Origin of the sequence: Litchfieldia sinesaloumensis (assembly GCF_900156865.1) — a bacterium.
In the GTDB taxonomy this organism is placed as follows: domain Bacteria; phylum Bacillota; class Bacilli; order Bacillales; family Bacillaceae_L; genus Ferdinandcohnia; species Ferdinandcohnia sinesaloumensis.
Window position 1 is genome coordinate 863,413 of the sequence record NZ_LT732529.1, and the last position, 115,343, is coordinate 978,755.

At 37.3% G+C, this 115,343-nt stretch carries 120 protein-coding genes and 1 other annotated feature (2 of these 121 only partly in view); of the genes, 118 read left to right on the forward strand and 2 right to left on the reverse strand.

All coding sequences use genetic code 11. The annotated features are described in order from the left end of the window. The 45 genes from CZ490_RS04265 to pyrE all read left to right on the forward strand — a co-directional run. A protein-coding gene (locus tag CZ490_RS04265; protein WP_077617723.1) for a 2-dehydropantoate 2-reductase crosses the window boundary here: on the forward strand, positions 1–305 show its final stretch. Its footprint begins 574 nt before the window's first position; the window shows 305 of its 879 coding nt (coding positions 575–879); its start codon lies beyond the left edge, outside the window; it ends in the stop codon at positions 303–305. Continuing rightward, positions 302–694: a DUF3397 domain-containing protein gene (locus CZ490_RS04270; protein WP_077617724.1), complete on the forward strand. Its 393-nt coding sequence runs from the start codon at positions 302–304 to the stop codon at positions 692–694. Before CZ490_RS04265 ends, CZ490_RS04270 begins: the two co-directional genes overlap by 4 nt. 94 nt (positions 695–788) lie before the next feature. Next, on the forward strand, positions 789–2,414 hold the full coding sequence (bshC, locus tag CZ490_RS04275; protein ID WP_077617725.1) for a bacillithiol biosynthesis cysteine-adding enzyme BshC: 1,626 nt from the start codon (positions 789–791) through the stop codon (positions 2,412–2,414). Positions 2,415–2,542: 128 nt separating this feature from the next. Then, on the forward strand, positions 2,543–2,974 hold the full coding sequence (gene mraZ, locus CZ490_RS04280) for a division/cell wall cluster transcriptional repressor MraZ (protein ID WP_077617726.1): 432 nt from the start codon (positions 2,543–2,545) through the stop codon (positions 2,972–2,974). Positions 2,975–3,030: 56 nt separating this feature from the next. Beyond that, the gene (rsmH, locus tag CZ490_RS04285) at positions 3,031–3,963 is read left to right on the forward strand and encodes a 16S rRNA (cytosine(1402)-N(4))-methyltransferase RsmH (RefSeq protein ID WP_077617727.1); all 933 of its coding nucleotides are present in this window, start codon (positions 3,031–3,033) and stop codon (positions 3,961–3,963) included. Positions 3,964–4,016: 53 nt separating this feature from the next. Further along, positions 4,017–4,379, forward strand: coding sequence for a cell division protein FtsL (gene ftsL, locus CZ490_RS04290; protein WP_077617728.1), 363 nt, complete (start codon positions 4,017–4,019; stop codon positions 4,377–4,379). Positions 4,380–4,381: 2 nt separating this feature from the next. Beyond that, positions 4,382–6,589: a penicillin-binding protein gene (locus CZ490_RS04295; RefSeq protein ID WP_077617729.1), complete on the forward strand. Its 2,208-nt coding sequence runs from the start codon at positions 4,382–4,384 to the stop codon at positions 6,587–6,589. 130 nt (positions 6,590–6,719) lie between these two features. Then, the gene (locus CZ490_RS04300) at positions 6,720–8,651 is read left to right on the forward strand and encodes a stage V sporulation protein D (RefSeq protein WP_077617730.1); all 1,932 of its coding nucleotides are present in this window, start codon (positions 6,720–6,722) and stop codon (positions 8,649–8,651) included. 218 nt (positions 8,652–8,869) lie between these two features. After that, on the forward strand, positions 8,870–10,333 hold the full coding sequence (locus CZ490_RS04305) for a UDP-N-acetylmuramoyl-L-alanyl-D-glutamate--2,6-diaminopimelate ligase (RefSeq protein ID WP_077620940.1): 1,464 nt from the start codon (positions 8,870–8,872) through the stop codon (positions 10,331–10,333). Between the two features lie 9 nt (positions 10,334–10,342). Next, positions 10,343–10,513, forward strand: coding sequence for a hypothetical protein (locus CZ490_RS22270; RefSeq protein WP_159439908.1), 171 nt, complete (start codon positions 10,343–10,345; stop codon positions 10,511–10,513). Then, positions 10,510–11,484 (forward strand): phospho-N-acetylmuramoyl-pentapeptide-transferase, encoded by a 975-nt coding sequence (gene mraY, locus CZ490_RS04310; protein WP_077617731.1) that lies wholly within the window; start codon positions 10,510–10,512, stop codon positions 11,482–11,484. Before CZ490_RS22270 ends, mraY begins: the two co-directional genes overlap by 4 nt. Further along, positions 11,485–12,837, forward strand: a complete 1,353-nt coding sequence (murD, locus tag CZ490_RS04315; RefSeq protein WP_077617732.1) for a UDP-N-acetylmuramoyl-L-alanine--D-glutamate ligase — start codon at positions 11,485–11,487, stop codon at positions 12,835–12,837. It begins immediately after the preceding gene. A 48-nt stretch (positions 12,838–12,885) separates the two neighbouring features. Then, complete coding sequence (gene spoVE, locus CZ490_RS04320) at positions 12,886–13,986, forward strand: stage V sporulation protein E (RefSeq protein ID WP_077620941.1); 1,101 nt, start codon at positions 12,886–12,888, stop codon at positions 13,984–13,986. Positions 13,987–14,088: 102 nt separating this feature from the next. Further along, positions 14,089–15,177, forward strand: a complete 1,089-nt coding sequence (gene murG, locus CZ490_RS04325; RefSeq protein WP_077617733.1) for an undecaprenyldiphospho-muramoylpentapeptide beta-N-acetylglucosaminyltransferase — start codon at positions 14,089–14,091, stop codon at positions 15,175–15,177. Positions 15,178–15,258: 81 nt separating this feature from the next. Beyond that, complete coding sequence (murB, locus tag CZ490_RS04330) at positions 15,259–16,167, forward strand: UDP-N-acetylmuramate dehydrogenase (protein ID WP_077617734.1); 909 nt, start codon at positions 15,259–15,261, stop codon at positions 16,165–16,167. A gap of 216 nt (positions 16,168–16,383) precedes the next feature. Further along, positions 16,384–17,187 carry a cell division protein FtsQ/DivIB gene (locus CZ490_RS04335; protein WP_077617735.1) on the forward strand — a complete coding sequence of 268 codons (804 nt, stop codon included), beginning with the start codon at positions 16,384–16,386 and terminating at the stop codon, positions 17,185–17,187. Further along, a complete protein-coding gene (locus CZ490_RS04340) occupies positions 17,171–17,878 on the forward strand; it encodes a DUF881 domain-containing protein (RefSeq protein ID WP_200801545.1) in 708 nt (235 codons plus the stop codon). The genes CZ490_RS04335 and CZ490_RS04340 overlap by 17 nt, the downstream gene beginning before the upstream one ends. Before the next feature lie 39 nt (positions 17,879–17,917). Then, entirely contained in the window at positions 17,918–18,628 is a 711-nt protein-coding gene (locus tag CZ490_RS04345; RefSeq protein ID WP_077617736.1) for a DUF881 domain-containing protein, read from the forward strand. 18 nt (positions 18,629–18,646) lie between these two features. Continuing rightward, a complete protein-coding gene (locus CZ490_RS04350; protein ID WP_077617737.1) occupies positions 18,647–19,009 on the forward strand; it encodes a small basic family protein in 363 nt (120 codons plus the stop codon). Positions 19,010–19,140: 131 nt separating this feature from the next. Then, on the forward strand, positions 19,141–20,433 hold the full coding sequence (ftsA, locus tag CZ490_RS04355) for a cell division protein FtsA (RefSeq protein WP_077617738.1): 1,293 nt from the start codon (positions 19,141–19,143) through the stop codon (positions 20,431–20,433). Positions 20,434–20,480: 47 nt separating this feature from the next. After that, on the forward strand, positions 20,481–21,635 hold the full coding sequence (gene ftsZ / locus CZ490_RS04360; RefSeq protein WP_077617739.1) for a cell division protein FtsZ: 1,155 nt from the start codon (positions 20,481–20,483) through the stop codon (positions 21,633–21,635). Positions 21,636–21,906: 271 nt separating this feature from the next. Beyond that, the gene (spoIIGA, locus tag CZ490_RS04365) at positions 21,907–22,833 is read left to right on the forward strand and encodes a sigma-E processing peptidase SpoIIGA (RefSeq protein WP_077617740.1); all 927 of its coding nucleotides are present in this window, start codon (positions 21,907–21,909) and stop codon (positions 22,831–22,833) included. Positions 22,834–22,907: 74 nt separating this feature from the next. After that, positions 22,908–23,627, forward strand: a complete 720-nt coding sequence (gene sigE, locus CZ490_RS04370) for an RNA polymerase sporulation sigma factor SigE (RefSeq protein ID WP_077617741.1) — start codon at positions 22,908–22,910, stop codon at positions 23,625–23,627. 104 nt (positions 23,628–23,731) lie between these two features. After that, positions 23,732–24,553: an RNA polymerase sporulation sigma factor SigG gene (sigG, locus tag CZ490_RS04375; RefSeq protein ID WP_472924291.1), complete on the forward strand. Its 822-nt coding sequence runs from the start codon at positions 23,732–23,734 to the stop codon at positions 24,551–24,553. 148 nt (positions 24,554–24,701) lie between these two features. After that, entirely contained in the window at positions 24,702–24,947 is a 246-nt protein-coding gene (locus tag CZ490_RS04380; RefSeq protein ID WP_077617743.1) for a YlmC/YmxH family sporulation protein, read from the forward strand. 152 nt (positions 24,948–25,099) lie between these two features. Beyond that, positions 25,100–25,921 carry a peptidoglycan editing factor PgeF gene (gene pgeF / locus CZ490_RS04385; RefSeq protein WP_077617744.1) on the forward strand — a complete coding sequence of 274 codons (822 nt, stop codon included), beginning with the start codon at positions 25,100–25,102 and terminating at the stop codon, positions 25,919–25,921. 7 nt (positions 25,922–25,928) lie between these two features. Further along, a complete protein-coding gene (locus tag CZ490_RS04390; RefSeq protein ID WP_077617745.1) occupies positions 25,929–26,606 on the forward strand; it encodes a YggS family pyridoxal phosphate-dependent enzyme in 678 nt (225 codons plus the stop codon). A 28-nt stretch (positions 26,607–26,634) separates the two neighbouring features. Further along, positions 26,635–27,069, forward strand: a complete 435-nt coding sequence (locus tag CZ490_RS04395) for a cell division protein SepF (RefSeq protein WP_077617746.1) — start codon at positions 26,635–26,637, stop codon at positions 27,067–27,069. A 6-nt stretch (positions 27,070–27,075) separates the two neighbouring features. Beyond that, on the forward strand, positions 27,076–27,336 hold the full coding sequence (locus CZ490_RS04400; RefSeq protein ID WP_077617747.1) for a YggT family protein: 261 nt from the start codon (positions 27,076–27,078) through the stop codon (positions 27,334–27,336). 119 nt (positions 27,337–27,455) lie between these two features. Next, positions 27,456–28,229 carry a YlmH family RNA-binding protein gene (locus CZ490_RS04405; RefSeq protein WP_077617748.1) on the forward strand — a complete coding sequence of 258 codons (774 nt, stop codon included), beginning with the start codon at positions 27,456–27,458 and terminating at the stop codon, positions 28,227–28,229. A 98-nt stretch (positions 28,230–28,327) separates the two neighbouring features. Next, entirely contained in the window at positions 28,328–28,828 is a 501-nt protein-coding gene (locus CZ490_RS04410; RefSeq protein ID WP_077617749.1) for a DivIVA domain-containing protein, read from the forward strand. A gap of 68 nt (positions 28,829–28,896) precedes the next feature. Further along, positions 28,897–29,156: a binding site (T-box leader), on the forward strand. A gap of 93 nt (positions 29,157–29,249) precedes the next feature. Continuing rightward, the gene (gene ileS / locus CZ490_RS04415; protein WP_077617750.1) at positions 29,250–32,018 is read left to right on the forward strand and encodes an isoleucine--tRNA ligase; all 2,769 of its coding nucleotides are present in this window, start codon (positions 29,250–29,252) and stop codon (positions 32,016–32,018) included. A 326-nt stretch (positions 32,019–32,344) separates the two neighbouring features. After that, positions 32,345–32,719, forward strand: a complete 375-nt coding sequence (locus CZ490_RS04420; protein ID WP_077617751.1) for a TraR/DksA C4-type zinc finger protein — start codon at positions 32,345–32,347, stop codon at positions 32,717–32,719. Positions 32,720–32,823: 104 nt separating this feature from the next. Continuing rightward, complete coding sequence (lspA, locus tag CZ490_RS04425; RefSeq protein WP_077617752.1) at positions 32,824–33,312, forward strand: signal peptidase II; 489 nt, start codon at positions 32,824–32,826, stop codon at positions 33,310–33,312. Continuing rightward, a complete protein-coding gene (locus CZ490_RS04430; protein WP_077617753.1) occupies positions 33,287–34,195 on the forward strand; it encodes an RluA family pseudouridine synthase in 909 nt (302 codons plus the stop codon). The genes lspA and CZ490_RS04430 overlap by 26 nt, the downstream gene beginning before the upstream one ends. 221 nt (positions 34,196–34,416) lie before the next feature. Next, on the forward strand, positions 34,417–34,965 hold the full coding sequence (pyrR, locus tag CZ490_RS04435; protein ID WP_077617754.1) for a bifunctional pyr operon transcriptional regulator/uracil phosphoribosyltransferase PyrR: 549 nt from the start codon (positions 34,417–34,419) through the stop codon (positions 34,963–34,965). Between the two features lie 144 nt (positions 34,966–35,109). After that, positions 35,110–36,420: a solute carrier family 23 protein gene (locus tag CZ490_RS04440; protein WP_077617755.1), complete on the forward strand. Its 1,311-nt coding sequence runs from the start codon at positions 35,110–35,112 to the stop codon at positions 36,418–36,420. Between the two features lie 159 nt (positions 36,421–36,579). Then, complete coding sequence (locus tag CZ490_RS04445) at positions 36,580–37,482, forward strand: aspartate carbamoyltransferase catalytic subunit (RefSeq protein WP_077617756.1); 903 nt, start codon at positions 36,580–36,582, stop codon at positions 37,480–37,482. After that, positions 37,479–38,765 carry a dihydroorotase gene (locus tag CZ490_RS04450; protein WP_077617757.1) on the forward strand — a complete coding sequence of 429 codons (1,287 nt, stop codon included), beginning with the start codon at positions 37,479–37,481 and terminating at the stop codon, positions 38,763–38,765. The genes CZ490_RS04445 and CZ490_RS04450 overlap by 4 nt, the downstream gene beginning before the upstream one ends. Next, positions 38,762–39,862 (forward strand): carbamoyl phosphate synthase small subunit, encoded by a 1,101-nt coding sequence (locus tag CZ490_RS04455; protein WP_077617758.1) that lies wholly within the window; start codon positions 38,762–38,764, stop codon positions 39,860–39,862. Before CZ490_RS04450 ends, CZ490_RS04455 begins: the two co-directional genes overlap by 4 nt. Beyond that, entirely contained in the window at positions 39,847–43,059 is a 3,213-nt protein-coding gene (gene carB / locus CZ490_RS04460; RefSeq protein WP_077617759.1) for a carbamoyl-phosphate synthase large subunit, read from the forward strand. Before CZ490_RS04455 ends, carB begins: the two co-directional genes overlap by 16 nt. After that, positions 43,056–43,835 (forward strand): dihydroorotate dehydrogenase electron transfer subunit, encoded by a 780-nt coding sequence (locus CZ490_RS04465; protein WP_077617760.1) that lies wholly within the window; start codon positions 43,056–43,058, stop codon positions 43,833–43,835. Before carB ends, CZ490_RS04465 begins: the two co-directional genes overlap by 4 nt. Beyond that, entirely contained in the window at positions 43,832–44,743 is a 912-nt protein-coding gene (locus CZ490_RS04470) for a dihydroorotate dehydrogenase (RefSeq protein WP_077617761.1), read from the forward strand. The genes CZ490_RS04465 and CZ490_RS04470 overlap by 4 nt, the downstream gene beginning before the upstream one ends. Beyond that, entirely contained in the window at positions 44,743–45,459 is a 717-nt protein-coding gene (gene pyrF, locus CZ490_RS04475) for an orotidine-5'-phosphate decarboxylase (protein WP_077617762.1), read from the forward strand. The genes CZ490_RS04470 and pyrF overlap by 1 nt, the downstream gene beginning before the upstream one ends. After that, the gene (pyrE, locus tag CZ490_RS04480; RefSeq protein ID WP_077617763.1) at positions 45,456–46,088 is read left to right on the forward strand and encodes an orotate phosphoribosyltransferase; all 633 of its coding nucleotides are present in this window, start codon (positions 45,456–45,458) and stop codon (positions 46,086–46,088) included. The genes pyrF and pyrE overlap by 4 nt, the downstream gene beginning before the upstream one ends. A 26-nt stretch (positions 46,089–46,114) precedes the next feature. On the opposite strand, the gene CZ490_RS04485 is transcribed toward pyrE, so the two are convergent. Beyond that, positions 46,115–47,827 carry an Rqc2 family fibronectin-binding protein gene (locus CZ490_RS04485; protein ID WP_077617764.1) on the reverse strand — a complete coding sequence of 571 codons (1,713 nt, stop codon included), beginning with the start codon at positions 47,825–47,827 and terminating at the stop codon, positions 46,115–46,117. A gap of 282 nt (positions 47,828–48,109) precedes the next feature. Here CZ490_RS04485 and CZ490_RS04490 point away from each other — a divergent pair, with 282 nt between their 5' ends. The 16 genes from CZ490_RS04490 (at position 48,110) to spoVM (ending at position 65,551) form a co-directional block, all read left to right on the forward strand. Continuing rightward, positions 48,110–50,800 carry a calcium-translocating P-type ATPase, SERCA-type gene (locus CZ490_RS04490; RefSeq protein WP_077617765.1) on the forward strand — a complete coding sequence of 897 codons (2,691 nt, stop codon included), beginning with the start codon at positions 48,110–48,112 and terminating at the stop codon, positions 50,798–50,800. Between the two features lie 263 nt (positions 50,801–51,063). After that, the gene (locus CZ490_RS04495) at positions 51,064–51,939 is read left to right on the forward strand and encodes a YicC/YloC family endoribonuclease (RefSeq protein ID WP_077617766.1); all 876 of its coding nucleotides are present in this window, start codon (positions 51,064–51,066) and stop codon (positions 51,937–51,939) included. A gap of 60 nt (positions 51,940–51,999) precedes the next feature. After that, complete coding sequence (gene remA / locus CZ490_RS04500; RefSeq protein WP_010282579.1) at positions 52,000–52,263, forward strand: extracellular matrix/biofilm regulator RemA; 264 nt, start codon at positions 52,000–52,002, stop codon at positions 52,261–52,263. 12 nt (positions 52,264–52,275) lie between these two features. Continuing rightward, the gene (gene gmk, locus CZ490_RS04505) at positions 52,276–52,893 is read left to right on the forward strand and encodes a guanylate kinase (RefSeq protein ID WP_077617767.1); all 618 of its coding nucleotides are present in this window, start codon (positions 52,276–52,278) and stop codon (positions 52,891–52,893) included. Continuing rightward, on the forward strand, positions 52,893–53,126 hold the full coding sequence (gene rpoZ, locus CZ490_RS04510) for a DNA-directed RNA polymerase subunit omega (protein WP_077617768.1): 234 nt from the start codon (positions 52,893–52,895) through the stop codon (positions 53,124–53,126). The genes gmk and rpoZ overlap by 1 nt, the downstream gene beginning before the upstream one ends. A 59-nt stretch (positions 53,127–53,185) precedes the next feature. Continuing rightward, on the forward strand, positions 53,186–54,388 hold the full coding sequence (gene coaBC / locus CZ490_RS04515; RefSeq protein ID WP_077617769.1) for a bifunctional phosphopantothenoylcysteine decarboxylase/phosphopantothenate--cysteine ligase CoaBC: 1,203 nt from the start codon (positions 53,186–53,188) through the stop codon (positions 54,386–54,388). Then, entirely contained in the window at positions 54,385–56,799 is a 2,415-nt protein-coding gene (priA, locus tag CZ490_RS04520; RefSeq protein WP_077617770.1) for a primosomal protein N', read from the forward strand. Before coaBC ends, priA begins: the two co-directional genes overlap by 4 nt. Before the next feature lie 236 nt (positions 56,800–57,035). Continuing rightward, positions 57,036–57,509 (forward strand): peptide deformylase, encoded by a 474-nt coding sequence (gene def / locus CZ490_RS04525; RefSeq protein WP_077617771.1) that lies wholly within the window; start codon positions 57,036–57,038, stop codon positions 57,507–57,509. Between the two features lie 8 nt (positions 57,510–57,517). Next, on the forward strand, positions 57,518–58,471 hold the full coding sequence (gene fmt, locus CZ490_RS04530; RefSeq protein ID WP_077617772.1) for a methionyl-tRNA formyltransferase: 954 nt from the start codon (positions 57,518–57,520) through the stop codon (positions 58,469–58,471). Beyond that, on the forward strand, positions 58,458–59,801 hold the full coding sequence (gene rsmB / locus CZ490_RS04535; protein ID WP_077617773.1) for a 16S rRNA (cytosine(967)-C(5))-methyltransferase RsmB: 1,344 nt from the start codon (positions 58,458–58,460) through the stop codon (positions 59,799–59,801). The genes fmt and rsmB overlap by 14 nt, the downstream gene beginning before the upstream one ends. A gap of 5 nt (positions 59,802–59,806) precedes the next feature. Continuing rightward, positions 59,807–60,901, forward strand: a complete 1,095-nt coding sequence (gene rlmN, locus CZ490_RS04540) for a dual-specificity RNA methyltransferase RlmN (protein WP_077617774.1) — start codon at positions 59,807–59,809, stop codon at positions 60,899–60,901. A 5-nt stretch (positions 60,902–60,906) separates the two neighbouring features. Then, positions 60,907–61,656 carry a Stp1/IreP family PP2C-type Ser/Thr phosphatase gene (locus CZ490_RS04545; protein ID WP_077620943.1) on the forward strand — a complete coding sequence of 250 codons (750 nt, stop codon included), beginning with the start codon at positions 60,907–60,909 and terminating at the stop codon, positions 61,654–61,656. A 4-nt stretch (positions 61,657–61,660) separates the two neighbouring features. Continuing rightward, the gene (gene pknB, locus CZ490_RS04550; RefSeq protein WP_077617775.1) at positions 61,661–63,613 is read left to right on the forward strand and encodes a Stk1 family PASTA domain-containing Ser/Thr kinase; all 1,953 of its coding nucleotides are present in this window, start codon (positions 61,661–61,663) and stop codon (positions 63,611–63,613) included. A 74-nt stretch (positions 63,614–63,687) separates the two neighbouring features. Beyond that, positions 63,688–64,572: a ribosome small subunit-dependent GTPase A gene (rsgA, locus tag CZ490_RS04555; protein ID WP_077617776.1), complete on the forward strand. Its 885-nt coding sequence runs from the start codon at positions 63,688–63,690 to the stop codon at positions 64,570–64,572. A gap of 2 nt (positions 64,573–64,574) precedes the next feature. Continuing rightward, positions 64,575–65,222 (forward strand): ribulose-phosphate 3-epimerase, encoded by a 648-nt coding sequence (rpe, locus tag CZ490_RS04560; RefSeq protein WP_077617777.1) that lies wholly within the window; start codon positions 64,575–64,577, stop codon positions 65,220–65,222. 248 nt (positions 65,223–65,470) lie between these two features. Further along, the gene (spoVM, locus tag CZ490_RS04565; protein WP_010282530.1) at positions 65,471–65,551 is read left to right on the forward strand and encodes a stage V sporulation protein SpoVM; all 81 of its coding nucleotides are present in this window, start codon (positions 65,471–65,473) and stop codon (positions 65,549–65,551) included. Positions 65,552–65,749: 198 nt separating this feature from the next. Here spoVM and rpmB read toward each other — a convergent pair whose 3' ends face one another. Continuing rightward, a complete protein-coding gene (rpmB, locus tag CZ490_RS04570) occupies positions 65,750–65,938 on the reverse strand; it encodes a 50S ribosomal protein L28 (RefSeq protein WP_010282529.1) in 189 nt (62 codons plus the stop codon). A 273-nt stretch (positions 65,939–66,211) separates the two neighbouring features. On the opposite strand from rpmB, the gene CZ490_RS04575 reads away from it, so the two are divergent. The 57 genes from CZ490_RS04575 to flhB form a co-directional block, all read left to right on the forward strand. Next, a complete protein-coding gene (locus CZ490_RS04575) occupies positions 66,212–66,574 on the forward strand; it encodes an Asp23/Gls24 family envelope stress response protein (protein WP_077617778.1) in 363 nt (120 codons plus the stop codon). A 16-nt stretch (positions 66,575–66,590) separates the two neighbouring features. Continuing rightward, entirely contained in the window at positions 66,591–68,273 is a 1,683-nt protein-coding gene (locus tag CZ490_RS04580; RefSeq protein WP_077617779.1) for a DAK2 domain-containing protein, read from the forward strand. A 140-nt stretch (positions 68,274–68,413) separates the two neighbouring features. Beyond that, positions 68,414–69,076 (forward strand): L-serine ammonia-lyase, iron-sulfur-dependent subunit beta, encoded by a 663-nt coding sequence (gene sdaAB, locus CZ490_RS04585; RefSeq protein ID WP_077617780.1) that lies wholly within the window; start codon positions 68,414–68,416, stop codon positions 69,074–69,076. A gap of 47 nt (positions 69,077–69,123) precedes the next feature. Further along, entirely contained in the window at positions 69,124–70,011 is an 888-nt protein-coding gene (gene sdaAA / locus CZ490_RS04590; RefSeq protein WP_077617781.1) for an L-serine ammonia-lyase, iron-sulfur-dependent, subunit alpha, read from the forward strand. Beyond that, complete coding sequence (recG, locus tag CZ490_RS04595; protein WP_077617782.1) at positions 70,004–72,052, forward strand: ATP-dependent DNA helicase RecG; 2,049 nt, start codon at positions 70,004–70,006, stop codon at positions 72,050–72,052. Before sdaAA ends, recG begins: the two co-directional genes overlap by 8 nt. A gap of 129 nt (positions 72,053–72,181) precedes the next feature. Beyond that, the gene (gene fapR / locus CZ490_RS04600) at positions 72,182–72,763 is read left to right on the forward strand and encodes a transcription factor FapR (RefSeq protein ID WP_077617783.1); all 582 of its coding nucleotides are present in this window, start codon (positions 72,182–72,184) and stop codon (positions 72,761–72,763) included. Positions 72,764–72,824: 61 nt separating this feature from the next. Continuing rightward, entirely contained in the window at positions 72,825–73,826 is a 1,002-nt protein-coding gene (gene plsX / locus CZ490_RS04605) for a phosphate acyltransferase PlsX (RefSeq protein WP_077617784.1), read from the forward strand. Positions 73,827–73,838: 12 nt separating this feature from the next. After that, complete coding sequence (fabD, locus tag CZ490_RS04610) at positions 73,839–74,783, forward strand: ACP S-malonyltransferase (RefSeq protein ID WP_077617785.1); 945 nt, start codon at positions 73,839–73,841, stop codon at positions 74,781–74,783. 1 nt (position 74,784) lies between these two features. Continuing rightward, positions 74,785–75,525, forward strand: coding sequence for a 3-oxoacyl-[acyl-carrier-protein] reductase (gene fabG, locus CZ490_RS04615; RefSeq protein WP_077617786.1), 741 nt, complete (start codon positions 74,785–74,787; stop codon positions 75,523–75,525). Between the two features lie 120 nt (positions 75,526–75,645). After that, positions 75,646–75,879 carry an acyl carrier protein gene (locus tag CZ490_RS04620; RefSeq protein ID WP_010282514.1) on the forward strand — a complete coding sequence of 78 codons (234 nt, stop codon included), beginning with the start codon at positions 75,646–75,648 and terminating at the stop codon, positions 75,877–75,879. A 249-nt stretch (positions 75,880–76,128) separates the two neighbouring features. After that, positions 76,129–76,860 (forward strand): ribonuclease III, encoded by a 732-nt coding sequence (gene rnc, locus CZ490_RS04625; RefSeq protein WP_077617787.1) that lies wholly within the window; start codon positions 76,129–76,131, stop codon positions 76,858–76,860. A 126-nt stretch (positions 76,861–76,986) separates the two neighbouring features. Further along, entirely contained in the window at positions 76,987–80,556 is a 3,570-nt protein-coding gene (smc, locus tag CZ490_RS04630; protein ID WP_077617788.1) for a chromosome segregation protein SMC, read from the forward strand. A gap of 17 nt (positions 80,557–80,573) precedes the next feature. After that, on the forward strand, positions 80,574–81,563 hold the full coding sequence (gene ftsY / locus CZ490_RS04635; RefSeq protein WP_077617789.1) for a signal recognition particle-docking protein FtsY: 990 nt from the start codon (positions 80,574–80,576) through the stop codon (positions 81,561–81,563). A gap of 125 nt (positions 81,564–81,688) precedes the next feature. Continuing rightward, positions 81,689–82,018, forward strand: coding sequence for a putative DNA-binding protein (locus tag CZ490_RS04640; RefSeq protein ID WP_077617790.1), 330 nt, complete (start codon positions 81,689–81,691; stop codon positions 82,016–82,018). Positions 82,019–82,031: 13 nt separating this feature from the next. Next, complete coding sequence (ffh, locus tag CZ490_RS04645) at positions 82,032–83,372, forward strand: signal recognition particle protein (RefSeq protein WP_077617791.1); 1,341 nt, start codon at positions 82,032–82,034, stop codon at positions 83,370–83,372. 137 nt (positions 83,373–83,509) lie between these two features. Further along, positions 83,510–83,782, forward strand: a complete 273-nt coding sequence (gene rpsP / locus CZ490_RS04650; protein WP_077617792.1) for a 30S ribosomal protein S16 — start codon at positions 83,510–83,512, stop codon at positions 83,780–83,782. A 14-nt stretch (positions 83,783–83,796) separates the two neighbouring features. Continuing rightward, positions 83,797–84,027 (forward strand): KH domain-containing protein, encoded by a 231-nt coding sequence (locus tag CZ490_RS04655; protein WP_077620944.1) that lies wholly within the window; start codon positions 83,797–83,799, stop codon positions 84,025–84,027. 66 nt (positions 84,028–84,093) lie between these two features. After that, positions 84,094–84,480 carry a YlqD family protein gene (locus tag CZ490_RS04660; RefSeq protein WP_077617793.1) on the forward strand — a complete coding sequence of 129 codons (387 nt, stop codon included), beginning with the start codon at positions 84,094–84,096 and terminating at the stop codon, positions 84,478–84,480. 11 nt (positions 84,481–84,491) lie between these two features. Further along, complete coding sequence (gene rimM, locus CZ490_RS04665) at positions 84,492–85,004, forward strand: ribosome maturation factor RimM (protein WP_077617794.1); 513 nt, start codon at positions 84,492–84,494, stop codon at positions 85,002–85,004. 2 nt (positions 85,005–85,006) lie between these two features. Then, entirely contained in the window at positions 85,007–85,744 is a 738-nt protein-coding gene (trmD, locus tag CZ490_RS04670; protein WP_077617795.1) for a tRNA (guanosine(37)-N1)-methyltransferase TrmD, read from the forward strand. A 134-nt stretch (positions 85,745–85,878) separates the two neighbouring features. Then, positions 85,879–86,223 carry a 50S ribosomal protein L19 gene (gene rplS / locus CZ490_RS04675; protein WP_077617796.1) on the forward strand — a complete coding sequence of 115 codons (345 nt, stop codon included), beginning with the start codon at positions 85,879–85,881 and terminating at the stop codon, positions 86,221–86,223. A gap of 154 nt (positions 86,224–86,377) precedes the next feature. Then, positions 86,378–86,911: a signal peptidase I gene (gene lepB, locus CZ490_RS04680; protein WP_077617797.1), complete on the forward strand. Its 534-nt coding sequence runs from the start codon at positions 86,378–86,380 to the stop codon at positions 86,909–86,911. 51 nt (positions 86,912–86,962) lie between these two features. After that, positions 86,963–87,805, forward strand: coding sequence for a ribosome biogenesis GTPase YlqF (gene ylqF / locus CZ490_RS04685; RefSeq protein ID WP_077617798.1), 843 nt, complete (start codon positions 86,963–86,965; stop codon positions 87,803–87,805). A gap of 84 nt (positions 87,806–87,889) precedes the next feature. Then, positions 87,890–88,666 (forward strand): ribonuclease HII, encoded by a 777-nt coding sequence (locus tag CZ490_RS04690; protein WP_077617799.1) that lies wholly within the window; start codon positions 87,890–87,892, stop codon positions 88,664–88,666. Beyond that, positions 88,663–89,265 (forward strand): hypothetical protein, encoded by a 603-nt coding sequence (locus CZ490_RS04695; RefSeq protein ID WP_142255335.1) that lies wholly within the window; start codon positions 88,663–88,665, stop codon positions 89,263–89,265. The genes CZ490_RS04690 and CZ490_RS04695 overlap by 4 nt, the downstream gene beginning before the upstream one ends. Then, the gene (locus tag CZ490_RS04700; RefSeq protein ID WP_077617801.1) at positions 89,262–89,552 is read left to right on the forward strand and encodes an EscU/YscU/HrcU family type III secretion system export apparatus switch protein; all 291 of its coding nucleotides are present in this window, start codon (positions 89,262–89,264) and stop codon (positions 89,550–89,552) included. The genes CZ490_RS04695 and CZ490_RS04700 overlap by 4 nt, the downstream gene beginning before the upstream one ends. A 291-nt stretch (positions 89,553–89,843) precedes the next feature. After that, positions 89,844–91,004: an ADP-forming succinate--CoA ligase subunit beta gene (gene sucC / locus CZ490_RS04705; RefSeq protein WP_077617802.1), complete on the forward strand. Its 1,161-nt coding sequence runs from the start codon at positions 89,844–89,846 to the stop codon at positions 91,002–91,004. 17 nt (positions 91,005–91,021) lie between these two features. Further along, positions 91,022–91,924 carry a succinate--CoA ligase subunit alpha gene (sucD, locus tag CZ490_RS04710; protein ID WP_077617803.1) on the forward strand — a complete coding sequence of 301 codons (903 nt, stop codon included), beginning with the start codon at positions 91,022–91,024 and terminating at the stop codon, positions 91,922–91,924. 71 nt (positions 91,925–91,995) lie between these two features. Continuing rightward, complete coding sequence (dprA, locus tag CZ490_RS04715; protein ID WP_077617804.1) at positions 91,996–92,889, forward strand: DNA-processing protein DprA; 894 nt, start codon at positions 91,996–91,998, stop codon at positions 92,887–92,889. Positions 92,890–93,072: 183 nt separating this feature from the next. Further along, entirely contained in the window at positions 93,073–95,148 is a 2,076-nt protein-coding gene (gene topA / locus CZ490_RS04720) for a type I DNA topoisomerase (protein WP_077617805.1), read from the forward strand. Between the two features lie 171 nt (positions 95,149–95,319). Next, complete coding sequence (gene xerC / locus CZ490_RS04725) at positions 95,320–96,222, forward strand: tyrosine recombinase XerC (protein WP_077617806.1); 903 nt, start codon at positions 95,320–95,322, stop codon at positions 96,220–96,222. 18 nt (positions 96,223–96,240) lie between these two features. Then, positions 96,241–96,783, forward strand: coding sequence for an ATP-dependent protease subunit HslV (hslV, locus tag CZ490_RS04730; RefSeq protein ID WP_077617807.1), 543 nt, complete (start codon positions 96,241–96,243; stop codon positions 96,781–96,783). Positions 96,784–96,796: 13 nt separating this feature from the next. Next, positions 96,797–98,194 carry an HslU--HslV peptidase ATPase subunit gene (gene hslU, locus CZ490_RS04735; RefSeq protein WP_077617808.1) on the forward strand — a complete coding sequence of 466 codons (1,398 nt, stop codon included), beginning with the start codon at positions 96,797–96,799 and terminating at the stop codon, positions 98,192–98,194. Positions 98,195–98,216: 22 nt separating this feature from the next. After that, positions 98,217–98,996, forward strand: coding sequence for a GTP-sensing pleiotropic transcriptional regulator CodY (gene codY, locus CZ490_RS04740; protein WP_077617809.1), 780 nt, complete (start codon positions 98,217–98,219; stop codon positions 98,994–98,996). A gap of 331 nt (positions 98,997–99,327) precedes the next feature. Continuing rightward, positions 99,328–99,723, forward strand: coding sequence for a flagellar basal body rod protein FlgB (gene flgB / locus CZ490_RS04745; RefSeq protein WP_077617810.1), 396 nt, complete (start codon positions 99,328–99,330; stop codon positions 99,721–99,723). Between the two features lie 2 nt (positions 99,724–99,725). After that, entirely contained in the window at positions 99,726–100,175 is a 450-nt protein-coding gene (flgC, locus tag CZ490_RS04750) for a flagellar basal body rod protein FlgC (protein ID WP_200801546.1), read from the forward strand. A 43-nt stretch (positions 100,176–100,218) separates the two neighbouring features. Further along, positions 100,219–100,485, forward strand: a complete 267-nt coding sequence (gene fliE, locus CZ490_RS04755) for a flagellar hook-basal body complex protein FliE (RefSeq protein WP_234987287.1) — start codon at positions 100,219–100,221, stop codon at positions 100,483–100,485. Between the two features lie 36 nt (positions 100,486–100,521). Next, positions 100,522–102,123, forward strand: a complete 1,602-nt coding sequence (fliF, locus tag CZ490_RS04760) for a flagellar basal-body MS-ring/collar protein FliF (protein WP_077617812.1) — start codon at positions 100,522–100,524, stop codon at positions 102,121–102,123. 11 nt (positions 102,124–102,134) lie between these two features. After that, positions 102,135–103,154 (forward strand): flagellar motor switch protein FliG, encoded by a 1,020-nt coding sequence (fliG, locus tag CZ490_RS04765; protein ID WP_077617813.1) that lies wholly within the window; start codon positions 102,135–102,137, stop codon positions 103,152–103,154. Between the two features lies 1 nt (position 103,155). Next, the gene (fliH, locus tag CZ490_RS04770; protein ID WP_234987288.1) at positions 103,156–103,908 is read left to right on the forward strand and encodes a flagellar assembly protein FliH; all 753 of its coding nucleotides are present in this window, start codon (positions 103,156–103,158) and stop codon (positions 103,906–103,908) included. A gap of 2 nt (positions 103,909–103,910) precedes the next feature. Next, complete coding sequence (gene fliI, locus CZ490_RS04775) at positions 103,911–105,227, forward strand: flagellar protein export ATPase FliI (protein ID WP_077617815.1); 1,317 nt, start codon at positions 103,911–103,913, stop codon at positions 105,225–105,227. 5 nt (positions 105,228–105,232) lie between these two features. After that, positions 105,233–105,676 carry a flagellar export protein FliJ gene (gene fliJ / locus CZ490_RS04780; protein ID WP_077617816.1) on the forward strand — a complete coding sequence of 148 codons (444 nt, stop codon included), beginning with the start codon at positions 105,233–105,235 and terminating at the stop codon, positions 105,674–105,676. A gap of 8 nt (positions 105,677–105,684) precedes the next feature. Continuing rightward, a complete protein-coding gene (locus CZ490_RS04785; protein WP_077617817.1) occupies positions 105,685–106,257 on the forward strand; it encodes a MotE family protein in 573 nt (190 codons plus the stop codon). A gap of 32 nt (positions 106,258–106,289) precedes the next feature. Continuing rightward, positions 106,290–107,603: a flagellar hook-length control protein FliK gene (locus CZ490_RS04790; protein WP_077617818.1), complete on the forward strand. Its 1,314-nt coding sequence runs from the start codon at positions 106,290–106,292 to the stop codon at positions 107,601–107,603. Positions 107,604–107,616: 13 nt separating this feature from the next. Next, positions 107,617–108,078, forward strand: coding sequence for a flagellar hook assembly protein FlgD (gene flgD, locus CZ490_RS04795; protein ID WP_077617819.1), 462 nt, complete (start codon positions 107,617–107,619; stop codon positions 108,076–108,078). A gap of 12 nt (positions 108,079–108,090) precedes the next feature. Then, a complete protein-coding gene (locus CZ490_RS04800; protein WP_077617820.1) occupies positions 108,091–108,462 on the forward strand; it encodes a TIGR02530 family flagellar biosynthesis protein in 372 nt (123 codons plus the stop codon). Positions 108,463–108,538: 76 nt separating this feature from the next. Continuing rightward, a complete protein-coding gene (gene flgG, locus CZ490_RS04805; RefSeq protein ID WP_077617821.1) occupies positions 108,539–109,333 on the forward strand; it encodes a flagellar basal body rod protein FlgG in 795 nt (264 codons plus the stop codon). Positions 109,334–109,376: 43 nt separating this feature from the next. Then, the gene (locus CZ490_RS04810; RefSeq protein ID WP_077617822.1) at positions 109,377–109,571 is read left to right on the forward strand and encodes a flagellar FlbD family protein; all 195 of its coding nucleotides are present in this window, start codon (positions 109,377–109,379) and stop codon (positions 109,569–109,571) included. A gap of 15 nt (positions 109,572–109,586) precedes the next feature. Further along, on the forward strand, positions 109,587–110,012 hold the full coding sequence (gene fliL / locus CZ490_RS04815; RefSeq protein WP_077617823.1) for a flagellar basal body-associated protein FliL: 426 nt from the start codon (positions 109,587–109,589) through the stop codon (positions 110,010–110,012). Between the two features lie 39 nt (positions 110,013–110,051). Beyond that, a complete protein-coding gene (gene fliM, locus CZ490_RS04820) occupies positions 110,052–111,053 on the forward strand; it encodes a flagellar motor switch protein FliM (RefSeq protein WP_077617824.1) in 1,002 nt (333 codons plus the stop codon). After that, positions 111,046–112,257, forward strand: coding sequence for a flagellar motor switch phosphatase FliY (fliY, locus tag CZ490_RS04825; protein ID WP_077620946.1), 1,212 nt, complete (start codon positions 111,046–111,048; stop codon positions 112,255–112,257). The genes fliM and fliY overlap by 8 nt, the downstream gene beginning before the upstream one ends. Positions 112,258–112,273: 16 nt before the next feature. Then, entirely contained in the window at positions 112,274–112,636 is a 363-nt protein-coding gene (locus CZ490_RS04830; RefSeq protein ID WP_077617825.1) for a response regulator, read from the forward strand. A 43-nt stretch (positions 112,637–112,679) separates the two neighbouring features. After that, the gene (fliO, locus tag CZ490_RS04835; RefSeq protein WP_077617826.1) at positions 112,680–113,327 is read left to right on the forward strand and encodes a flagellar biosynthetic protein FliO; all 648 of its coding nucleotides are present in this window, start codon (positions 112,680–112,682) and stop codon (positions 113,325–113,327) included. Continuing rightward, positions 113,324–113,989 carry a flagellar type III secretion system pore protein FliP gene (fliP, locus tag CZ490_RS04840; RefSeq protein WP_077617827.1) on the forward strand — a complete coding sequence of 222 codons (666 nt, stop codon included), beginning with the start codon at positions 113,324–113,326 and terminating at the stop codon, positions 113,987–113,989. The genes fliO and fliP overlap by 4 nt, the downstream gene beginning before the upstream one ends. Before the next feature lie 92 nt (positions 113,990–114,081). Beyond that, positions 114,082–114,351 carry a flagellar biosynthesis protein FliQ gene (gene fliQ / locus CZ490_RS04845; protein ID WP_077617828.1) on the forward strand — a complete coding sequence of 90 codons (270 nt, stop codon included), beginning with the start codon at positions 114,082–114,084 and terminating at the stop codon, positions 114,349–114,351. Between the two features lie 4 nt (positions 114,352–114,355). Further along, a complete protein-coding gene (fliR, locus tag CZ490_RS04850; protein ID WP_077617829.1) occupies positions 114,356–115,132 on the forward strand; it encodes a flagellar biosynthetic protein FliR in 777 nt (258 codons plus the stop codon). Beyond that, positions 115,133–115,343, forward strand: partial view of a flagellar biosynthesis protein FlhB gene (gene flhB / locus CZ490_RS04855; protein ID WP_077617830.1) — the start only. The gene runs 872 nt beyond the window's last position; 211 of the gene's 1,083 nt are visible here — the first part of the coding sequence; the start codon lies at positions 115,133–115,135; the stop codon falls past the right edge of the window. It begins immediately after the preceding gene.

The following is a 115,343-nucleotide window of genomic DNA, read 5'->3' on the forward strand; positions in this document are numbered from 1 at the left end:
TGGAAAATGGGGAGTTGCTCAAGAACAGTTACTTTTATAAGCAAATGAAGACCCTATTTGATGAAATTGTTTCTGTAGTACCTTCAAGTGAAGGAATGTGGGAACTAGTGACTACGATATGTAAAAATACAGAGAAAAATAAATCTTCAATGCTACGTGATATAGAGGAGGGAAGACAAACAGAAATTGATTCCATTTTAGGTTATGTAATAAATGAAGCAAGAAAAATAAAAAAGGAAGTAGCAATTACACAATTTCTTTATGATTCTATAAAAGGAATGGAAATAAAGGGGGATAAGGGATGATCAATTTTTTTGCAGGACTATTAGCAACATTTATTACAATTCCACTGCTTGGATTTATCGTAGTTTACTTGATTAGTAGAGTAATAATGAAAAATAAGAAGAAATCTTTTTTTCTTACAGTTGATATCACAACCTTATTTTTTCTCATTGCAGTCCATTATCTCCTGCTTGTGATTATTGGGAAAAGTTTACTTTGGCTCATTGTCTTTATCCTATTGCTTTCAATTTTGTTTATGGGATACATAACGTGGAGGAAGAGCCATGAAATTGAAACCATTAAGGTCTTAAGAAAATCTTGGCGTTTCGTTTTCCTTGCATCGACTATCGCCTATTTTCTATTGATGCTAGTCGGGATTATTCAACGAATTTTTAGTACAACCTTAAATTAATCTGCGCTTATGAGCGAATGTTTTTTGTTTCGATTAAAAGCGTGCTATACTCTTCTAAGATACATACTGGATAAGAAAGGAAGTACATAAGTTTATGGAGGTATTGGATCTCTCTCTGCCATCTTCAAATCGTTTAGTAGGCGACTATCTTTCAAATAAAATGGATATTGAGAAATTTTTTGATTATGATATACACTCACCTCTTGTATATGAGGTGAGAAGAAAAGAATTAGAAAAAAGAAAATTTGATCGGGAAAAACTTGTAGAGCATTTGCTTTCATATAATAAAAGACTAAATTACCATACACATACGATTGAAAACATAAATAGGCTTACAAATCCAAAAAGTGTTGTGGTGATAGGTGGACAGCAAGCGGGTGTATTGTCTGGGCCGTTATATACGATACATAAAATCGTTTCAATTATTAAGCTTGCGAAGGAACAAGAGGAAAAATTAAATATTCCAGTCATTCCAGTGTTTTGGATTGCTGGGGAGGACCATGACTTTGCCGAAATCAACCACCTATATGTGAATTTGAAAAATGGTATTCGAAAAAGAGCAGTGCCACACTATCACACTCGCAAAACGATGGTTTCATCTCTAGAGATTGAAAAAGATGGTCTAATCGAATGGATTGAAGAAATTTTTGAAACATACGGTGAAACGAATCATACAAAAGGACTCATTGAACGTCTTACTGAATATGTAGAAAAATCAACAACTTATGTAGACTTTTTTGTCCAAATTATAAATGAGTTATTTGGTTGGTCAGGATTAGTCCTTGTGGATTCGGGTTCAAAAGATTTTAGAACCATTCAATCACACCATTTTAGACAAATGGTGGAAAAAAATAGAGAGATACACGATGCGTTGTTGCTTCAGCAAGAGGAACTGTCAACTCACAGATATTCGAAAACAATTAACATGAACGAGTCAAGTGCTAACCTTTTTTATACTCAAAATGGTGAACGTATTTTACTTGAGTATAATGTGGAGCATGATGTTTTCAGTGGGAAAAATAATGAGTGTATTCTGTGTGGTGATGAGTTACTTGAAATTTCGGACAATCAACCTGAGCTTTTAAGTAACAATGTCGTTACACGTCCGGTTATGCAAGAGTTCATCTTTCCAACACTAGCTTTTATTTCTGGTCCGGGAGAGGTTTCATACTGGGCAGAGCTTAAAAAAGTATTTGCCGTAATGGGAATGAAGATGCCACCTGTTCTACCACGTTTAATGATGACGTTTGTAGAACGAGCAATTGAGTCTAGTATCGAAGAAGTCGGGTTAACGATTCCGGCAACGCTTTCTGGGGAGATTTTTAAAGCCAAAGAGACATGGTTAGAAAATGAAACGGCAGATGTAGAAGGTTTGATATCAGGAGCAAAAAGAGAAGTAGAACAGATTCACAGTAAGATTCGTAAAGTTGGACTTGAAATTGATTCCGGTTTAGCTGATCTGCTACTAAAAAATGCTCAAAATATACAAGCGCAATTTGATTTCTTAAAAAATACATTGAATCGCAGTACATTAAAACAAAATGAAATCGTATTAAATCGTTTTAATCGTATTGAAACGTCACTTCTACCACTTGGCTCCCCACAAGAAAGGGTTTGGAACGTTTATTATTATTTAAATAAATATGGAGACGACTTTATAAAAGATTTAGTAAAGCTTCCGTATGAATTTAACGGAAAACATAAGGTTATTAAGCTCTAAAACACTATAAATTTGTTGAAAATCCTCGGAAATCCGGGGATTTTTTCTATTTGTAAAATTTTATAAATTTGGGTGGTGGAAAGTGGGGGATTGTGGTACTATAATTACAGAAAGTGGGGACGATGGATATGTTCATGGGAGAATACCATCATACTGTTGATACAAAAGGCCGAATGATAATACCTGCTAAGTTTAGGGAAAACCTTGGTGAAAGCTTCGTATTAACAAGAGGTTTAGATCAATGTTTATTCGGTTACCCACAATCTGAATGGAAAATTCTTGAAGAGAAATTGAAAACACTCCCACTTACTAAAAAAGATGCTCGGGCATTCACACGATTTTTCTTTTCAGGTGCTGTTGAATGTGAACTCGATAAACAAGGAAGAGTGAATATTGCATCACCATTGGTCTCGTATGCAGGACTTGAGAAGGAATGTGTGGTTCTAGGTGTATCAAACCGTATAGAAATTTGGAGTAAGGAAAAATGGGAAGAATATTTCGCTGCTTCTGAAGAATCTTTTTCTGATATAGCTGAAAATATGATCGGTTTTGATATATAATTATCTCTTGTGAAATAATAAGGTAAAAAACACAGTTCATTATAAGAGGTGCTAACATGTTCGAACACAAAACCGTTTTATTAGAAGAGGCTGTTGATGGATTAAGGATTAATCCAGATGGTATATACGTTGATTGCACACTTGGTGGAGCAGGACATAGTTCTTACATAGCTTCAAAATTGTCAAACAAAGGCAAGTTATATGCATTTGATCAAGACGATATTGCAATTCAAAATGCTACGGACAAGCTTGCTAAATATGGTGATATTGTTACCATTGTTAAAAGTAATTTTTCGAACCTAACTGAAGAATTACTTAAACACGGCGTAACAGCTGTTGATGGCATCCTATTCGATTTAGGGGTATCATCACCACAACTTGATACACCCGAAAGAGGATTTAGTTATCACCACGATGCTCCACTAGATATGAGAATGGACCAGGAGGCATCGTTATCAGCTTATGAGATTGTTAATAATTGGTCATATGAGCAAATGGTGCGTATCTTTTTTCAATACGGTGAAGAAAAATTTTCGAAACAAATTGCTAGAAAAATAGAAGCGGCAAGAGATAAGAAGCCGATTGAAACAACTGGAGAATTGGTTGAATTGATAAAAGAGGGGATTCCTGCTGCAGCTAGAAGAACTGGAGGACATCCAGCAAAAAGGATCTTCCAAGCAATCCGAATTGCGGTTAATGATGAACTAAAAGTATTTGAGGATGCTATTCATCAATCAATAGCACTCCTAAATACAGGAGGTCGTGTGAGTGTTATAACCTTCCACTCACTAGAGGATAGGATTTGTAAAGTAGCCTTTAAAAAGGCTAGTGAAGGACCACCTCTACCACCAGGAATTCCTATAATTCCAGACGAATACAAACCAACATTAAAACTTATTACAAGAAAACCGATAATACCTACAGAAGAAGAATTAGAGACAAATAATAGAGCGCGTTCTGCAAAGCTACGGATAGCTGAGAAATTATAAAAGATATTAATGAGATTTTGAAAAAATAGGGAAGATACTCAAGGAGGGATATGATGGGTAATTTAGCTTACAAAGTAAGACAAACAGAAAACTACCAACCAAATCAGACACCAACAACAAGACCAAATAGAAAACAAAAATTTCGATTTACGTTAGGTGAAAAGCTATTAGGGATTCTTTTCTCAGTAGCTGTGATATTCTGCGCGATTCATATCATATCTAACCAAGTGTCGATCTATCATACAAATATTGAAATTCAGCAAATCGAATCATCAATAAGTCAGCAAACCAAAACAAATAATGACCTTTATGTACAAGTTCAAGAATTAAGTGAATATGAGCGTTTATGGGAAAAGGCAAGAGAACTTGGACTTGTCTTAAATAAGAATAACGTGAAGGTTGTTCAAGGTAACTAATGATGAAGATGAAGGTTAAAAATAATAACATAAACAGAGGAGCAGCATTTATTAGCTTAATATTTGCTTTGCTCTTTTTTATATTGATGGCTAGATTTCTATATATTCAAGGTACAGGTGAGGTTGATGGTGTCGTATTAGCCGCTTTAGCAGAAGAAAAATATACGAAACAAAGAGTAATTGAGGCTCAGCGTGGGAACATCTATGACCGGAATGGAAATCCAATTGCAGAAGATACATCTTCCTATACGGTTGTTGCCATTCTTGATGAAGAATTAACAGTAAACGAGGATGAGCCGAAACACGTTGTTGATCCACAAGAAACATCTCGAAAGCTTGCACCGCTACTTAAGATGGATGAAAATGACATGTACAAAATTTTAACAAAGCCTGAGAAAAAACAGGTAGAATTTGGTACGTACGGTAGTGATATCAGTACTTCCTTGAAGCAAGAGATTGAGGCGCTTGAGTTACCTGGTATTGCGTTTAGAAGAGAATTAAAACGGTACTATCCAAACGGAACGTTTGCTTCACATCTTATTGGTTATGCACAAAAGGTGACTGATGAAAAAACAAAAACGACGGATACAATTGGAATGCTTGGGATTGAAAAGAGCCTAGATAAATATCTTCATGAGGAAGATGGTTATATGAAATTTCAAAGCGATACAAAAGGGTATAAACTTCCAGATGCCAAGGAACAGATTGTCCCTCCAGATAATGGAAGTGATGTGTATCTGACGATTGACCAAACGATTCAGACTTTTCTAGAGGATGCTATGAATACGGCAGTTAAGGAGTATGAGCCTAAAAAAGTAATAGGTGTTGTTGCTAATCCCAAAACAGGGGAGATATTAGCAATGTCAACTAGACCGAGCTTTGATCCAAATGTTAGAAATATCGAAAATTATCTGAATGATGTCATTTCCTATCCTTTTGAACCAGGTTCTACAATGAAAATCTTTACATTGGCAGCAGCGATTGAAGAGGGTGTTTATAACGGAGATGCAACCTTCCAATCGGGTAGCTATAGTGTTAGTGGTGGAAGAATTCATGACCACAATAGATCAGGTTGGGGGGCAATTACATTTGATGAAGGTGTACTAAAATCATCAAATGTATCATTTGCAATAATGGCCAATGAACTTTTAGGTTCTGAAAAGTTATTAGAGTATATTGGAAGATTTGGTCTGGATAAGCCTACTGGAATAGATCTAGAAGGAGAAGTCGAAAACAAAATAAACTATAAATATGAGATTGATAGGGTTGCAACAGCCTTTGGACAAGCATCCTCTGTCACACCTATTCAACAGATACAAGCCGCAACTGCAATTGCTAATGGTGGTAAGATGATGAAGCCGTATGTTGTAGATAAAATTGTGGACACTGATAACGAGAAAACGTTGGTTGATCATAAACCACAAGTGGCTGGTGAACCAATATCTGCAGAAACGGCTAAGCGTGTCTTAGGTTTGCTTGGTAGGGTCGTAACAGAAGGAACCGGTAGGAATTATAATCTAGAGGGATATCAAGTAGCAGGGAAGACAGGTACTGCTGAAATACCTAGTCCTCAAGGTGGTTACTTAACTGGAAAAGGAAATTACACATATTCCTTCCTAGGGATGGCTCCATTGGATGATCCACAGTTGGTTATTTACGTTGCTGTACAGCAACCTAAGCTTAAAGTAACAGATGCTGGGAATGAACCTGTTGCGATGGTATTCAACCATGTGATGAAGAATAGCCTGCAGTATTTAAATATTCAGCCGATTGAACGTGATGCAGATAAAGATGAACATGTTGATAAAGAAATTGAAGTAGCTTCCTATGTAGGTAAACCGGCTGAAGAGGCAAATAGATTGATTGAAAAGGTAAACCTAAGAGCAACTATCATCGGAAATGGAAAGAATATTAGTGATCAGATTCCAAAACAAGGGGAAAAAATTCTACCAAATGAGCAGATACTGTTGCTGACTGATAAAGAAGCGAACTTACCAGATATACTGGGTTGGTCTCTTAGGGATGTAATGAGGCTCGCCGATTTAACGGGTATTGACGTTTCGCATAGTGGTAATGGATATGTTGTAGAACAAAGTCTAGCAGCCGGATCTATTTTAAAAAGTGGTGATAAATTAACCGTAAAATTAGAACCACCTAATACACTCAAGGAAGAGCCGGTTGAGGAAGAAAAAGAAGAGCAAGAAGAGTAAAAGGAACTGAATTTTTCAGTTCCTTTTTTTATAAATAAAGATCCTGTCACATGTCCTGTTCTATTCATTCGTGTACAAGCATATAGTTAGACGAGCCTTGGATTTTACGTTTTATAGGAGGTACAACCATATGCGGGTCTCGAATGTAACTGTACGAAGAAGATTATCACTAGTACTATTTATTGGCTTTTTGTTATTTTTGATTATTGATGTTCGGTTAGGTTATGTCCAATTTTTTGTAGGGAATAAACTAACCGCACTTGCGAAGGATTCGTGGAGTAGGGATATCCCATTTGAACCGGAACGAGGGAAGATTCTGGATCGAAATGACGTTGTTCTAGCTACCAATCAAAGTGCACCAACTGTTTTAGTTGTCCCTCGCCAGATAGAGAATCCTGCGGAAGCCGCAGAAAAATTGGCTGCTGTCTTAAATATGTCAAAAGAAAAAGCATATAAAAAAATAACCCAAAATGAATCAAAAGTCTACATTAATCCAGAAGGTAGAAAAATCTCTCACGAAAAAGCAAATGAAGTTCGAGCACTCGGTATAAAAGGGATTTATATTGCAGAGGATTCCAAACGACATTACCCATTTGGCAGCTATCTTTCTCATGTTTTAGGTTTTGCAGGGATTGATAACCAAGGATTAACAGGACTAGAGAAAAACTACGATGAGGAATTAAAAGGAGAAAAAGGTAGTGTCCAGTTCTATTCAGATGCAAAAGGTAGAAGGATGCCAGATATTGCAGATGACTATACACCGCCAAAGGACGGCCTTGACTTAAGACTTACGATTGATACGAGAATTCAAAACCTTATTGAACGTGAACTTGATAATGCTGAAGCTCAATATAACCCAGATGGGATCATTGCTATAGCAATGGATCCGAATAATGGTGAAATATTAGGGATGTCGTCGAGACCAGATTTTGATCCGGCAAATTTCCGAAATGTTCCTCAAGAGGTATACAATCGTAATCTTCCTGTATGGAGTACGTATGAACCAGGATCAACCTTTAAGATTATTACACTTGCGGCTTCATTAGAAGAGGGAAAAGTAGATTTAGAAAAAGACCATTTTACGGATCCAGGTTTTGTTAAGGTTGGTGGGGCTACGCTTAAATGTTGGAAGAGGGGTGGACATGGACATCAGACCTTTTTAGAGGTCGTACAAAATTCATGTAACCCTGGTTTCGTGGAGCTAGGTACTAGACTAGGAAAAGATACATTATTTAATTATATTAAGGATTTTGGATTCGGGCAGAAAACCGGGATTGATCTTCAGGGGGAAGGGACTGGTATTCTATTTAAACCCGAGAATGTTGGACCAGTAGAATTAGCTACGACGGCATTTGGTCAAGGGGTGGCAGTAACCCCAATCCAACAAGTTACAGCTGTTGCTGCTGCGATAAATGGAGGAACCTTATACCAACCGTATGTTGCAAAAGAGTGGGTAGACCCTATCTCTGGGAAGGTTGTTAAACGGAATGAGCCAGAGGCAAAACGTAATGTTATCTCTGAGGAAACATCTGAAAAAGTACGATATGCACTAGAAAATGTTGTTGCGAAAGGATCTGGTGGTGGGGCTTATGTAGATGGTTATCGTGTAGGTGGTAAAACAGGAACTGCTCAAAAATCCAAAAAGGGTGGGGGCTACCTGCAAAATAACCATATCGTGTCCTTTATCGGTTTTGCACCTGCAGATGATCCGCAAATAGTTGTATACATTGCAGTCGATAATCCGAAGGGTACTGTGCAATTCGGTGGAGTTGTTGCAGCCCCAATAGTCGGGAACATAATGCGTGAAAGCCTACCGTTACTAGGTATTGAAAAGCGTGAGAATCAAATTGAAAAAGAAATTAAGCTTTGGACAGATAAAAAATATCTTGAGGTTCCGGATGTAGTTGGATTAACCAAACAAGAACTGCAACAGCAATTGATGAATATAAAATTGGATATCAGTGGAGAAGGAAATGTTGTTGTTGACCAGGCTCCGAATGCTGGTGAACGAGTACAGGAGGGAACGACATTACGTATCCATCTTGGGGAAGCCTCAGATTAATCAAATTAAAGTAATTAGTAAGAGAAGCCAAAGGATTTCCCTTTAGGCTTCTTTTTTCTATAAAAAGGAATACCTTTAATATAGAGGAATAAAATTTTTTAAGGTGTCCTTTATAGGACTGATTTTATAGGGTACTAGAATTTAATTATTACTTGTTGTGCATACAAATTATTGCGTAATCTGAGTAAATCTTTCGAGGGGAATTGGTAAAAATCATGATGAGATTACAAAAACTACTAGCTAACTTGCATGATTTTACGGAAAAAGGTAATGCCAACCCTTTTGTCACTTCTCTTGAAATGGACTCAAGGGAGGTTGAAAAAGGAAGTCTATTCTTTTGTATAGAAGGAAGTACGTATGATGGCCATTTATTCGCTAGTGATGCAGTGGCAAAAGGTGCTGTTGCAGTTATAGTGGAAAAAGATGTAGAGATATCCGGTCCGGTAATTAAGGTGAAAAATACGAGAAGAGCAATGGCAGTATTAGCAGATGCTTTTTACGGGCATCCCACCCATCAACTTCATTTAATTGGTGTAACTGGTACTAACGGGAAAACCTCAATAAGTCATATCATTGAAGAAATTTTTAAAGAGGCTGGGGAAAAAACAGGTTTGATCGGAACGATGTATACAAAGATTGGTGATAAAACCATTGAAACGAAGAATACTACACCTGAATCCGTGATGCTGCAAAAGTATTTTTATCAAATGAAAAAAGAAAGGGTAAAGACGGTTGTAATGGAGGTCTCATCTCATGCCATAGATATAGGAAGAGTTCATGGATGTGATTTTAATATAGCTGTTTTTTCAAATTTAACGCAGGACCATTTGGATTATCATCAAACAATTAATGAATATCGTAGGGTAAAAGGGTTATTATTTGCTAGCCTAGGAAATCGATTTGATGGAGATAAACCGAAATTTGCTGTATTAAATAATGATGACCCTGCTTCAGAAGAGTATGGAAGGTCTACATCAGCAACTATTATTACATATGGTATTCAACAAGAGGCTGATGTAATGGCTTCAAACATTCGTATGACAGCCTCAGGTACGGAATTTGATTTAATCACCCCTTTTGGATCCTACGGAGTGAAAATGAAATTAATTGGTCTTTTTAGTGTGTATAATGTATTAGCAGCAATCGCAACGAGTATCATATCCAGGATATCAATTACAACCATTATATCTGCAGTTGAAAAGATAAAAGGTGTTCCAGGACGGTTTGAAATTGTAAACAAAGGTCAAAATTTTTCAGTAATAGTGGATTATGCGCATACTCCTGATAGTTTGGAAAATGTGTTAAAGACAGTAAAACAGTTTTCAAAGGGAAAGATATTTGTCGTTATTGGCTGTGGTGGGGATAGAGACCGTTCAAAACGTCCAATTATGGCAAGTATTGCTACCAAGTTGGCGGATGTACCTATTTTCACATCAGATAATCCTCGTTCGGAGGACCCTTTTCATATTTTAAAGGAGATGGAAGCAGGGGTTGAGGGGAATTCATATATTTCAATCGCAGATCGTGAAAAAGCAATATATTATGCTATTTCAAATGCGGCAGATAATGATATAATAGTCATTGCTGGCAAGGGGCATGAAACCTATCAAATCATTGGGAACAAAATATATACGTTTGACGACCGCCTTGTTGCAGCCCGTGCAATTAAGGAGTTGACCTAAGTACTAATCATGGAACTATATTTAAAAAAAATCGAAGAAAATGGGTATGATACGATGAAAAAATTAAGATTATTTACAACTAGGAAAGAAGAAATAAGACAGAACAACGTAACAGTACACAAAATGAAGGATCTAATAAACACATCCACGCTAATTGAGGAAGGGAGGGGACAAGGATGATTGAAGAGGTGGTTCTATATTCAATTGCAATAGGATTTATCATTAGCGTCATTCTCTCCCCAATTTTTATCCCTTTCTTACGTAGATTAAAATTTGGACAAAGTATACGTGAGGAAGGACCGAAATCCCATCAAAAAAAATCAGGAACACCAACGATGGGTGGAATAATTATCTTGGTTTCGATCTTGCTAACGACGATTCTGGTGTCGAATCGTTTTGAGGAACTTTCGGTCACTACATATTTACTCTTATTTGTTACATTGGGATATGGGGTATTGGGCTTTTTAGATGATTTTATTAAGGTTGTACTAAAGAGAAACCTTGGTTTAACCTCTCTACAAAAATTAATAGGTCAAATCGTTATTGCCATTATTTTTTATTTTGTTTTTAAACAAAACGATTTTTCAACGGCTATCTCTATTCCGGGGACTGATATAGAGTTCGATTTAGGACTTATTTATATCCTACTCTTAATTGTATGGTTAGTCGGGTTCTCCAATGCAGTCAATTTGACAGATGGACTAGATGGATTAGTATCTGGTACAGCTGCAATCGCATTTGGAGCATTTGCAGTTTTAGCATGGAATCAAGCGCAATATGATGTTGCTATCTTCTGTGTGGCTGTGGTTGGAGCTGTTTTGGGATTCCTTGTATTCAATGCCAACCCAGCAAAAGTCTTTATGGGTGATACGGGCTCACTTGCTCTTGGAGGGGCTATTGCAACGGTTGCAATTATGTTAAAACTTGAAATTTTACTCTTATTAATTGGTGGGGTTTTTGTTATTGAAACATTGTCTGTTATTATCCAAGTTATCTCATTTAAAACGACCGGCAGACGTGTATTTAGAATGAGTCCTTTGCATCATCATTATGAATTGGTGGGATGGTCCGAATGGCGCGTTGTAGTGACGTTTTGGACTGTAGGACTATTATGTGCGATTCTTGGAATCTATATCGAGGTGTGGGTTTAATTGAAAAACATTAAAGAATTTACAAATAAGGATATATTAATACTTGGCCTAGCAAAAAGCGGTTTTGCTGCTGCAAAGGTTCTTCACAAAATGGGGGCGATTATTACAGTCAATGATCAAAAGCCATATGAAGAAAATGATGCAGCACAAGAGTTAGAGAAAATGGGGATAAAAGTCGTATGTGGAGGTCATCCAATTGAGATGTTGGATGATCATTTTGACTTTATAATTAAAAACCCAGGGATTCCATATACCAATCCACTTCTTGTGAAGGCTAATGAAAAAGAAATCCCAATCTTAACGGAAGTGGAGGTTGCTTACCATATTTCACCTGCAGATTTTATTGGAATCACAGGATCAAATGGTAAGACGACCACGACAACATTGATTTTTGACATGTTAAATAGGGGGGCAAAGGCTCCTTTAATTGCTGGTAACATTGGTACAGTAGCGTGTGAAGTAGCAATGTCTGCGAAAAAGGAAAATATTATTGTGACGGAGTTGTCTTCCTTTCAATTAATGGGCATAGCCAATTTTGCTCCGAAAATAGCCGTATTATTAAATATTTTTGATGCTCATCTTGATTATCATGGAACAAAAGAAGAGTACATTAAAGCGAAGGCTAGAATCTTTGGAAACCAAACTGAAGAAGACTTTAGTGTGATTAATGTAGATGACAAAGATGTTGTAAGGGCTGCGGAAGGTTGTCGAGGGAAAAGTGTTCCTTTCTCAACTACACAACAATTACAAACGGGTGCTTATATTAAAGATCAAGCCATCTACTATAATGATGAAAAGATTATCGATATTAGCGAAATTGTCTTGCCAGGACTTCATAATCTAGAAAATATCTTGGCTGCTGTCGCAGTTGCTAAACTTGTTTCAACACCAAATCGTGCGATTGTCGATGTCTTAACTACCTTTACTGGTGTAAAGCATCGTCTCCAATATGTCACCACGATTAACAAACGAAAATTTTTTAATGATTCAAAAGCAACAAATATCCTTGCAACAAAAAAGGCGATTTCAGCTTTTGAACAACCACTTATTTTACTAGCAGGTGGGCTTGACAGAGGAAATGAATTTGATGATCTAGTAGACGAGTTAAAACGTGTCAAGGCGATGGTTCTATTTGGTCAAACTGCTAAAAAGCTTGAACGAGCAGGAAAACTTGCTGGAATAGAAATAATAAAACTCGTCGATAATGTTGAGGCAGCGGTAAAAGAAGCTTACAATCTTTCAAATGAGGGCGATGTTATTTTACTATCCCCTGCATGTGCAAGCTGGGATCAACATAAAACATTTGAAGAAAGAGGAGACATTTTTATAAACGCCGTGCATAAGCTTAAGTAAGGGCTTGGACAATCTAGAGCTCTGAATCTAGAATGTAGAGGTGTTTTGATTGTGACCCAAAGAACGACTCCCGATATTATTTTAATTATTACTACACTTACACTTTTAGCAGTAGGATTAATTATGGTGTATAGTGCCAGTGCAGTTTGGGCTACCTATAAATTTGATGATTCGTTTTTCTTTGCAAAAAGACAACTTTTATTCGCAAGTGTTGGCGTCATTGCAATGTTTTTCATTATGAATGTGGACTATTGGACATGGAGAACATGGGCAAAGGTTCTTATTATTATCTGCTTCGTTTTATTGGTTGCTGTTTTAATCCCTGGAATTGGAATGGAACGTAACGGTTCGCAAAGCTGGATTGGTGTCGGTGCATTTTCTATTCAACCATCAGAATTTATGAAATTAGCAATGATTGCATTCTTGGCCAAATACCTCTCTGAAAATCAGAAGAAAATAACCTCCTTTAAAAAAGGATTAATGCCATCATTGTCTCTAGTTTTCTTAGCTTTTGGTATGATAATGCTCCAGCCTGATTTAGGGACAGGTACGGTAATGGTAGGTACTTGTGTAGTTATGATTTATGTATCGGGTGCAAGAATTTCCCACTTTGTTGGTCTTGGTTTAATCGGTGTTGCAGGATTTGTAGCATTAATCCTATCTGCACCATATCGAATTAAGCGGATTACGTCCTTTTTAGATCCGTGGGAAGATCCATTAGGAACTGGATTTCAAATCATTCAATCCTTATATGCAATAGGTCCTGGTGGTTTATTCGGCTTAGGTTTAGGACAAAGTAGACAGAAGTTTTTCTACTTACCTGAACCACAAACAGATTTTATTTTTGCCATACTAGCAGAAGAGTTGGGATTCATTGGTGGCTCCTTTGTCATTATTTTATTTAGTATTCTACTTTGGAGAGGTGTCCGGATTGCATTAGGTGCACCAGATTTATACGGAAGTTTCCTTGGTATTGGAATAATTGGGATGATTGCTATCCAAGTTATAATCAATATTGGAGTCGTGACAGGTTTAATGCCAGTAACAGGAATAACCCTTCCATTCCTAAGTTATGGAGGGTCGTCCCTAACGTTAATGCTTATGGCAGTCGGTGTCCTCTTAAATATTAGTAGATACTCACGGTATTAACCCCAAAATAGATGAATATATGTTATACTATGAAATGATTTAACCCTGTTTATTTGAACAGGGTTAAATCAATTTATACTTCCAAATGGGAGGAACTTAACCTTGAAAATTGTTGTTAGTGGTGGGGGTACAGGAGGTCATATTTATCCTGCGCTTGCCTTAATCAAAGAAATAAAAAAACTTAACCCTTCAGCTGAATTTCTCTATATCGGCACGGAAAAAGGTTTGGAAAGTGGAATTGTAACCCGAGAAGGAATCCCGTTTAAAACGATTCATATTACAGGATTTAAACGTAGCCTCTCCTTTGAAAATATAAAAACAGTTACACGATTCCTAAAAGGTGTCCGAGATAGTAAAAAACTTATTAAAGAATTTAAACCGGATGTCGTCATTGGTACAGGTGGGTATGTTTGTGGTCCTGTCGTATATGCAGCATCTAAATTACATATCCCAACAATAATTCATGAACAAAATAGTGTACCTGGCCTGACAAACAAATTCTTAAGCCGTTATGTGAATAAGGTTGCGATTTGTTTTGAAGAGGCTAAAGCCTATTTTCCTTATGAAAAAGTGGTCCTAACGGGAAATCCCAGAGCTTCAGAAGTAATGGGTAAAGATGGAAGGGTAGGAAGAGAGTCTGTTGGACTTAATAGTTCACTGAGATCAGTGCTGTTAGTAGGTGGAAGTAGGGGAGCGAAACCACTTAATGATGCATTTCTGAATGCTTTATCTGAAGTAAAGGAAAAAGATTATCAATTTCTATATGTGACTGGTGAAGTTCATTATGAGAATGTACTTAAACAAGTAAAGGCAGTTGGAAATCCAGACAATGTTATTATAAAGCCGTTTATTCACAATATGCCAGAAGTGCTGGCTGGGGTAGACCTAGTTGTCGCACGAGCAGGTGCTACGACATTGGCTGAATTAACAGCGTTAGGACTACCAAGCATCTTGGTGCCAAGTCCATATGTAACGAACAATCACCAAGAGAAAAATGCAAGATCTCTAAGTGATAAAGGTGCGGCCATTCTTCGACTTGAAAAGGATCTAACAGGCAGTCAACTTATTAAGGACATTGATTCAATTCTTCTGAATCCAATAAAATTAGATGAAATGAAACACGCTTCCACAAAGATAGGTATGCCTGATGCAGCAGCTAGGCTATACAAGGTAATGCAAGACCTACTATAGGCAAATGTACCATAAATCAGCATGCAGCATATCATAGAAGTACTATTTATTTCAACTTAGAATGCTCTAAAGGAGGTTATTATGGACAGTATTGTAAAAGAACTGCTAGAGGAAAATGTCGGTAAGGTTATAGAAAACGAACCTTTATCTAAACATACAACCATAAAGATAGGTGGGCCGGCCGATATCTTTATCGAACCAAATAGCGTTGAATCGATAAAAAAGTCAATAGAAATAGTAAAAAAACATGGTATTGAGTGGCGAGCGATTGGAAGAGGGTCAAATCTTTTAGTTTCTGATAAAGGAATTGAAGGTGCTGTTATTAAGCTCGGTAACGGGATTAACCATTTAGAGATAGAGGGTACTACTTTAACTGTTGGTGCCGGATATTCAGTTGTCAGTCTAGCTGTTCAAATTGCTAGGAAGGGGTTATCTGGACTAGAGTTCTCTAGTGGTATTCCAGGTTCAATTGGTGGAGCTGTTTATATGAATGCCGGTGCACACGGATCTGATATTTCCAAGGTGTTAACTAAAGCTCATATTCTATTTAATGATGGCAGTATGGAATGGCTCTCAAATGAAGAAATGGAGTATTCCTATCGAACCTCAGTACTCCAAAAACAACGTCCTGGGATTGTTGTTGAAGCTACTTTTCAATTAACTGAAGGCGATAAAGCGGAAATATCCGCAGTTATGAAGAAAAATAAAGAATATCGAAGAGACACACAACCGTGGGATCTTCCGTGTGCTGGTAGTATATTCCGAAACCCACTCCCGAATTATGCGGGTCAATTAGTTGAAAAATCGGGGTTAAAAGGGTATTCCATCGGTGGGGCCAAGATTTCTGAAATGCATGGTAATTTTATTGTAAACGCCGGAAATGCAAAAGCACAAGATGTACTTGACTTAATTCAATATGTAAAGGAAAAAATATATAGTTTACACGGTGTGAAGATGGAAACGGAAGTTGAAATAATTGGTCGAATGTAGACAGTTTCTACACCCATTTCTTAGGAAAATATGATATAATACAATAACATGTATGTGTTATTTGTAAAAGATCTAAAACGGCATGTATACATGCCGTTTATTCTTTCGTTCCAGAGATTTATTTACGACTGAAAAATAAGTTAGTTTTTATTAAAAATGAACGAACATAATAAAGTTTTTTACATCTAGGGCTATCCTAGAGTGGGGTGAATAGATTTGGCGAAGCAAAAGGTTGTTACTATTGAAGACCGAATTCCGAAGTTAAAGCAAAGAAGAAAGCAAAAAGCGAATCGTCGCCTGATTATGTATATAACATTTTTCTTTTTGTTACTATCAGGGATTCTTTACTTTCAATCTCCTTTAAGTAAAATTGGCGATATCACCATTTCAGGTAATCAAAATATTTCATCCGAACAAATCAGTAACTTGAGTAAACTAAAGGTTGGGACAAGCTTTTGGAAGGTTGATAAGGATAAAGTCGCGGAAAATATTAAGGAGCATCCTGAAATAAATGAAGTAACTATTGAAAAAAAACTCCCCAATCAAATCTCAATTAATGTCAGTGAATTGAAAAGGGTAGGATATATAAGTGGTACTAATGGCTTCTTTCCGATTCTCGAGAATGGAAAGATTATTGAAAAACCGCAAACAAGTGGTTCAAAAGCCATTCCAGTTGATGCACCTATCTTGGTTAATTGGAGTACTAAAGCCTTAAAGCTCTTGTCAAAGGAGTTAAATAAGGTCCAACCATCAATTTCTAAACTAATTTCTGAAATTCATCATACTCCCACTGAATATGATCCCCTTCAGATGACGCTATATATGGTTGATGGCTATGAGGTAAAAGCAACTTTAAGAAATTTTGCCGAAAATATTAAGGCATATCCAACCATCGTTAGTGAACTAGATCCGTCTTTAAGTGGTTATATTGAACTTGATGTTGTACCTACTTTCATTCCATATGACTATGAAAGCATCAATGAGGAAGAGGAGCTGGAAACAAATGAAGGTGAAGGGTAAACATGTTATTCTTTCATTTGTATGCATAGTCCTAGGCTTTATGATTTCATTTTCGTACCAATTTACAAAACAGCAATTGGAATCAAGTCAGGTAACTGAACAACAATGGAATGAAGAAACAAGAATTCGAACCGAACTAAATGAACAAAGTGAAAAGAATAATGAACTTCAGCTTAAATTGAATGAAAAACAAAATCAAATTCAAGCATATGAAGAAGAGCTAGCGAAAGAAGAACAAGAACAAATTTATTTCAATCTTGTTGAAGAAGTAGAGAAATACCGGATGATTGTAGGAGAGATTGGCGTTAAAGGTCCAGGTGTTTCCGTTACTCTAGAAGATGCCTCCTATGTACCGTCTGGACAAGACGTTAATAATTATCTAGTTCATGAAAGTCATTTGTTCAAGGTAATTAATGAGCTTTATATTTCTGGGGCTCAGGCAGTGTCAGTTAATGGTAAAAGACTCAGTCATGATTCCTATATATACTGTAACGGTCCTGTTGTAATTGTAGATGGACAACCCTATCCTGCTCCGTTCGTGATTACTGCAATTGGAGACCCAGATGTTCTTGTTCCTGCCTTAAACATGAACGGAGGAATAACAGACCAATTGGTACAGGATAACATTGTTGTGAAAATTGAGAATAAAACTCAAATTCAAATGGACCCACTGATTAATGCAAAAAAGTAGTAAGTTGATGTTCTTTGATATAGAAGGCTGGTGGTATTATTGGACAAAAAAACAGGTATAAGTTTTACAGTGATAACGTGTATTATAGGTTTTATGGTTGCTGTCCAATACCAAACCATTAAAGAACCTGAGGTACGTGATACTCGTGATTTATGGGAATTGCGGGAGGATTTAAAACAATCCCAAGAGCTATACACAGAGCTTTTAACAAAGATATTTACATATGAAGCAAAGTTGGAGCAATATGAAAATCAACGTGATGACAGTAGAATGTTAATCCTTAAAGATACCCTTGATGAACTAAAGAAGCAGGCCGGACTCACTGAGGTGTCAGGACCTGGAATCACGATAACAATTGAGCAATCGTTCAATGAAGCAGGTGTACATACAACGACGATTTCTCCTAGTTTATTGAGATGGCTTGTGAATGAATTAAACTCTTATCAGGCGAAAGCTATTTCAATTGATGGTCACCGGGTGATTACAACAACTGTAATCCGAGAAATCCAAGGAAGACCGAAAATAGATTCGTATTCCATTAGTCCTTTACCTATTGAAATTAAAGTCATTGCTGATGATGCGGAACGATTATACAACAAATTAAAAGCATCAGAAGCAGAGCGTCAGTTCTTTATTGACAATTTACGCTTGAAAATATCTAAGCCTAGCAAAGTCGTTACAATCCCTGCATATGATGACCCAATTAGGATTACAGAAATGCAACCTAATATGGAACCAGATAAAAAGTGATAAAGGTGGAACAAAGTTATGTGGCTCCCTATTTTTGGTCTAATAGTCGGAATCATCCTCGGACTGTTATCGGAATTTAAAATTCCAGCTGAATACTCAAATTATTTATCAATTGCTGTTTTAGCCGCGCTTGATACATTATTCGGTGGTATTCGTGCACATTTACAAAATATTTATGATCAATCCGTCTTTGTTTCTGGTTTCTTTTTTAATATTTTATTGGCAACAAGTTTAGCTTTTCTAGGTGTACATCTTGGTGTAGACTTGTATTTGGTAGCCGTTTTCGCATTTGGAGTAAGACTTTTCCAAAATATTGCGGTGATCCGACGAATAATTTTATCCAAATGGAGCCTTTCTCGTGATAAAATAGAAAAAACTTGATTTTTATAAAGGGAAAACCCATATGGTTGTTGAATATTTTTCATATACAAAAATTATTATGAAAAATGTGAGAGTTGTTGTTCGAAAATGTATTTTGAAATGTGTTATTTGAATTAAGGAGGTGCCACAGAATGAACAGCAATGAAATATGTGTTAGTCTTGACATCGGTACATCCAATGTTAAGGTAATCATCGGAGAAATGGTAGATGACTCACTTAACATAATAGGTGTGGGTAATGTTAAATCAGAAGGCTTAAAAAAAGGTTCTATCGTAGACATAGATGAGACCGTTCATTCTATAAAGAAGGCAGTAGAGCAAGCAGAAAGAATGGTAGGCATTTCTATTAATCAAGTGGTTGTTTCTGTTCCTGCAATGAACGTGCAATTACAGGATGCCCATGGGGTTGTGGCAGTTTCCACTGAGTCTCGTCAAAATCGTGAGATTAGTAATGAAGATGTCTTACGTGTTATTGATGCAGCACAATTTATTTCTCTTCCACCAGAAAGGGAAATTATCGATATGATCCCAAAACAATTTATTGTGGATGGGTATGATGAAATTAGTGACCCTAGAGGTATGCTGGGCGTCAGACTAGAAGTTGAAGGTACGATTATTACTACATCACGTACAATTTTACATAACCTCCTGCGTTGTGTAGAGAAAGCAGGTCTTGATATCACAGCGATTTCTTTACAACCTCTTGCTTCAGGCTCCATTTCATTATCTGATGATGAGAAAAACCTAGGGGTTGCTCTCGTAGATATTGGCGGAGGTTCAACAACGGTTGCTCTTTACAATAATGGCTTCTTAAAGGCAACGAGTGTTCTGCCTGTTGGTGGAGACCATATTACAAAGGATTTAGCAATTGGATTGCGAACATCTACTGAAGATGCAGAGAAGATTAAAATTAAACATGGACATGCTTTCTATGATGATGCTTCTGATGAAGAAGTATTTAATGTTCCGATAATTGGTAGTGATCAACAAGAAACATTTACCCAATTACAAATTTCTGACATCATCGAAGCTAGACTAGAAGAGATTTTGCAACTAGTTCAAAAAGAAATTAAAAAAATGGGTGTAGGAGATCTTCCTGGCGGCTATGTTCTGACAGGTGGAGTAGTGAATATGCCTGGTGTATTAGAACTGTCCCATCTTGTGTTACGAAGTAATGTAAGAATTGCTAAGCCAGATTATATTGGTGTCAGAGAGCCTCAATATGCAACAGGCGTGGGGTTACTGCAGTTTGCATATGAGCAAGCAAGAATTCAAGGAAGAAAGATTAGTACGACAGTACAGGTAGAAACACCTGAAAAAAGGCCGACTAGACAGCCTCAAGCGAAAAATCAACCTAAAAACTCAAAAGAGGAACAAAATATTGGGAAAAAGGTTAAGAGATTTTTCGGTCTCTTCTTTGAATAGTTTTAGATTACAAGAGAAGTATAATTGCAAATTAGGAGGATCTTATAATGTTAGAGTTTGATACAAACGTTGATCAATTAGCTACTATAAAAGTAATAGGTGTAGGTGGCGGTGGTAATAACGCGGTAAACAGAATGATCGAGCACGGTGTACAAGGTGTCGAGTTTATCGCGGTTAATACAGACGCTCAAGCCTTAAACCTTTCAAAAGCTGAAATAAAAATGCAAATTGGTGGGAAATTAACTCGTGGTCTTGGTGCTGGAGCAAATCCCGAAGTAGGTAAGAAAGCCGCAGAAGAAAGCAGAGAACAAATTGAAGAAGCTCTTAAAGGTGCTGACATGGTATTCGTTACTGCAGGAATGGGTGGTGGAACAGGTACTGGTGCTGCCCCTGTTATTGCACAAATCTCAAAAGACTTAGGAGCGCTAACAGTAGGTGTAGTTACAAGACCTTTCACTTTTGAAGGCAGAAAACGTCAAACTCAAGCTGCTGGTGGTATTTCTGCAATGAAAGAAGCAGTAGACACATTGATTGTTATTCCAAACGACCGTCTACTTGAAATTGTTGATAAAAACACGCCAATGCTTGAAGCATTCCGTGAAGCAGATAATGTGTTACGCCAAGGTGTACAAGGTATCTCTGACTTAATCGCTGTACCAGGATTAATCAACCTTGACTTTGCTGACGTAAAAACGATTATGTCAAATAAAGGTTCTGCTCTAATGGGAATTGGTGTTGCAACAGGTGAGAATCGTGCTGCCGAAGCCGCTAAAAAAGCTATTTCAAGTCCACTGCTTGAGACTTCAATTGATGGTGCACAAGGTGTTCTTATGAATATCACAGGTGGAACGAACTTAAGCCTGTATGAAGTTCAGGAGGCAGCTGATATTGTTGCGTCTGCATCAGATCAGGAAGTTAATATGATCTTTGGTTCTGTTATCAACGAAAACTTAAAAGAGGAAATCGTTGTAACAGTTATTGCAACAGGCTTTACAGAGGCAGAAGTTAATCCGGGGCGTCCATCTCGTCCATCTGTTAGCGTGAAACCACAACCACAAGTCCAGGCTACACCTTCACCTAGAAGAGAAAGAGAAATTAAGCGTGAAGAGCCTGTTCAGGAAATGAATACACGTGGTGCTGTTCATGTTGAAGATGAAATTGATGTACCAACATTTTTACGTAATCGTAACCGAAGAGGATAGCCAATATCCTTATCTATTAAAAAGGCATTTGACAAGTAAATTGTTGAATGCTTTTTTATTATTCCCCTTTTTTAAATCCATTCTCCTTTGTTCTAAGTTAACTGACAAAATAAGAACTAATCCTTCAAAATTTCTCTTTTATTATCGGCATGAAATGACAGACTTCCATATAAGATGTACTATATACTAATTTCTAAGATTAAAAATTTAATAAAAATAGTGTTAAAGCGTATGAAAAAGTATAGTGACTATTAGTGAAAGGAGAAATAGATTGTCTATCTATATAGATGTAATCTGGTTGTTAAACTTTTTCTTTGACGCCCTATTATTACTGTTAACTGCTATGATATTAAAACGTAGGATTGTCAAATGGAGAATTTTAGTAGGTTCTTTTATTGGGTCTTTGCTCGTACTATTAGTGGTCTCTCCTTTTGCTGTGTTAGGGTCACATCCTATTACAAAGCTACTCTTTTCGATTGTGATTGTTGGAGTCGCATTTGGATATAAAAGATTTCGCTATTTTATCCAAGGACTTTTAACCTTTTATTTTGCTACTTTCATGATTGGAGGTGGGATGATAGGGGTTCATTATTTCATGGAATTTGATGTGAAAGTATTTGATGGATCTATTCTAACTAAATCTTCGGGCTATGGTAATCCAATTAGCTGGGGATTTGTATTGTTAGGTTTTCCGATTTTATGGTATTTCTCTAAAAATAGAATTGAGGATATCGAGACGAAGCAAGTATTTTATGACCAGATTGTAGCTGTAAAGATTGTGATTGATGATGTAACAATACATTTAAATGGATTAGTAGACAGTGGTAATCAATTGTTTGATCCGATTACGAAAAGCCCAGTTATGATCTTGGATATAAATAAATATGAACATTTATTCCCGAAACCGTTAATTGAACAATCAAAAAATATTGAGCTTTTAACAAATGACACAAATTCCGAATCACATAAATGGGAAAGTCGTGTAAGACTTATTCCATACCGAGGGGTTGGACAGGAGCATCAATTTTTACTAGCAGTTAAACCTGACCAGATTACAATCTATGAAGGGAATAAAGAAAATACTGTGAAAAAAGGTCTGGTGGCCATCAATCATACAACTCTGTCAACAGATGGGGAGTATGATTGTATCATTCATCCGAAAATGCTTGTTTCTGCCTCTATTCCGTCTGCATCTTAACAAGAAGTCAAACTAAATAATGCTTATAAATATCATACTCATGTTTTTTACAAATTAGAAGGGAGAACGTACCTGTGGCTAAACTAAAATTAAAGCTTACATATTGGTGGTATAAAATATTACTTAAATTAGGTCTCAAAACTGATGAGATTTATTATATCGGAGGAAGTGAAGCATTACCTCCACCTCTTTCAAAGGATGAGGAAGAAGTCCTCTTAAATAAGCTACCTAGTGGTGATAAGGCTGCGAGATCAATACTAATAGAAAGAAATCTACGACTTGTCGTTTACATCGCACGAAAGTTTGAAAATACCGGTATTAACATCGAGGATTTAATAAGCATTGGAACGATCGGACTAATCAAAGCTGTAAATACCTTTAACCCTGAAAAGAAAATTAAACTCGCAACCTACGCATCAAGATGTATTGAAAATGAGATTTTGATGTATTTGCGACGAAATAATAAAATTAGGTCGGAAGTATCCTTTGATGAACCATTAAATATCGATTGGGATGGTAATGAATTATTATTATCCGATGTGTTAGGAACAGAGGAGGATATTATCACAAAGGATTTGGAGGCAAATGTCGACCGCAAGCTTTTGGTGAAGGCATTACACCAACTTAATGATCGTGAAAAACAGATTATGGAGCTGCGATTTGGGCTCATTGGTGGAGAAGAAAAAACGCAAAAGGACGTTGCGGATATGCTTGGGATTTCCCAATCCTATATTTCAAGATTAGAAAAACGAATCATAAAACGTCTGCGTAAAGAATTCAATAAGATGGTCTGAATGGAAAATTTATTTCGGACGCAACCTGTTGATTTAACTGTTTTTTTACATTTATTCTGGAAATAGTTGTGAATTAGAAATGCATATTTTTCCCTCTAACGGAGATACTTAACTTTGTACAGCAACTCCTGTTAGGAGGGAAAGAATTGACTCGAAATAAAGTAGAAATTTGTGGTGTTGATACTTCAAAACTTCCAGTACTAAAGAATGAAGAGATGAGACAGTTATTTAGACAAATGCAAAGTGGTGATTTGTCTGCTCGCGATAAGCTCGTAAATGGAAATTTACGACTTGTTCTCAGTGTCATTCAACGTTTTAACAACAGAGGAGAATTTGTAGATGATTTATTTCAAGTCGGATGCATTGGCTTAATGAAATCAATCGATAATTTTGACCTTGGTCAGAATGTGAAATTCTCCACCTATGCGGTACCGATGATTATCGGTGAAATTCGGCGCTATTTACGAGACAACAATCCTATCAGGGTGTCACGTTCACTTCGTGACATTGCCTATAAGGCTTTGCAAGTAAGAGAGCGTTTGATGAGTGAAACATCGAGGGAACCAACTGCTGAAGAAATCTCAAAGGTTCTCGAAGTGCCACACGAGGAAATAGTATTTGCACTTGATGCCATTCAAGACCCTGTATCATTATTTGAACCTATCTATAATGATGGGGGAGATCCAATCTATGTGATGGATCAATTAAGTGATGAACGAAACCGTGATTCAAACTGGATTGAGGAAATCGCCTTAAAGGAAGGTATGAGACGATTAAACGATCGCGAAAAGTTAATCCTTCGTAAACGATTTTTTCAAGGTAAAACACAAATGGAAGTTGCTGAAGAAATCGGAATCTCTCAAGCCCAAGTATCACGTCTTGAAAAAGCTGCAATCAAACAAATGAATAAGAATATCCAAAATTAAATGGCTAAATGCCATTTATGGACAAGTTATAGCATGGATAAGTCAAATAACTAGACATTCGATATATTCGAATGTCTTTTTTATCTCATAAAAAGGAGTGAGTCAGGCATATAAATATACAATAGTAGGAATATAGGGGGCGTGGGATATGGTTAGGATTTCTGATTTTCAGGCAAAGGATGTTGTAAGTGTTGTCGATGGGAAGAGGCTTGGGAATATCGGGGACATCGATATCAACCTAACAACTGGAAAAATAGAATCGATAATTATTGGCGGTTACGGGAAGGTTTTGGGCTTATTTGGACGCGATGAAGAGATTGTCATTCCATGGAGAAATATAATAAAAGTAGGGAAGGATGTCATATTAGTAAGAACAGAGAGTCAAATCGAATAATCTTAGCTTATTTGACATTTTTGCTAACATAATCTCCTTTCTTTTGCTAAGATATGATAAAATAAGCAAAAGAAGGGCCTATTTATTAAGAATAATAAAAAAATGTCGACCAATTTTTAAAGGTTGATTATGATAAATAAAGGGATGTTGTTATGAAGGTTGAACCATTTATTCAGAATTCAGAACAAGTGTTAACATTCAATGGATGGAATCATTTTTCTAATCAGCTGGTCGTTGGTTTTACCACAAAAAATGGTGGATGTAGTGATAAGGAATTTAAATCCTTAAATCTTGGGTTGCATGTAAAAGATGAGTACAACACTGTTGTCTCCAATCGAAGAATATTGGCAGACATTCTCCAATTTCCTACTGAAAACTGGGTATGTTCTGAGCAAACACATAAAAATACAATCGCTAAGGTCATGTTAGATGATCTTGGTGCAGGGGTTTTTACATACGAGGATAGCATAAAGGACACTGATGGTTTATATACAACTCAAAAAAATATCCTGTTAACTCTTTGTTTTGCTGACTGTGTTCCGTTGTACTTTTTTGCACCTTCAAAGCAGATAATCGGTATAGCTCATGCAGGATGGAAGGGAACGGTTCATGATATTGCAGGAGAGCTAGTTCGTGCTTGGGCTAAAGAGGGTGTCATGCCTCATGAAATCCATGCTTTAATCGGACCAGCAATTGATAATTGCTGCTATATTGTGGATGATTACGTGCTGAACTTTGTTAGTGCTTTGGATGAAGTTAATCAAAAAACATACGAGAAAGTAAGTGACAACCAGTATCGATTAGATTTGAAAATAATGAATTACCAACTAATGGTAAGAGCAGGGATTCCTCCTGAACATATTCAAGTTTCCTCATATTGTACATCTTGTGAGAATCAGCTATTCTTTTCACACCGGAGAGATGCCGGGAAAACGGGAAGAATGATGAGTTTTATTGGCTTTAAGGAGGATTAAAATAAAAATGAGCGTAAAAGATAATCTGTTAAACATTCAAGAACACATTGCGCAGGCATGTAAACGATCCAACCGCAGAGAAGATTCTGTTTCAATCATTGCGGTTACAAAATATGTTAGTATTGAAACGACAAGAGAAGCCATTAATGCTGGAATTTACCATATTGGAGAAAATCGTGATGATGGACTGTTAAACAAGCAGGAATCACTTGGCGATGAACCAACATGGCATTTTATAGGATCTCTTCAGACTAAAAAAGTAAAAAGGATTGTCAATAAAGTGGATTACATTCATTCACTTGATCGAATTTCTTTAGCGGAGGAAATACATAAGCGCGCAACAAATAAGGTGAAATGTTTTGTTCAGGTGAATACATCTGGGGAAGAATCAAAACATGGTATGTCACCGGAGCATCTAAAGCCTTTCATAAAGGAACTCGAAAAATTTTCTTCCATTGAGGTCGTGGGATTAATGACAATGGCCCCATTCACTGAAGATACTACTAACATACGCAAATGCTTCCAGAAGTTACGTACGCTAAGAGACGATGTACAAGCCCTTGGTTTACCATATGCTCCTTGTACAGAATTATCTATGGGTATGTCCAATGATTTTGAAATTGCCATTGAAGAAGGGGCCACTTTCATTCGCATTGGTACATCCCTCGTAGGAAAAGAGTTTTAGCGCATTTGAATAAAGAGAGGTGTTATAAATGAGTATAAAAACCAAATTTAAAAGTTTTTTTGCGTTAGAGGATGAATATGATTATGATGAGGAAGATTATTTTGAAGAAGAAGTGGAGCCTACAAAACCCACAAAACCTGCTACAAAACAAAATGTAGTAAGCTTACAAAGCGTTCAGAAGTCTTCAAAAGTCATCCTGTTTGAACCACGTGTATATGCTGAGGCACAGGAGATTGCAGATCATTTAAAGAATAGACGAGCAGTCGTTGTAAACCTTCAACGCGTTGAGCACAATCAGGCAAAAAGAATTGTTGACTTTTTAAGTGGTACAGTCTATGCAATTGGTGGAGATATACAACGAATTGGTTCTAATATATTCTTGTGTACTCCTGATAATGTCGATGTTTCAGGAAATATCTCTGAGATTGTCTCTAATGAAGAATATACTGAAAAGGGGTGGTAATCGAAAATGGGTCTTATTTTCGGTATTTTAAGTCAAGTGCTTGTGTTGTATTCTTACGCACTTATCATCTATATTTTATTGTCATGGTTTCCAAATGCTAGGGAGTCTGGAATTGGCCAGTTTCTAGCAAGAATCTGTGAACCATATTTGGAACCATTTAGACGATTTATACCTCCACTAGGAATGATCGATATTTCTCCGATTGTTGCAATCCTAGTTCTCAACTTCGCTGGAAGAGGAGTTTATGCGTTACAAAACATGTTCTAAAGGACCTTTTATGAGGTCCCTTTCTTCATTTTTGACAAGGCTAAAATTGTTATAGTCCAAAGTCAAATAAAATAGGCTGCATTTCTTAAGCTTTTTTATTTAAAAGAGGTATCTACATTATGAATTTATATCAACATTTTCGAAAAGAAGAGCATGCGTTCATTGATCAAGTTTTGGAATGGAAACAGCTTGTAGAAAACCAATACAGTCCCAAGTTAACTGATTTCCTAGATCCACGTGAACAGGAGATTGTAAAACAAGTGATTGGTACAAACGGAGACACGCTTGTTGATTTTTTTGGTGGAAAAGAAGGGCTTGAACGCAAGAGGGCTTTAATATATCCAACCTATTTTTCTCCAAATGAAGATGACTATAATCTTTCCTATTTTGAACTAAAGTATCCTGTCAAATTTGTTACTGTGGACCATCGTAAGGTGCTTGGTTCACTAATGTCACTTGGATTGAAACGATCTAAGTTTGGAGACATCCTAACCCACGATGAGAGAATTCAATTAATCGTTGCGAAAGAGATTGCTGATTTTGTACGAATGAATTTAAACTCGGTTGGAAAAGCAACTGTTTCATTGACAGAAATACCTGTAACCGAAATTCTATTGGTAAATGAAGATTGGACAGAGCAAGTTGTTACAGTTTCTTCGTTGCGATTAGATACCGTACTTTCGTCGGTCTTAAATGTTTCCAGACAAAAAGTACAAGCTCTTATAGAAAATGGTCTTGTTAAAGTGAATTGGAAGGTAATTGATCAAACATCATTTGAATGTAAGGAAAGTGATGTTCTCTCTGTTCGTGGATATGGGAGAAGCAAACTCCATTCAATTGATGGAAAAACGAAAAGAGATAAATGGAGAATAAATGTAGGAAGACAAAAATAATTGAAAACAATGCAGGAATTTCTTCTTTTTTGTCGAAATGTAAAGTATCATTCAAATAGAGAATGTTTTTTATCTATTAATTTTTGGAGGTGGCATTCGTGCCTTTAACGCCATTAGATATTCATAATAAAGAATTTAATAAAGGCTTTCGTGGTTATGATGAAGATGAGGTAAATGAATTTCTAGATCAAGTCATTAAAGACTATGAGTTGGTTATTCGTGAAAAAAAAGAGCTTGAATCAAAGCTATCAGAATTAAATGAGAAACTTGGTCATTTTACAAATATCGAAGAAACATTAAATAAATCAATTCTAATTGCTCAAGAAACAGCTGAAGAAGTAAAGCGTAATGCTTCCAAGGAAGCAAAACTAATTATTAAAGAAGCAGAAAAGAATGCTGATCGTATTATTAATGAATCACTAGCTAAATCTAGGAAGATATCAATCGAAATTGAAGAATTAAAGAAACAATCCAAAGTATTTAAAACAAGATTTAAGATGCTAATTGAAGCTCAGCTTGATCTTTTAAATAACGATGATTGGGATCACTTAATGGAATATAACGTAGAGCCTGTGTTTGCGGAGTCAGAAGAAAACTAGTTTGAATACTTGACTCTTTTGTTCATTACGCATATAATTTTAAAACAACTAATTACACTTGAATACAAAAAGTAGCTATGAAAGGGACAGTAGTTTTTGTCGTTCTTATGTTAGCGAGTCAGGGTTGGTGGAAGCCTGATATAAGTGATAAAAATGAAAATCACCCTGGAGTTCGATGCTGAACATATATAAATGGTTCAACTATACCCTGTATATTGACATTTCTAAGTAAGCATATCGCGAATCATTCACGTTACGAATGTCGAGTGGACGAATATAGTATATTTGTCTATAAGGGTGGTACCGCGAGAGCCTTCTCGTCCCTTTTTGGGATGAGAGGGCTTTTTTGTATTCAACTCGTGTTTACTACCTGTCCATAGAAGCTGCAAGTAAGTTTTATCTAATTTAGGAGGAAAAGGTTATGGATTACAAAGACACATTATTAATGCCAAAAACTGAGTTCCCGATGCGTGGAAATCTACCTAATCGTGAACCACAGATGCAAGAAAAATGGGAAAACATGAACATTTATCAAAAGGTTCAAGAACGCACAAAAGGTCGCCCATTATTCGTACTACATGATGGCCCTCCTTATGCAAATGGTGATATCCATATGGGTCATGCACTCAATAAAATCATCAAGGACATGATTGTTCGTTTTAAATCAATGAACGGTTATTGTGCACCTTATGTTCCTGGTTGGGATACGCACGGACTTCCAATTGAAACAGCACTTACAAAAAATAAAAAGGTAAATCGTAAATCAATGAGTGTTGCTGAATTCCGTAAGCTATGTGAGGAATACGCATATGAACAAATAAATAACCAAAGAGAGCAATTTAAACGACTAGGCGTTCGGGGTGATTGGGAAAACCCTTATATTACATTAAAACCAGAATATGAGGCTCAGCAAATCAAAGTATTTGGTGAAATGGCTAAAAAGGGTTATATCTATAAAGGACTTAAACCGGTATACTGGTCCCCTTCAAGTGAATCAGCACTAGCAGAAGCGGAAATTGAATACCAAGATAAGCGTTCACCATCAATCTATGTTGCATTCCCTGTTAAGGATGGAAAGGGTGTGTTAGAAGGTGATGAAAAAATCATCATCTGGACAACAACTCCATGGACGATTCCTGCAAATTTAGGAATCAGTGTACACCCAGAACTTGAATATAGTGTTATTAGTGTTGAAAACAATAAGTTTGTTGTTGCTTCAGCATTACTAGAAGCAGTAACAAAAGAGATTGGTTGGGAAGACGTAGTTGTTGTTAAAACATTTAAAGGTCGTGAATTAGATAAGGTCGTTGCGTCACATCCAATCTATGGACGGGATTCATTAGTGATGCTAGGTGATCATGTAACAACTGATGCAGGTACTGGATGTGTACATACAGCACCTGGTCACGGGGAAGACGATTTCATTGTGGGCCAAAAATACGGAATTGACGTTTTATGCCCTGTAGATGAAAAAGGCTACATGACAGCAGAAGCAGAAGGGTTTGAAGGGTTATTCTATGATGAGGCCAACAAACCGATTACAGAAAAGTTAAATGAAGTTGGAGCACTTTTGAAACTTTCTTTCATAACTCACTCATATCCACATGATTGGCGTACGAAAAAGCCAACCATTTTTAGAGCTACTGCACAATGGTTTGCATCGATAAAGGACTTTAGAAATGAGTTAATGGAAGCTGTTAAAGAAACGAAATGGGTTCCAGCATGGGGCGAGACACGTCTCTACAATATGGTTCGTGACCGAGGAGACTGGTGTATTTCACGTCAACGTGCATGGGGTGTACCTATTCCAGTATTTTATGGTGAAAATGGTGAACCCATAATTACAGATGAAACAATTAATCATGTTTCAAATTTATTTAGAGAATACGGTTCAAATGTTTGGTTTGAACGTGAAGCGAAAGCCTTATTACCTGATGGATTCACGCATGAATCAAGTCCGAACGGTGTCTTCACAAAAGAAGATGACATTATGGACGTGTGGTTCGACTCTGGTTCATCCCATCAAGCGGTTCTGTTAGAAAGAGAAGATTTACAACGTCCGGCAGACCTTTATCTAGAAGGTTCTGACCAATATCGTGGTTGGTTCAACTCTTCACTTTCGACTGCAGTTGCTGTAACAGGAAAAGCGCCTTATAAAGGAGTGCTAAGCCACGGTTTTGCCCTCGATGGTGATGGTCGTAAGATGAGTAAATCATTAGGGAACGTTGTGGTACCTGAAAAGGTTATGAAACAGCTAGGTGCAGACATTTTACGATTATGGGTAGCATCTGTTGACTATCAAGCAGACGTCCGTGTTTCTGACGCAATATTAAAACAGGTAGCAGAGGTTTATCGTAAAATCAGAAATACGTTCCGGTTCTTATTAGGTAACCTGAGTGATTTTAATCCAGAAACTAATGCAGTTCCAGTAAATGAGTTACGTGAGGTTGACCGTTATATCCTTGTTAAGTTAAATAAATTAATTGATAAGGTTAAAACATCTTATGATAATTATGAATTTGCAGGTGTTTATCACTCTGTTCACAATTTCTGTACAATTGAATTAAGCTCATTCTATCTGGACTTTGCAAAGGATATCCTATATATTGAAGCGGCTGACCAACATGATCGTCGTTCTATTCAAACAGTCTTATATGAAGCATTAGTTAGCTTAACGAAGCTTGTAACGCCAATTCTTCCACACACAGCTGATGAAGTATGGTCTCACATTGATTCTGTTCATGAAGAAAGTGTGCAATTAGTTGATATGCCAACTTCAGTTGTGATTCCTAATGGAGATGAGCTAGAAGCAAAATGGGATTCATTCATGGAGCTTAGAGATGATGTACTTAAAGCACTTGAGACAGCTAGAAATGAGAAAGTAATTGGTAAATCTTTAGCTGCTAGTATCACTCTTTATCCGAATTCCAAAACAAAAGAACTTTTAGACTCAGTTGAGGAAAATGTGCAGCAGTTATTTATTGTATCAGGCTTTACAATAGGTGGTTCCTATGAGGATGCCCCAGAAAACGCGCAAGTCTTCGATCAGGTTAAGATTGTTGTCGAAGTTGCAGAAGGTGAAACATGTGACCGTTGTTGGGTTGTGACACCAACTGTTGGTGAAGATAAGGATCACCCAGAGCTTTGTTTACGTTGTGCGTCTGTTGTGAAAGAAAATTACACAAACTAATCTAGTAAAAGTCATGGATCTTTGATTCATGACTTTTTTTGGAACTTATTTGCAACATGACGTTAATACAACTGTAAACAAACTCAACGCTTGCCAACCGTCAAATTTTAATGGAAATAGCGTATTATGTAAGTAGAACATTCATTAATTATGGGAAAGGGAGGATGAAAAGGACTTCGTTGGTAACTTATCAGCATTCCTCTTTCGTCTTCTTATTTTCATACGAAAGGAAAAACTTGTTGGCTTTAAGAAAAACTTGTTCAGGTAACACTATCCTTACTACCTTAAAGAAGCATTAATCAAAAGCATGATAAGGAGGCGTTCCAATGAACGATCAGTATGCAGAGATTAAAGCGGAATTAGAGTTAACGAAGAAGGAACTTTTATCTAGGTTGATGCAAACTGCAAAATATGAGGTCAGTCAAGAATTGTTCTTTCATAATGACCAATCCGAAAAAGAAAAAATTGTTATGAATCATATAAAAGAAGATTTACGAGATGTCGAAAGGGCCCTAAATAAATTTAATTCTGGGATATTTGGAATTTGTGAGGAAACAGGTGCAGAAATTCCAATCGACAAGCTACGAATTTTACCAACAGCACGAACTATCTTTGAATTTTCCTTCACTGATTTATATGACAGAAGTAATGTCATACCTCTTCATAAAGAAAACCATCTACATTTAGTTGAACAGAAGTAAACCATTGTTTTACTTCTGTTCGCTTCACCCAAATAGATTGTACACGCGTCTAATCATGTGCTAAAATCACATAAGGTAAAGTTTGTTAACATGGGGGCGTTTTCGTGTATTATTATTTATTAGCTTTGTTTGTTATTTTATTAGACCAGGTTACAAAATGGGTGATTGTCCGTTATATGGAACTTGGAGATTCAATTGAAGTTATTTCAGGCTTTTTGTACATAACGTCACATCGCAATCGTGGTGCAGCATGGGGGATTTTACAAGGACAGATGTGGTTCTTTTATATTATCACCACTATCGTTGTGGTTATGCTCATTATATATATTCAACGTCTCAAACCAAACCAGCGTTTGTTCGGCATTGCGCTTTCACTAATGTTAGGTGGTGCAATTGGAAATTTTATAGACCGTATCTTTCGTAAAGAAGTTGTCGATTTTATAGATACATACATCTTTACATATAATTTTCCGATATTTAATATTGCTGATTCTGCGCTAGTAATTGGTGTCGGTTTAATATTTATAGTAACAATTTTCGAAGGAAAATTAGAAAAGGAGAAATCAGATGAATCAATTCGAACTAACGATTGAGGAACACCAACATAATGACCGAATTGATAAAATTGTCTCTGCCTTTAATTCAGAGTGGTCAAGGACCCAAGTTCAATCTTGGATTAAGGATGGAAATATTCTAGTCAACGGAAATCAAATTAAACCAAACTATAAAGTTAATAGTGGGGATTATATAAAAATTGACATTCCAGATCCAGAACCACTAGATGTTATTCCAGAAGAGATGAATTTAGATGTTTATTATGAAGATGCAGATGTACTTGTCGTGAATAAACCAAAAGGCATGGTCGTTCATCCTGCTCCAGGTCATGTAAGTGGAACACTAGTAAATGGTTTAATGGCCCATTGTAAGGACCTATCAGGAATTAATGGGGTAATGCGCCCTGGGATTGTACATCGAATCGACAAGGACACATCTGGCCTTTTAATGGTTGCAAAGAATGACGTTGCGCATGAATCTCTAGTGAATCAATTGGTAGAAAAATCGGTAACCCGTAAATATAAGGCAATCGTTCATGGGGTCATTCCGCATGACCAAGGCACAATCGATGCACCGATTGGTAGAGATAAAAAAGACCGTCAAAGTATGACTGTGACGGACGAGAATAGTAAAAATGCAGTGACACACTTCAATGTCTTAGAACGTTTTAAGGAATTTACTTTTATTGAATGTCAGCTTGAAACAGGGCGGACTCATCAAATCCGCGTTCATATGAAATATATAGGATATCCATTAGCAGGTGATCCGAAATATGGACCTAAGAAAACGCTGGATATTGATGGACAAGCACTTCATGCGGGAGTTTTAGGCTTTATTCACCCTCGAACAAAGGAATACCTTGAGTTTGAAGCACCGCTTCCTGCTTATTTTGAGGAATTACTCGAAAAGTTACGCCATTAGAATCTAACTCTTGTCTTGAACTCATAAAAAAACATTGACAAAATTCGATAACGGTCGTAAAATTAAATTAATTAAATGAGTCCCTTTAAAATCAGTCCCGTGAGGCTGAGAAGGAAACGGAGTTGCATATGGATAAGTATCCATTTGTATTATTGTGTCCTCTCGCCTACGGTGAGAGGACTTTCTTTTTTTAAAGAAGTAATGTAAGTGAGGTGTGTCAAATGGCTGAAACTGAAAAGGCTGTAGTCTTAGACAATCAAGCAATAAGAAGAGCATTAACAAGAATAGCTCACGAAATTATTGAAAAAAACAAAGGTATTGAAGACTGTGTAATTGTTGGGATTAAGACAAGAGGAATTTACTTGGCAAAACGTATTGCAAGTCGTATTGAGCAAATAGAAGGCAAAAAAATTGCCATCGGTGAAATTGATATTACCTTATACCGTGACGATTTAACTACAAAAACTGCAGATCGTGAACCTATTGTAAAAGGTTCAGATATACCAGTTGAGATTACTAATAAAAAAGTCATCTTAGTTGATGATGTCTTGTACACAGGTAGAACAGTAAGGGCAGCTCTTGATGCATTAATTGACATTGGTCGACCTGCACAAATTCAGCTAGCCGTGTTAATTGATAGAGGTCACCGCGAATTCCCAATTAGGGCCGATTATGTTGGGAAAAATATACCAACCGCCAGCTCTGAAAGGATAGTAGTCGAACTAGAAGAGATAGATAAGTTTGACCAAGTTACCATTCATAAAAATTAAATAGATACCCTTTAATTGTAGTCCAGAGAGGCTAACAAAGGGGTAAACATTCCTTCTCGAATGATAGGGATTTGTATACCTCTTTGTGTAAAAAACACAAAGATTTTTTTATTTATGGAGTTTTACAATGAGGAGGAATAATTAATGAGTAATAAAATCGTATTAGGAATTCATGAAAAGCCATCACCAGGTCTGTTTGCAGTCTTAAGCTTGCAGCATTTGTTTGCCATGTTTGGTGCAACCATCTTAGTACCATTTTTAGTTGGAATTAGTCCAGGAGTTGCTCTTATCTCGAGTGGATTAGGTACATTAGCATTTCTACTTATAACGAAAGGGCAGGTGCCAGCATACTTAGGATCTTCCTTTGCTTTCATCATTCCACTACAAACAGCTATCGAAGCTGACGGTCCGGGTGCCGCAATGATGGCAAGTTTACTTGCAGGTTTAGTGTACGGGATCGTTGCATTGCTTATTAAAGCAACAGGACATAAATGGCTTGTGAAAATTCTACCACCAGTTGTAGTTGGTCCAGTAATTATTGTAATTGGATTAAGTCTAGCGGGTACAGCAGTTGGAATGGCAATGAATGATCCAAGTAGTGGTGCATACAGCCTGCAGCATTTTTCAGTAGCATTGGTTACGCTAGCTATCGTAATTATTGCAACAATCTTTTTTAAAGGGTTCTTTAATCTAATCCCGGTTTTAATCGGGATAATTGGCGGATATATATATGCATTAGCTGTTGGGTTAGTTGATTTTACTGCAGTAAAACAAGCTAAATTCTTTGAAGTGCCAGACTTTATAATTCCGTTCGTATCCTACACACCGCAATTTTCATTGGAACTGATTGCTCTAATCGTACCTGTAGCAATAGTAACTTTATCAGAGCATATTGGACATCAAATGGTGTTAGGGAAAGTTGTTCAAAAAGACCTAATCAAAAAACCAGGTTTACATCGTTCCATTATGGGGGATGGTATTGCAACAATGATCGCATCATTACTAGGTGGTCCACCAAATACAACGTATGGAGAAAACATTGGTGTCTTAGCCATCACCCGAATTTTTAGTGTGTATGTTATCGGTGGGGCTGCTGTTGTTGCCATATTCTTCGGTTTCAGTGGAACTATCAATGCATTAATAAGCTCCATTCCTACTCCAGTAATGGGTGGAGTATCCATCTTGTTATTCGGAATTATTGCTTCATCTGGATTACGAATGTTAGTTGATAGCAAAGTGGATCTTAGTGAAAATAGAAACCTTGTTATCTCATCTGTTATCCTTGTCGTCGGGATTGGTGGAGCGTTCATTAAGGTATTAGGTTTTGAAATTCACAGTATGGCATTAGCTGCAATCATTGGTGTCTTACTAAACATAATACTTCCTGGTGGAGAAGTTAGTGAAAAAGAAGATATTTACGAGGCTCATCATGAGGATGATAACTCGGTTGCATAATGCAACACCTTTTAAAGTAACCCAGAGAGGTTAGCAAGGGTGTAAGGATTTTGTGAAGAGGTATAGCATTAGTGTACCTTTTTTAATCAAAATCCTCGTTTTTACACCCTTACCAGAGTAGGTAAGGGTGTTTTTTTATAAGAAAAAGGAGGAGAGAATATGAATCATATACTCACAATGAGCGAGTTAAGCATTGAAGATATTGACAGAATTCTTTTTGATGCACAGTTGTTTTCTGAAGGAAGTCAGTGGAAGCTTGAAAAACAAACGTTTGTTGCAAATCTTTTCTTCGAACCAAGTACACGTACACGTTTTAGCTTTGAGGTAGCCGAAAGAAGAATTGGTGCTGATGTCTTGAACTTAGAGGCAATGACCTCAAGTGTTCAAAAAGGAGAAAGTCTCTATGATACAGTAAGAACACTTCAATCTATAGGAGCAAAAGCAGTAGTGATTCGTCATCAAAAAGATGAGTATTTTAATGCACTCCGTGATGGCATTTCTATTCCGATTATTAATGCTGGTGATGGATGTGGCCATCATCCTACACAGTCTCTCCTCGATCTATTAACCATAAAACAAGAGTTTAATAGATTTAAAGATTTGAATATATTAATTGTCGGTGATATTCGTCATAGCCGGGTTGCACGATCTAATGCTGAAAGTTTAACAAGGCTCGGTGCGAATGTTCACTTTTCAGCGCCAGTTGAATGGCAGGATTATACCAATCCTTATGGAACATATGTGGACCTAGATGAAGGCCTTAAAGAAGCAGATGTTGTCATGCTACTTCGCATCCAACATGAACGCCATGAGGCTTCAATGGGACTAACCAAAGAGGAATACCACAAACAATATGGTCTAACAAATAATCGAGGTAAGAACCTCAAAAGAGGTAGTATTATTATGCATCCAGCTCCAATTAATCGGGGTGTTGAGATAGCGAGTGAACTTGTAGAATCGCAAGAATCTAGAATTTTTAAACAGATGGAAAATGGTGTATTCATAAGGATGGCCGTTCTCAAAAGAGTTTTACAACAGGTAGAAGGAGGAATTTTAATATGAGTACTTTATTAAAGAACGCTAAAGTCTTAAACGAAGATGGCAAGCTAGTAGCTAAAGATATTAAAATTATGGACGGAAAAGTCGAAGCAATTGGTGCAAACCTTGACCCTTTGGGTTGTGAAGTTATTGATGTCGAAGGAATGTTCGTATCTGCTGGATTTGTTGATGTCCATGTACACCTTCGTGAGCCTGGTGGAGAACATAAAGAAACGATTGAAACAGGTAGTCTTGCAGCCGCGAGAGGTGGATTCACCACAATTTGTGCAATGCCTAATACAAGACCAGTACCAGATACAGTTGAGCAAATGAACTGGTTACAACAAAGGATAAAGGATACCTCACATGTGAATGTGCTGCCGTATGCGTCCATCAGTATACGTGAGTTAGGACAAGAACTTACTGATATGGAAGGTTTAAAAGAAGCTGGTGCATTCGCATTTACTGACGATGGTGTTGGAATTCAATCTGCAGGAATGATGCTCGAAGCCATGAGGAAGGCTGCTGCAATTGATATGCCAATCGTTGCCCATTGTGAGGAGAATACTCTAATCAATAAAGGATCTGTTCATGAAGGTGAATTTTCTAAACAGTATGGGATTAATGGAATACCATCTGTCTGTGAATCTGTACATATTGCAAGGGATGTTTTATTAGCTGAAGCGGCAGGCTGCCACTACCATGTATGTCATGTAAGTACAAAAGAATCTGTACGAGTCATTAGAGATGCAAAGAGAGCTGGTATAAGAGTTACAGCGGAAGTAACCCCACATCATTTATTACTATGTGATGAAGATATTCCAGGCCTTGATACAAATTATAAAATGAATCCTCCTCTACGTGGGAAAGAGGATCTAGAGGCACTAATTGAAGGTCTGCTTGATGGAACAATTGATTTCATCGCGACAGACCATGCACCACACGCAAGCGAAGAAAAGGCGCAGGGAATGGCATTAGCACCATTTGGTATCGTTGGACTAGAAACGGCATTTCCACTTCTTTACACACATTTAGTAGAGACAAAAATCATTACGTTAAAACAATTAATAGACTTTCTAACTACTAAGCCAGCAAACACATTTACACTACCATTTGGAACTTTGGAAGTTGGAAAGAATGCTGACTTAACTGTAATTGATTTAAACTGTACAGAAAAAATCAATCCTGAAAACTTTGTATCTCAAGGGAAAAATACACCATTTGCAGGCTGGGAATGTAAAGGTTGGCCAGTTTTGACTCTCGTAAATGGCAGCATTGTATGGCAGAAAGGAAGTGTTCTAGCGTGAAAAGGCAACTTATTTTAGAGGATGGAACCGTTTTTGTTGGTGAGGGATTTGGAAGCAATTCAGATAAAATCGGAGAAGTAATTTTTAATACGGGAATGACAGGATATCAGGAAATAGTATCAGACCCTTCCAATAGCGGGCACATTGTTACACTGACATACCCTCTAATTGGGAACTACGGAATTAATAGAGATGATTTCGAATCAATTAACCCTTCAATTAGTGGTCTAATCGTGAATGAAGTCTGTGATCACCCATCTAATTTTAGGAGTCAGTTCAGTCTTAATGAATACTTTAAATCACAAGAGATTCCGGGTCTTTCAGGAATTGATACAAGAAAACTTACTAGGATTATCCGTCAATATGGAACCTTAAAAGGTGCAATTTGCGGAATGAATGTTGAAGTTGATGAGGTTGTGAAACAGCTAAATAAAATGATCCTGCCTACTGATCAAGTAAAGCAAGTATCAACAAAAAGTGCTTACCCAAGTCCAGGAAGAGGACATCGTATTGTATTAGTAGACTTTGGAATGAAGCATAGCATTCTTCATGAATTAAATAAACGAGGTTGTGATGTTATTGTTGTTCCATATAACGTCACAGCGGCAGAGGTATTACGCCTGAGTCCAGATGGTGTTTTGTTAAGTAATGGTCCTGGAGATCCAAAGGATGTACCAGAAGCTATAGAAATGATTAAAGGGGTCCTAGGGAAAGTACCGTTATTCGGGGTGTGTCTCGGCCATCAATTATTCGCCTTAGCAAATGGAGCAGAAACAGAAAAAATGAAATTTGGACATAGAGGTTCAAATCATCCAGTTAAAGACGTAAAAACAGGAAAAATTGCCATTACTTCACAAAATCATGGGTATACAGTCAACAAAGAGTCATTAACAGAAACAAATCTTGAAGTAACACATATAGCATTAAATGATGACACAGTTGAAGGCTTGCGACATTTAATTCACCCAGCTTTTACTGTCCAATTTCATCCAGAGGCACACTCGGGGCCTGATGATACAAATAGCTTATTTAACGACTTTTTACAGTTGATTGAAAACTCCAAGAAAGAAGGCGAAGAGCTATGCCAAAACGCTTAGATATTAACAGTATATTAGTAATCGGGTCTGGTCCAATTGTCATTGGTCAAGCTGCAGAATTCGATTATGCAGGAACCCAAGCATGCTTATCTTTAAAGGAAGAAGGTTACCGTGTAATACTTGTTAACTCAAACCCAGCGACAATCATGACAGATGTGGAAATTGCAGACAAAGTCTATATAGAGCCATTAACATTAGAATTTGTTAGCAAAATTATTCGTAAAGAAAGACCTGATGCAATTCTTCCTACACTTGGAGGACAAACAGGATTAAATATGGCTGTGGAACTATCAAAATCAGGAGTGCTAGATGAATGCGGAGTAGAAATCCTTGGTACTACCTTATCTGCTATTGAAAAAGCTGAGGACCGCGACTTATTCCGTAACTTAATGAATGAACTAAACGAGCCTGTACCTGATAGTGATATTATCCATAACCTAGAAGAAGCATATGGATTTGTTGAAAGGGTTGGATACCCAGTAATTGTAAGACCAGCCTTTACACTAGGAGGAACTGGTGGAGGGATTTGTAATAATGAAGAAGAGTTAATTGAAATTGTTACAAGTGGATTGAAAAATAGCCCTGTTACTCAATGTCTATTAGAAAAAAGCATCGCAGGCTACAAAGAAATTGAGTTTGAAGTAATGCGAGACTCAGCGGATAACGCAATTGTCGTATGTAGTATGGAGAATGTGGACCCAGTCGGAATTCATACAGGTGACTCCATTGTAGTTGCCCCTAGTCAAACATTGAGCGACCGTGAATATCAAATGTTACGACATACATCCTTGAAAATTATTCGTGCACTTGGAATTGAAGGTGGCTGTAATGTACAGTTAGCCCTTGATCCATATAGTTATAACTATTATATTATCGAGGTTAATCCACGTGTCAGCCGTTCTTCTGCACTGGCATCAAAAGCAACAGGTTATCCAATCGCGAAATTAGCTGCAAAAATAGCTGTGGGCTTAACTTTAGATGAAATGAAAAATCCTGTAACAGGTACAACATATGCAGCATTCGAACCAACTATCGACTATATTGTAACGAAAATTCCGCGTTGGCCATTTGACAAATTCGAGTCTGCTAATCGCCGATTAGGAACTCAGATGAAAGCAACTGGAGAAGTCATGGCGATTGGTCGAAACTTTGAAGAATCTATTTTAAAAGCAGTTCGTTCACTCGAGGCAAATGTGACGCATATTGAGCTTGAAGATGCAACGAATGCAGACCTAATAACGATTGAAAAACGAATTAGAAAAGCAGGAGATGAACGTCTATTCTATCTAGCTGAAGCAATTAGACGAGGAATTACAATCGAGGAAATTCATGAATGGTGTGAAATCGACTTGTTTTTCCTGAAAAAGTTTGAAAATATCATTACGTTAGAAGATACGTTACGCAATAATGTCGGAGATTTAGAAACATTAACGCATGCGAAAAGACGTGGATTTGCAGACTCAATCATTGCAAAACTTTGGAATCATTCTGAAGTTGAAATATATGAAACTCGTAAGCAAGATGGTATTGTTCCAGTCTTTAAAATGGTTGATACGTGTGCAGCAGAGTTTGAATCAGCAACACCTTATTATTACGGTACTTATGCTGATGAAAATGAATCAATTGTATCCGACCGTAAGAGCGTAATTGTCCTTGGATCAGGTCCAATCCGAATCGGTCAGGGAGTTGAGTTTGATTATGCGACCGTTCATTCTGTTTGGGCAATAAAGCAAGCAGGCTATGAATCAATCATCATTAATAACAACCCTGAAACAGTTTCAACTGACTTCAGTATCTCAGATAAACTTTATTTTGAACCATTAACAATCGAAGATGTTATGCATATTGTCGACTTGGAACAACCAGAAGGTGTAGTTGTTCAATTTGGCGGACAAACAGCTATCAATCTAGCGAGTGCCCTCGTTGAACGCGGAGTGAAAATCTTAGGAACATCTCTAGAAGATTTAGACCGTGCTGAAAATAGAGATAAATTTGAGCAAACGGTTATTTCGCTAGGCATACCACAGCCAAAAGGAAAAACAGCAACGTCTGTTAAAGAAGCAGTTGTTATCGCAGAATCAATTGGATATCCGGTGCTAGTAAGACCTTCCTATGTATTAGGTGGAAGAGCTATGGAGATCGTTTATCAAACAGAAGAACTTCTACATTACATGGAGAATGCTGTAAAAATTAACCCTGAGCACCCAGTATTAATAGATAGATACCTGACTGGAAAAGAAATCGAAGTAGACGCGATTTCTGATGGAGAAACAGTATATATACCTGGAATTATGGAGCATATTGAGCGAGCGGGAGTTCACTCTGGTGACTCAATTGCGGTATACCCACCACAAACCTTATCAGAACATGTGAAACAACAGATTATTGACCATACAATTGCCCTGGCAAAAGGATTAAAGATTATCGGTCTACTTAACATCCAATTCGTAATTTATAACGAAGAGGTATTTGTAATCGAAGTGAACCCACGTTCAAGCCGTACAGTACCATTCTTAAGTAAAATTACTGGTATTCCAATGGCAAATATCGCGACAAAGGTTATTCTTGGACAATCTCTACCATCATTAGGATACACGACTGGAATACATCCAGTAAGTGATGGAGTATATGTAAAAGTTCCAGTATTCTCGTTTGCTAAGCTTCGGAATGTTGATATTTCACTTGGACCTGAAATGAAATCAACTGGTGAGGTTATGGGCAAAGACCATACATTAGAAAAGGCCTTGTATAAAGGGTTAGTTGCTTCAGGTATCACAATTCCGAAATACGGTTCAGTTTTATTAACAGTTGCAGACAAAGATAAGGAAGAAGCACTTGAAATTGCTCGACGATTCCATACAATTGGTTATCGTTTGTTAGCTACGAGTGGTACGGCAAGTTACTTACAAAATGCAAATATTCCCGTTACAGTTGTAAATAAAATCGGTTCAGAAGCACCAAATCTTATTGACGTAATCCGCCAAGGAAAAGCACAATTCGTAATTAATACGTTGACCAAGGGTAAGCAACCAGCAAGAGATGGATTTAGGATCCGTCGTGAAACGGTTGAAAACGGAGTAGCATGCTTAACTTCTTTGGATACAGCTAAAGCAATTGTAAAGGTTCTGGAATCAATGACATTCTCTAGCGAAGCAATGGGCTCTCATGTACAGAAGCATGAGGTGGTACATTCATGATAATAAAACAACACATGAAAGTGATGAACCATATTCAACTAGCAGAGGATATTTATGAACTTACACTTGCGGGTGATTTGGTTCAGGAAATGGGTCAACCCGGTCAATTTGTCCATGTAAAAGTTAGTGATGGGATTGATCCGTTACTAAGAAGGCCTATTAGTATCGCGAATGTTGACCAAGAAAAGCAAGAATGTAAGTTGATTTATCGGAAGGAAGGACTCGGAACACGAGTCCTTTCTACAAAAATGGCCGATCAAACTGTGGACGTACTGGGGCCACTTGGTAATGGTTTTCCTGTCGAAGAAGTAAAACAAGGGGAGACGGCCTTACTTGTCGGTGGAGGAATAGGTGTTCCGCCTCTTTATGAATTATCAAAGCAACTAGTAGCAAAAGGTGTAAAAGTCGTTCATGTACTAGGGTTTCAAACGAAATCTGCAGTATTTTATGAAGAAGAGTTTAATAGATTAGGTGAGACCTATATAGCTACAGTGGATGGTTCATTTGGGACAAAAGGGTTTGTTACAGATGTCATTACAAAGTACACTCTGACTTTTGATACCCTATATACCTGTGGTCCAACACCAATGCTAAAAGCACTAGAAAAATCCTACCCGAATCGAAATGTCTTTATTTCATTAGAAGAGAGAATGGGTTGTGGGATTGGTGCATGCTTTGCATGCGTATGTCATCTGCAAAGCGATCCGGAAGGGACTTCTTATAAAAAAGTTTGTAGTGATGGCCCTGTATTTAAGGTTGGAGAGGTGGTACTATGAACAGACTTCAAGTTGAGCTACCAGGTTTATCACTTAAGAATCCAATTATGCCAGCGTCTGGGTGCTTTGGCTTTGGGAAGGAATATGCCCAGTTTTTCGATTTGAGTAAGTTGGGCGCTATCATGATTAAGGCAACAACTGTTAGTCCAAGATTCGGTAATCCTACTCCAAGAGTTGCTGAAACGAGTGCAGGTATGCTGAATGCCATTGGGTTACAAAATCCAGGGTTACAGAAGGTAATGAACGAAGAGCTTCCATGGCTTGAGCAATACGATGTTCCGATTATTGCGAATGTAGCTGGATCTCAAATTGAAGATTATGTTGAGGTTGCAGAAGAAATCTCTAAAGCACCAAATGTTCATGCACTTGAGTTGAATATATCCTGTCCAAATGTGAAGACAGGAGGAATCGCGTTCGGTACAATTCCTGAGGTAGCAGCACAATTAACGAAATATGTAAAAGAAGTTTCAAGTGTACCGGTTTACGTTAAGCTATCTCCGAATGTTTCGGACATCGTTGAAATGGCGAAAGCAGTTGAAGAAGCGGGTGCAGATGGGTTAACAATGATTAATACGTTAATCGGAATGCGAATTGATCTTAATACTGGAAAGCCAATTATAGCAAATAAAACAGGTGGTTTATCTGGTCCAGCAATTAAACCGGTTGCAATTCGAATGATCTATGAGGTAAGTCAAGCGGTGTCTATTCCAATTATAGGCATGGGTGGGATCCAAACAGCTGAAGATGTGCTTGAATATTTTTATGCTGGTGCAAGTGCAGTTGCAGTGGGCACAGCCAATTTTGTTGACCCACATGTCTGCCCGACAATACTAAAGGAACTTCCGATATTACTAGATAAGTACGGATTTGAACATATTTCCGAATGTCAGGGAAGGAGCTGGAAGTAATGCAACGACCATTAATTATCGCTCTTGATTTTCCGAACCAAAGAGAGGCTCAAGGATTTCTGAAGGATTTTCAAAATGAAAAGCTTTTCGTGAAGGTAGGAATGGAATTATTTTATCGAGAAGGTCCTTCCATCATTCATTATTTAAAAGAGCAAGGTCACTCTATTTTCTTGGACTTAAAGCTCCATGATATTCCAAATACCGTCTATTCCAGTATGAAGGGACTTGCCGGGTTAGGAGTTGATTTAGTCAATGTACACGCCGCAGGTGGACAGAAAATGATGGAAGCAGCACTAGAAGGACTTGAAGCAGGCACAGCAATCGGACAGTCAAGACCAAAATGTATCGCTGTTACACAGCTTACAAGCACAACTGAAGAAGTGATGAGACGGGAGTTGCTTATTGAACGGGATCTGCTTGATGTAGTAGTTGAATATGCTACTCTAACTAAGAAAAGCGGGTTAGATGGTATTGTCTGCTCTTCTCTTGAAGTACCGGTAATCAACCGACAATTAGGGAATGATTTTATGACGGTTACGCCAGGAATCCGCCAGGCTTGTGATGATGTAGGTGATCAAGCGCGAATTGTTACACCTGAGAAAGCAAGAGAGTTAGGTTCAACTGCAATTGTTGTTGGTCGTTCTATCACACGTGCAAACAACCCGTTACAATCTTATAAATCAATACAAGCAGCATGGGAAGGGGTACAAGTATGAAAAAAGAAATAGCAGAACATTTATTAGAAATTGGCGCAGTATTTTTACAGCCGAATGATCCATTTACATGGTCTTCAGGATTAAAATCACCAATTTATTGTGACAATAGAATGACCCTTTCTTTCCCTCATGTGCGCAAGAGAATTGCAAAGGGTTTATCGGACTTAATACAGACTCATTATCCTGAGGCTGAAGTGATTGCTGGAACAGCAACCGCGGGAATCCCTCATGCAGCATGGGTAAGTGATCTCCTTGATTTACCGATGTGCTACGTTCGTAGTAAGGCAAAAGCGCACGGTAAGGGTAATCAAATAGAAGGTAAAGTTGTGCAGGGTCAGAAAGTTGTGGTGATTGAAGATCTCATTTCCACAGGTGGGAGTGCAATTACGGCGGCAGAAGCTCTACGTGAAGCGGGATGTGAAGTATTAGGCATCGTTTCCATTTTCTCCTATCAGCTTCAAAAAGCGAAATCAAACCTTGATGCAGCAAGGGTTCAGGTCCACACCCTTACAGACTATTCGACATTAATTGAAGTTGCTTTAGAAAAGACAGTAGTGTCAGAAAATGATATCGAAAGTCTAAAAAGCTGGCGTGAAAATCCAGCAGTATGGAATACGAGTAAAGTTTAATAAGAAATGAACCCTAGGATTAATTCCTAGGGTTTTCTAAGTTTTAAAATTAAATCTTCTTCAGGGGTAACATATACAGTTTGTTGATTGTCATAAATGACATAACCTGGCTTTGAACCATTAGGTTTTTTCACGTGACGCACCAATGTATAATCAACAGGTACAGAAGAAGAATTTTTTGCTTTGCTGAAGTACGCAGCAAGTGTTGCAGCCTCCAGTATCGTTTCCTGTGAAGGCTGTTTACTTCTGATAATCACATGGGAGCCTGGTATATCCTTTGTATGGAGCCAGATTTCATCTCTAGCAGCTAATTTATTTGTTAAATAATCATTTTGTTTGTTGTTTTTCCCGACAAGGATCTCAGTACCATCACTTGCTTGATAGTGTTCTATAGAAGGTTTACTAGGTTTTAATTTCTTATTCCCTCTTTGCTGCTTATTTTTGAGATAGCCTTCCTCCATTAGCTCCTCGCGAATCTCCTGTAAATCCTTCGGAGCAGCAGATTCAATTTGTTGCAATAATGAGTCAAAATAAGCAATTTCCTCACTTGCCTTCTCAATCTGATGTTCTACATAGGTAACAGCATTCTTTGCTTTTTGGTATTTAGAAAAATACGTTTGAGCATTTTCAGACGGTGTTTTTTGAGGACTTAATGGTATGGTTACCATCTCATTATCTTCAGAATAGTAATTCAACACATTAATCTCTTTATCACCCCTGGTGAACGCATACATATTCGCTGTCAAGAGTTCACCAAACAGCTTATATTTTTCAGCTTTTTCCGATTCTACTAGCGTCGCTTTCAGCTTTTTAATTTTTTTCTCATTTTTTGATTTTTCATTTGTGATAAACCGCTCTAAATCGTTACCTTGTTGCTTTACTCGGTCACGTTCCGCTTTGCCAAAATAAAAACGGTCTAGCATCTCACTAATTGAAGTGAATTCTTTTGCTACCCCACCAATATGATGTAAAGGGAGGATGTAGAAATAATCTTTTCGACCCTTGGTAAGAATTTGTGGAGTAGTTTTATTTTCTTTAAGAGTTTCTATCATTGCCAAGAATGGTCCAGGTAGTGTCTTCCGGTTCGCAATTCCAGCTCGAAAAATTACTTCTTTTGCAAATAAAGGAGAAATCCCCGAAAATTTATTTACAATTTGCTGATCTAATCGGCCTGCATTAAAGTCAATCTTTTTTAAAAATATTTCTTCATCAACTGAAAATGGGTTTGTTTTTTCCTGTGCAGGTGGAAATACATATGTATACCCTGGTAAGACAGTTCGATGACGATTCACCGCTAATGAAACATGTTTGATGCTGTCTAGAATCGTTTGCTTTTCCGTATCGACAAGAATGATATTACTGTGCCTTCCCATAATTTCTACAATAAGTTGTTTGAACGAAACGTCACCAAGTTCATTTCGGCCTTTTATATCAAAGATGATGATTCTATCCATATCGACCTGACGAATGTTTTCAATGATGCTGCCTTCAAGGTGTTTACGCAGTAGCATACAGAACATTGGTGGCTCAGAAGGGTTATCATATGATTCTTTTGTAACATGGATACGTGCATAGCTCGGATGTGCAGATAGTAAAAGCTTTTGGTTCTTTCCATTTGCACGAACTTGAAAAATCAATTCATTTTTATATGGTTGATATATTTTTGATATTCTCCCATTATTTAGTGTTTGCTGTAGTTCGTTTACGATTTGTTTTGTGAAAATTCCATCAAATGTCATACGTGTATCCTCTTTTCTATATAAATAAAAAGCAAAGTTTGGACTTAGTATTAGTGACTAGCTCCAGACACCATCGACTCTCTGGTCTAAGCCGATCCCTTCGGAAGGTAAAAAGTACCTTCTAATCAGGTCTTGTCTTATGCTAGTCGCCTAAAGCTGCGCTCCTTGCACTATTCGTATAAATTAGTAACTTAGAAAAAGTATAGCATTTTTTTGGACGAGACTGAATAAGCTTTCATAGAGATGCAGATATACGATTTGTGAGGGGTGTGTAAAAGACGGATGAAGTGGTATGAGCTTAGATCAGAAGAGGTCGAAAAAAAGGTAAATACAAGCCTTTCGAATGGTCTTACCGACCAGGAAGTAAAGCAGCGACAAAAGCAGTTTGGATATAATGAATTGAAGGAAGCTGAACGCCCTTCAGCACTTTTGCTATTTTTAGCACAGTTTAAGGATTTTATGGTACTAGTACTACTTGCTGCTACCCTAATATCTGGGTTATTGGGGGAATACATTGATGCCATCGCGATTATGGCGATTGTTTTAATTAATGGATTTTTAGGCTTTTTCCAAGAACGAAAAGCAGAAAAATCTTTACAGGCTTTAAAAGAGCTTTCCGCACCACAAGTGAATGTGTTTCGTAATAATGAATGGGTTCGAATTCTCTCGAAAGAACTTGTTGTAGGGGACATAATTAAATTTACTAGTGGCGATCGGATTGGGGCTGATGTTCGATTAATTGAAGTGAAAAGCCTAGAAATTGAAGAATCTGCATTAACTGGAGAATCCGTTCCTGTTACAAAACATGTAGACCCAATTCAGGATGGTGACGTTTCATTAGGTGACCAGGAAAATATGGCTTTTATGGGGACAATGGTTACACGTGGAAGCGGTATAGGTATTGTTGTTGGAACTGGGATGAATACAGCGATGGGACAAATTGCTGAACTCCTTCAAACAGCGCATGCAATGATTACACCACTACAAAGAAGGCTAGAGCAATTAGGGAAAGTATTAATAACTGTAGCATTAATTTTAACCTTGTTAGTTGTTGTTGTTGGGGTTATAAATGGACATGAACTTTATGAAATGTTCTTAGCTGGGGTTTCATTAGCTGTTGCTGCAATCCCTGAAGGGCTACCAGCAATTGTTACTGTAGCACTTTCCTTAGGTGTTCAAAGAATGATTAAGAAGAATGCAATTGTAAGACGCTTGCCAGCTGTTGAAACATTAGGCTGTGCTTCAGTTATTTGCTCCGATAAAACGGGCACAATGACTCAGAATAAAATGACAGTTACGCATTTGTGGTCAGGAGGAAAAACGTGGTCTGTTTCAGGTACAGGCTATGATGTCGAGGGTAAATTTTTCTTTGGGGAAAGAGAAATCAAACCATCTGAGAATAAAACTCTTCAACAATTGTTAACATTTGGTGTTTTATGTAACAATGCAACATTAAAACGAAAGGACCAAGATATTGTCCTTGATGGTGACCCAACAGAGGGTGCGTTACTTGTTGCAGGTATTAAGGCTGGTCTTACAAATGAATTCTTAGCACAGCAATTTGAGATAGTCGAAGAGTTTCCTTTTGATTCTTCAAGAAAAATGATGAGTGTGATTGTAAGAGATAAATCTGGTAATCAATTTGTAGTTACGAAAGGAGCTCCTGATGTTCTACTTGGTGTAAGTAAATCTGTATTATGGGATAATAGGCAACAGCCTTTATCCGTAGATTCAGAGAATAAGATAAAGAAGGCGATCGAAGATTTAGCTTCGAACGCACTTCGTACAATAGCTGTTGGTTTTAAACCTTTAAGACCCAATCAAAAACTTGTATCTGAACGTGAAGCAGAGTCAGACCTTACATTTATAGGAATTCAAGGGATGATTGACCCACCACGTCCAGAGGTAAAAGCGGCTGTAAGGGAATGTAAGGATGCAGGTATTAAGACAGTTATGATTACTGGTGACCACTTAATTACAGCAAAAGCAATCGCCACACAGCTTGGTATTTTACCAGAGGGTGGAAAAGTATTAGATGGATACGCGCTGTCAAAAATGGATCAAGAAGAGCTTGAAGAAATTGTTGATGACGTTTATGTATATGCGAGGGTTTCACCTGAACATAAATTAAAAATTGTTAAGGCCCTACAAAGTAGAGGACATATTGTTGCTATGACTGGTGATGGTGTAAACGATGCTCCAGCCATTAAAGCTTCAGATATTGGAATTGCAATGGGTATTACCGGTACTGATGTAGCGAAAGAGGCGTCTTCACTTGTACTTCTCGATGACAACTTTGCAACAATTCGCGCAGCAATAAAAGAAGGTAGAAATATTTATGAAAATATTAGAAAGTTTATTCGTTATTTACTAGCGTCCAATGTCGGTGAAATATTAGTAATGCTGTTTGCGATGTTAATGGGTCTTCCATTGCCACTCGTACCAATTCAAATCCTTTGGGTTAATCTTGTAACAGATGGCTTACCAGCAATGGCTCTTGGTCTTGATCAACCAGAGGGTAATCTAATGAAGCATGGCCCACGTCATCCAAAAGAGGGCGTGTTTGCAAGAGGATTGGGTTGGAAAATTATCAGCCGTGGATTCTTAATTGGAATTGCGACACTTGCTGCCTTTATGGTTGTCTATCATAGAGATCCAAACAATCTAGGATATGCGCAAACAATCGCATTCGCAACACTCGTTATGGCACAACTTATCCATGTATTTGATTGCCGAAGTGAACGCTCGATTTTCCATCGTAATCCATTCCAGAATATGTACTTAGTATGGGCAGTTTTATCATCCATAGTATTAATGTTAATTGTTATTTACTACCCACCACTACAACCAATTTTCAAGACTTATGCAATTGAACCAAGAGATTGGCTATTAGTCATCGGAATGTCTGCAATTCCAACATTCCTATTGGCAGGTTCGTTATTAACAAGCCGACGTTCAACTGCCCGTGCATAATCGAAACTTGGAATTCAGATACAATTTTATGTTATAATTCATGAGGTAATGGAGATATTCTCTATTACCTTTTTTTAATTAATAATTGAAGTTTTATGATTGGATTGTAGTGGAACGCGTCATCCTGCAGTGGAAATCACAACAAATTTTAAAAGAGCCTTAATTTTTAAAAACTATTCGATTGATAAAAACAATGGTAAAATAAGTATGGCAATTATGAGATTAAAGTGAAATACCTGTTATGTTAGAATGGAAGTGATATGATGATAGCAAGTATGACAGGTTTTGGACGTGCCAAAAAGGAGACTGATGAATTCTCCGTTTATGTAGAACTGAAATCTGTAAACCATCGATTCTGTGAAATCAATACAAGAATCCCTAGACATTTACTGTTTCTAGAGGATAAAATAAAAAAAACAATAGTAGAACATGTGAAAAGAGGTCGTGTCGAAGTATTCCTTACTATAGAAGGTGAGGGGTTCGTAACGAAAACTCTATCCGTTGACTGGGAATTATTAAATACACTCGTTGTAACAACAAAGCAAATCCAAGAAAAATATCAACTAACCGATCAAATTACAACTCAGATGTTGCTTTCAAATGATAATATTCTCTCTATTGAAGAACAGAAAAAGGAGAATGAAGAATTAGAATTAATTATCCTTGAGGTGACAGAAAATGCGGTACAGCAACTGAAACAGATGAGGGAAGTTGAAGGGAATAAATTAATTGAAGACATCCTTTCATTTCTTGGTCAAATTGAAGAGAACGTACATACTGTTGAAGAATATGCACCAAGGGTAATTGCACATTATCGCGAACGTATTGAAAAAAGAGTGAAAGAATATGTGGGTAATGAATTTGATGAAAATCGGATTCTTACGGAGGTCGCATTATTTGCAGAAAAGGCTGACATAAGCGAAGAATTAACAAGACTAAGAAGCCATATTAGTCAATTTAGGGATACGGTAGATACGAATGAACCTATTGGCAGAAAACTTGATTTTATCATTCAAGAAATGAATCGAGAAACCAATACAATCGGTTCAAAAGCAAATGATCCTCAGATTGCTAAGCATGTGGTGGAAATGAAGAGCCTACTAGAGAAAATAAAAGAGCAAGTTCAAAATATTGAATAAGCTTGATTATAAAGCTATTTTCACGGCAAAAATAGAGGGGAATACAATGGGGGAGATTAAGTGCAAATTAAATTAATAAATATCGGATTCGGGAATATTGTCTCGGCCAATCGAATCATTTCAATTGTTAGTCCCGAATCTGCTCCAATAAAACGAATTATTCAAGATGCTCGTGATCGAGGTATGCTCATTGATGCTACATACGGTAGAAGGACGCGTGCAGTGATGATTATGGATAGTGATCATATTATTCTCTCTGCTGTACAACCTGAAACAGTTGCACAAAGATTATCAAAAGAAGATGAGCTAACAGACGAAGGGTAGGTTTTTTTAGGAATGAAAGAAAGAGGGTTATTAATCGTTTTATCAGGTCCATCGGGAGTGGGAAAAGGAACTGTTCGAAAAGCCATTTTTTCACAGCCTGATACAAAATTTCAATATTCAATTTCAATGACAACGAGAAAGCCTCGTGAAGGAGAAGTAGATGGTGTCGACTACTTTTTTAAATCGAAAGAGGAGTTTGAAGAACTGATTGAAAGAAACAAGCTCTTAGAATGGGCAGAATATGTCGGGAACTACTATGGCACTCCTATTGATTATGTGGAATCGACTCTTCAAGAAGGTAAGGATGTCTTTTTAGAAATTGAAGTACAAGGAGCTTTACAAGTTAGACAGGCGTTTCCAGAAGGATTATTTATTTTCTTAGCACCACCAAGTCTGAAGGAATTAAAAAACAGAATCATTACGAGAGGTACTGAAACTGATGATTTAATCCTAAATAGGATGAAGGTTGCAAAAGAAGAGATTGAAATGATGGATGCTTATGATTATGTCGTCGAGAATGATCAGGTAGAGCTTGCGTGCCATCGGATAAATGCGATTGTGACAGCTGAACACTGCCGACGTGACCGTGTTGCAAGACGTTATAAAAAAATGCTGGAGGTTGATTTTTAATGTTAAACCCATCTATTGACTCATTATTAAATAAATTAAATTCTAAATATACACTTGTTACGGTAGCAGCCAAAAGGGCAAGAGTAATGCAAGAGAAAAATGATGGAATGGTGCAAAAACCTGTCTCTTTTAAATCAGTTGGAAAAGCATTAGAAGAAATTGATTCTGGCTTACTCTTTTATTCAAACGAGAAGAAGACGGCTGTTGATACTTCACCAACAACTACTGAATAACCAAAAATAACAACCTCTCATGTAGGTTGTTATTTTTTTAAGAATAAGGGGGGATTTTCATGCTTAATAAGAAAATACTGCTTTGTGTAAGTGGGGGAATTGCAGTATATAAGGCTGCAGCACTGACAAGTAAGTTAACTCAAGCAGGTGCCGAAGTTAAAGTCATAATGAGTGAATCGGCAATGAAATTTGTGACTCCATTAACATTCCAAGCTTTATCTAGAAATGATGTGTATTATGATACATTTGACGAAAAGAATTCTGCAGTTATAGCTCATATTGATCTTGCAGATTGGGCTGATTTAATCCTTGTTGCACCAGCAACAGCAAATGTAATTGGTAAATTAGCTACTGGTTTAGGAGATAATATGATTACAACTACCTTACTTGCAACTACTGCACCAGTCTGGATTGCTCCAGCAATGAATGTCCATATGTACGATCATCCCGCAGTAAAACGTAATATTAACACTTTAGCAAGTGATGGTTATCAATTTATCGAACCATCTGAAGGCTATTTAGCATGTGGTTATGTTGGGAAAGGGCGTTTAGAAGAGCCTGAAAAAATTGTGGAGCTTATTATATCTCATTTCTCTGAACAACCATTTCTCCAAGGGAAAAGGATTCTGATAACAGCAGGACCTACTCGCGAGAAGGTAGATCCTGTTCGTTTCTTTACCAATCGTTCGACAGGAAAAATGGGCTATGCACTAGCAGAAACAGCAACAAAGGCCGGTGCCGAAGTAACCTTAATATCGGGGCCAACGAATTTACCTGCACCTCCAAACGTAAAAAGAATTACAGTTGAGTCAGCAGAAGAGATGCTTACACAGGTAATGTCCTATTATAAACAGACTGATATTGTTATTAAATCGGCAGCTGTTGCAGATTACCGTCCAAAACAGGTCTACGATGGGAAAATGAAAAAGAAGTCTGGAGACCTCTTTATAGAACTAGAGAGGACAACCGATATTCTAAAAACCTTAGGTGAACAAAAAGAGCACCAATTATTAGTTGGGTTTGCTGCAGAAACGGACAATGTTGATGAGTATGCGCAGCGAAAACTAACAACCAAAAATCTAGATATGATTGTGGCTAATAATGTTACGGCACAAGGAGCGGGATTTGGTACTGATACAAATCTTGTCACGATATTCAAAAAAGATGGGACCTCTATTCGATTGCCGTTAATGTCTAAGCTTGAAGTGGCTAATGCCATACTTCAAGAAGTGAAAAAATCAATGGATGGCGAGAACAAATGAAAATTGCAAGCATAATTGTTGATGTGCCTGCCATGCAAACGGATAAAACGTATGATTACCTAATTCCAGATAAATGGTGTGACATCGTTGTTCCAGGAATGCGGGTTGTTGTTCCTTTTGGTCCTCGTAAAGTTCAAGGATTTGTTATAAGTCTATCAAAAAAAGCTGAGGTAAATAAGTTAAAGGAAATTGACTCTCTGCTTGATCTTACCCCGGCTTTAAATGAAGAACTTCTTCATATTGGTAAATGGTTAACAGAGAAAACACTTTGTTTTACGATATCTGCATTACAAGCAATGCTCCCTTCTGCAATGCGAGCGAAGTATGAAAAAGAAATACGACTGCTTGACCCCTCGAAAAGAAGTGAATTAAATCCTGCCATCAAATTTTCATTTGAGAAGCAAGACGTAATTAGCTGGGAAGAAGCAAGTGAGCATGATTTATTGCATATTTATCAAAAGGACATTAAAAAAGGGCTTCTTGAAGTAGTTTACAACGTGAAAAATCGAAGTAATAAGAAAACAATGAAGCAAGTACATCTTCAGCTTTCAATGGAGGATACAAATCAAATAATCGAAGAGCTTCCTGCATCTGCTAAACGCCAGAAAGAAGTTCTTCAATATTTTTTAGTCAACAATAAACCCATTTTTCTAAAGGATCTTTTGCAGGAAGTTAGCGTAACTGATAGCACAATCCGAACGATGGTCAAAAAAGGGTATCTTAGAGAAAAGAATGTTGAAGTTTACCGTGACCCATATGCAGACAAAAGTTTTGGACAAACTTCACCAATGCCATTGACTACAGAACAGCAAAAAGCAATCACCCCCATTCTTTCTTCTATTGAGGATGTTATCCATAAAGTGTTTTTAATGTATGGTGTTACCGGAAGTGGAAAGACAGAGGTGTACATGCAGGCAATCGATACTGTCCTAAAAAAAGGGAAAGAAGCGATCGTCCTTGTCCCAGAAATTGCACTGACTCCACAAATGGTGAATCGTTTTAAGGGAAGGTTTGGTTCTCGGGTTGCTGTCATGCACAGCGGACTTGGAATCGGAGAGAAATATGATGAATGGCGTAAAATTTATCGTAAAGAAGTAAGTGTTGTCGTTGGAGCGAGATCAGCAATATTTGCACCGTTTGAGAATCTAGGAATTATTATTATTGATGAGGAACATGAATCAAGTTATAAACAGGAGGACAATCCGAGGTATCATGCGAGGGATGTTGCCATTTTTCGTGGGCAGTTGCATAACGCACCTGTAATTTTAGGAAGTGCGACACCGACTCTAGAATCGTTCGCACGTGCCTCAAAGAATGTGTACGAACTCATTACCTTGAAGGAGAGAGTCAATAACAGGGCACTACCATCTGTTGAAATTGTTGATATGCGTGAGGAATTACGAAATGGGAATCGGTCGATGTTTTCGAGTCTTTTATTTGAAAAATTAACTGCAAGACTTGAGCGTAAGGAACAATCGGTACTATTTTTAAATAAGCGTGGACATTCCTCCTTTATCATGTGCAGAGATTGCGGGTATGTAGCAAACTGTCCACATTGTGATATTTCTTTGACCTATCACCGTTCACATCATAGCTTAAAATGTCATTACTGTGGATATGAAACCTATATGCCTACTACATGTAATGAATGTGGGAGTGAACATATCCGCTTTTTTGGAACGGGAACTCAGAAGGTTGAAGAGGAACTTGCAAAGGTTTTGCCTGAAGCCCGTGTCATTCGAATGGATGTGGATACAACAAGCAGAAAAGGTGCTCATGAGAAACTATTGCGAGAATTTGGAGATAGGAAGGCTGATATTTTATTAGGTACGCAAATGATTGCGAAGGGACTGGATTTCCCGAATGTTACATTAGTAGGCGTTTTAACGGCAGATACAATGCTGAACCTTCCCGATTTTCGCTCCTCTGAAAAAACGTTCCAACTGCTTACACAGGTAAGTGGGAGAGCTGGGCGGCATGAACTACCTGGAGAAGTTGTAATTCAAAGCTATACGCCAGAGCATTATAGTATTGAGCTTGCTAGCCATCACAATTATGATGGTTTCTATCAGAGTGAGATGAGGATAAGAAAAGCACATGCTTACCCACCATTTTATTATCTTGCATTAGTTACAGTAACACATCCAGAATTAACAAAAACGGTTGATGTTGCTGAGAAGATTGCAATTTACTTAAGGAAGTCTTTATCGAATCAATCGATAATCTTAGGTCCTGTCACTTCACCGATTGCGAGGATTAATAATAGATATCGATATCAATGCATGATAAAATACAAAAACGAGCCAAATTTAAATAGAATATTAAAAGGAATCTTGGATCGTTATCAAAGAGAAATTGCACAAAACTCACTCACTTTATCAATTGATTTAAACCCATATATCATGATGTAGTTTAAAGTTGCAGCCTAAGAGAGAGACTAGTAGAAAAGTGCAAGGAATCCAAAATCCGGCTGAGGGCATGAAGGTCCTGTGCCTAACACTGGAACACTAGCTAACCAGGCGTGGGCGACAAGTATAAGACGAGAGCTGACAGAAGTACATTTTACCTTCTGAAGCGATCGCTCATATCGATAGCTAATAGTGCTGGAGATAGACATATAAAAAAGTAGAATGTTGGAGGAACAACCTTGTCTGTATTGCCAATTGTCAAATACCCAAGCGAAATTCTTGAGGTTGAATGTGAAAAAGTTACAGTATTTGACCGAAAACTATCAAAATTAATTAAAGATATGTATGATACAATGCTTGATGCGGATGGTGTAGGTTTAGCGGCCCCACAGGTTGGGATAGCTAAACAAATCGCCATTGTTGATATAGGGGACGAGAGTGGACTTATCGAACTAATTAATCCTGTTATTTTAGAGCAAAGAGGCGAACAGATTGGTCCAGAAGGCTGTCTTAGTTTTCCGGACCTTTTTGGTGAAGTAACTAGATTTGATTATATTAAGGTTAGAGCACAAAATCGTAGAGGGAAAACATACATATACGAGGCGAACGATTTCTTGGCGCGTGCGATTCAGCATGAAATTGATCACTTACATGGAATTTTATTTACAACGAAGGTAAACCGTTTTTATGAAGAAGGAGAAATTGAAGGGTAGGTAATTACATGGAACGAATTGTATTTATGGGTACTCCTGACTTTTCAGTACCTGTTTTACGACAAATACTAGAGGATGGATATGAGGTTGTGGCGGTTGTAACACAACCGGACAGACCTGTAGGGAGAAAAAAGATACTAACACCACCACCAGTTAAGGTCGAGGCATTAAAACATAATATTCCAGTCTTACAACCAAATAAAATTAGAGAAAAACAAGAAGTTGAACAGGTATTAAGTTATAAGCCAGATTTAATCATAACGGCTGCATTTGGACAAATCCTCCCAATTGAATTATTGGAGGCGCCGAAATACGGCTGTATAAATGTCCATGCTTCTCTATTGCCGGAACTAAGAGGAGGAGCACCTATTCATTATTCAATTCTACAAGGGAAGAAAAAAACCGGTGTTACGATTATGTATATGGTAGAGAGATTAGACGCTGGTGATATATTAACACAAGTTGAAATACCAATATTGGAATCGGATCATGTAGGATCTTTACACGATAAATTAAGTGTAGCGGGGGCAAAGTTATTATCAGAAACAATCCCTTTACTTTTAGCAGGCAAAATTACGCCTATTAAACAGGACGATGATAAAGCAACATTTGCGCCAAATATAAAACGTGATCAGGAAAAGATAGACTGGACAAAAAATGGGGAAGATATTTATAACCATATCAGAGGACTTCATCCATGGCCAGTTGCCTATACTACATTGAATGGTGATGTCATAAAGGTATGGTGGGCTCAAAAAGTTCCTTTAGCAAATTCTGAACAACCTGGGAAAATTGTTTCTATTGAAAAGGATGGATTCATTGTTTCAACTGGAAATACAACCTTTATTAAAATCACACAACTCCAGCCTTCTGGAAAGAAAAGGATGAGTGCAGAACAATTTCTACTTGGGGCGGATCTACAGGTAGGTAGTCAACTAGGAGATGCCAATGGCGAAAACTAATATTCGAAACGTCGCACTTGAAATCTTATTGCAGATTGAAAAAAATCAGGCTTATAGTAATCTCCTCTTGAACCAAATGATAAAAAAACATGAGGTGCAAGGGAAGGATGTTGGATTATTAACAGAGATTGTATATGGAACAATTCAACGTCGTGATACATTAGATTTTTATTTAGCTCCATTTTTAAAAAAGACCAAAAAACTTGACCAATGGGTGAGGATTTTATTAAGACTCTCCCTTTATCAAATGGTTTATTTAGATAGAGTACCGGAACGGGCTATCTTCTTTGAAGCGGTTGAGATTGCAAAAAAGAGAGGACACAGAGGAACGGCTTCACTTGTGAATGGGGTATTACGCTCCATTCAACGTGAAGGCTTGCCTTCGATGGACCAAATTTTAGATGAAGTAGAAAGATTGGCAGTTGAAACGAGTCACCCTATCTGGCTTGTGAAGCGTTGGGTAAAGCAGATGGGGATTGAAGAAGCACGGAAAATGTGTGAAATTAACTGTACGCCACCCGAGCAGACAGCACGTGTCAACAATTCGGCAATTACTCAGGATGAGCTAATCCACATGTTACATGAAGATGGAATTGAAGTGGTTAAAGGTGATGTTTCTGTAGATGCGATCAAGGCTGTTCGGGGAAATCTTGCTAAAACTAAAGCTTTTAAGGAAGGATATTTATCCATCCAAGATGAAAGTTCAATGCTTGTTGCACGTGCGCTCGGTGTTGAAGAAAACGACCATATCCTAGATAGTTGTGCAGCACCAGGCGGGAAAACTACACATATTGCTGAATTACTCCGTAATACGGGTAAAGTGTATTCGTTGGATCTTCATGAACATAAAGTGAAATTGATTAATGAAGCAGTAACTCGATTAGGGCTTGAAAATGTTGTGACAAAAGCTCATGATAGTCGAAAAGCAGGGGAAATCTTTGAACCCCAATTTTTTGATAAGATATTAGTTGATGCCCCATGCTCTGGGTTTGGGGTAATAAGAAGAAAGCCGGATATCAAGTATTCAAAAACAGTGTCCGACAATCAACACTTAGCAAAAATACAGATAGACATACTAACAGAGGTTTCATCTTTGTTAAAAAAAGATGGTATACTCGTATATAGCACATGTACAATAGATTATGAAGAAAATGAAGGGGTAATCAATACTTTCCTCGAACAAAATAAAGATTTTGTATTAGACAACACAATTGAAAACTTCCTCCCAGAAATAGTGAAACCATATATAAAAAATGGACAAATTCAGCTTTATCCGCATTATTTTGGAACGGATGGATTTTATATTGCAAGATTAAGAAAGCAGGTGTAATGTAATTGGAAGAAGTACAAACAACAAGAAGAAAGAAACAAAACCTATCAAATTCAAAACCATCAATATACTCTATTCAATTAGACGAAATTGAAAACTGGCTCATCGAAAATGGAGAGAAAAAATTTCGTGGCAATCAGATTTTTGAATGGCTTTATACGAAACGGGTGACAACATTTGAAGAAATGACAAACCTCTCAAATGAACTTAGACGGAAGCTTGCTGAGCATTTTACGATTACGACTCTTAATACAATTATCCAGCAAACTTCAGCTGACGGGACAATGAAGTTTTTATTTGAACTTCATGATGGGTATTCAATTGAAACAGTCTTGATGAGACACAGTTATGGAAACTCAATCTGTGTAACAACACAGGTTGGTTGCCGGATTGGTTGTACCTTCTGTGCATCAACTTTAGGAGGACTAAAGCGTAATTTAGAGGCAGGAGAAATTGTTGCACAGGTTGTAAAGGTTCAAAAAGCACTTGATGAATTAGGTGAGCGTGTAAGCCATCTTGTAATTATGGGAATAGGTGAACCGTTTGATAACTATGATCAAATGCTTTCATTTTTAAAGATTATTAACCATGACAAAGGCTTAAATATAGGCGCTCGTCATATTACTGTTTCGACAAGTGGGATTATTCCGAAAATCTATAAATTTGCAGATGAAAAATTACAAATAAATTTTGCAATCTCTTTACATGCACCTAATACAGAAATTAGAAGCAGGTTGATGCCGATAAATCGTGCATACAAACTACCTGACTTAATGGAAGCTGTACGATATTATATTGATAAAACAGGAAGAAGAATAAGCTTTGAATATGGATTATTTGGCGGAGTTAACGATCAAGTTGAACATGCCGAAGAACTAGCTGAGCTATTAAAAGGAATTAAATGTCATGTAAACTTAATTCCAGTCAATTATGTTCCTGAACGCGATTATGTCAGAACGCCAAAAGAACAGATCTTCGAATTCGAGAAGACGCTAAAGAAACATGGTGTAAATGTGACAATTCGTCGTGAACAAGGTCATGATATTGATGCTGCCTGTGGTCAATTACGTGCAAAGGAGCGTAAAGAGGAGACGAGGTGAAACATATGAAGTCATTCTTTTTAACAAATCGGGGAAAAGTAAGACAAATCAATGAGGACAGCTGTGGTGTATTTCATAACAAAGCGGGACAAGTCTTGGCGGTTGTGGCTGATGGAATGGGTGGTCATTTAGCAGGTGATGTTGCTAGCAGTATGACAACATCACAGCTCAAGTCCTACTGGGAGCCTGTAGAAAAAATTCATACTTCTGAATCAGCAGAAGAGTGGCTAAGAGAGTATATTTCAACCATAAATACAAATCTCTACACACATTCGCAAAACAATGATGAGTGTAAAGGAATGGGAACGACGGTTGTTGCTGCAATATGTACTGACTTGTTTACAACAGTAGCACATATTGGTGATAGTCGATGTTATGTGTTAAATAGTCATGGATTCCAACAAATTACGGAAGACCATTCTCTTGTAAATGAACTTGTACGCTCTGGACATATCTCTAGGGAAGATGCAGAGCATCATCCACGAAAAAATGTTGTTTTACGTGCACTAGGCACAGAGACTTCTGTTCAAATGGATTTAAGAACACTTATTTTAGAAGAAGGCGACATGCTTTTGATTTGCTCAGACGGTTTATCTAATAAAGTTGCTGATGCTGAACTAAAAAGCATGCTTGAAAGTGAAGGCAGTATCGAAAAAAAGGCTGAACAACTCATCCAATTGGCTAATGATAATGGTGGGGAAGATAATATTACCCTCGTAATCGTGGATTACACCCCTGAAAGTGAGGGCGAATAATCCTATGCTTATTGGTAGAAGATTAAGCGGCCGATATAAGGTTCTAGAAGTCATTGGTGGGGGCGGAATGGCTAATGTTTATCTCGCTCGTGACGTTATCCTCGAAAGAGATGTTGCCATAAAAGTTCTACGCTTAGACTTTTCAAACGATGAAGAATTTATCAAAAGATTCCGAAGAGAAGCACATGCTGCTACAAGCCTCGCTCATCCTAACATTGTGAGTATTTATGATGTCGGAGAGGAAGAGGATATTTACTATATAGTTATGGAGTATGTTCCTGGCCAAACATTAAAACAATACATACAGCGAAATGCACCGCTTCATTCAAAAGAAACGATTAACATAATGTTGCAACTAACATCAGCAATAACACACGCACACCAAAATCAGATTGTACATCGAGATATTAAGCCACAGAATATTTTAATTGATCATGATGGGACAGTGAAAGTTACCGATTTTGGAATTGCCGTTGCTCTTAGCTCAACAACAATTACTCAAACAAACTCTGTTCTTGGTTCTGTTCATTATTTGTCACCCGAACAAGCTAGAGGTGGAATGTCGACTAGAAAATCAGACATATATTCATTGGGTATCGTCATGTTTGAACTTTTGACAGGGCGCGTTCCTTTTGAAGGGGAATCTGCAGTCTCGATTGCCTTAAAACATTTACAATCAGATACACCTTCACCAAAGAGGTGGAATGCTACTATTCCACAAAGTGTGGAGAATATCATCTTAAAAGCAACTGCGAAAGATCCATTCCATCGCTACGATTCTGTTGAACAAATGGAAGAGGATTTGCAAACCGCATTATACCCTAACCGTTTGAACGAAGAAAAATTTGTCATCCCAGACATGGATGACGAGGTAACGAAAGCAATTCCAATTATTAAAGATAATAGCTCGTTAGCTTCTAGTGATACCTTAGTTAAGGAGCCTCAGAATCATACAAATAAGACCGATCAGGTAAAATCAAAACCGAAGAAAAATAAACTTTTAATTTCTCTTGCAATAGTCTTTTTCTTTATCCTAGCAGCTGGGGTTGCTGCTGTTACAATTTTTCCAGCATTATTTTTACCTAAAGATGTAGATGTACCAACTGTTTCTAATATGCCATATGATCAAGCTGTAAAAAAATTAGAGGAAGCCGGGTTTAAGATTGGTGACACGATTGAAATAAGCGACCAAGAAATTCCAGAGGGATATATTGTCCGAACCGATCCCGAAGCAGGTTCATCAATCAAAGAAGGTGCTTCTATTGATTTATATGAAAGTATTGGAAAAGAGAAGGTAGAGTTCAAAGATTATGTTGGTAAAAATTACGATGAGGTTAAAGAAAAATTAGGAAAAGAAAATTACTTTTATGTCGATAAAGAAGAAGTATTTGATGACAGTACTCCTGGGACGATTCTTCGTCAATCAATTGATGAAGGGGAAGAGGTAGTTCCTGAAGAGACAGAGGTAACATTTGAGGTAAGTAAAGGACCAGAAACTATTAAACTTTCTGATTTAACTGGTTTTACTGCAGTAGCACTTGATAATTATGCAACACAAAACAGCTTATCCATTGATTATTCAGAGGAACAACATTCAGAGGATGTACCAGCTGGTCAGGCTATTTCCCAAACACCTGCAAAAGATACAGAATTAACAAAGGGTGGCAAGGTAAAAGTAATTATGTCTAAAGGTCCTGAACCAAAAGATCCCAAAGAAGTAAAGCGGACCATAACGATTGATTATACTCCGGATAATGAGGAAGATCCACAGCTCGCACAAATTTATATCCAGGATGCAACAAACAAAATTACCAATCTTTATAAACAACTTGATTTGAAAGAGCAAAGCACAATCGATATTACTTTTGTCATTAATCCAGGAGAATCTGCCGAATATCTGGTGTACATTAATGGAAGACCACATCAACAAGAGGAAATTCCATATCCTGAGGAATAGCTAGGAATGGGTAGTGGAAATACCCACTACCCAAAAAGAGTCGTGACGAATGAGATAAAACAAGGAGTGAAACTATGCCAGAGGGCAAAATCATAAAAGCACTGAGCGGTTTTTATTATGTTAAAAACGAAGATGGAGAACTGATTCAATGTCGAGGTAGAGGAGTCTTTCGAAAGAATAAAGTTACTCCATTGGTAGGAGATAATGTAGTATACCAGGCAGAAAATGAAACTGACGGATATATTTTGGAAGTTTTTGATCGTAAAAATGAATTAATTCGTCCTCCAATAGCAAATGTAGATCAAGCTATTCTAGTTTTTTCTGCGATTAAGCCTGATTTTAGTCCATTGTTGTTAGATCGCTTTCTTGTTTTAGTTGAATCAAACGATATTAAGCCTATTATCTGTATTAGTAAAACAGATTTAATCTCGGAGGAAACATTTAAAGAAATAGAAGAATATGCTGGACACTACCGCAAAGTTGGCTATCAAGTTCTATTAACTTCTACAAAGGATATGGAAGGTCTAGATCAATTAATTCCGTTATTAGAGAATCAAATTTCGGTATTTGCTGGTCAATCCGGTGTGGGAAAATCATCGTTGTTGAATATCCTTCGACCAGATCTTGAATTAAAAACAAATGAAATTTCTACCTCTTTAGGTCGAGGAAAGCATACGACAAGGCATGTTGAATTGATTGAAGTTGGTAATGGACTTGTAGCAGATACTCCTGGTTTTAGTTCGTTAGAATTTCTTACACTTGAACTAGACGAGCTCTCCTACTGCTTCCCAGAGATATATGAAGTCGGTTCGAATTGCAAATTTCGTGGCTGTACGCATATTTCTGAACCGAAATGTGCAGTAAGACAAGCTGTTCAGGATGGAGAAATTATGCAATTCCGTTATGACCACTATGTAAGTTTTCATGAAGAAATAAAGGAAAGAAAGCCGAGGTACTAAAAATGATTAAAATTGCACCATCCATTCTATCAGCAGATTTTGCTAAACTTGGAGAAGAGATCAGGGATGTTGAAAATGGAGGAGCAGACTATATTCATGTGGATGTCATGGATGGTCACTTTGTTCCGAATATTACAATTGGTCCATTAATTGTAGATGCAATTCGTCCTGTTACAAAATTACCATTAGATGTTCATTTAATGATTCAAAACCCTGATCAATATATACCTGAATTTGCAAAGGCAGGTGCGGACTTTTTAACAGTGCATGTTGAGGCATGTCCACATCTACACCGTACGATTCAATTAATTAAATCCCATGGTGTAAAGGCTGGAGTCGTCCTAAATCCAGCTACCCCTGTTGATACAATCAAACATGTAATAGATGAGATTGATTTAGTATTATTAATGACTGTAAACCCTGGTTTTGGTGGACAGAAATTCATTCATTCAGTACTTCCAAAAATTGCGGAAGTTGCGCAAATGGTGAAGGAAAGAAACTTAAATGTTGAAATAGAAGTGGATGGCGGAGTGAACGAAGAAACCGCGAAGCTATGTGTACAGGCTGGTGCAAATGTTCTAGTTGCTGGGTCAGCCATCTATAATAAAGAGGATCGGAAAGCAGCGATTGAAAAGATACGGAGTCTATAAAAGGAGCAGATTTTCTGCTCCTTTTTTTGCGGTATTAACTTAATTTGAATAAAGTTTTCGAAATGAACTTCAACTGAATTGTACTTTTTTTTACAGAATGGGCATATGAATATTTTAAGCAACATTAAAAAGTAATTGCTTTTATTTATATGTACTATGGTACTATTTATTTTCATTTGAATATTATAATAAGGTAGACTACATGATTTAAATGAAAGTACGTGATCAGCGCATTGAGGAGGGAAAGTATGAAATTTTATACGATTAAGTTACCAAAGTTCTTAGGCGGTATCGTCCGTGCGATGTTAGGGTCATTTAAAAAAGGATAAAAAAAGCACCGCCTGTAGGTGCTTTTTTTGTGCAAATTTTTAGCACTTACATATGTAAGTGCTAAAAATTTTTCTTTATGTCTGGCTCCAGTGGCCATCGACTTGAGTCATAAGCCAATTGGATCGGAAGGTAAGGGCACCTTCTGTCAGCGCTCGTTTTAAGCTTGACGCCAATAAACGCCCTTACACTTTTCTTTATTACACGCGTTCTACTTTACCAGATTTTAAAGCTCTTGCAGAAACGTATACGCGTTTTGGTTTACCATCAACTAAAATACGAACTTTTTGTAGGTTAGCTCCCCATTTACGCTTAGAAGCGTTCATTGCGTGGGAACGAGCATTACCAGTAGTAGTTTTTCTACCTGTAATTACACATTTACGTGCCATTCTATTTCCCTCCTAACTTGCACAGCAACAATCAATCATAATCGCTTTCTTCATAGAAATACTTATATAATTTATCATACTAAATGGGATATTGCAATAGTTCAAGAGGGGTGTTTAAAGGAAAAATACTTGTCAAGACATAGATTTTTTAAAAAGTAATATAATAAAAGGTATGAATACAAACACTAAACATAATGAATTACTTTTAAAATCTCGGGTGTTATAGTAAAATGACTTTAGCCAAGGTGAACAATTATAAAGGGGGAGACTTCCATGTCCATCGAATTAAAAACGAATTACGGGCAAATTGATATATCGAATGATGTGATTGCAACGGTTGCTGGAGGAGCTGCAATAGATTGTTACGGGATTGTAGGAATGGCATCTAGAAAGCAAATCAAAGATGGTATAACTGAACTTTTACGTAAAGAAAATTTTGCTCGCGGTATTGTTGTTCGTCAAGAAAATGATGAAGTGCATATCGACATGTACATAATAGTAAGTTATGGCACGAAAATATCTGAGGTTGCCCACAATGTTCAATCGAAGGTGAAATATACATTAAACCAGACAGTAGGACTTGCTGTTGACTCGGTTAATATTTACGTGCAAGGAGTTCGTGTAACGAACCCATAAAGAGGAGGAAATTTGTGTGTCAATTACTACATTAGATGGAAAACGTTTTGCGAAAATGGTGTTATTAGGAGCTACTCATTTATCTAATAACTCAAAAATGGTAGATGCTCTTAACGTTTTCCCTGTTCCAGATGGTGATACAGGAACAAACATGAATCTATCCATGACATCTGGTGCTAAAGAAGTAAAAAATAATGTTACTCCACATATAGGGAAGGTTGGAGCATCCTTAGCTCGAGGATTATTAATGGGTGCTAGAGGGAACTCTGGTGTAATCTTGTCTCAGTTGTTCAGAGGGTTTTCTAAGGCGATTGAACAAAAAGAAACCTTAACAGCCTCTGAGCTTGCCCACGCCTTTGAAATGGGTGTGGAAACAGCTTATAAAGCCGTTATGAAACCTGTCGAAGGAACAATACTAACTGTAGCAAAAGATGCTGCGAAACATGCGGTCGCTGTAGCAAAAGACGAGTCTGATGTTACTGTTGTAATGGAGGAACTCGTAAAAGAAGCAAAAGCATCGTTAGATCGAACACCTGATTTACTTCCTGTATTAAAGGAAGTTGGTGTAGTTGATAGCGGTGGTCAGGGATTATTACTTGTATATGAAGGATTCCTTGCTGAGCTAAAAGGTGAAACTATTGAAAATATGTCAATTGCGTCACCGTCAATGAACGAGCTTGTTAATGCAGAACATCATAAAAGTGTACAAAGTCATATGAACACTGAGGACATTATATTTGGCTACTGTACAGAATTCATGGTAAAGTTTGAAGCAGAGAAAACTAGCAAAAATCCGTTCTCAGAAGAACAGTTTCGTAATGATCTAAGCAATTACGGTGATTCATTATTAGTTATTTCTGACGAGGACATTGTGAAGGTACATATCCATTCAGAGCAACCGGGTAATGTCTTATCATATGGACAACGCTATGGAAGCTTAATCAATATGAAGATTGAAAATATGCGCGAGCAACATACTGCTATCTTAAACGAAGAAGAGGCACACCCTCCTGTACAAGCCAAAAGCAGCAAGGAAAAAGAAAAATATGCAATCATAACTGTTGCGATGGGTTCAGGTATAACAGAACTGTTTAAGAGTATTGGAGCTCATGTCGTTATTGAGGGTGGACAAACAATGAATCCGAGTACTGAGGACTTTGTGAAGGCTATCGAATCAGTGAACGCGGAAAACTATATTCTTCTCCCAAATAACAAAAATATAATAATGGCAGCTGAACAGGCAGCTACTGTTGTTGAAGGAAATATTATTGTTGTCCCATCCAAAACAGTCCCACAAGGGATGTCTGCGTTACTTTCATTTAATCCTACTGGAGAACTTGAAGGAAATCAGTCTTCCATGACAGATGCATTAGGAAATGTGAAGACTGGGCAAATTACATTTGCAGTACGAGATACAAATATAGATGGCATAGATATTACCAAAGATGATTTCATGGGAATTGCTGATGGAAAAATAGTCGTGACAGACAAAGTTAAACTAACTGCGGCAAAAGAATTATTAGCAAATCTTATCTCTCCTGAAGAAGATGAAATCGTAACGATTATCTATGGGCAAGATGCTACCAAAGAGGAAGTTAATGAAATCGCCAAGTACCTTGAAGAAGAGTATGAGGACATTGAGGTTGAAACACATAATGGCAATCAACCATTATATTCGTTTATCTTCTCAGTTGAATAATGGTGTAAAATAGAAGGGATTTATCCCTTCTATTTTTTGGGCGCAATTTCCTGTAGATAAAAATGTTATAGACAAATAGAGTAATATGTAGGAACACAGATTAACCTTATACCATAAACAAAAGGTAAGGGGGAAAACGCATGAAGTATAGAAGTGTTTTTGATATTATTGGTCCTGTAATGATTGGCCCATCAAGCTCTCATACAGCAGGAGCGGCTCGTATCGGAAGAGTGGCAAGAAGTTTATTTGGTCGAGAACCAAAATGGGCGAAAATCTCTTTCTACGGTTCATTCGCTGAAACGTATAAAGGTCATGGGACAGATGTTGCAATAGTCGGTGGTTTGCTTGATTTTGATACTTTTGATGAAAGAATTAAGACTTCGTTGGAAATTGCCAAGCAAGCAGGTATCAAAATAAACTTCATTGAAGAGGAAGCAATTCCAGAACATCCAAATACGGCTCGTGTTTCGATTGGTGATGATGATGGGGAATTAGAACTAGTTGGAATCTCCATTGGTGGCGGTAAAATTGAAATCATTGAGTTGAATGGATTTCAGCTACGCTTGTCAGGTAATCACCCTGCCATTCTTGTTGTTCACAATGACCGTTATGGTGCGATTGCGGGAGTAGCGAATGTACTTGCAAAATATGCAATTAACATTGGGCATATGGAGGTAGCGAGAAAAGAAAAAGGAATGCAAGCCCTTATGACGATAGAGGTAGATCAAAACATTGATCAGGAAGTGTTAGATGAACTTTCCACCCTACCTAATATATTAAAAGTAACTAAAATTGTCGACTAGGCATTACAAATCAAATGCGCCTTGCGCAAGCGACAGGAGGTTTTTGTATGTTTCGTAATGTTGCTGAGTTAGTAGAGCTTGCCACGACTAAAAATATGAAAATAGCAGATGTAATGATTGAACAAGAGGTTGAAGTGACAGGAAAAAGCCGCGAAGTAATCATTACACAAATGGAAAAAAATCTAGAAGTAATGGAAAAGGCTGTTGAGAGAGGTCTAGCAGGTGTGTCATCCCATTCAGGATTAACAGGTGGAGATGCAGTTCTATTACAGGAATATATAAAAAAAGGTAATTTTCTAACTGGTCAAACAGTCTTAGATGCTGTCAGCAAAGCTGTTGCTACAAACGAAGTCAATGCCGCTATGGGAACAATCTGTGCCACACCAACTGCAGGTTCTGCCGGAGTTGTACCAGGTACCTTGTTTGCTGTAAAAGAGAAATTAAACCCCACTAAAGAACAAATGGTTCAATTTTTGTTTACAGCTGGTGCATTTGGTTTTGTTGTTGCAAATAATGCCTCTATTTCTGGTGCTGCCGGTGGCTGTCAAGCGGAAGTGGGTTCTGCTTCAGGTATGGCTGCTGCTGCCATTGTGGAAATGGCAGGAGGATCTCCGCAGCAATCTGCAGAAGCGATGGCAATTACCTTGAAAAATATGCTTGGTCTAGTATGTGACCCAGTAGCTGGACTTGTTGAAGTGCCATGCGTAAAACGAAATGCAATGGGAGCAGCAAACGCAATGGTAGCAGCAGATATGGCTCTTGCGGGTATTACAAGTAGAATACCGTGTGATGAAGTGATCGATGCGATGTATAGAATAGGTCAGACAATGCCAACAGCTTTAAAAGAAACGGCACAGGGAGGACTAGCCGCAACCCCAACCGGACGTGCACTTGAAGCTAAGATTTTTGGGAGTGCGCTAAACAGCGGTGAATAGTCTTTTACAGCAGCCTGTCACTGAAATCAAAGGGATTGGTGAGGAGACAGGACTGCAACTAAATGATATGCATATTTTTACTATTCTTGACCTACTTTTGTATTTCCCATATCGATTTGAAGATTATAGTTTGCGAGATCTTGCAGAGGTTAAGCACGAAGAGAAAATAACGATTGAGGGTAAGATTCATAGTGAACCACTTTTAACCTACTATAATCGCAAGCGTTCGCGTTTAACTTTCAGGGTCTTAGTGGGTCGCTATTTAATAACAGCGACCTGTTTTAATAGACCGTATTATAAAAATAAAATTTCATTAAATGATACCATTACAATTACAGGGAAATGGGATCAACATCGTCAAACCATAACCGTTAGTGAGCTCGTGTTTGGTCCTATGATACAGGATAATCGGATTGAACCTATCTATTCAGTTAGAGGGAAAATTACTGTTAAAGGAATGAAACGATTTATCGCTCTTGCTCTCAAACAATACGGCAACCAGATTGAAGATAATCTTCCAGAGCAACTATTGACAACATACCGTCTTATATCAAAGAAGGATGCTGTTAAAATTATGCATCATCCTACAAGTCATCAAGATTTAAAACATGCTAGAAGACGATTTGTGTATGAAGAGTTTCTTCTTTTTCAACTAAAAATGCAAGCATTAAGGAAGTTTGAAAGAGAACAAACAGCAGGTGCACCAATGGATTTTCAGATGGAACAATTAGAAGGATTTATGGATAAATTGCCATTTCCATTAACAAACGCCCAAACTCGTGTTGTTACTGAAATTATAAATGACCTCCGCTCCCCGTACAGAATGAATCGCTTGCTTCAAGGTGATGTAGGATCTGGAAAAACTGTTGTTGCAGCTATTTCTTTATATGCAGCTATTCTATCAGGATATCAAGGTGCATTAATGGTACCAACTGAAATTCTAGCAGAACAGCATGCACAATCTCTAACGGATTTATTTGCGAAATATGACATAAATATTCAGTTGTTAACAAGTTCGGTTAAAGGTAAACGAAGACGGGAACTTTTAGAGCAACTTGAAACAGGAGAGATTCATATATTGGTGGGTACCCATGCCCTTATCCAAGATGAAGTTAATTTTCATAAACTTGGTCTGGTAATAACAGACGAACAACATCGATTTGGTGTTGAACAACGTAGGATTTTACGCGAAAAAGGCGAACATCCTGATGTTCTTTTTATGACTGCTACACCTATTCCTAGAACGCTTGCGATTACCGTCTTTGGTGAAATGGATGTTTCGATTATCGATGAAATGCCAGCGGGGCGAAAGAGAATCGAGACATACTGGGTTAAGCATGAGATGTTGGAGAGGATACTTGTATTTATTGAAAAAGAGCTTTCAAAAGGTAGACAAGCATATGTAATTTGTCCTCTAATTGAAGAATCGGATAAACTTGATGTGCAAAATGCCATTGATGTTCATACCATGCTTTCGTTTCATTTTCAAAATAAAGCAAATGTTGGATTAATGCATGGTAGGCTGTCCGCAGATGAAAAGGAACATGTAATGAGGCAATTTAGTGACAATGACGTTCAAATCCTCGTTTCAACAACTGTAGTAGAAGTTGGTGTGAACGTTCCAAATGCGACATTAATGGTCATTTATGATGCAGAACGATTTGGATTATCTCAACTACATCAATTACGGGGACGTGTTGGCCGGGGGAGTGAACAGTCCTATTGTATCTTACTTGCTGATCCAAAGTCAGAGGTTGGAAAAGAACGTATGCGGATTATGACCGAAACAAACGACGGTTTTGTTCTTTCGGAAAAGGACTTAGAGCTTCGTGGACCAGGAGACTTCTTTGGGAGAAAACAAAGTGGTGTTCCAGAATTCAAGGTAGCGGATATGGTTCATGATTATCGTGCCTTAGAGGTTGCTCGAAATGATGCTACAAAATTAATCAATTCAGAAGCCTTCTGGAAGGATCAATCTTATAAATATCTAAGAGATGATTTACTACAATCAGGAGTTCTAGACGGAGAAAAGCTCGATTAAAGTAGTGCAACCGAAATTGTAATTGAATTAGGGCAGATTGTGTGGAGTATTTCTTCTTGCAATCTGCTTTTTTTGATTATATACTAACTATTAGTACCTAGTCTTAAGAGTGCGGACGGTGTATTTTTAATGAGAAGAAATAAAAAAGAACGGCAACAACTGCTTCAGGAAACCATTCAAGTTAATCCATTTATAACTGATGAAGATTTAGCAGAAAAATTTATGGTAAGTGTTCAAACAATTCGATTGGATAGACTAGAACTATCTATTCCTGAACTTCGTGAACGAATCAAAAATGTTGCTGAAAAAAAACTAGAAAATGAAGTGAAATCATTACCAATTGATGAGGTAATTGGTGAAATTATTGATATTGAACTTGATCAGAGTGCGATTTCAATCTTTGAAGTCACCGATGAGCATGTTTTTAAACGAAATCATATTGCCCGTGGACATCATCTCTTTGCTCAAGCAAACTCGCTAGCTGTTGCTGTGATTAATGATGAACTGGCCCTTACTGCAAAAGCAAACATACGCTTTACGAGGCAGGTTAAATTAGGGGAAAGGGTCGTTGCAAAAGCAAAAGTGAAGGGCGTCCCAGATAAAGGAAGAACAATTGTAGATGTAAATAGCTATGTTGGAAATGAGCCTGTTTTTTCGGGTGAATTTACGATGTTTCGTTCAAATAAACAAGTTAAGCTTGATTCAGAATAGGTTAACGTTTGATAAAAGTGTAATAATACTATTTAACAGCAAACAGAAGGACTGATACAAAATGAAAATAGCAATCGATGCAATGGGTGGAGACCATGCACCTGAAGAAATTGTTAAGGGAACAATGACTGCACTGCAGCACTATACTGATTTAGAAGTTACACTGGTTGGTGATGAAGATAAAATTCGTCAATACATAACTTCGGAAGAAAGAGTATCCATTATACATACAACAGAAGTAATTGAAGGCACAGATGAGCCCGTTAGAGCGGTTCGTAGAAAAAAGAATGCATCCATGGTACTAATGGCCAAGGAAGTTAGTGAAGGTCGTGCAGATGCATGTATTTCTGCTGGAAATACTGGGGCACTAATGACGGCTGGGCTTTTTATCGTAGGGAGAATTGAAGGGATTGACCGCCCGGCTCTAGCACCTACATTGCCCACTTTAAATAAACAGGGCTTTCTTATGTTAGATGTTGGTGCAAATGTTGATGCAAAACCCGAACACCTACTTCAATATGCAATAATGGGATCCATCTACTCTGACAAAGTTCGAGGAGTCAAGAATCCAAGGGTGGGTCTATTAAATGTTGGAACGGAAGATAAAAAGGGTAATGAGCTTACAAAACAAGCATTTGATTTATTGAAATCATCCAAACTTAACTTTGTCGGAAACGTTGAAGCAAGAGATTTACTAGACGGAGTTGCAGATGTTGTAGTGACAGATGGTTTTACAGGAAACGTTGCTCTAAAGACAGTTGAAGGTACGGCACTTTCAATGTTTAAGATGCTTAAAACAGCATTTACTAGTAATCTAAAAAGCAAACTTGCGGCCGGACTACTGATGCCACAATTAAAGATATTGAAAAAGACGATGGATTACTCTGAATATGGTGGAGCGGGATTGTTTGGCTTAAAAGCGCCCGTTATTAAAGCACACGGTTCTTCGGATGCAAATGGTATATTTAGTGCAATACGTCAAACATACGATATGGTTGAAAAAGATGTTGCAGGAACAATACATAAAACATTAGAGGATATACATCCAAAAGTAAATGAATAGGGGGAATATAGATTGGGTAAATTGGCATTCGTTTTTCCAGGACAAGGTTCTCAAATTGTAGGAATGGGAAAGGAATTAGCAGACACTTCTGAAGTTGTTCAGCAAATCTTTACTAAAGCTGACAATGCTTTGGGTGAAGAACTTTCTTCACTGATTTTTAACGGTCCTCAGGAAACACTAACACTCACTGTGAACGCACAGCCATCACTATTAACAACAAGTATAGCAATTCTTGAAAAATTCAAGGAGGCAAATCTTACACCTCAGTTCGTCGCGGGGCATAGTCTGGGTGAATACACAGCATTAGTTGCGGCTGGTGCACTGCGTTTCGAGGATGCGGTACGTACGGTTCGAAAACGTGGTGAATTCATGGAAGAGGCGGTTCCAGCAGGTCAAGGAACGATGGCAGCCATCCTCGGGATGAGCAGTGAAGATTTACAAGCAGTTACTGAAGAGATTTCCGGTTCCGGACACCCTGTTCAATTAGCAAATATTAATTGTCCAGGTCAGATTGTTATTTCAGGTGCAGCTGAAGGGGTAAAACAGGCTTGTGAACTCGCTAAGGAGAAGGGGGCCAAGCGTGCAATTCCTCTTGAAGTTAGTGGACCATTTCATTCTATCTTAATGGAGCCTGCTGCTGAAAAGTTACGTTCGGTATTAGATCAGATTGACATTAATGACGCATCCATACCTGTAGTAGCAAATGTAAATGCAAAGTCTATGACTGGTTCTGATCAAATAAAAGAAAATTTAGTCAAACAATTATATTCTCCTGTTCTATGGGAAAATTCAATTCAGTTCATGCTTGACCAAGGCGTAGATACCTTTATTGAAATTGGTCCTGGTAAAGTCCTTTCAGGATTAATTAAAAAAGTAAATCGAAGAGTTGCAACATATGCAATTAGCGATACAGAAACTCTTCAAGCAACAATCAATGCGTTAAAGGAGGGCAATTAATATGTTAAATGGCAAAGTGGCATTGGTTACTGGTGCATCTCGTGGAATCGGGCGCACGATTGCACTTGAATTAGCAAAAGCTGGTGCAAAGGTTGCAGTGAATTATTCTGGTAGTGAACAAAAAGCAAACGAAGTTGTAGATGAAATTAAAGCATTAGGACAAGAAGCGGTTGCTATTCAGGCAAATGTATCTGATTCTGAATCAGTGACAAACATGGTAAAGGAAGTTATTTCTACTTTTGGTAGCCTTGATATACTCGTAAATAATGCCGGAATCACCCGAGATAATTTATTGATGAGGATGAAAGAAGAAGAGTGGGACGATGTTATTAATATAAACCTAAAAGGAGTATTCCTTTGTACAAAGGCTGTAACAAGACAAATGATGAAGCAGCGCTCTGGGAAAATTATTAACATTGCTTCAATTGTGGGTGTTAGTGGAAATCCAGGACAAGCTAACTATGTTGCCGCAAAAGCCGGTGTTATCGGCCTAACAAAAACTGCAGCGAAGGAGTTAGCAAGCCGCAATATCAACGTGAATGCTGTAGCTCCAGGGTTTATTACTACTGATATGACTGATAAATTGCCTGACGATGTTAAAAATGAAATGCTTAAGTTAATTCCTCTTGCAAGATTTGGTGATACAACAGATATCTCAGGAGCTGTATTATTCTTAGCCTCGGATAACAGTACTTATATGACTGGTCAAACATTACATATTGATGGTGGAATGGTGATGTAACTAGAAACTTATTGGTTTCTGTCATTAGTAACGAAATGAAAACTACAACCTTTTCTACTATAGGACCTTGCGCTTTCCTAGTAAAACCAAATATAATACTTTGAGGGGAGGTGAATGGAAATGGCAGATGTTTTTGAGAGAATTACAAAAATCGTTGTTGACCGCTTAGGTGTTGAAGAATCAGCAGTAACTTTAGAAGCTTCTTTTAAAGATGACCTAGGAGCGGATTCATTAGACGTTGTTGAACTAGTTATGGAACTAGAAGATGAGTTTGATATGGAAATTTCAGATGATGAGGCTGAAAAGATTTCTACAGTTGGTGACGCTGTAAATTACATAAAAAGCCAGCTATAATAATTCTTAAAGAAAAGTCCCGTTATTTAACGGGGCTTTCTCAAGGTTTTAGCGCAGTCGTCTAGCTCTCATCAGGTCTAATAACCTTTGTCAAGAAAAGTCAAAGAGAAGAGCGACTTTTTTTGACAAAGAACATTAGCTTGTCGGGCTTTTACAGGACAAAGATGTGCTGACGTCTACATTCGTCACAGGACGTAGACAATCCACTCTTATTGCGCCTGCGCTTTTCTAATTGGAGGTTAACGTAAGGTGAAGCGGATAAATAAAGATAGAAGCAGTAGGGTCGTTTTAAAATTTAAGACGTTTCAGGAGCGACTTGGCATTGAGTTTCATGATGAGAGTCTTCTTATTCAAGCATTTACACATTCATCTTATGTGAATGAGCATCGAAAAAAGCCGCACGAAGACAATGAACGGCTCGAATTTTTAGGGGATGCTGTTTTAGAACTTACCATTTCCAAGTTTTTATTTAAAAAGTTTCCAATTATGAGTGAAGGTGAACTAACAAAGATGCGTGCAGCAATTGTGTGCGAACCATCTTTGGTAACATTTGCTAACGAACTAAAATTTGGAGAATTTGTTTTACTAGGAAAAGGTGAAGAAATGACCGGTGGTAGATCACGTCCAGCTTTACTTGCAGATGTATTTGAAGCTTTTATTGGGGCTTTGTATCTTGATAAAGGTTTAGAGGTTGTGAATCAGTTCTTAGATAAAACAGTTATTCCAAAAATTAATGCGGGTGCTTTTTCTCATGTGATGGATTATAAAAGTCAACTGCAAGAACTAGTTCAGCGAGACGGAACTGGGATTATTGAGTATAAGGTCTTACAAGAAAAAGGACCAGCTCATAGTCGAGAATTCGTTTCAAGGGTTTCTCTAAATGGTGAGGAGCTAGGTACTGGTTCAGGAAGATCTAAAAAAGAAGCAGAGCAACATGCTGCAGAAATAGCTTTACAAAAGCTTAAGAATAAACAACAATAAACAGAAGCCCCACGAATCCGTGGGGTTCTATTTTTGACTTTTTAGTTATGGTATAAAAAGTAATCCCGAACGAAACTAGTTTGTGATAAAATATGTAAGACTTAATTACAATTGAGGGGGAAGTTTATGTTCCTCAAACGTTTAGATATAGTAGGATTTAAATCGTTTGCTGAAAGAATAGCGGTAGATTTTGTACCAGGTGTAACGGCTGTCGTTGGCCCGAACGGTAGTGGGAAAAGTAATATTACTGATGGAATCCGATGGGTTCTTGGGGAACAGTCCGCAAAATCTTTGCGTGGAACGAAAATGGAAGACATCATTTTCGCAGGAAGTGACAGCCGTAAAGCATTAAATGTGGCTGAAGTAACCTTAACTTTAGATAATGAGGATCATTTTTTACCTATCGATTATCATGAAGTAAGTGTAACAAGACGTGTATATCGTTCAGGTGAAAGTGAATTTTATATAAATAAACAATCATGCCGATTAAAGGATATTGTTGATTTATTTATGGATTCAGGACTTGGTCGAGAAGCATTTTCGATAATAAGCCAAGGGAAAGTGGAAGAGATTCTTAGCAGCAAAGCCGAAGAACGAAGAAGTATCTTTGAAGAAGCTGCAGGAGTGTTAAAGTATAAAACTCGTAAGAAAAAAGCAGAGTATAAACTTGCAGAAACACAGGAAAACTTAAACCGAGTTAATGATATTATTCACGAACTTGAATCTCAAATAGAACCATTGCAGATACAATCATCGATTGCAAAGGACTATCTTGCAAAAAAAGAAGAGCTTGAGAAAATTGAAGTTGGCTTAACGGTGTTTGAAATTGAAGATCTTCACGAAGAATGGGAGAAATTTTCAAAACTTGTTGAAGAGCATAAGGAACAGGAACTTGCTTTAAATACACAACTTCAACGTAAAGAAGCAAAAATTGAAGAACTTCGAACAGGTATTGAATCTACAGATGCGTCGATACACGAACTACAACATCATTTATTGAGAACTAGTGAAGAGCTTGAAAAGTTAGAAGGTAGAAAAGAAGTTTTAAAGGAACGGAAAAAAAATTCAACACAAAATAAAAGTCAGCTTGAAAATTCTATTCTTGAATTATCACAAAAGCTGGAAATCGTAACGAATACTAAGCAAATAGAACAATTAGAATTATCAAAGTTAGTTGAGGAAGTTAAAGAACTTGAATTACAGTTAAAAGAAAAGCAAACTTTGCTAGCTTCGTATGACCAAAACATTGAAGAAAAAATTGAACAACTAAAAAGCGATTATTTTGATTTGCTTAATAAGCAGGCATCTTACCGAAATGAAAATACTTATATCAAGGAACAGATATCACAGCAAAAGTCGAAGATAAATCGTCTGGATGAATCAAACCAAAAGTATTTAACGGAGCGCAAGGAGATTCTTAATGAAAAAGTACGTCTCCAGACAAAGCTTTCTGTTATTGAACAAGAGATAAATAACCAAATTGGATCTTTTAGAGAGTTACAAACAAAACTTGAAAATAGTAAGAAAAATTATCAGAAGCAAGAAAGCATGCTCTATCAAGCATATCAATACCTTCAACAGACAAAGTCAAGAAAAGAAATGCTTGAAGAGATGCAGGATGATTATTCCGGGTTCTTTCAGGGAGTAAAAGAGGTTCTAAAAGCTAGAAATGACCAACTTGAAGGTATTGAAGGTGCTATTGCTGAACTTATTCATGTTCCTAAGGAATATGAGACTGCGATTGAAATTGCTCTTGGTGCAGCCACACAACACATCGTTGTGGACAATGAAAAAAATGCAAGAGCTGCCATTCAATATCTAAAGAAACACTCTTATGGACGAGCAACATTTTTACCAATGAACGTCATTAAAGAACGTTCAATAAGTGCAACCCAACTAGTCGCCATTAAAGGACATCAATCATTCATCGGATTAGCCTCAGAATTGATAACCTTTGAAAGTAAGTACAGTTCGATAATCTCGAACTTATTAGGAACTATTCTGATTACAACAGATTTAAAGGGTGCAAATGAACTGGCATCACTCATAGGTCATAGGTATCGAATTGTTACACTTGATGGTGATGTCGTCAATCCGGGAGGTTCAATGACTGGTGGTGCAGTTAAGCAGAAATCAAATTCACTACTTAGCCGTGGTAGGGAGCTTGAGGCAATAACTGTGAAGTTTGCTGAAATGGAAACAAAAACCGCTGAACTTGAAAAGAATGTGAAGAGCAAGAAAAAACAGATATCCGAGCAGGAAGAGTTGTTGGAGAATCTGCGACAGTTGGGAGAAACTTTACGACTAAAAGAACAAACTGTTAAAGGTGAATATCGGGAAGTTGTATTGAAAGAGCGAAATGTGAATGAGCATCTAGAGCTTTATGATGATGAGAAGAACCAATACTTGGTAGATGAAGATAAAATGACAGCTAGGTTAAATGAATTGCAACAGGAGCTAACTGTGCTTGAGAATGAGCTCCAAACTCTAGATACAACCATCACTCAGCTCAATTCACAAAAGTCAGTACAACAGACTTCTCGTGAAACGGTCCAAGCAGAAATTACCGATCAAAAAGTAATTTTAGCTAGGAAAAAACAAGCACTCGAACACCAACAGGAGAAAATGAACCGATTAGAAGAAGAGTATAATGATGGCTTTGCTAGACTCACAGATTTGAAAGAGGATTTAGCCCTTCTCGATAGTGAAATGACTAGTAGTAATTCTGGAGAATTAGAACTTGAAGAGGCATCGAAGAAGAAGCTGCATGACAAAAATGAAACAGTCCAAATGATTAGCAACAAACGAGAGTATCGCCTCCAGCTACAAATGACACTAGAAGACCTTGAAAGAGATTTGAAAGAATCCAGACGTCAGTATAAACAACTTGTTGACATTCTCCAGGACGAAGAAGTTAAGGTGAATCGTTTGGATGTAGAACTTGAAAATTGTCTAACACATCTTCGCGAGGAATATATGTTAACTTATGAGGCTGCAAAGGAACAATATCCGCTTCAAATTGAAGTTTCCGAAGCAAGAAAGAGAGTAAAATTAATAAAACTTGCAATCGAGGAACTAGGTACAGTAAACCTCGGAGCGATTGATGAGTATGATAGGGTTTCAGAAAGATTTACATTCTTAAGTGAACAACAAAATGACCTACAAGAAGCAAAGGATACGTTATTTCAGGTAATTGATGAAATGGATGACGAAATGAAAAAGCGTTTTGAAACTACTTTTACAAGTATTCGTTCCCATTTCGAATCGGTTTTTCAAGCACTCTTTGGTGGTGGACGAGCAGACCTTCGTCTTACTGATCCAAATGATCTACTAAATACAGGGGTTGAGATTGTTGCCCAGCCTCCGGGCAAAAAACTCCAAAATCTAGGGCTTCTATCTGGTGGTGAACGTGCATTAACAGCAATTGCATTACTATTCTCAATCCTTAAAGTACGCCCGGTTCCATTCTGTGTACTTGACGAGGTGGAAGCAGCACTCGATGAAGCTAATGTGTTTCGTTTCGCCCAATATTTAAAAAATTATAGCCATGAAACACAATTTATTGTGATTACCCATCGTAAGGGTACTATGGAAGAGGCGGATGTATTGTATGGAGTGACTATGCAAGAGTCAGGGGTTTCAAAACTAGTGTCCGTACGTCTAGAAGATACAAAAGAATTGGTAACGCAGAATTAGATTGAAAGGGGATTAACATGAGTTTTTTTAAGAAATTAAAAGATAAAATTACAAATCAGGCCGATGCAGTTACAGAAAAATTTAAAGATGGTTTATCAAAAACCCGTAATTCTTTTTCGGAACGAGTGAATGATTTAGTAGCACGTTACCGGAAAGTAGATGAGGACTTTTTTGAAGAACTTGAAGAAATTTTAATTGCTGCCGATGTCGGTGTTTCTACAGTGATGGAACTCATTGACGAACTTAAGATGGAAGTTAAAAAGAGAAACATTCAGGACACAAGAGAAGTTCAAAGTGTTATATCTGAAAAGCTTGTTGAAATTTACCAAGGGGGCGATGAAAAATCTCCAAAGCTTAATATTCAAGAGGATGGACTTACAGTCATTTTAGTAGTGGGTGTAAACGGTGTTGGGAAAACAACATCCATTGGAAAAATCGCAAACCGTCTTAAGAGTGAAGGGAAGTCTGTCTTATTAGCTGCGGGAGATACTTTCCGTGCTGGTGCGATTCAACAACTTGAAGTGTGGGGAGATCGTGTTGGTGTAGAGACAATCAAACAATCAGAGGGATCGGACCCTGCAGCTGTAATGTATGATGCGGTACAGGCAGCGAAGTCTCGAAATGTTGATGTATTAATTTGTGATACTGCGGGCCGCCTTCAAAACAAAGTGAACCTAATGAAAGAGCTTGAAAAAGTAAAACGAGTGATTGAACGTGAATTACCAGGTGCACCTCATGAGGTCCTACTAGTTTTAGATGCAACTACTGGACAAAATGCCTTAACACAAGCGAAAACATTTTCTGCGGCCACAGATGTAACGGGAATTGTTTTAACGAAATTAGATGGAACAGCTAAAGGTGGTATCGTCCTTGCAATCCGAAATGAGTTGAACATTCCTGTAAAACTAGTAGGACTCGGAGAAAAAGTTGATGACCTGCAAGAATTTGATGCACAAAACTATGTTTACGGCTTATTTGCAGACATCGTCGAAAAAACAGAAGAATAAACCAATCCAAAAAGAGCCTGCGTAACGGGCTCTTTTTAAGTAAAGTAAATTGACTTGACAAGCTAGTAGCGATTAGTTAAACTAATAACTTGTAAAGGTATTTCACTTAACAAGGGGGAGATACTATGCTTGAAAAAACAACGAGAATGAACTATCTCTATGATTTCTATCAATCGTTGTTAACACCAAAGCAAAGAAATTATATGTCTTTATATTACTTAGATGACTTTTCCCTTGGTGAAATAGCAGAGGAGTATAAGATTAGTCGTCAAGCTGTCTATGACAATATCAAGCGTACAGAGACCATGCTTGAAGAGTATGAAGAAAAACTGTTACTATTTCAAAAGTTTCAAGAGCGAAGAGAACTGATCACTGAGCTAAAACAGCTTTCTCAAGAATATGAGAATAGCACTAGGCTTCAAAATGTGATACAGTTGCTTGAGAAATTAGAATAGGGGGCGGTGAGAAATGGCATTTGAAGGGTTATCCGAACGACTGCAAGGTACACTGCAGAAAATTCGTGGTAAAGGAAAAGTATCTGAATCCGATGTAAAAGAAATGATGCGCGAAGTTCGTCTTGCATTGCTCGAGGCTGATGTTAATTTCAAAGTTGTTAAGGACTTTGTAAAGCGTGTTAGTGAAAGAGCTGTCGGACAGGAAGTAATGAAAAGCTTAACACCTGGACAACAAGTTATTAAAGTCGTTCAGGATGAACTTACCACACTTATGGGTGGTGAGCAAAGTAAACTTGCAGTTGCCAAAAGACCACCAACGGTTATCATGATGGTTGGTTTACAAGGTGCTGGTAAAACAACAACTACTGGTAAGCTTGCAAATCTATTACGAAAAAAACATAATCGTAAACCACTTCTTGTGGCGGCTGATATTTATCGTCCAGCAGCGATTGACCAATTGCAGACTTTGGGAAAACAGCTTAATATGCCTGTTTTTTCTCTTGGGGATCAGGTTAGTCCTGTTGAGATTGCAAAACAAGCCATCGAAAAGGCTAAGGAAGACCATCATGATTATGTCTTAATTGATACAGCTGGTCGTTTGCACATCGACGAAGAGCTGATGGACGAGCTTAAGCAAGTTAAGGAAGTCACAAAACCTGATGAAATCTTTCTTGTTGTTGACGCAATGACAGGACAGGATGCAGTTAATGTGGCACAAAGCTTCAATGATTTACTTGGTTTAACTGGCGTTGTTTTAACAAAGCTTGACGGTGACACCCGAGGTGGTGCTGCATTATCAGTCAAGGCAGTTACAAATACTCCAATTAAATTTGTAGGTCTTGGTGAAAAGTTAGATGCGATTGAAGCATTTCATCCGGAACGGATGGCTTCCCGTATACTAGGGATGGGTGATGTACTTTCTCTAATTGAGAAAGCACAAGCATCAGTTGATGAGGACAAAGCAAAAGAGCTGGAAAAGAAGTTCAAGACAATGTCCTTTACATTTGATGATTTTCTCGAGCAATTAGCTCAGGTACGTAAGATGGGTCCGCTTGATGAGATTCTTGGTATGCTACCGGGTGCTAATAAAATGAAAGGCCTTAAGAATGTTCAGGTTGATGATAAACAAATTGGTCATGTCGAAGCAATAATAAAATCCATGACCAAAGTTGAAAGAGAACAACCTGAAATCATCAATTCAAGTCGCAAAAAACGGATTGCAAAAGGTAGCGGTCGAACTGTCCAAGAAGTAAACCGTCTCTTGAAGCAATTTGAAGACATGAAGAAAATGATGAAGCAAATGTCGAACATGTCAAAAGGTAAGAAAAAAGGATTTAAATTTCCTTTTATGTAAGAAAAGGCATGAATTTTCTTTAAGGAAACGTAGTAATAATAACCATTTAACTGATGTAAAGAAAAAACACTTTACAAACAAGTATATAACAGTTAATATTATATCTTGTTGAAATATTTTCGGAGGTGCTATATAAAATGGCAGTAAAAATTCGTTTAAAACGCATGGGAGCAAAAAAATCTCCTTTCTATCGTATTGTTGTAGCTGATTCTCGTTCACCACGTGATGGACGTCAAATTGAAACAGTTGGAACTTATAATCCAGTTGTTCAACCTGCAGAGGTTAAAATTGATGAAGAATTAGCATTAAAATGGTTACAAAATGGTGCAAAACCATCTGATACAGTTCGTAACTTGTTTTCAAAACAAGGAATTATGGAGAAATTCCATAACGCAAAAAACGGTAAGTAATGGGTAACCTACAGATGAAAGAGTTAATTAAAACAATCGTACAGCCGCTTGTTGATCACCCTGAAGAAGTTGAAGTAACTGAGACTTCTGATAATCGTAACATCACCTATTTACTTAGTGTGAATAAGGAAGATATGGGTAAGGTTATCGGGAAACAAGGTCGTGTTATTAAGGCGATTAGAACTGTTGTCTACGCAGCAGGGACAGGACATGATAAACGAATTCATCTAGAAATTAACGAATAGCAATACAGAAAAAAGGGCGAGGGAAACCTCCCCTTTTTTCTGTAAAAACGTAAGGGTTGTGTGCGTGTGAAAATTATCCAAAACGTTGAAGTGAAACAAATCTTAACAGAAAACAGCAAAACAAAACTCATCGATTCATTGCAAACCAACAAAAATCAACTCCTAAAAGAATGCGGGCAGCTTACATTCGAACTTAAAAAGATGGAAAAACTTAATAAGTTTGAACCTTCTAAAATAAATCTATATTTTACAAACGAGATTGAGACTAGGCAGGAAAAAATCAAACAACTTGATTTTCAAATTGAGCAAATACATATGCTACCACTAGGTAGTGAAATTAAAGAGAAGGAAGTTCAAGCATTACTAGAAATTAACGTAGGTGACAACTGGAACGAAGTAACAACTGCACGAACTATTGTAATCAAAGAAGGAAGAGTCGAAGAAATTCGTTAGAGGTGAGATAAATGGACAAGTGGTATAACGTCGGAAAGATTGTGAATACTCATGGGATAAGAGGTGAGGTTCGGATTATTTCAAGAACGGATTTCCCTGAAGAGCGATATAAGATTGGAAACACACTGCATATTTTTTTACCTGATACAGAACCAATTGAAGTTACAGTACAGTCGCACCGTATACATAAAAATTTCGATTTAGTCACATTTGAAGGCTATGATAACGTAAACGATGTGGAACCATTTAAAGGCTCATTAGTGAAAGTACATGAGAGTCAGCTAGGAGAATTAGAAGAAGGGGAATATTATTTTCATGAAATTGTTGGCTGTACGGTCGTAACAGAGGAAGGTAATGAGATAGGAATAATAAAGGAGATTTTAACACCAGGTGCAAATGATGTATGGGTCGTAAAGGGAGAGAAGAATAAAGAAGTATTAATTCCGTTTATTGACGATATCGTCAAGGAAATTAATATCCAGGAAAAACGAATTACGATTCAACTTATGGAAGGATTAATCTAAAAATGAAAATTGATATTTTAACCCTTTTTCCAAATATGTTCTCAGGTGTACTTGGTGAATCAATCTTAAAAAAGGCTCAGGAAAAAGAAAAAGTTTCGTTTAGAGTGGTAAACTTTCGTGAATACGCTGATAACAAGCATCAAAAAGTTGATGATTATCCTTATGGTGGTGGCGCAGGGATGGTGTTAATGCCTCAGCCGATTATTGACGCAGTTGAGGATCTCACTAATCAAACTGAAACAAAGCCTAAAGTAATTCTACTTTGTCCCCAGGGTAAAAGATTTACTCAGAAAAAAGCTGAGGAATTGGCAAAAGAAGATCATCTGATATTTATTTGTGGCCACTATGAAGGGTATGATGAAAGAATCCGCGAACACTTGAATACTGAAGAAATATCAATCGGTGATTTTGTTCTAACCGGTGGAGAGCTTGGAGCAATGGTCATCTCGGATAGTGTTGTTCGACTTTTACCTGGAGTTTTGGGAAACGAAGACTCGCCTGTTCTCGATTCCCATAGCACAGGATTATTGGAACATCCCCATTATACAAGACCTGCAAATTTTCGAGGGATGACAGTTCCAGATGTTTTATTATCGGGAAATCATAAGAATATTGAAGAGTGGAGAGAAAAAGAATCGCTTCACCGAACCTATAAAAGAAGGCCAGATTTACTCGAAACCTATCAACTTTCATCAAAACAAGAAAAATGGTTAAATGAATTTAAAATAGATAAAGAGTAACTATTGCAACGGTAACGGTATTATGGTAATATACTCTTTGTGACTTGGGCAATTTGTCCGTGGTCTTATTAAGATGTTCCGCTGCAATGAATGAATATTGGTAAGAGCATCTGTTGGAAGGAGTTGAAATGACGATGCAAAACATTATTGAAGAAATCACAAAAGAACAATTAAGAACTGACCTTCCTGAATTCCGTCCTGGAGATACAGTACGTGTACACGTGAAAGTTATCGAGGGTACTCGTGAACGTATTCAGGTATACGAAGGTGTTGTGATTAAGCGTCGTGGTGGAGGAATTAGTGAAACATTCACCGTTCGTAAGGTATCTTACGGAGTTGGTGTTGAACGTACATTCCCTGTGCATACACCAAAAATTGCGAAGCTTGAAGTAGTACGCCGTGGTAAAGTCCGCCGTGCGAAATTATACTACCTACGCGAACTTCGTGGTAAAAAAGCACGTATTAAAGAAATTCGATAATAAAGCAGAAAGGAGCTTGTATAAAAATAACAAGCTCCTTTTACATTTGCGGAAGTAATCTTTATAATAGAAGAATATAGAAGAAATAATACATAATTAATGGTGAAAAAAAGCTATTCTATATAGAGAGAAAAGAACAGGTGGAGGAGCAATGATGGCCAAACAAAAAAATGAACTTTGGGAGTGGATTAAGGCGTTAGCAGTTGCTGTTATTTTAGCAGCAGTTATACGTTATTTTTTCTTTGCACCGATTGTAGTAGACGGGCTATCAATGATGCCAACTCTTCATCACCAAGACCGTATGATAGTCAATAAGATTGGTTATAAGGTCGGTGAACCTGAACGCTTTGATATAGTTGTCTTTCACGCTACAGTTGAAAAGGACTATATTAAGCGTATTATTGGATTACCAGGTGATCGAATTGAATACAAAGACGATATCCTCTTCATTAATGGAGAACCATACCAAGAACCATATCTTGATGAATATAAGAAGAATTTAATTGACGGTCCTTTAACAGACCCATTTATTTTAGAAGAAGTACCAGAAGGGCATTTGTTTGTCATGGGAGACAATCGTCGTTATAGCAAGGACTCACGCCATATTGGTCCTGTACCTATTGGTGAAGTCCTGGGAGAAACAAGTTTAATCTACTGGCCACTTTCCGACTTTGGCATCGTTAAATAGGCATCGAACAGAATGTATACAAAAATTAACCAAATAAGTTGGTGAAGTAATATGACAATTCAATGGTTTCCTGGCCACATGGCTAAAGCAAGAAGACAAGTTACCGAAAAACTCTCATTAATTGATATCGTATTCGAACTTGTTGATGCTAGAATTCCGGCATCATCACGAAACCCAATGATAGATGAAATTATCAAAAATAAGCCAAGGCTTCTACTGTTAAATAAAGCAGACATGGCCGACCCAAAAATTACAAAAGAATGGCTGGAGTATTACAAAGAAAATGGTGTACATGCCCTAGCTATTAACTCACAAGCAGGCAATGGGATGAAGCAAATCGTAAGTGAATCAAAGCTAATCCTCAAAGATAAGTTTGACAAAATGGCTGCGAAGGGGATACGACCACGTGCGATTCGTTCTTTAATTGTTGGTATCCCGAATGTTGGAAAATCAACTTTAATTAATCGCTTAGCTAAGAAAAATATCGCTCAAACTGGTGATCGACCTGGGATCACGAAGTCTCAACAGTGGATTAAGGTTGGAAAGGAATTGGAACTTCTTGATACACCAGGGATCCTATGGCCAAAATTCGAAGACCAAGAAGTAGGCCTTAAATTAGCTACTACAGGTGCAATTAAAGATACTATTTTAAACTTACAAGATATTGCAGTATATGCTCTTCGATTTTTAGAGGAAAACTATCCGGAAGCCTTAAAGGATCGCTTTAATCTAGAGGAAATACCGGAGGACATTGTAAGTTTATTTGATGAAATTGCTAAACGCCGGGGTAGTATGATGTCCGGTGGTTTAATAGACTACGATAAGACTGCAGAATTAATAATCCGAGAAATTCGAACTGAAAAACTAGGCAGGCTCACATTCGAACAACCATAAAAGGTTCGCACAATGCGAGCCTTCATTTTTTTTTACAAATGACGATATTAATTACATAGAGATTTATTAATTGAAGGTGAAGAAATGGCAGAATTAACGATAAAAGAGATTGAAAAGAAATTAACTTCAATACAAGACGAAAAAGATGAGTTTCTTAAAGATTGCGAACAAGATACCCGAAAAGGTGTTCAGGCTCTAGTCCAGCGTTGGAAAAAGAATAAGGCTGAGGAAAAGGCATTGGAGCAACAATATAAGGATATGACCCAGTATGAACAAGCGCTATATAAAAAGGGATATAAGCTTATTGCAGGTGTAGATGAAGTAGGTCGTGGTCCGTTGGCAGGTCCAGTTGTAGCTGCAGCAGTTATTTTACCACAAGACGCCTATTTACCAGGTATAAATGATTCAAAGAAAATAACTGAACAAAAAAGGGAAGAATTATTTAAACAGATAACTGATTGTGCTATTTCGATTGGAATTGGAATTATACCGGCTAATGTAATAGATGATGTAAATATTTTACAAGCAACTAAACAGGCGATGAAGAAAGCACTTTTGAGTTTGTCTGAAAAACCTGACCATCTTCTAATAGACGCACTAGAACTGCCAATCGAAATTCCTCAAACTTCAATTATAAAAGGGGACTCAAAAAGTGTCTCAATCGCAGCAAGCTCAATTATTGCTAAGGTGACAAGGGATCGTTTAATGGTAAGATTAAGTAATGATTATCCACAGTATGGATTTGAAAAACATATGGGCTATGGTACTGCATATCATCTTGAAGCGTTAAAAAAATATGGGATAACAAATGAACACCGTCGTTCGTTTGCTCCGGTTCGAGAGTTAATAGAGTATAAATGATGCTACCAATCAATGTAATCCAAACACTAATTAAGAGTGGAGCCATTCAACAGCTTCACTCTTTATCAAATGTAAATTCAGGAGAACAAAAGCCACAAAATCCTACTCCAAAGATCCTAAACCTAATGCAAGCTATTAAGAATGATACGACTGAAAATAGTCTCCAACATGGCTCACTACAAAAGACGGACACTGTAGAACTAACTACAAGTGAATCTAGCCAATTTCTTCAACAACAAATTACGATTCAAACCAAAGAATATGAAAATATCTATTTACGTATGTCTGGAAGGAAAAAAAATGATAAGCTTGATCCTGATTTTTGCCGTCTGCTTTTTTCTCTTGTACTCAAAAATTTAGATGAAGTGGTCATAGATGTAAAGGTTCAAAATCGGATTATCTCACTAACAATTTTTAGTCACGCACAGGGAATTGAGTCTTTAGTTGGTGAACTAAGGTCCTCCCTTCAAAAGAATCTAGAATCGATAGGTTATCAGCTTTCCTCTGTAAAAATAGGGAATGTAGGAGTGTCTGCCGGTGACGAAAAGGTTGAAAAAAGCTTAGCTAATCTTCAAGAAAGAGTGGATTGTAAAATATGAAAAAGCTGATTCAGAAGGAAGAGATTAAAGCTGTTGCTTTGTCATATGAAGATAAAATGGATGCTGAGCCTAAGGTAGTTGCAAAAGGTAAAGGGTTGATTGCGCAGAATATAATAAAGAAAGCTCAGGAAAATAATATCCCTATACAAGAGGACTCTGCTTTAGTAGAGTTGTTGGAAGAACTTAGTCTAAATGAAGGGATACCTGAGGAATTATATCAGGTCATTGCGGAAATCTTTGCTTTTGTTTACAACATGGACAAAACCATAGGTGTATCCAAAAAATAGTTTCTTGGAATAGTATTTTTGTCGATTTTAACATAAAAAACAACAAATTCAAGCGAAACGGTAGACAAGTAGACTTTTCAGTTATAAAATGAAAGCGCAGTCTAATTTTTGTCAATTTAGCGTCATTCTTATCTGGGAGAAGCCCGGGTATTAAATGATGTAATTTTCTATGCAAAGAAGATTTTTCGGAATACTTCTAATTGTCATAGAAAGTTTAAAAAAGAAAATGTATAATAACATTTGGACTGACAAATTATTCTTTGCTTTTTACATAAGAATGGAGGATGGGAAATGAATATCCATGAGTATCAAGGAAAAGAGATCCTCAGACAATATGGGGTAGCTGTTCCAAATGGTAAGGTTGCGTTCACAGTTGATGAAGCTGTTGAAGCTGCTAAAGAGCTTGGCTCCCAAGTTTGTGTAGTTAAAGCACAAATTCACGCAGGGGGTCGTGGTAAAGCTGGTGGGGTTAAAGTAGCAAAAAACCTAGATGAGGTACGTGAATATGCAAATGAAATTCTAGGTAAAACGCTTGTTACACACCAAACTGGTCCAGAAGGAAAAGAAGTTAAACGTCTTCTTATTGAAGAAGGCTGCGATATTAAAAAAGAGTACTATATTGGACTAGTACTTGATCGTGCGACCTCTCGTGTTGTTTTAATGGCATCTGAAGAAGGTGGAACAGAAATTGAAGAGGTTGCTGAAAAAACACCTGAAAAGATTTTCAAAGAAGTTATCGATCCGGTAGTTGGATTATTACCATTCCAAGCACGTCGAATTGCTTTCAATATTAATATTCCAAAAGAATTAGTAAACCAAGCTGTTAAGTTCATGACAGCTTTATATACTGCATTCGTTGAAAAGGATTGCTCAATTGCAGAAATTAATCCTTTAGTCGTAACAGGTGACGGAAAGGTTATGGCACTTGATGCAAAATTAAACTTTGATGCTAACGCATTATACCGTCAAAAGGACGTATTAGAATACCGTGACCTAGACGAAGAAGATGCAAAAGAAATAGAAGCATCAAAACATGATTTAAGCTATATTTCACTAGATGGTAACATCGGATGTATGGTAAACGGAGCAGGTCTCGCGATGTCCACAATGGATATTATCAAGCACTATGGCGGAGAACCCGCGAACTTCCTTGACGTTGGGGGCGGCGCAACTGCAGAAAAGGTTACCGAAGCCTTCAAAATCATTCTATCTGACGAAAGTGTAAAAGGTATTTTTGTAAATATCTTTGGCGGAATTATGAAGTGTGATGTTATTGCAGAAGGTGTAATAGCTGCTACAAAAGAAGTAGGCTTGGAAATTCCTCTAGTAGTACGTCTTGAAGGAACAAACGTAGATTTAGGTAAGAAGATTTTATCAGAATCTGGTCTAAATATTACTGCTGCTGAATCAATGGCAGACGGTGCACAAAAAATCGTATCACTAGTAGGATAGAAAGGCAGGGGACAAACATGAGTGTTTTTGTTAATAAAGATACAAAAGTAATTGTTCAGGGGATAACAGGTGCTACTGCATTATTCCATACAAAGCAAATGCTAGAATATGGTACTAAAATTGTTGGTGGTACTTCTCCTGGAAAAGGTGGAACTGAAGTAGAGGGTGTTCCTGTATTCAATACTGTGAAAGACGCAGTCAATCAAACAGGTGCGACAGCTTCAGTAATTTATGTACCAGCACCATTTGCTGCTGATGCAATTATGGAAGCAGTTGATGCTGAATTAGATTTAGCAATTTGTATTACAGAGCATATTCCGGTATTAGATATGGTTAAGGTGAAGCGCTATATGGAAGGGAAGAAGACTCGTTTAGTGGGTCCTAACTGTCCAGGTGTAATCACTGCTGATGAATGTAAAATTGGAATTATGCCAGGGTATATCCACAAAAAAGGACATGTTGGTGTAGTATCACGTTCTGGTACTTTAACTTACGAAGCAGTACATCAATTAACACAAGCTGGAATTGGTCAAACAACGGCTGTAGGTATTGGTGGAGACCCTGTAAATGGAACAAATTTCATCGATGTATTAAAAGCTTTTAATGAAGATGAAGAAACATATGCTGTTATTATGATTGGTGAAATCGGAGGAACAGCTGAAGAGGAAGCTGCTGAGTGGGTTAAAGCAAATATGACTAAGCCGGTAGTAGGATTCATCGGTGGACAGACTGCACCTCCTGGAAAGCGCATGGGCCACGCTGGTGCGATTATTTCTGGTGGTAAGGGTACAGCTGCCGAAAAGATTAAAACAATGAACGAATGTGGAATTAAAGTTGCTGAAACACCATCAGTAATGGGTGAGACGTTAATTTCCGTTCTTAAAGAACAAGGTTTATACGAAAAGTGTAAAACTCACTAATAAAATACATGTATTGAGGCAGTTCACTTCTTCAGAACTGTCTCTTTTCTGATGTGAAAAAAGGAGAATTTATGAACAATTTACGCGAGAGGTTAATACATTTACACCACTGTCGAGGTATAGGCTGGAAATCTATATTTCAAATATTACAGAATGACCCCACACTTTCTACTATTTATAATACCCCTTCTTCTTATTATGAAAGGATCCTTCCTTTGTCTAAATCTCAAATGAATATTTTTTTAAAAGATTTGCATTCTATACCAATCCAAAGTATGCTAAAACAATATAGGAATAATAATGTGGGGATAATTACCATCTTTGATCAAGAGTACCCTCGTCTTTTAAAGGAAATTTATGATCCACCATGGGTATTATATACGGCCGGAGACACCGCATTGTTAAATAGCGAAAAATTATTGAGTGTTGTAGGCTCTCGTACACCATCAGCTACGAGCAAACAAAGTATGACAAAGGTGTTGGCACCTTTAATCAACCAAAGTTGGGTAATGGTTAGTGGTCTGGCAAGAGGAATTGATACGATTGCGCATCAATTGGCAATCTATCATAATGGGAAAACAATAGCTGTGATAGCTGGCGGACTTTATCATATCTATCCTCAAGAAAATAAACATTTAGCAACGACCATATCTCAAAATCATATAATAATTTCTGAATATCCACCAAATACAAGACCAGAAAAATGGCAGTTTCCGATGCGGAATCGAATTATAAGCGGTTTAGCACAGGGAACTCTGGTAGTTGAAGCAAAGGAAAGAAGTGGTTCTTTAATAACTGCCGATCAAGCACTCAACCAGGGCAGAGAGGTGTTTGCTATCCCGGGTTCAATTTTAGAACTTTCTTGCATAGGAACGAATAAATTGATCCAAACGGGAGCAAAACTAGTCCTCACAAGTGAGGATATTTTATCAGAAATTCATGTTAGTACTAAAAATAAATCATAATATTTGTATAAAAATTATCATAACAGTTTGACAAACTGCACATGAATATTTAATAATATGAAGGATTTAACTTTACATCAGTGAATCTATGCGCAAATACGTTAAAGCGCGTTTGATTATAAATATATAGGTAGGATTTATTATAAATGGGAATTTATTTTACCTCTAAGGAGGAAGCGTTACATGTCGGACTATTTAGTCATAGTTGAATCACCTGCAAAAGCGAAAACGATTGAAAGATACCTCGGTAAAAAATATAAGGTAAAGGCTTCGATGGGCCATGTAAGAGATCTGCCAAGAAGTCAAATGGGTGTAGATGCAAAAAATGATTTTGATGTAAAATATATTACAATTAGAGGAAAAGGCCCTGTATTAAAGGAATTAAAAACTGCGGCTAAAAAAGCAAAAAAAGTTTATCTAGCGGCTGACCCGGATCGCGAAGGGGAAGCGATTGCTTGGCACTTGGCGCACTCATTAAATCTAGATATCAACTCGGATTGTCGTGTAGTATTTAACGAAATAACAAAGGATGCCATTAAAGAATCTTTTAAACATCCTCGTCCAATTAATCAGGCATTAGTAGATGCTCAACAAGCCAGACGAGTTCTTGACAGATTAGTAGGATATAATATTAGTCCATTACTTTGGAAGAAAGTAAAAAAAGGATTAAGCGCTGGTCGCGTACAATCTGTTGCGGTAAGATTAATCATTGATCGTGAAAAAGAAATTCAAAGTTTCGAGCCTGAAGAGTATTGGTCAATTAAAGCTGACTTTATAAAAGGAAAAGAACAATTTGAAGGCCAATTCTACGGTGTCAATGGAAAGAAAGTAGAGTTATCTAATGAAGCGGAAGTAAAAAATATCATTTCGACAATTGAGGGGAACTCATTTACGGTATCCTCAGTAACAAAAAAGGAACGAAAAAGACATCCGGCTCCGCCATTTATTACTTCTTCTCTACAACAAGAAGCTGCTCGTAAATTGAATTTTCGTGCTAAGAAAACGATGATGTTGGCACAACAATTATATGAAGGAATTGATCTAGGTAAAGAAGGTACAGTTGGATTAATTACTTATATGCGTACAGATTCAACACGTATTTCTGAGACAGCTATTCAGGAGAGCTCGGAATATATTGAAAAAACATATGGAAAACAATATCTAACGGAAACAAAACGAAAAGAGAAAAAGGGTGCAAATTCTCAAGATGCACATGAAGGAATACGTCCCACATCAGTATTTAGAGAACCAAGTAGCTTGAAACAATACCTTGGTAGGGACCAATTACGCTTATATAAACTTATTTGGGAACGATTCGTTGCAAGTCAAATGGCTTCAGCAATAATGGATACGATGGGCGTTGATTTAAGCAATGGTGAAGTAGTTTTTAGAGCCACAGGGTCAAAAGTTAAATTTCCTGGTTTTATGAAGGTCTATGTGGAGGGAAATGACGACAATGTGGAAGAGAAGGAAAACATGTTGCCTGACTTAGTAGAGGGAGACCACGTTTTTTCAAAGGATATCGACCCAAAACAACATTTTACACAACCACCTCCGAGATATACGGAAGCAAGACTAGTTAAAACGATGGAAGAACTAGGTATAGGTAGACCTTCCACATATGCACCGACCCTTGATACAATACAGAAGCGGGGTTATGTTGCACTTGATAACAAGCGTTTTATTCCTACAGAATTAGGGGAAATTGTAGACGAATTAATGCTCGAGTTTTTCCCTAAAATTTTGGATGTAGAATTTACTGCAAAAATGGAGCATGATCTTGATGAAGTCGAAGAAGGAAGAACGGAATGGATCAAGATTATTGACGAATTCTATAAGGACTTTGAGAAAAGATTAGAGATTGCAGAAGCAGAGATGAAGGAAGTAGAAATTAAAGATGAACCCGCAGGTGTTGATTGTGAAAATTGCGGTCATCCAATGGTTTATAAAATGGGCCGTTATGGGAAGTTTATGGCGTGTTCAAATTTCCCTGATTGTCGTAATACTAAGCCAATTGTGAAGGAAATTGGTGTACCTTGTCCGAAATGTGAAAAAGGAAATATTGTGGAACGAAAAAGCAAAAAGAAGAGAATCTTTTACGGCTGTGACCAGTATCCAGAATGTGATTTTCTTTCTTGGGATAAGCCGCTACCTCGGAAATGTCCGAAATGTGAAAGCTTGTTGGTTGAGAAGAAACTCAAAAAAGGTATACAAGTTCAATGTGCCCAGTGTGACTACAAAGAAGAACCTCAAAAATAAGATTGCGGTTGGTGAGCCATATCAAAGGCTCACCATTTTACTTGTTTAAGAAAAACCTGCATTAAGCCTATTTCTTACGCAATTCAGAATTTTGTAAAAAAATCAGAGTTTTTATTTGCAAGGGGTTCTAAATTGTGATAATATTTAGTAGCCCTTGTGAGGTGAAAAATAATGGAGAATGTGAACAAATCGTTACAGTTATTCAAAGAATATTTACAAATCGAGAAAAATTATTCAGAATATACTATTGTGCATTATGAACAATCTATTGAACATTTTTTTCAGTTTCTTAACCGAGAATCAATCTCGAATTTAACAGATGTAACATATTCGGATGTGCGTTTGTATCTTACTGAGCTATATAAGGAACAATATGCAAGACGTACTGTTGCGAAGAAAATATCAACACTACGCAGTTTTTTTAATTTTCTTCTAAGGGAAAAACATATCTCTCAGAATCCTTTTAAATTGGTTTCGTTACCTAAAAAAGAGCAAAAGCTCCCGCATTTCTTATATGAGGAAGAATTGGAGAAGCTGTTTGGAGTCTCGGATGTTTCTACGGAATTAGGGCAGCGTGATCAGGCTTTGTTGGAATTGTTATACGCGACTGGGATACGTGTGAGTGAATGCTGCAAGCTTACACTAGGGGATTTAGATTTTTCGTTAGGAACCGTGTTTGTTCACGGCAAGGGGAATAAACAACGTTATGTTCCTTTTGGGAGTTATGCAGAACAAGCACTTACAACTTACATATCGAATGGTCGCAAGACATTGCTAGAAAAAGCATCGGCTCATACAAACCATTTATTCCTTAATTTTCGTGGTGGACCTTTAACAACAAGGGGAGTCCGGCTCATTTTAAATAATATGATAAAAAAAACTTCTTCAACCATACATATTAGTCCACACGTATTAAGACATACATTTGCTACACACCTTTTAAACGAGGGCGCCGATATGAGGTCTGTACAAGAACTGCTTGGTCATGAAAACCTTTCATCTACACAAGTCTATACGCATGTAACAAAAGATCATCTGCGGAATATTTATATGTCCTCACATCCACGTGCATAAGGAGGTTGTTTAAAGAAAATGTCGAATTTTCATGCAACAACAATATTCGCTGTAAAACATAAAGGTAAATCAGCAATGGCAGGAGATGGTCAGGTAACCTTTGGAAATGCTGTTGTGATGAAGCATACAGCAAGAAAGGTTCGGAAACTTTTTCAGGGTAGAGTTATTGCGGGGTTTGCTGGTTCTGTTGCAGATGCTTTTACACTATTTGAAATGTTCGAAGGTCGCCTTGAAGAATTTAACGGGAATTTACAAAGAGCTGCAGTAGAACTCGCGAAGGAATGGAGAAGTGACAAAGTTCTACGTAAATTAGAGGCAATGCTAATTGTTATGGATGAGAAAGATTTGCTTCTTATTTCTGGTACAGGTGAAGTCATAGAACCAGACGATGGCATATTAGCCATCGGATCGGGCGGGAATTATGCTCTTTCTGCTGGTAGGGCATTAAAGAAATATTCTGGTGAACATTTAACGGCTCGAGAAATTGCGAAAGCTTCATTAGAAATAGCAAGCGAGATTTGTGTGTATACAAATGAAAACATTATAGTTGAGGAACTATAAGGAGGGGATTTCATTGAAGACAAACTTAACCCCAAAGCAAATAGTGGAAAAGTTGGATCAGTACATTATTGGTCAAAATCAAGCGAAAAGGGCAGTATCAGTAGCATTAAGGAATCGATATCGTCGAAGTCTACTTGAAGAAAAGCTTAGAGATGAAATCGTACCAAAGAATATCTTAATGATTGGACCGACAGGTGTTGGTAAAACTGAGATTGCACGAAGACTTGCAAAATTAGTCGGTGCTCCGTTTATTAAGGTAGAAGCTACCAAGTTTACTGAAGTTGGATATGTTGGACGTGATGTTGAATCGATGGTTCGAGATTTAGTCGAAACAGCCGTCCGCCTAGTAAAAGAAGAAAAAATGGCTGAGGTATCAGAGCGAGCTCAAGAAAATGCTAATAAGCGTCTAGTTGAATTACTTGTCCCTAGTGCTAAAAAGCAAACAACCTATAAAAATCCACTAGAAATGTTATTTGGTGGAAATAGTGGGGAGCCCGAAGTCGAAAAGTCTTCTGAAGAAGACAACGTGAGTGAGAGTAGGAAGCGAATGGCTCATAAGCTTGCACTGGGTGAACTTGAAGATTATTACGTAACAGTTGAAGTTGAAGAGCAGCAGTCCTCAATGTTTGATCTTCTTCAAGGTTCAGGTATGGAACAAATGGGGATGAATATGCAGGATGCGTTTAGTAATTTAATGCCCAAAAAACGCAAAAAACGTAAACTAACAGTTAAAGAAGCACGTAAAGTATTGACGAACGAAGAAGCAGCAAAGTTAATCGATATGGATGAGGTTACACAGGAAGCGATTAACAGATCAGAGCAAACAGGTATTATTTTTATCGATGAGATTGACAAAGTGGCCGGTAAGAGTCATAATTCTTCTTCTGCGGATGTATCAAGAGAAGGGGTACAGCGTGATATTTTACCAATTGTCGAAGGTTCAACAGTTGTAACAAAATATGGTTCTGTAAAAACAGATCACATGTTATTTATTGCAGCTGGAGCTTTCCATATGTCAAAGCCTTCGGATTTAATCCCTGAATTACAAGGTCGTTTTCCAATTCGCGTCGAACTTACAAAACTAACCGTAGATGATTTTTACCGCATCTTAGTTGAGCCAGATAATGCGTTATTGAAACAATATTCAGCATTATTAGAAACAGAAGGTATACAACTTGAATTTTCTGACGATGCTATTCGTAAGATAGCTGAAGTTGCCTTCCAAGTGAACCAGGACACTGATAATATTGGTGCTCGTCGCCTACATACTATTTTGGAGCGGCTTTTAGAAGATTTATCATTTGAGGCACCAGATATTACAATGGAAAAGATCACGATTACACCCCAATATGTTGATGAGAAATTGAGTACTATCGTAAAAAACAAAGATTTAAGTCAGTTTATTTTGTAAGATTATCAGGAGGAACAAGTAAATGCCATTATTAGAAAGAACTAGAAAAATCAACGCTATGCTGCAAAATGCAGCTGGTAAGCCAGTAAATTTTAAAGAAATGTCAGAAACCCTACGTGACGTAATTGGAGGAAATGTATTCATATTAAGTCGCCGTGGAAAACTTTTAGGTCATGCCATCAATCAGCAGATTGAAAATGAAAGAATGAAAAAAATGATTGAGGATCGCCATTTCCCAGAAGAGTATACCCAAAGCCTGTTTAATATTAAGGAAACTTCATCAAACCTTGATATTGAAAGTGAGTATACTGCATTTCCAGTGGAAAACAAAGATTTGTTCAAGAGTGGACTAACTACAATTGTACCGATTATCGGTGGAGGCGAAAGATTAGGTACGCTTATACTCTCAAGACTTGACCAAAGCTTTGAAGACGATGATCTAATCCTAGCTGAATACGGTGCAACTGTTGTAGGTATGGAAATTCTTCGTGAAAAAGCAGAAGAAATTGAAGAAGAAGCTAGAAGTAAAGCTGTTGTACAAATGGCTATCAGTTCATTATCTTATAGTGAATTTGAAGCAATTGAACATATTTTTGAAGAGCTAAATGGTAACGAAGGATTGTTAGTTGCTAGTAAGATTGCTGACCGTGTTGGTATTACGAGATCCGTTATCGTTAACGCTTTAAGAAAGCTTGAAAGTGCTGGTGTGATTGAATCTCGTTCATTAGGAATGAAAGGTACTTATATTAAGGTACTTAACGATAAATTCTTATTAGAATTAGAAAAACTAAAGTCACATTAATTTAAATGCAAAAAGAAGATGGATTCTTCCATCTTCTTTTTTTTTGTTAAAATGTATAATTATTCGTTTAAACTCTATTAGCATATTTTGTCGACTTTTTGTAGTGGAAATAAGTACTTGTCTGTTTTTGTAAAATACACGTGAAACTTTAGACATGAAACACTATAATAAAGTGTGTGAAACGTGAGTAAAAAGACCTATATTTGTCGAAAAACATCACTTTTTATCATAAGGTTAATAGACAGATAGATTATATTTCATTACAATAATAAGAGTTAATACAATTCGTTATATATATTCGCAGGATAAGTATTTTTTGTGAGGGGATTAGATGAAACTTTTTTCTAATACGATTCATTCATTAGAGAAAGCATTGGATTATTCAACATTAAGACAGAAGGTAATCTCAAATAATATTGCAAATGTTGATACACCGAATTTCAAGGCACAAGATGTAAGTTTTAAAAATCTACTTTCAAATGAAATTGAAAGTCAAATGAGTGCAAACCGAACGCATGAAAAACATCTACAATTTACTGCGAGCAATCGTTCTAACGGTTCACTAATGACTAAGGCTGATACAGCCTATAATCACAATGGTAATAACGTAGATGTCGATAAGGAAATGGCATTATTAGCTGAAAATCAAATCTATTATAATGCTGTAACACAAAGAATCAGTGGTAAGTTCAACACATTGAAAACAGTCATAAAAGGAGGAAACTAAAAATGTCGATCTTTCATAGTCTTAATACAAGTGCATCAGCATTAACTGCTGGAAGGCTTAGAATGGACGTTATTTCCTCAAATATGGCAAATGTTGATACGACCAGAGGGAAATTGGTCGACGGCCAGTGGCAACCATACAAACGTAAAATGGTCGTGCAGCAGCCACAAGGTAATAGCTTCTCATCTTATTTATCGAAGGCAATGAACCAAGAAAAAGGTGGTAGTGGTACAAAAGTAACGGGTATCGTCGAGGATGATACTCCATTTCAACTTGTGTATAACCCGGAACATCCAGATGCAAACGAGGATGGGTATGTAGCACTACCAAATGTAGACCCTCTAAAGGAAATGGTCGATTTAATAAGTGCTACTAGATCTTACGAAGCAAATGTAACAGTATTTAATGCGTCAAAAGGGATGTTAATGAAAGCTTTAGAAATTGGAAAATAGGTGATATATCGTGATAGATAAAATTAATCTTGCAGCACCAGGTATTCTGTCGAAGCCTGGTGTACAGCCGAAAACCGCGAGCGTAGTACAAAAAGAATTTAGTAGTTTTTTAAAAGATGCAATAAACAATGTAAATGAGGCACAGCAAACTTCTGATAAGATGACGCAAAAGCTCATTAATGGTGAAGATGTTGATTTACATCAGGTTATGATTTCATCTGAAAAAGCGAGTGTGTCTTTACAGGCTACACTTCAGATTCGGAATAAAGTTATAGAAGCATACCAAGAAATTATGAGGATGCAGGTATGATCCGAGAACTTACAACATTCGATTAGGGGTATGTAAATGAATGAGAAACTACAATTGTATAAAACAAATATAAGTGAGTATTGGAAAAAACAATCTGGTCTACAAAAGGCCACAATAATTGGATTGCCACTATTGTTAATTTTCATTATCACGCTTACTGTTTTTTTAACGACGAAAACGAACCTTGTTCCTATGTACAGTAATTTATCGCCACAGGAAACAGGGCAAATAAAAGCAACCTTAGATGCTAGGGGAATACAATCGGAGATCGTGGATAATGGTTCAACCATTAAGGTACCAGAGGAAGTGGTAGAATCCTTAATGGTTGAACTTGCGGCAGAAGGAATACCAGATAGCGGCAATATCGACTATTCATTCTTTGGTCAAAATGCAAGCTTTGGGATGACCGATAATGAATTTAATATGCTTAAACTAGAATCCACACAAACCGAATTAGCTAACCTTATTAAAGGCATTGATGGGATTAACGATGCCAAGGTTATGATAAGTATGCCGAGTGATGGAATCTTTGTTAAGGACAGTCAGACAGAGGCGTCCGCTTCAATCGTGCTTAATACGAAAACAGGATATAAGTTTGATCAACAGCAGATTAAATCCTTATATCACTTGGTTTCGAAAAGTATTCCTAATCTACCTACTGATAATATCGTCATAACAAACCAAAACTTTGAGTATTTTGACCTAGAAAACGAAGAAAATTTATCACTTATAGGAAATGTAGCATCACAGCTAGGGGTAAAACGTGAAATTGAAAGAGATATTCAAAGACAGGTTCAACAAATGTTAGGAACTATGATGGGACCGGATAAGGTAGTTGTGTCAGTTACAACGGATATTGACTTCACACAGGAAAATCGTCAAGAAAACCTAGTTACACCAGTGAATCCTGAAAATATGGAAGGTATTGAAATCAGTGTTGAACGAATTACCGAAACCTTCACAGGTGAAGGGGCCCAAGCTGGTGGAGTAGTTGGAACTGGAGAGACTGATGTTCCTACTTATAATGCAAATGGACAATCCGGTAATGGGGACTATGAACGAATCGAGGAACGAGTAAACAGAGATGTGAATCGTATCACAAAAGATATAGTAGAAGCTCCATATAAAATAAGAGATTTAGGAATTCAAGTGATGGTCGAAGCGCCAGATCCAAAGAATCCTGCATCAATGCCACAAGAACGCGTTGATGACATTGAGAGAATTTTAAGTACTATTGTAGGAACTAGTATCAATCAAGATGCAAATAATGAATTAACACAAGAAGATATCCAGGATAAAATAGTTGTTTCAGTTCAGGAGTTTAACGGGAAAGAAACAATAGCTCCGGAAACACAGGTAATCAATACTATACCTTTATTAGTTTATATTATTGGTGGTCTTTTATTAGTTGGTCTTATTATTCTATTATTCTTGCTTATACGTAAAAAGAAAAACAAGGAAATCGAAGAGGAGGAAATCCTTCAACCCGAACCGATTTTCTTTGATCAAACAATTCCAGATATAAATGATGAAAAAGAATCTGACGCGGAAGCAAGAAGAAAGCAATTAGAAAAACTTGCTAAAGATAAACCAGAGGATTTTGCAAAGTTATTAAGATCTTGGTTAGCGGATGAATAGGAGGTGGAGAAATGGCAAAGCGAGATATGCATAATGAACTTACAGGTAAACAGAAAGCAGCCGTTCTTCTCATATCATTAGGCCCAGATGTCTCTGCCTCGGTTTACAAGCATCTTTCAGAAGAGGAAATAGAAAAATTAACGTTAGAAATTTCGGGTGTTCGAAGAGTGGAATCCAACACAAAGGAACAAGTGATGGAAGAATTTCATCAGATTGCGATTGCCCAAGATTATATCACTCAAGGTGGTATAGGTTATGCAAAAACTGTACTTGAAAAAGCGCTTGGGGAGGAACGAGCAGGCACGATTATAAATCGACTTACCTCTTCTCTCCAGGTCAAGCCGTTTGACTTTGCGAGAAAAGCGGATCCTGGGCAAATCTTAAATTTTATTCAAAACGAGCATCCGCAGACGATTGCGTTAATCTTGTCATATCTTGATTCAAGACAGGCTGCTCAGATTTTATCGGAATTACCACAGGAAGTACAGGCTGACATCGCTCGAAGGATTGCGATAATGGACAGAACATCTCCTGAGATTATCAATGAGGTTGAGCAAATACTTGAGCGGAAATTATCAACTACCGTGACTCATGATTATACACAAACTGGTGGAGTTGAAGCTGTTGTTGAAGTATTAAATGGAGTCGATCGTTCAACGGAAAGAACGATTCTGGACGCACTTGAAATTCAAGATCCAGAACTCGCAGAAGAAATCAAGAAGAGAATGTTTGTATTTGAAGATATCGTTACGCTCGACAATCGCGCGATTCAGCGAGTTATTCGTGATGTAGAAAATGAAGACCTTATGCTATCTCTACGAGTTGCTAGTGAGGAAGTTAAAGAAATTGTCTTTAAAAATATGTCGAAACGGATGGTTGAGACGTTTAAAGAGGAAATGGAATATATGGGGCCAGTTCGATTACGTGATGTTGAAGAGGCTCAATCACGTATTGTAGCTGTTATACGAAGACTTGAAGAAGCAGGAGAAATTGTGATAGCGCGTGGTGGAGGAGATGATATCATTGTCTAACGTGATAAAGTCAGGGTCACTACAGCAAAACGATTCTCCTAAAAAAGTGATTGGTCTTAAAGTCCTACAAACTAAGGAAGCAATTTCGGCAAATCAAGAACAGCCAAATCAGCAAATTGCAACTCAAAAAATCGTTGAAGAGGCGAAGATTCAGGCAGATAAAATTGTAAAGGATGCACTTCAATATTCCAATTCACTTAGACAGCAAGTATTGGTTGAAAAAAGTGAATGGGAAGAAGAGAAACAAAATCTTATTACAAAAACCTCAGAAGAAGGCTTTCGTGCAGGTTTGGCAAAGGGAAGAGAACAGGGCTATCGCGAATATACCGATTTACTCTCCGAGGCGCGACAAGTTATCGAAATATCAAAGCAAGATTATAGCAAATACCTTGAATCTTCTGAGGAAGTCATTTTAAAACTTGCCATGTCTGTGGCAGAAAAAGTTATAGGAATCCACTTATCTGAGAACCCAGAGGATTTTGCTTTTTTAGTTAAAAAGGCAGTGAGAGAGGTAAAGGAACATTCAAATATAACGATTCAAATTAATCCCAATTATTATCAAGTTATCGTAAATCAAAAGGAACAGCTAACCGCAATTCTTAATGGAGAAACTGATCTATTTATCTATCCAAACGAAGAACTTAATGAAACTGATTGTGTAATTGAATCTTCATTTGGAAAAATCAATGCCAGTGTCGATACACAGCTTTCGGAAATAAAAGAAAAGCTTCTTGCATTGTTAATGGAGGAATAGTGATGAAGGCAATTGAGCTTCTTAATGAAATACATTCTATTGATTCATACAAACGATACGGGAAGGTAACTAGGGTTGTTGGCTTAATGATTGAATCACGTGGCCCCGAATGTTCAATAGGGGATCTATGCCATATTTATGTGGGGATTAATCATAAAAGATGTATTCAAGCTGAAGTTGTAGGATTTCGTGAAGAACATGTAATTCTAATGCCTTTTTCGAATGTCAAGGATATTTCTCCTGGCAGTATAGTAGAGGCAACGAGTAAGCCTCTTGATATTAAAGTTGGAGACGGATTAGTTGGAAAAGTATTAGACCCATTAGGACTGCCTCTTGATGGAAGTGATTTACCGAGAGGTTTATCTTCGGTGCCTACTGAGCAGGACCCACCCAATCCTTTATCTAGACCTCCAATCCGGGAGCCAATTGAAGTAGGCGTTAAAATGATTGATACACTCTTAACTGTTGGGAAAGGACAGCGTGTAGGTATCTTTGCTGGTAGTGGTGTAGGGAAAAGTACATTATTAGGGATGATTGCACGTAATACGACAGCTGATATTAATGTAATAGCGCTTGTCGGAGAACGTGGACGAGAAGTGCGGGAGTTTATTGAAAAGGATTTGGGTGAAGAGGGTCTTAAACGTTCGATATTAGTTGTGGCAACTTCCGATCAACCAGCACTCCTCCGTATCAAGGCAGCAATGACAGCAACAGCTATTGCCGAGCATTTTAGAGATAAAGGTCTTGATGTCATGTTAATGATGGATTCTGTAACTCGTGTAGCGATGGCTAGTAGGGAAATTGGCTTAGCGATTGGTGAGCCCCCTACAACAAAGGGATATACCCCAAGTGTCTTTACAACTCTTCCAAGGTTGTTAGAAAGAACGGGGACAAATCATCTTGGCTCCATAACTGCATTTTATACAGTTCTAGTAGATGGAGACGATATGAATGAACCAATAGCGGACACTGTTCGAGGGATTCTTGATGGTCACTTTGTCCTAGATCGTAGCCTAGCCAATAAAGGCCAATATCCTGCGATTAATGTATTAAAGTCAATCAGTCGTGTGATGAACCAGATTACATCACGTGAACATAAAACCTATGCTGAAAAAATTAGGAGTTTGATGGCAACTTACCTTAATTCAGAAGACCTCATCAATATAGGTGCGTATAAAAGAGGCTCTTCCATCGGAGTTGATGAAGCAATCAGATTTTATCCTAAGATCATCTCATTTCTAAAGCAGCAAACTGATGAAAATTTTACATTTGATGAAAGTCTATTCTTATTGTCACAATTGGCTGAAAAAGGTGAATAAATCAGATGAGTTATAAGTTCAAATTTCAAAAAGTGATGTCGATAAAAGAGAATGAGAAGAATCAAGTACTTGCAGATTACCAAACTTCTGTAAAAGAATTTGAAGAAGTTGCTGAGGCTTTGTACGAATCGCTAAAGAAAAAAGAAACTTTAGAGGAGAATCAAAGAAAACAACTTCAAGGTGGCTTGTCGATTCAAAGTATTCGACATCAACAATCATTCATTACTGGTTTGGAGAAAACAATTATGTATTATCAGCAACTTGTCTTCAAAGCACGGCAAAAAATGCAAAAATACCAAACTTTACTAACTGAAAAGAATATTGAGGTTAAGAAGTATGAGGTTATGAATGAAAAAGACTTCGCTGTGTATGAAGGCTTAATAAAGATGCAAGAAAACCAGTTGATGGATGAAATTTCAATCCAACAATATATGTCAAAAGGAAGATAGGTGATTGAATGGAGACAAACGAAAGAGAATATAGCAAACTTCAATGGCTTCTGTTTGTCGTACTTATTCCCACCTTCTTTACTCTTATTGTCGTGTTTGTTTTATTATCTTTTGCTGGGTTCAATCCGATAGGTGCTATGAAAGAATTTGCTGCCAAAGTGCCGATTATCTCTACTTACGTTAATGAAAAAGAAGCGATAAAGGAGCCTGAGGAGGAAAAAATATCTATCTCAGATCTAGAGGCGGAGATACAAGTAAAAGAAAACAAAATAACGCAATTGGAAAGTGAATTAGAAACGAAGAGCAGGGAAATTCAAACATTAAATAGCGAACTTGAAAATTTATCGAATGAACTAATAAAACTTCAGGAAGAGCGTTTGGCTGATAGTAAATCACTAGATGAATTAACTAAAATGTATGAAATGATGTCTCCCAAAAATGCTGCAAAAATTATTCCGAAATTGAATGAGAATGAGGCAAGGGAAATTCTTACAAGTATCGATACAAAGAAACTTGCTGCTATTTTTGAAAAAATGTCGCCAGAGGATGCTGCGAAATTCACTCAACTTATTACTCAATAATACTGAATCGCATTGAAAGGGGGTGAAATGACGTGAACGTGGCAACCAACACGGAAAGTGTACTGGGGTCTATTAGAAAGACAGTAGCAGCTATTCCGGTTAATAAAAACCATATACAGGGTAATGGAGGAAAAGAATCGTCTTTTCAAGGAACACTAGAAGCATTAGTTGGTCATGGTACACATCTAGTGGAGAATTCAACTGCAGAAAATGATCCTAATCTTGAAGTAATTCATGAAGGTTCACCAACTGAATCAATAGATAAACTGTTATCTGAACTTGAAACTTTTATGAAGGAAGAGCTTGATTTAATAGAAATAGAAGATGTTTTAAGCACACTACCGCCTGAATTGATACATGATATTAAAGCATTTATAGTATCGATTCAAAGTGGTGAAATTCGTCTCGAACTAAAACATGTTACCGAAAAAGCAGAATTAATAGGACTTCTTATGGTCTCAAAACACTATGCTCAAGATGAATCCTTTACTCAAAAGGACGGGCTTATGAATCTGGTGAAACAGCTCAAGATAATCGCTGAAGAGATTGCACCTCAAAACCTATTAAGTGGTAAAGAAACTACAGATTTAAAATCAAATAAGCTTATTCATGATTTAATTCAGAATATCAACGATTCCCTTTCAAAAACGGATAAACCTATGAAGGAATCGCAGACTAGGTTTCAATTTCTACAAACGGTTCATGCAAGATATTTTTCAGCACCAAAAGGGATTGAAACATCACCAACTATACTCGTTGACAAGCTTGTACAAAAAGGAAATAGTAATACAACACAGGTTCAAGGAACAGTTAGTGAGTCAATTCCTATGAATGAAGTTAATTCAGCACCATTATCAAAGGTGCAGCAATTTACTTTATTTGTTGAACAAACAGGTAAACAACAACAACTACCGAATCAACAACAATTTATTAGGCAATTTCAAAATATTTTAGCAAGAAGTAGTTTTTTAACTAGCGGTGGCCAGCAAAAACTACTAATCAATTTATATCCTGAGCATCTAGGTTCATTGCGAATTGAATTACTCCAAAGTGAAGCGGGAATGATTGCTAGAATTATGGCATCAACTAGCCAAGCAAAGGAGTTAGTAGAGTCACAACTAACTAACCTTAAACAAACATTCTTAGCTCAAAACATCTCGGTTGAAAAAATTGAAGTATCAACACAGCTTCAGTATCAAGCAGAAAAAAACTTACAAAGAGAAAGTGAACAGCAACGAGATCAGCATTCAGGAAGGCAACAGAAACAACAAAACGAACAAGAACCAAGCGAAGAGCAATCCTTTACTGCTGCACTACTTGATGAGTTAGTCAATTTTAAAGTATAGGTGGTGAATGTTAATGACGACCAAAATTGATTCTAGTCTATATCTTTCAAGTTTGAAGTCTGACAGAAAAACTGGAAATGATGTTTTAGGAAAAGATGATTTCTTAAAAATATTAATGACCCAGCTTCAAAATCAAGATCCTATGAATCCTATGGAAGACAAGGATTTTATTGCACAGATGGCAACATTTACTTCACTTGAACAAATGACGAATATGAATAGTACACTAGAAAAGTTCGTGAATGGTCAACAAGGTGAACAATTATTAAAATACAGCAGTATGATTGGAAAAGAAGTGGAGTTTAGTTACAAGACTGAAGATGAGGACGGAAATGAAATTATTAAAAATGGTCAAGGAATTGTAACTTCTGTATCTCAAAAATCAGGTTATATTGAATTAGAGTTAAAAGATGGAACCAAGATTTATAGTGATGAAGTCCTTAAAGTAAAGGAACCTTCTAAAGAGGAACAGTAGGAGGTGATCATGATGGACCATCGAATATTGCAGATACAAAACCATCCTTTGTCTTTACAAACACATAAAAAAGTGAAGCATTCAGGACAACCTGAAATCTCTTTTAAAGATGCTCTGGAGAAAGAGACCAGCATCGTCATTAGTAAGCATGCACAAAAAAGATTGGATGAAAGAAATATAAGTATTCAAGACTACAAGTGGAAAGAGATCCAAATGAAAATTTCTGAGGCAAAAACTAAAGGAATTCGAGATTCACTTGTTGTTACAAATGATGCAGCATTAATTGTCAATGTCCCGAATAATACGGTCATCACAGCGATGAATCGTGAAGAAGCGAACTCTCAGATCTTCACAAATATTAATGGAACGATTATCTTAGATTAACTTTTGGCTGGACCTTAACAGGAAGCCTTGGTGTGCTGACTGACTGATGCCACCTAATTCGAAAGGGGAAAATATAATGTTACGTTCAATGTATTCAGGAATTAGTGGAATGAAAAATTTCCAAACAAAGCTAGATGTAATTGGTAATAACATAGCTAACGTAAATACCTACGGCTTTAAGAAAGGTAGAACTACGTTTTCTGATATGATGAGTCAAACGATTCAAGGAGCAAAAGGAAACGATGGAGTACTAGGTGGTGTGAATCCTAAACAAGTAGGTTTAGGGGCTACTTTATCAACAATCGATACGATTTCGACACAAGGAAGTATTCAATCTACAAACCGTCCTCTAGATTTAGCTATTTCCGGATCTGGTTATTTTACACTGATGAATGGAGCAAATACCTATTATACTCGAGCAGGGAATTTTTATTTAGACTCTGAAGGCCAATTAGTAAATAGTAGTGGGCTAGTAGTAAAACAGGAAGGGAATAATGACCCGATTGAGATACCTTCAAATGCTCAAAGTTTTAGTATTGACTCTGCGGGAGTAGTGAGCTTTGTTGACAGTGAGGGTATTTTACAAGAGGCAGGAACCTTAGAGATTAGTACTTTTGCTAACCCTGATGGTCTTGAAAAGTTTGGTGATAACTTATTTACCGTAAGTCAAAACTCAGGAAATCCTACTGCTGCGACAGCAGGGAATGAAGGAGCCGGCAAATTAATGGCTGGTGCACTTGAAATGTCAAACGTTGACCTTTCTGAGGAATTCACAGAAATGATTGTTGCACAACGTGGATTCCAAGCAAATACTCGAATTATTTCAACATCTGATGAAATTTTACAAGAGCTTGTAAACTTAAAACGTTAAGGGGGTTAGGGGTTTTAGTATTCTTCTAAGACCCCGATAAATAGTGATAACTTTAACTAGATTAAATGATAAGAAGTTTACATTAAATGCTTTGTTTATCGAACAAGTTGAATCCTTTCCTGATACAACAATCACATTAACAAATGGAAAAAAGTTTGTTGTAAAAGAAACAGAGGCTGACGTAGAGGTTAAGGTTCTTGAGTTTTATCAAAAAATAAATGTACTTGGCCTCAGGTAAGGGGGAAAAGGTGACATGAAAAATAAGTTACTTGTCATAATGGTTATTATTTTAAGCACAATAACATTGGTTGGGACCACCGCGTTTATTATTTTAACAAAAGTAACAGCAAGTGATAGTAAACAGGAACCATCCATTGATGAAGTGCTAAAAGCGACTGTTGAAATTCCAGAAATTACAACAAAACTTTTAAGTGATGATTACATTCGTATATCCTTTAATATTCAGACAGATGGAAAAAAGGGGAAAGAGGAATTAGAGAAGCGAGGATTCCAAACAAGCAATATTATTATAAAAGAACTTTCTAATATGACATCTGAGGAATTTAAGGGTGAGGAAGGTATCGTTAATTTAGAAAATAGATTAAAAGAGCGCATAAATGAAATAATGCAGGATGGAACTGTCATTAAAGTCTATGCGACATCTTTTCTTCCGCAATAAACCTAGATTTTTGATTACTTAATGAGCGGAGGTGGAACCTTGCCTGGTGAAATATTATCTCAAAGTGAAATAGATGCTTTACTTTCAGCCCTATCAACTGGTGAAATGAATCCAGAAGAACTTAAAAGAGAAGAAAGTGAACGACGTGTAAAAGTTTATGATTTTAAAAGGGCTCTTCGATTTTCAAAGGATCAAATTCGGAGTATTACTCGGATACACGAAAATTTTGCGCGATTATTAACAACCTACTTTTCGGCTCAGCTTCGAACATATGTACAGATAACAGTGGGAACAGCAGATCAATTGCCATATGAAGAATTCATTCGATCAATACCTAATATGACCATTCTAAATGTATATGAAATGCCACCACTTGAGGGGCGAATTATACTTGAAGTAAACCCTAATATTGCATATGCCATGCTCGATCGAATGCTTGGTGGAAGAGGGACAGGTCTTAACAAGATTGAAAATTTAACAGAAATTGAAACCAAAATTATGAGCAATATGTTTGAAAAAGCATTTGAACAAGCCCGCGAAGCATGGGCAAACTTAGTTGAGGTTGATCCGGTTTTAACCGAATTCGAGGTAAACCCACAATTCCTTCAATTAGTATCACCTAATGAAACAGTAGTTGTTATTTCATTAAATACCCAAATTGGGGAAACTAGCGGGATGATTAATATTTGTATTCCACATGTATTCTTAGAACCAATTATCCCAAAACTATCGGCACATTACTGGATGCAATCAGCTCCTAAAAAGGAACGAAATATTGAAGAATTTGTAAATATAGAAAATAGCCTCAAGGATACAAAACTCCCAATTGTTGCGGAACTAGGGACGGCCAATATCGCCATTCAAGAATTCTTATTATTAGATACTGGTGATACAATTCAGCTTGATAAATTGATTCAGCAGCCAATCGAGCTAAAAGTTGAAGGTATTTCAAAATTTTACGCTCAGGTTGGAAAGGTTAATAAAAAACAGGCCGTACAGATTTTAGAGGAGATTAAAGGGGGGGACAATGAAGATGAATAATGGAAATATGCTATCACAAGATGAAATTGATGCACTTTTAAGAGGTACTGCAGACTTGGACAACGAAGAACCGGTAGCAATTAGTAATAAGCCCCTTGTAGAAGATTTTTTGTCTTTAATTGAACAGGATGCCCTTGGGGAGATTGGTAATATATCTTTTGGAAGTTCAGCAACTGCTCTATCTACTTTACTCAATCAAAAGGTGGAAATTACTACACCAAATGTTTCACTGGTACTGAGTTCTGAATTAGCTGATGAGTTCCCACACCCGCATGTTGCGGTCTATGTGAATTACACTGCTGGGTTTACTGGAACAAATCTTTTAGTAATTAAGCAAAGTGATGCAGCAATCATTGCAGATTTAATGCTTGGAGGAGCAGGTCTTTCTGTAAACGAGACACTAGGTGAACTTCAATTGAGTGCAGTACAAGAGGCAATGAATCAGATGATGGGTTCTGCTGCTACCTCAATGTCGACGGTGTTCAGTAAAAAAGTCGATATTTCACCACCGAGTATTGATATCTTAGATATTAAGCAAGGTGAAGGGGCTGAAAAGCTCCCACAAGATGATATCCTTGTAAAGATATCGTTTCGTTTAAAGATTGGAGAATTAATTGATTCGTCTATTATGCAACTCGTTCCAGTTGAATTTGCAAAAGGTCTTGTTGGAGAACTCTTATCACCTCAGGAAGATATAGTAGAACCAACACCAACTATGGGTGGCTCAACACACCATATTGAAGAACCAATACAGCAATCTAATCATATAGAAGAACAATATGTTCAACAACAAAATGGAACTGCACACCAAGCAACACAGCATTATAATAATCAAGCAATTCCAACAAGCAATCCACAGCATTTAGGTGGTCAGGTGAGACAACCCGAAATACAGCCAGCTGTTTTCTCGGATTTTGAACCTGTTCAATTACAAGAGTCAGAATCAAGAAATCTTAATATGCTAATGGATATTCCTCTTCAGGTAACCGTTGAATTAGGGAGAACAAAACGTTCAATTAAAGAGATTCTTGAGTTATCAGCCGGCTCTATCATAGAGTTGGACAAGCTTGCAGGAGAACCTGTTGATGTTTTAGTTAATGGTAAACTCATCGCACAAGGTGAGGTAGTTGTAATTGAAGAAAACTTTGGCGTCAGAATAACTGATATTATAAGTCAAAGTGATCGAATCAAAAAATTGAAATAACCAGGGGGCTAATCTAATGGCACATAAAATACTTATTGTAGATGATGCAGCATTTATGAGAATGATGATAAAGGACATCCTAACTAAAAATGGATACGAGGTTGTTGCAGAGGCGGCTGATGGTGCGCAAGCAGTTGAAAAGTTTAAAGAACATCATCCTGATTTAGTAACAATGGATATTACGATGCCAGAAATGGATGGCATTACAGCATTAAAAGAAATTAAAAAAATTAATCCAAATGCAAAGGTTATTATGTGTTCTGCAATGGGCCAGCAAGCTATGGTAATTGATGCGATTCAGGCGGGAGCAAAGGATTTTATTGTAAAACCTTTCCAAGCAGACAGAGTTATTGAAGCTATTAGCAAAACGTTAAGCTAAGAAGCCGTTATTATTTTATAAATTTCAGGAGAGTGGCAACAAAGTGAAATACATCAAAAAAGTATTAATAGCACTTATTTTCTTTCATGTCTTGCTTGTCACTTTTCCTGTACAAGCTGCAGATGGTCAAATTGATAAAAGTGTAAGTGACACACTTGGTAATCAAGAAGAAAAGAATGATGAGCAAGAAACGAATCAAAATGAAGACATTGTTCAACCAGCCAATGAACTTACTGCCGGCGATTTCTTTAGAATGATCTTTACAACCTTATTTGTCCTTGCACTTATATACTTTTTATTGAAATTCGTAAATAAACGAAATCGTATGAACAACCAAAATAGGTTCATTGAAAATTTAGGTGGGACTAGTTTAGGAACGAACCGCTCCATTCAGATTGTTAAGGTTGGTGAGCGGATATTAGTCGTGGGGGTAGGAGAGTCCATTCAACTTCTTAAGGAAATCGAAGAAACGGATGAAATCAACGAAATCCTAGAGCAACACAATGCGACATTGGAATCCATGATTAAGCCAAGAGATGTTATTAATCGTTTTTTCGAAAAAAGAAATGAAGCAAAGGACAAGGATAAACCTCTCTTTTCCTCTATACTTCAGAAACAATTAACCGAGTTAAAGCAAGGGAGAAAGAAAATTGTCGAGCAACTTGAAAATAAGGAGTCTAGCAAAGAATGAATGAGTTCATGGAGTTTTTTAATACTAGTGCCCCTGAAAATGTTTCGACATCTGTAAGGCTACTTCTCCTTTTAACGGTTTTGTCACTCGGCCCAAGCATCCTAATTTTAATGACTTCTTTTACAAGGATTATCGTTGTCCTGTCATTTGTTCGAACCTCGCTAGGAACACAACAAATGCCTCCTAATCAGGTGTTAATAGGTTTAGCTTTGTTTTTAACCTTTTTTATCATGGCACCAACGTTTAGTGAAGTAAATGAACAAGCTTTAACACCTTTGTTTAATGAAGAAATTAATTTAGAGGAAGCCTATAACCGTGCAGCCATACCCTTTAAGGAATTTATGAGCGCTCATACGAGGCAAAAAGATTTAGAGTTGTTTTTGAATTACTCGGGAGCGGAAAGGCCGGATACAATTGAAGATATACCTTTGACAGCTTTAGTACCAGCTTTTGCAATTAGTGAGCTAAAAACAGCATTTCAGATTGGATTTATGATTTTTATTCCGTTTCTTGTAATCGATATGGTTGTTGCGAGTATTCTGATGTCAATGGGTATGATGATGCTTCCACCAGTAATGATTTCCTTGCCTTTTAAGATTCTCTTATTTGTCCTGGTCGATGGATGGTATTTGATTGTTAAATCCTTATTACAAACCTTCTAGCTTTTTTTAGCTGTATTTGCACTGAATTAAGTTAATGCCTTCGGCGGTTGTCACTTACCCCAAGGCGCATTTGATAAAGTAGGTGAACATTATTGAGTCCTGAAGTAGTCATTACATTGGCAAAACAAGGAGTATATACAACGTTAATGATTTGTGGTCCACTGTTATTGGTTGCTCTAGTTGTGGGCTTAGTTGTTAGTGTGTTCCAGGCAACGACACAGATTCAGGAGCAAACACTGGCATTTATTCCAAAGATTGTTGCGGTGCTTGTAGGGTTGGTATTTTTTGGTCCGTGGATGCTTTCAAGAATGGTCGCTTTTACACACGATATTTTTAGTAATTTAACGAGATTTGTAGGGTAATAAGATGACTGAGGTTTTTACCTATTTTCCGGCCTTTTTACTTGTATTAGTGCGGGTTACTAGCTTTTTTGTAACAATGCCCTTATTTTCATATCGAACTCTTCCAGCTTCACATCGTGTTGGAATCGCCTTTTTTATAGCATGGATTATGTTCCTGTCAATGAGTAAACCGATCTTAGAAATAGATGGTTATTTCATCATGTTGATACTTAAAGAGGCAATGGTAGGACTTTTAATTGGTTTGGTTGCTTATATGATTTTTACAGCAATCCAAATTGCTGGAGGTTTTATTGATTTTCAAATGGGCTTTGCCATAGCGAATGTAGTCGATCCGCAAACAGGGGCCCAGAGTCCGTTAATTGGACAATACTTATATACATTTGCCTTATTGTTTTTATTGGCTATAAATGGTCATCATTTACTGTTAGATGGGATCTTTTATAGTTATGAGTTCATTCCGATGGAACAAGCATCCCTTCCATTAGGAAACGAGAATGTTATTGAATTTGTTCTTAGAGCTTTCGGCACAATGTTTATCATTGCATTCCAAATGTCAATGCCAGTAGTTGGTGCTTTATTTTTAGTTGATATTGCTCTAGGGATTGTAGCAAGAACTGTTCCACAATTAAATGTGTTTGTTGTAGGACTACCCTTAAAAATAGGGGTAAGTTTTATTGTGTTATTTATTGCTTTGTCGATGATGTTCATGCTAGTTGGGGAACTAGTAGACAATATGCTTTATACGATGAGGGGATTAATGGAACTATTGGGAGGAAGCTAGATGTTCTATGTTCGTCTTGACCTACAATTTTTTGCAGGTGAAAAAACAGAAAAAGCGACTCCAAAAAAGAGACAAGAGACAAGGAAAAAAGGCCAAGTTGCAAAAAGTGCAGATGTAAATACTGCAATCCTGCTACTATTTGTTTTTTTTACACTTCTTGTTTTTGGAGGCTTTTTGCTGGATCGTATACTAGCTTTGTTAAAGCATTCTT

What these genes read in the sequence shown, in the direction of transcription:
- CZ490_RS04300 (WP_077617730.1), top strand. Translation starts at nt 6,720, where the DNA reads ATGCGGGTCTCGAATGTAACTGTACGAAGAAGATTATCACTAGTACTA.
- CZ490_RS04785 (WP_077617817.1), top strand. Translation starts at nt 105,685, where the DNA reads ATGGAGACAAACGAAAGAGAATATAGCAAACTTCAATGGCTTCTGTTT.
- pyrR (WP_077617754.1), top strand. Translation starts at nt 34,417, where the DNA reads ATGGCTGAAACTGAAAAGGCTGTAGTCTTAGACAATCAAGCAATAAGA.
- CZ490_RS04490 (WP_077617765.1), top strand. Translation starts at nt 48,110, where the DNA reads ATGAAGTGGTATGAGCTTAGATCAGAAGAGGTCGAAAAAAAGGTAAAT.
- rpsP (WP_077617792.1), top strand. Translation starts at nt 83,510, where the DNA reads ATGGCAGTAAAAATTCGTTTAAAACGCATGGGAGCAAAAAAATCTCCT.
- CZ490_RS04295 (WP_077617729.1), top strand. Translation starts at nt 4,382, where the DNA reads ATGAAGATGAAGGTTAAAAATAATAACATAAACAGAGGAGCAGCATTT.
- ylqF (WP_077617798.1), top strand. Translation starts at nt 86,963, where the DNA reads ATGACAATTCAATGGTTTCCTGGCCACATGGCTAAAGCAAGAAGACAA.
- ileS (WP_077617750.1), top strand. Translation starts at nt 29,250, where the DNA reads ATGGATTACAAAGACACATTATTAATGCCAAAAACTGAGTTCCCGATG.
- ftsL (WP_077617728.1), top strand. Translation starts at nt 4,017, where the DNA reads ATGGGTAATTTAGCTTACAAAGTAAGACAAACAGAAAACTACCAACCA.
- CZ490_RS04800 (WP_077617820.1), top strand. Translation starts at nt 108,091, where the DNA reads ATGGACCATCGAATATTGCAGATACAAAACCATCCTTTGTCTTTACAA.
- rimM (WP_077617794.1), top strand. Translation starts at nt 84,492, where the DNA reads ATGGACAAGTGGTATAACGTCGGAAAGATTGTGAATACTCATGGGATA.
- CZ490_RS04465 (WP_077617760.1), top strand. Translation starts at nt 43,056, where the DNA reads ATGATAATAAAACAACACATGAAAGTGATGAACCATATTCAACTAGCA.
- CZ490_RS04395 (WP_077617746.1), top strand. Translation starts at nt 26,635, where the DNA reads ATGAGTATAAAAACCAAATTTAAAAGTTTTTTTGCGTTAGAGGATGAA.
- CZ490_RS04380 (WP_077617743.1), top strand. Translation starts at nt 24,702, where the DNA reads ATGGTTAGGATTTCTGATTTTCAGGCAAAGGATGTTGTAAGTGTTGTC.
- CZ490_RS04655 (WP_077620944.1), top strand. Translation starts at nt 83,797, where the DNA reads ATGAAAGAGTTAATTAAAACAATCGTACAGCCGCTTGTTGATCACCCT.
- CZ490_RS04485 (WP_077617764.1), bottom strand. Translation starts at nt 47,827, where the DNA reads ATGACATTTGATGGAATTTTCACAAAACAAATCGTAAACGAACTACAG.
- sucD (WP_077617803.1), top strand. Translation starts at nt 91,022, where the DNA reads ATGAGTGTTTTTGTTAATAAAGATACAAAAGTAATTGTTCAGGGGATA.
- CZ490_RS04830 (WP_077617825.1), top strand. Translation starts at nt 112,274, where the DNA reads ATGGCACATAAAATACTTATTGTAGATGATGCAGCATTTATGAGAATG.
- fapR (WP_077617783.1), top strand. Translation starts at nt 72,182, where the DNA reads ATGAGAAGAAATAAAAAAGAACGGCAACAACTGCTTCAGGAAACCATT.
- rsgA (WP_077617776.1), top strand. Translation starts at nt 63,688, where the DNA reads ATGCCAGAGGGCAAAATCATAAAAGCACTGAGCGGTTTTTATTATGTT.
- rpmB (WP_010282529.1), bottom strand. Translation starts at nt 65,938, where the DNA reads ATGGCACGTAAATGTGTAATTACAGGTAGAAAAACTACTACTGGTAAT.
- fliG (WP_077617813.1), top strand. Translation starts at nt 102,135, where the DNA reads ATGGCAAAGCGAGATATGCATAATGAACTTACAGGTAAACAGAAAGCA.
- CZ490_RS04305 (WP_077620940.1), top strand. Translation starts at nt 8,870, where the DNA reads ATGAGATTACAAAAACTACTAGCTAACTTGCATGATTTTACGGAAAAA.
- fmt (WP_077617772.1), top strand. Translation starts at nt 57,518, where the DNA reads ATGGAACGAATTGTATTTATGGGTACTCCTGACTTTTCAGTACCTGTT.
- ftsY (WP_077617789.1), top strand. Translation starts at nt 80,574, where the DNA reads ATGAGTTTTTTTAAGAAATTAAAAGATAAAATTACAAATCAGGCCGAT.
- sdaAB (WP_077617780.1), top strand. Translation starts at nt 68,414, where the DNA reads ATGAAGTATAGAAGTGTTTTTGATATTATTGGTCCTGTAATGATTGGC.
- fliR (WP_077617829.1), top strand. Translation starts at nt 114,356, where the DNA reads ATGACTGAGGTTTTTACCTATTTTCCGGCCTTTTTACTTGTATTAGTG.
- mraY (WP_077617731.1), top strand. Translation starts at nt 10,510, where the DNA reads ATGATTGAAGAGGTGGTTCTATATTCAATTGCAATAGGATTTATCATT.
- fliL (WP_077617823.1), top strand. Translation starts at nt 109,587, where the DNA reads ATGAAAAATAAGTTACTTGTCATAATGGTTATTATTTTAAGCACAATA.
- pyrF (WP_077617762.1), top strand. Translation starts at nt 44,743, where the DNA reads ATGCAACGACCATTAATTATCGCTCTTGATTTTCCGAACCAAAGAGAG.
- pknB (WP_077617775.1), top strand. Translation starts at nt 61,661, where the DNA reads ATGCTTATTGGTAGAAGATTAAGCGGCCGATATAAGGTTCTAGAAGTC.
- CZ490_RS04390 (WP_077617745.1), top strand. Translation starts at nt 25,929, where the DNA reads ATGAGCGTAAAAGATAATCTGTTAAACATTCAAGAACACATTGCGCAG.
- CZ490_RS04575 (WP_077617778.1), top strand. Translation starts at nt 66,212, where the DNA reads ATGTCCATCGAATTAAAAACGAATTACGGGCAAATTGATATATCGAAT.
- CZ490_RS04430 (WP_077617753.1), top strand. Translation starts at nt 33,287, where the DNA reads ATGAATCAATTCGAACTAACGATTGAGGAACACCAACATAATGACCGA.
- CZ490_RS04700 (WP_077617801.1), top strand. Translation starts at nt 89,262, where the DNA reads ATGAAAAAGCTGATTCAGAAGGAAGAGATTAAAGCTGTTGCTTTGTCA.
- spoVM (WP_010282530.1), top strand. Translation starts at nt 65,471, where the DNA reads ATGAAATTTTATACGATTAAGTTACCAAAGTTCTTAGGCGGTATCGTC.
- xerC (WP_077617806.1), top strand. Translation starts at nt 95,320, where the DNA reads ATGGAGAATGTGAACAAATCGTTACAGTTATTCAAAGAATATTTACAA.
- plsX (WP_077617784.1), top strand. Translation starts at nt 72,825, where the DNA reads ATGAAAATAGCAATCGATGCAATGGGTGGAGACCATGCACCTGAAGAA.
- sdaAA (WP_077617781.1), top strand. Translation starts at nt 69,124, where the DNA reads ATGTTTCGTAATGTTGCTGAGTTAGTAGAGCTTGCCACGACTAAAAAT.
- fliP (WP_077617827.1), top strand. Translation starts at nt 113,324, where the DNA reads ATGAATGAGTTCATGGAGTTTTTTAATACTAGTGCCCCTGAAAATGTT.
- mraZ (WP_077617726.1), top strand. Translation starts at nt 2,543, where the DNA reads ATGTTCATGGGAGAATACCATCATACTGTTGATACAAAAGGCCGAATG.
- ftsA (WP_077617738.1), top strand. Translation starts at nt 19,141, where the DNA reads ATGAACAGCAATGAAATATGTGTTAGTCTTGACATCGGTACATCCAAT.
- CZ490_RS04445 (WP_077617756.1), top strand. Translation starts at nt 36,580, where the DNA reads ATGAATCATATACTCACAATGAGCGAGTTAAGCATTGAAGATATTGAC.
- lepB (WP_077617797.1), top strand. Translation starts at nt 86,378, where the DNA reads ATGGCCAAACAAAAAAATGAACTTTGGGAGTGGATTAAGGCGTTAGCA.
- pyrE (WP_077617763.1), top strand. Translation starts at nt 45,456, where the DNA reads ATGAAAAAAGAAATAGCAGAACATTTATTAGAAATTGGCGCAGTATTT.
- rsmB (WP_077617773.1), top strand. Translation starts at nt 58,458, where the DNA reads ATGGCGAAAACTAATATTCGAAACGTCGCACTTGAAATCTTATTGCAG.
- CZ490_RS04620 (WP_010282514.1), top strand. Translation starts at nt 75,646, where the DNA reads ATGGCAGATGTTTTTGAGAGAATTACAAAAATCGTTGTTGACCGCTTA.
- topA (WP_077617805.1), top strand. Translation starts at nt 93,073, where the DNA reads ATGTCGGACTATTTAGTCATAGTTGAATCACCTGCAAAAGCGAAAACG.
- fliF (WP_077617812.1), top strand. Translation starts at nt 100,522, where the DNA reads ATGAATGAGAAACTACAATTGTATAAAACAAATATAAGTGAGTATTGG.
- dprA (WP_077617804.1), top strand. Translation starts at nt 91,996, where the DNA reads ATGAACAATTTACGCGAGAGGTTAATACATTTACACCACTGTCGAGGT.
- priA (WP_077617770.1), top strand. Translation starts at nt 54,385, where the DNA reads ATGAAAATTGCAAGCATAATTGTTGATGTGCCTGCCATGCAAACGGAT.
- fliY (WP_077620946.1), top strand. Translation starts at nt 111,046, where the DNA reads ATGAATAATGGAAATATGCTATCACAAGATGAAATTGATGCACTTTTA.
- CZ490_RS04640 (WP_077617790.1), top strand. Translation starts at nt 81,689, where the DNA reads ATGCTTGAAAAAACAACGAGAATGAACTATCTCTATGATTTCTATCAA.
- fliI (WP_077617815.1), top strand. Translation starts at nt 103,911, where the DNA reads ATGAAGGCAATTGAGCTTCTTAATGAAATACATTCTATTGATTCATAC.
- coaBC (WP_077617769.1), top strand. Translation starts at nt 53,186, where the DNA reads ATGCTTAATAAGAAAATACTGCTTTGTGTAAGTGGGGGAATTGCAGTA.
- CZ490_RS22270 (WP_159439908.1), top strand. Translation starts at nt 10,343, where the DNA reads ATGGAACTATATTTAAAAAAAATCGAAGAAAATGGGTATGATACGATG.
- murB (WP_077617734.1), top strand. Translation starts at nt 15,259, where the DNA reads ATGGACAGTATTGTAAAAGAACTGCTAGAGGAAAATGTCGGTAAGGTT.
- hslV (WP_077617807.1), top strand. Translation starts at nt 96,241, where the DNA reads ATGTCGAATTTTCATGCAACAACAATATTCGCTGTAAAACATAAAGGT.
- rpoZ (WP_077617768.1), top strand. Translation starts at nt 52,893, where the DNA reads ATGTTAAACCCATCTATTGACTCATTATTAAATAAATTAAATTCTAAA.
- CZ490_RS04350 (WP_077617737.1), top strand. Translation starts at nt 18,647, where the DNA reads ATGTGGCTCCCTATTTTTGGTCTAATAGTCGGAATCATCCTCGGACTG.
- trmD (WP_077617795.1), top strand. Translation starts at nt 85,007, where the DNA reads ATGAAAATTGATATTTTAACCCTTTTTCCAAATATGTTCTCAGGTGTA.
- fabG (WP_077617786.1), top strand. Translation starts at nt 74,785, where the DNA reads ATGTTAAATGGCAAAGTGGCATTGGTTACTGGTGCATCTCGTGGAATC.
- rplS (WP_077617796.1), top strand. Translation starts at nt 85,879, where the DNA reads ATGCAAAACATTATTGAAGAAATCACAAAAGAACAATTAAGAACTGAC.
- CZ490_RS04340 (WP_200801545.1), top strand. Translation starts at nt 17,171, where the DNA reads ATGAAGGTGAAGGGTAAACATGTTATTCTTTCATTTGTATGCATAGTC.
- flgG (WP_077617821.1), top strand. Translation starts at nt 108,539, where the DNA reads ATGTTACGTTCAATGTATTCAGGAATTAGTGGAATGAAAAATTTCCAA.
- rsmH (WP_077617727.1), top strand. Translation starts at nt 3,031, where the DNA reads ATGTTCGAACACAAAACCGTTTTATTAGAAGAGGCTGTTGATGGATTA.
- CZ490_RS04420 (WP_077617751.1), top strand. Translation starts at nt 32,345, where the DNA reads ATGAACGATCAGTATGCAGAGATTAAAGCGGAATTAGAGTTAACGAAG.
- bshC (WP_077617725.1), top strand. Translation starts at nt 789, where the DNA reads ATGGAGGTATTGGATCTCTCTCTGCCATCTTCAAATCGTTTAGTAGGC.
- CZ490_RS04545 (WP_077620943.1), top strand. Translation starts at nt 60,907, where the DNA reads ATGAAGTCATTCTTTTTAACAAATCGGGGAAAAGTAAGACAAATCAAT.
- gmk (WP_077617767.1), top strand. Translation starts at nt 52,276, where the DNA reads ATGAAAGAAAGAGGGTTATTAATCGTTTTATCAGGTCCATCGGGAGTG.
- CZ490_RS04470 (WP_077617761.1), top strand. Translation starts at nt 43,832, where the DNA reads ATGAACAGACTTCAAGTTGAGCTACCAGGTTTATCACTTAAGAATCCA.
- sucC (WP_077617802.1), top strand. Translation starts at nt 89,844, where the DNA reads ATGAATATCCATGAGTATCAAGGAAAAGAGATCCTCAGACAATATGGG.
- CZ490_RS04450 (WP_077617757.1), top strand. Translation starts at nt 37,479, where the DNA reads ATGAGTACTTTATTAAAGAACGCTAAAGTCTTAAACGAAGATGGCAAG.
- carB (WP_077617759.1), top strand. Translation starts at nt 39,847, where the DNA reads ATGCCAAAACGCTTAGATATTAACAGTATATTAGTAATCGGGTCTGGT.
- ftsZ (WP_077617739.1), top strand. Translation starts at nt 20,481, where the DNA reads ATGTTAGAGTTTGATACAAACGTTGATCAATTAGCTACTATAAAAGTA.
- rpe (WP_077617777.1), top strand. Translation starts at nt 64,575, where the DNA reads ATGATTAAAATTGCACCATCCATTCTATCAGCAGATTTTGCTAAACTT.
- flgC (WP_200801546.1), top strand. Translation starts at nt 99,726, where the DNA reads ATGTCGATCTTTCATAGTCTTAATACAAGTGCATCAGCATTAACTGCT.
- codY (WP_077617809.1), top strand. Translation starts at nt 98,217, where the DNA reads ATGCCATTATTAGAAAGAACTAGAAAAATCAACGCTATGCTGCAAAAT.
- flgB (WP_077617810.1), top strand. Translation starts at nt 99,328, where the DNA reads ATGAAACTTTTTTCTAATACGATTCATTCATTAGAGAAAGCATTGGAT.
- CZ490_RS04440 (WP_077617755.1), top strand. Translation starts at nt 35,110, where the DNA reads ATGAGTAATAAAATCGTATTAGGAATTCATGAAAAGCCATCACCAGGT.
- ffh (WP_077617791.1), top strand. Translation starts at nt 82,032, where the DNA reads ATGGCATTTGAAGGGTTATCCGAACGACTGCAAGGTACACTGCAGAAA.
- flgD (WP_077617819.1), top strand. Translation starts at nt 107,617, where the DNA reads ATGACGACCAAAATTGATTCTAGTCTATATCTTTCAAGTTTGAAGTCT.
- CZ490_RS04690 (WP_077617799.1), top strand. Translation starts at nt 87,890, where the DNA reads ATGGCAGAATTAACGATAAAAGAGATTGAAAAGAAATTAACTTCAATA.
- smc (WP_077617788.1), top strand. Translation starts at nt 76,987, where the DNA reads ATGTTCCTCAAACGTTTAGATATAGTAGGATTTAAATCGTTTGCTGAA.
- CZ490_RS04270 (WP_077617724.1), top strand. Translation starts at nt 302, where the DNA reads ATGATCAATTTTTTTGCAGGACTATTAGCAACATTTATTACAATTCCA.
- CZ490_RS04400 (WP_077617747.1), top strand. Translation starts at nt 27,076, where the DNA reads ATGGGTCTTATTTTCGGTATTTTAAGTCAAGTGCTTGTGTTGTATTCT.
- pgeF (WP_077617744.1), top strand. Translation starts at nt 25,100, where the DNA reads ATGAAGGTTGAACCATTTATTCAGAATTCAGAACAAGTGTTAACATTC.
- fliJ (WP_077617816.1), top strand. Translation starts at nt 105,233, where the DNA reads ATGAGTTATAAGTTCAAATTTCAAAAAGTGATGTCGATAAAAGAGAAT.
- CZ490_RS04495 (WP_077617766.1), top strand. Translation starts at nt 51,064, where the DNA reads ATGATAGCAAGTATGACAGGTTTTGGACGTGCCAAAAAGGAGACTGAT.
- CZ490_RS04695 (WP_142255335.1), top strand. Translation starts at nt 88,663, where the DNA reads ATGATGCTACCAATCAATGTAATCCAAACACTAATTAAGAGTGGAGCC.
- CZ490_RS04405 (WP_077617748.1), top strand. Translation starts at nt 27,456, where the DNA reads ATGAATTTATATCAACATTTTCGAAAAGAAGAGCATGCGTTCATTGAT.